A 115,343-nucleotide genomic window follows, 5' to 3' on the forward strand; every position below is an offset into this window, starting at 1 on the left:
TAAACATTATAAATGTTCAATAATATTTTTCAAATTGATTAGAAAAAATGAAAAAAACTTTATTCATTCATAAATTAGAATATTTTCAAAAACAATTTTTTGAAATTTCTAAAAATATTGAGAATTACAATTTTTCTTATCAAAATCAAAAAAAATATAGATTATTTTTCAAAAAATATGTAGAACTGGATAAAATAATTCATTTATATAAAAAATATAATCAAAAAATCATGTTATTTCAAGAAGCTATTCATATTTCGGAAAATGATACAGATGAAGATATGAGACAATTAGCTATTTCAGAAATAAAGAAAATTTTACATCAAATAAATTATATAGAAACAAAATATTCCAACATTTTTTTTTCTAAAAAAGATAAAGAATACAATGAAAAACTAGAAGATCAAAGAAATGTAATTTTAGAATTGCGTTCTGGAACAGGTGGAAACGAAGCATGTTTATTTGTGGAAGATATTCTTAGAATGTATATGATGTATTTTAAAAAATTAAATTGGAAATATAACATTATACATGCTAAAAAAGGAAATGTAAAAGGATATAAAGAAATAATTTTAGAAGTAATTGGAAGTCAAAATGTTTATGGAAATTTAAAATTTGAATCTGGAGTACATAGAGTGCAAAGAATTCCAGAAACTGAATCTCAAGGAAGAATTCATACATCTGCTATTACAGTAGCCGTATTACCAAAAGTCAAAAAAATAGAGGTTAATATCAATTTTAATGATATTAAAAAAGAAACTTTTCGATCAAGTGGTGCTGGTGGACAACATGTTAATAAAACAGAATCAGCAGTAAGACTTACTCATATACCAAGCAAAACCAGTGTAGAATGTCAAGAAGGTCGTTCTCAACATAAAAATTTTGAAAAAGCTATGGATATTTTAAGATCTCGTATTTATCACTATAAAATGAAAAAAGTTTTAAAAAAAAGATCAATAAAAAGAAAATCATTAGTTTCTACAGGAGATCGATCTGTTAAAATACGTACTTATAATTATCCAAAAAATAGAGTGACAGATCATCGAATACAAAAATCTATTTTTGATTTAATAGGATTTATGAATGGAAATATTCAAAAAATGATAAATTTCATAAAAAAAATTGAAAGTGAAAACTAAATTTCAATCATAATCAATTTAAATCTTGATTATCTAAAAAACTTACGTTATAATCTCCTTTTATAAAATCATTATTATTCATAAGTTTTTTATAAAATGGGATAGTAGTTTGAATTCCTTCAATTACAAATTCATCTAACGAACGTTTCATTTTTTGAATCGATTCTATTCTACTTTGTGAACTTGTAATAAGTTTTGCTATCATAGAATCATAATAATGTGGGACATAGTATCCAGAATAAATATGTGTATCTACACGTACGCCTTGCCCTCCTGGTAAATGAATATGAGTAATTTTACCAGAAACAGGTCGAAAATTATGATATGGATCTTCTGCATTAATTCTACATTCTATAGCGTAACGATTATGACTAGTTTTTTTTATTTTAGAAAGTTTGTTTCCATATGCTATAGATATTTGTTCTTTTATTAAATCTAATCCAGTGATTTCTTCGGTTATAGTATGTTCTACTTGTATTCTTGGATTAATTTCCATAAAATAAAAATTTTTATTTATATCTACTAAAAATTCTATTGTTCCTAATCCTTCATAATGAAAAATTTTTGCTGTTTTTATTGCTTGTTTCTCCATTTTTTTTCTAAGAGTGAGATCTAAAAACGGAGAAGGAGTTTCTTCTACCAATTTTTGATTTCTTCTTTGAATAGAACAGTCTCTTTCATATAAATTCCATACTTTTCCATATTGATCTCCTATTATTTGAATTTCAATATGTCTTGGATTTAAAATTAATTTTTCAAGATATAATTCCTCTTTACCAAAACAAGATAAAGATTCTTTTTTTGCTTCTTCCCAAGAATTTTGCAAAAGATTTTTATTGAAAACGGGTCGAATTCCTTTTCCACCACCTCCAAAAATAGATTTTATAATAATCGGATATCCAATTTTATCTGCTTCTTTTTCTATTTCATTATAAGAATAATTGATCAAAGAATTAGTACCTGGAATACAAGGAATGCCAATTTTGGTTAATATATTTTTTGCAGTAATTTTATTTTCTATTCTAATTAAATTATTAAAATTTGATCCTATAAATTTTATTCCATGTTTATTGCAAACAGAAGAAAAATATGCATTCTCAGATAAAAATCCATATCCAGGATGAATAGCATCAACATTTGTAATTTCCGCTGCAGAAATAATATTTGGAATATTTAAATAAGATTGATATGGATTGGGTGGACCGATACAAACTGCTTCATCTGAAAAATATACATGAAGACTATATTTATCTGCTGTAGAATAGACAGATACTGTTTTTATCCCCATTTCTTTTGCTGTTCTTATTATTCGTAAGGCAATTTCTCCTCGATTTGCTATCAATATTTTGTTGAACATCCTTTTTATCCATTAGGTTCCAAAAAAAATAAGGGTTGATCATAATCAACGGGGGTCTCATTTTCTACAAGAACTTGAATTAATTTTCCTTCTATATCAGATTCAATATTATTGAATAATTTCATTGATTCTATTACACAAATTTTTGTTCCAATCTTGATAAAATCTCCTATTTCTACAAATGGTTTTTTATCTGGATGTGGACTACGATAAAAAGTTCCTATCATAGGAGATTTTATCGTTAAATATTGTTTTTTATTTTTTTTATAAAATTTGTTAGAATAATTAACGTTTGAATGAATTTTTTTCGAAAAAAATGATTTTTTTACATAATGATTTTTCTTTTTAAAAAAATTTTTTATTATATGAATTATCGTGTCTCCTTTTTGAATTTTTATCTCATTTATATCCGATTTAGAAATGATATGAATGATAGATTTTATTTTTTTTATATCTATATCCATAAATATTATAATATTGCTATTTTTCTCGATTATATACTAATTTATTTCTATAGTAAAGTTTATTATCAACCCAATGTGAATGATGATATAAATGCTTTTTTTTAGTTAGAGAACATTGGATTAATAATGGTTTTTTTATTTTTATGCGACTTCTTCTTTTATTTTTTCTAGATTTAGATTGTCTTCTTTTAGGATGTGCCATAATTAATGTTTTATATATTTCATGATTATTAATATACTAATTTAGAAATAAAATTAGATGTGTAAAATATTTTTTATATTTATTTAGGAATTTTTCTTATTATATTTTTACTGTGGAAAATAAACGTAAAGAAAATTATTCAAAATGGTATAATGAAATAATTTTAAAATCTGAATTAGCAGAGTTCTCAGGAATACGAGGTTTTATGATTATAAAACCATATGGTTATTCCTTGTGGGAAATGATAAAAAAAGAGTTAGATAAAATATTTCGACAAACAGGACATAAAAATATTTATTTTCCTTTATTAATACCTAAATCTATTCTTTCAAAAGAAAAAGAACATACTGATTTATTTTCTGAAGGATGTGCAATAGTTACTCATTCTAAAATTAAAAAAGATCAAGAAAAAATCATTATAGATCCAAAATCAAAATTAAAAGAAGAGTTAATCATACGACCTACTTCAGAAAGCATAATATGGAGTATTTATAAACGTTGGATTCAATCTTATAGAGATCTTCCTGTTTTACTTAATCAATGGGGAAATGCTATTAGATGGGAAATGCGTACAAAATTATTTCTTCGAACAACAGAATTTTTATGGCAAGAAGGTCATACTGCACATTCTACTAAAAAAGAAGCAATAGAAGAAACCTTAAATATATTGAATATTTATACTGATTTTTCTCAAAATTTCATGGCTATCCCAGTTTTACAAGGAATAAAACCACACATGGATAAGTTTCATGGATCTAAAACAACCTATTGTATTGAAGCATTAATGCAAGATGGAAAATCATTACAAATGGGAACTTCACATTTTTTAGGTCAAAATTTTTCAAAAGTATTTAATGTTCAATTTACAAATATGAATGGATATAAGGAATACATATGGTCTACTTCTTGGGGAATTTCAACTCGATTAATAGGAGGATTAATTATGTCTCATTCTGATGACCGTGGTTTAATTCTACCTCCCAAAATTGCTCCAATTCAAATAGTCATTATTCCTATATATAAAAAGAAAAATTTTTCTATTATTGATGAACATGCAAATAATATTTTGAATTTTTTAGAAAAAAAAAATATTCGTACTTTTTACGATAACAGAACTCAATTTACACCAGGATGGAAATTCCATGAATATGAAATAAAAGGAATTCCAATACGAATCAATATTGGAATAAATGAAATAAAAAATGAAAAATTGGAAATTATTCGAAGAGATACACTTGAAACCATTTGTATTCCCTTTCATTTTTCAATCAATTTGATAAAAAAATTATTATGCGATATACAAAAAAACATATACCAAAAAGCTTTACATAGAACTAAAAAATATATGATTGAATTAGATAATTATCATGATTTTAAAAATCAAATAAATGATTCAGGAGGTTTTATCTTTGCTCATTGGGATGGTACTAAAAATACGGGGAAAAAAATTCAAGAAGAAACGGAAGCCACAATTCGTTTTATCCCTTTTCCTTCTAAAGAAAAAGAAGGAAAATGTATTTTTTCAGGAAAAAAATCAAAACAAAAAGTAGTTTTTTCCAAATCCTATTAAAAAAATTATAAAATATTTTGTAATTTTCCTTTAAAATCATCTATAGATGAATATTTTTTTTTTCTTAAAAGAGAAGAAAATTCTTGATTTAATCGATCAAAAACTGAAATTCCTTCTTTGATAAGTTGTGTTCCAATTTGCACGGCTGAAGCACCACATAATATATATTCAAACATATCTTTTCCAGACTGAATACCACCACATCCTATTATTGATATTTCTTTACGAAGAAAAGAATAAAATTTAAAAACATTAGCTAATGCAAATGGTTTAATAATTGAACCACCAATTCCTCCAAATCCTTTATTTGGACGTATTACTGTAGATTCTTTATTTACATCAATAAAAATTCCATTAGGGATACTATTAATGCAAGTAATAAAAGAAATTGGAAATTTATTTAGTATTAAAGACATATTTTCTATATGGATATCTCTAAAATAGGGAGGAAGCTTCAATCCTATAGGTTTTTCATGAAATCTAAATATTTTTTCCAAAAAATGTGACACAACACAAAAATCATATCCAACGATACCTTGATTTTTATTTTCAATAAGATTTGGACAAGACAAATTTATTTCTAAGGCAGATATTTTAGAACAAAAATTAGATTTTTGAATAATAAAACTAATTTCATCAATGGATCTCCCCGCTATAGAAATAAGTACAGGTTTTGTAATTTTTTTTCTTTCTAAAAAATCTAAATAAAAATCAATTCCATAATTTGGTAATCCCATAGAATTTATACTGCCTATATTCCATTCAAAATATCTTGGATATGAATTCCCCTTCCTTGGATGTTTAGTACAACTTTTTGTTACTATTGCTCCAGAAGAACTATTTAATAAATTTGATAATTCAATGTCTGTTCTACAAATAGCTCCAGAAGCATTCATAATACATGATGAAAGTTGAATTCCATTAATATTCGTTGTAATATCTATATTTTCCATAATGAAAACAATTATAATAATAATTATTTAAAAATTTTAACTTTACTGAAATAGTTTTTTTTGATGAAAAAAAAAGAAAAATTTTTTTTAAAAATTTACAATTTAGGAATTATAAAATTTGGAAATTTTACATTAAAAAGTGGAATAAATTCTCCTTTATATATAGATTTTAGACCTATTGCTTCTAAACCCGATTTATTAATAAAACTTTCGGACTTACTTTTGTGTGAAATTTTACCATATAAATTTGATTTAATTTGTGGAGTTCCTTATGCAGCTTTACCTATCGCTACTACTCTTTCTATAAGGCATAATATTCCACTAATTATTAAAAGAAAAGAAAATAAAGGTTATGGAACTAGACGTATGATTGAAGGAGTATATAAAAAAGGCCAATATTGTCTTCTTGTTGAAGATGTCATTACAAGCGGAGATAGTTTATTAAACACAATACTAGATCTTGAAAAAGAAGGGTTAATTGTTGAGAATATTATCTCTATTTTTGATAGAGAACAAGGAGGAGTAGATCATATCAAAAAAAAGGGATATAAAATACAAACATTATTTCGAATAGGTGATATATTAAAAATACTAGAAAATCAACATTTTATAAAAAAAAGTGATCAAAAAATGATCCATTTTTTTTTAAAAAAAGAAAATAGAAAAAACATCAACAAAAGAATTTCTTATGAAGAAAAAAAAAAAATCATATCTCATCCTACAGGAAAGAAATTAATCGATATTGCATTAAAAAAAAAAACAAATCTCATAGTATCTGCAGATTTAATCTATTCTAAAAAAATATTAGATCTATCTAATTTGATTGGTGATTTGATTTGTGGATTAAAAATTCATGTAGATATTATTAATGATTTCTCGCATTCATTTATTACATGTCTCAAAAAAATATCTAGAGAGAAAAATTTTCTAATATTTGAAGATAAAAAATTTTGTGATATAGGACATACAAATTATCTTCAATTTCATTATGGAATATACAAAATTTCATCTTGGGCTGATATTATTACTGTACACACAATTTCAGGATGTTCTAGCTTAGAACAATTAAAAATACCAGATAACATAGGACTCATAACTATATCAGAAATGTCTACGAAAGGAAGAATATCTGATGATAATTACATTAGAAACGTAATCAATATTTCATTAAAAAATACAAAAGTAATAGGTACTGTAGCTCAAAGAAAAGTCGATCATCGTCTATTATTATTTACACCTGGTATTCATTTTTCTCAAAAAAAAAGTCATGATTCAGATAATCTATACATAACACCTCATCAAGCATTTGAAAAAAATAAAAGTGATTTTATTATTGTTGGAAAAGCTATATACCAAAATAACAATCCAAGAAAAATAGCAAAAAAATATAGAATTTCTGGATGGAAATCTTATCAAGATGGACTTTAGATCCATTTTATTTTTGAAAATGACGTCCATTTTTATAAAAAGTAATGACACTCATTATAATTTTATTTAATTTGTATTTATGTAAATATTTTTTGTATTCAAAAAATATTTATTTAAAAATTGAATTACTTTGTTATTTCGAAAATAAAAAGAATATAGTATGAAATGGATACATTCATTAATTAGCTGTTTTATGATCCTTTTTAGCATTATAGATATATTAGGAAATGCTCCTATTATTATGGGTTTTAAATCTAAAGGAAATATCATAGATACGAAAAAAGTTATCATAACTTCTCTGATCATTTTTTTATTTTTTTTATTTTTAGGCCAACCTATGTTAAAAATTATAGGAATCGATGTTCATTCTTTTTCCGTAGCTGGATCATTTGTTTTATTTATTATCGGGTTGGAGATGATATTAGGAATCGATATTCATAAATCCACAGAAAACACACAGACATCTATTGTTCCAATAGCATTTCCACTTATAGCAGGACCTGGATCTTTAACTACATTAATTTCATTAAGAACTACTTATGATGTCAATACTATATTAATATCTCTTTTACTCAATATGATTGTTGTTTACTTTGTCATAGATAAATGTGATGTAATTGGAAATAAAATAGGAAATAATGGGTTGGACATTTTGAAAAAAATATTTGGAATTGTATTACTTGCTTTTTCTGTTAAAATTTTTGGAGCAAATGTTATACAATTATTCCATAATTAATTGTTGAATTTTATGCAAAATTTTTTGCATCGATTGATTTATCTTACAATAATTATACAACTTATTTGTTTGATATAGAAAAATAAAAAAACAAATGATTCCTTTTCTTTTTATTATAGATCTATTGGAAAAGAAAGCAAATTTTATTCTACGTTTGATTTTATTTCTTTGGAAAGATTTTTTGATAAATTTTTTTTTTTACTAAAGATCCAATTAAAAATAATTTTGTATTGTTCTCAATATTAACATAATTTATTTTGATTATACAAAGAATCGGATATATCAAAATATATTTTCCATTTTTAATAATAATTTGAAATAACTTTTTTTTATTAAATATTTTATTCATAATTCACAATAAATTCTTCTAATTTCGATACTATTTCCGTAGGTCCACAAATAAAAGGCGTTCGTTGATGTAATTCTTTTGGTTGTATATCTAAAATTCTATTTTTTCCATCAATAGCTCTTCCACCAGCTTGTTCTGTTAAAAAGGCTATTGGATTACATTCATACAACAAACGTAATTTTCCTTTTGGAGAAAATGCCGTTTTTGGATAAATATAAATACCTCCTTGAATCATATTTCGATGAAAATCTCCAACTAATGAACCAATATATCTTGCCGTATAAGGCTGAATTTTTTTTTTATCTATATTCTGACAAAATCTTAAAAACTTTTTAATTCCTTTAGAAAATTTAGCATAATTTCCTTCATTAATGGAATACATTTTTCCGTTTTTAGGAAAACGAAGATTAGGATGAGATAAATAAAAAGTTCCAAATGAAGGATCTAATGTAAATCCATGTACACCTGATCCTGTACTATATACCAATATTGTTGAAGATCCATATATAATATATCCTGCTAGAATTTGTTCACTTCCTTTTCGTAAAAAATCATTAATAGTAATACTTTCTTGAATAGAAGATTTACGTATATATACAGAAAATATGGTTCCAATAGATACGTTTACATCTATATTAGACGATCCATCTAATGGATCTATTAAAACAATATACTGATTTTTTACAATGTTTTCTTGTTTATTTTCTATGACTATGAAATTTTTACTTTCTTCAGAAGCTATTCCACATACTACGTTTCTACTTTTAAATGATTGTATAAAAACGTTATGGGCAAAACAATCCAATTTTTGTTGGGTTTCTCCTTGAATATTAATTATTCCAGAACTTCCTATAAGTTCTTCTGTTAATCCAGCTTTATTTACTTCTTTGTGTATTGCTTTAGAAGCTAGTTTAATACAGCTAAACAATCGTAATAAAGATTCAACGGAATAAGAAAAATGATGTCTATTTTTTATAATAAATTCACCTAATGTATACATTGATATCAAAAACTAGAATAAATCGTTTTTGTAAAGATCATATTTTTTTTTTAAAATTTTGTAATAAAGTCTATAGTAATAGGATAAAATTGATCATATTTTATCTAAACAATACATTTATATTAAGAATCATTATTAATTTTTAATAAAATGTATACAAAATATTACTGATATGATAATACCGGATGTATTGTTTGTTCATTAATATTTTTTTGTTTTTTTTTGATAAAAATCTATTACTATTTTTTATGGAAAAAAAAATATTATTTCATTGTATATTGGTTTTACAAAATATAAAACAAAATTGATGTATTGCTCATGGAATGTTGATATGTTTTTAAAAAACATGATGAAAAACGATACACAAATGAACAGTATTTAATTGTGAATTATCACAATTTTATTATGGATATCATATGAATTTTGTATATAATAAGGAAATATATATTATGTTTTATAAGAAAATCGGAACTATCTAAATTTCCTTTGTGTAAATTTTTTGATCAAGAAAATACTATGATAATAAATAAAAAATATTTATATAATTTTATCAAATTTTTCAAAAAAATATAAACAAAAGTTGATTATGGGAATAAGTACTTGTCTCTTTCTATATAAAGGAAGAATAAATCCATTTATTTTTTGATATGAATTTCCAAGGACATTTTTCTGCATTTTTATTAAAAAAAAATTCTAAATTATTCTATGATAATAAGATATATATAAAAAATAAAAATGAAACAATATCATTCTAATGTAAAGAAAAACTAATCTGTCAAATATCAAAATGTATTGAAACAAAATATTTTAATATTATTAAATATCAGTTAAAAAAAATTAACTATGAACAAGTTTTTCGTGAATAAAAGGATTCATATTTATACAGATGGATCGTCAAGAGGAAATCCTGGACCAGGAGGATATGGTGTTTTCATTGAAATCTTTTCATATATTTCTAATTTTTATAAACAAATTATTATATCTGAAGGGTTTCGTTATACAACCAATAACAGAATGGAATTATTAGCTACAATAGTTGGACTAAAAAACATCAAAAAAAAAAAACAAGATATTACTATATTTACTGATTCTAAATATATAATCAATGCAGTCCAAAATAGTTGGATTTATAAATGGGAAAAAAATAATTTTTTGAAAAAAAAAAATGTAGATTTATGGAAAAAGTTTATTCAAATATTCCATCAGCATTTTGTATCTTTCCATTGGATCAAATCTCATAATTATCATTATATTAATGATTATTGCGATAGATTATCTGTAGAAGTAACTAAAAAAAAATTTCTGAAAACTGATATCATATATGAAAAACAATCTTCTTTATAAAAGAAGAAATTTTTTTTGTCGAATTATTTCATATACTATGATAGACATGGCATTACTTACATTTAATGAATCTATATTTCCAAACATAGGTATTTTTATAATTTTATCCGCTATTTTATACCAAATTTTGGATAAACCTTGGTGTTCTGATCCAAAAACGATTGCAATACTAAATAAATTTCGAAAATTATTTTCATATAAATTAATCGATTTTTTGTGAAATCCTGTAGCTACAATCTCTACTCGATTCTTTCGAATCCAAGATAATATTTTTTTTATATTATTTTCAATAATGAAACGATTGTTAAAAACAGTTCCTATACTACATCTAATAACATTAGGATTGAATATATAAGTTTTCATATTATGTAAAATAATCATGCAAAATCCAGCAGCAGTAGCAGTTCTTAACATAGATCCTAAATTACCCGGTTTTTCTATTCCATCCAATATAAGAATTAAAGAATTTCTAACTAATTTCATATTAATCAAATTATCATGAATCTTTTTTTCTCTAAATAAAGCGATAATTCCCCCTGAATTCTTTCTATAAACTAATTTATTAAATATTTTTATACTTATAAAATAAATAATGGATTGATAATTTTGAACTATATCATCTTGATAAAAAATATCTTTACAGATAAATATTTTGGTTGGAATAAACTGATTTTTTATAGCAATCTGAAATTCATGTAATCCTTCTACAATAAAAAAACCTAATTTTTTTTTTCCATATACTTTTTTTAAGTATTTAATTTTTGTATTTTGTATACTGTTTATTTTTTTCATATTACGTTAACAATGAATAAAAAAAATTGTATAAAAAGAAATGATCAATTCTATATGAAAATAGCTTTTGAAAATTCAAAATTGTCTATTTGTAAAAAAAAAAAGTAGGAGCAGTCATCGTTAAAAATAATAAAATTATTTCTTTCGGTTTTAATAAAACTCCAAATGGATTTCCTCATTCTTGTGAAGATAAAAATGGAAATACAAATTGGTATGTCATTCATGCAGAAGCTAATGCAATATTAAAAATTGCTTCAAATTTTTTATCTTGTGAAAAATCTACTATATATATCACACATTTTCCATGTAAAGAATGTTGTAAACTAATATATCTTTCTAAGATTAAAAAAGTGATTTATTTATATTATAAAAATAATCATGATGAAAATGATTTTTTAAACAAATTAGGAATAATTGCACAACAATTGATATGGTGAAAATTTAATCATACCCAAGTGGCGAAATTGGTATACGCGTTGGACTCAAAATCCAATGATTATTTTCAATCATGCGGGTTCGAATCCCGCCTTGGGTATTTCAAAATAAAAAATATCTCTGTGATAATGGAAGTACTCGAGATGGAACAGAAGTTATTTTTTTTCCATCTATATAAACATGATAATTTTTAGGATCCACTTCTACATTTGGAGTTTCTCCATTTAATATCATATTATTTTTAGATAAAGAACGACATTTTTTTATTATTTTTACTTGTTTTTTAATTTCATTTTTTTCAAAAAAACCATGATTAACAGAAATTTCTGAAATAAAAATACTACTTAATTTAGGTTCGAAAAATCCGAACATTTTCCGATACATAAATGGTTGAGGAGTAGGTATTGTAGCGTTAGGATCTCCTACACTAGCACATACGATCATTCCACTTTTTATCACTAATTCTGGTTTCACTCCAAAAAATGAAGGCTTCCATAAAACTAAATCAGCCATTTTTCCTACCTGAATAGATCCTACATATTCTGAAATACCATGAGTAATAGAAGGATTGATAGTATATTTAGATATATATCTTTTTACTCTAAAATTATCATTATATAAGTCTTGCGGTAGATATCCTCTTTGATTTTTCATATTATCAGCAGTTTGCCATGTTCTTTTTACTACTTCACCTATTCTACCCATAGCTTGAGAGTCCGAACTCATCATACTTATCGCACCCATATCATGTAAAACGCCTTCTGCACTAATAGTTTCCGATCGTATTCGCGATTTTGCAAACGCAATATCTTCTGGTAAATCAGAATCTAAATGATGACATATCATTAACATATCTAAATGCTCATCGATGGTATTACAAGTATAAGGAAGAGTAGGACTTGTAGAAGATGGCAATATATTGGAAAAAGAAATTACTTTTAATAAATCGGGTGAATGTCCACCACCTGCTCCTTCTGTATGATAAGTATGAATAGTCCGATTTTTAAATACTTTTAAAGTATCTTCTATATATCCAGACTCATTTAAAGAATCTGTATGTATATTCACTTGTACATCTAATTTATCGGATACGTATAAACATTGATCTATTACATGTGGAGTACTTCCCCAATCTTCATGTATTTTTAATCCTCCAGCACCAGCTTTGATCTGTTCAATTAAAACTTCAGGATTAGAACTATTTCCTCCAGCAAGTAGAATTAAATTGATTGGAATATGATCTGTACTTTTTAACATTTTTTTTATATTCCAAACACCTGATGTACAATTTGTTGCTATAGTTCCGGTGGCTGGACCAGATCCGCCACCTATAATAGTAGTAGTCCCATTTTCTAATGCAATTTCAAATAATTGTGGACATATATAATGAACATGACTATCCACACTTCCAGGTGTTACGATCATGTTTTCGGAAGAAATTACTTCTGTTCCAGTTCCTATATACATATTGGGTGTCACTCCATCCATAAAATATGGATTTCCAGATTTTCCTATTCCAACAATTAATCCATCTTTTATTCCAATATCTGCCTTGATAATTCCCCAATAATCGATAATAATAGCATTAGTCAAAACTAAATCCAATACTCCTTCATTTCTTGTTGCAATGGGATGTTGTCCCATCCCATCTCTAATTACTTTTCCTCCTCCAAAAACACATTCGTCTCCATACACAGTATAATCTTTTTCTATTTCAATCCACAATGATGTATCTCCTAAACGTATTTTATCTCCTTCAGTAGGACCGTACATACTTGCATAAGATTTTCTATCTATTTTTATCATATTTTCATATTTTCTTTTCCTGAAAATCCATAAATTTTTTTGCTACCTCCTATTTCTACTAGAGTAATATCTTTTATTTCTCCAGGTTCAAAACGAACAGATCTACCAGAAGGTATATCTAATCGATATCCTTTTGTTCCTTTTCTTTCAAAAGAAAGAGCAGAATTAGTTTCATAAAAATGAAAATGAGATCCTACTTGTATAGGACGATTTCCCGTATTAGACACGATTCTCTTTATTCGAGATCTATTGGGTAAAATAGAAATATCCTTATTTAAAAGATTATATTGTCCAGGTATAATTTTAGAACTTCTTTTCGTTTTTTTTTGAATAGGATTATGTATTGTGACTAATTTTGTTCCATCAGGAAAAGTTGCTTCTATTTGAACATTATTTAATAATTCATATACTCCATCCATAATTTGATACTCACTGAGAATGTGACTTGCTTCATTGATGATTTCTTTCACTGTTTTTCCATCACGTGCTCCTTCCATTACGTAATGGGTTATTAAAGCTAAAGATTCAGGATAATTTAATTTTAATCCTCTTTTCAAACGTTTTTTTGCTAATTCTCCCGCCATATGCAAAAGAATCTTTTCTTTTTCATAAGAAGTTAAATGCATACTTTCTTAGGTTCTTAAAGTTATATTAATTCAATAATATTGATGAATAAAAATGAATTTTTTATAAAAAGAATAAAGGTATGAATAATAATTTTATTCTATTTTTTAGATAAAAACAATTAAGTAATTATAAAAAATTACAAAATTACATGAAAAAATATGGATATGACCTTTACAGATATTTTAATATGCATATATATAATAAATTAAATATAAATAATACATAAAAAAATAGAGTCTCCATAAATTATCTTTATTTTTGTTATCATCTTTATAATAATGATAGGAAAATTTTAAAAAATAGTTAAAAAATGCAAGTTTTAAAATTTGGAGGAAGTTCGGTTGCTCATTCTGATTCTATAAAACGTATTTGTTATTTACTAAAAAAAAAACCTAAAGGAAAATATGCTATTGTTGTATCAGCTTTAGGAAATATTACGGATCTCCTTATACAATGTGGGATACTTGCTGCTGAAAGAAAAAATCAATATAAACATATATTAGAAGATATCGAAATTCGACATCTTAATATTATTAGAGAATTATTTCCAATAACTTATCAAAGTCACTTAATCAGTTGGATGAAAAAAAATATCAATGATCTAGAAAACTTATGTGATGGAATTTTTCAAGTTGAAGAATTATCCAAACGTTCCCTAGATAAAATCATGAGTTTTGGAGAATTGAGTTCTTCTTTTATTATTTCCGAAAAATTCAAACAATATGGATTAGATGCTATATGTAAAGATAGTCGAGATTTAATTATTACTGATTCTCAATTTGGATGTGCACAAGTAGATTTTATTACGAGTAATCATCATATCATTCAATTTTTTCGTGAAAAAATATCGGAATATGTAGTTTTACCTGGTTTTATAGGTTCTACTGTAGATAATGAAACTACTACTTTAGGTAGAGGAGGCTCTGATTATACAGCATCCATTTTAGCTTCAGCTATATCGGCAAGTTTACTTGAAATATGGACAGATGTTAGTGGAATGATGACAGCTAATCCAAATATCGTGAATCAAGCTTTTCCTATCAAAGAAATTTCATATGAAGAAGCTATGGAATTATCTCATTTTGGAGCAAAAGTAATTTATCCTCCAACTATACAACCTGCAATGAAAAGACATATACCTATACAAATTAAAAATACTTTTTCTCCATCTGATCCAGGTACTCTTATTTACATTAGTAAAAAAACTAATATTAGTCAACCAGTTACTGGAATATCAGGAATTCAAAATATGTCATTGCTCACTTTAGAAGGAAGTGGAATGATAGGAATTCCCGGATACTCTAAACGTTTGTTCGAAGCACTATCTCGTGAAAAAATAAATGTGATATTTATTACTCAAAGTTCTTCGGAACATTCCATAACAACTGGAATTCACGAAATGGATGTAATCAAAGCAAAATCTGTAATAGATACAGAATTTTCTCAAGAAATATATCAAAGACGTATAGATCCATTAAAAATAGAAAAAGACCTCTGTATTATAGCAGTCGTCGGAGACAACATGAAAAATCTTCATGGTACTAGTGGAAAAATGTTTTCTTCTTTAGGAAGAAATAGTATTAATGTTAGAGCCATAGCTCAAGGTTCTACTGAAAAAAACATATCGGCAGTAATTAAAAAAACTGATTTAAAAAAAGCACTGAATACTTTACATGAATCATTTTTTGAAAGTCCTCCAAAACAAATTAACCTATTTATATGTGGAGTAGGAAAAGTTGGAAGAAAATTACTTGAGCAATTACATCAACAACAAAGTTATTTGTTCAAAGAATTAAAATTACAAGTTCGAGTTATTGGAATAGCAAATAGCAAAAAAATGTATTTCAATAATCATGGTATTAATTTAATACAATGGGATCAATTTTTGAATGAAAATGGAGGGGAAATGAACATCTATTCTTTTATGAAAAAAGTTTGGAAATTTAATTTAAGAAATAGTTTATTTGTTGATAATACAGCTAGTGAAGAAATGGCTATGACATATGATAAATTTTTAAAAAATGGAATAGGTGTCATTACATGTAATAAAATTGCATGTTCTTCCGATTATGATCATTATAAAAAATTAAAAATACTTTCCAGACATTTTAAAGCTCCATTCTTATTTGAAACTAATGTAGGAGCTAGTCTACCAGTGATTAGTACATTAAATGATCTTATCAATAGCGGAGACAAAATTCATAAAATAGAAGCAGTACTATCAGGTAGTTTAAATTTTATATTTAATCGTTTTACAAAAAAAACATCTTTTTTAGAAGTAGTAAAAGAAGCACAAGAAAAAGGTTATACAGAACCTGATCCTAGAATAGATTTAAGTGGATTAGATGTTATGCGAAAAATTCTTATTTTAGCAAGAGAATGTGGATCTCCATTAGAATTGAAGGATATTCAAAAAAAATATTTTTTACCTAAAAAATGTTATGACTCAAATTCTGTAGAAAACTTTTATCAAGAACTAAAAAATTATAGTAATTATTTTTTTAGTATTAGAAGTGAAGCAGAAAAAAATAAAAAGCGATTACGTTTTATTGCTCGTTATGAAAAAGGTAGAGCATTTGTTGGATTAGAATCAATTGATCAGAATCATCCATTTTTTCAACTAGAAGGAAAAGATAATATGGTTTTATATAATACATATCGCTATGCAGAACAACCTCTTATTATAAAAGGAGCCGGAGCTGGAGCTGAAGTAACAGCTTCTGGTGTTTTTTCTGATATTATTAAGGCGACTAAATAAAATCATGAAAGGAATTAAAATCTATTCACCTGCTACTGTAGCAAATTTAGCATGTGGATTTGATGTAATTGGATTAGCTTTGGATTTTCCAAGAGATGAAATTTATTTATATAAATCAAATCATCCAGGTATACGAATACATGAAATTTGTGGAGTTTCTTTACCTAAAGATCCTAATAAAAATGTAGCATTTGTAGCTTTAAATTTTTTATTAAAAAAATATCAAAAAAAACAAAAATTTGAAAACGAACAACAAATAGGATTTGAAATGAAATTAATTAAAAATATTCATCCTGGTAGCGGTATTGGATCTAGTGCAGCTAGTGCCGCAGGTGTTGTTTTTGGAGCTAATATTTTATTAGGATATCCTTTTAATACCATTCAACTCATTCGTTTTGCTATGGAAGGAGAACGAATAGCAAGTGGATCTGCTCATGCTGATAATGTCGCTCCCGCAATAATGGGAGGATTAACTTTAGTAAGAAGTTATAAACCACTTGATATAACTAAACTACATACTCCAAATGAATTATGGGTAAGTATAATTCATCCACAAATTGAAATTAAAACATCAGATGCAAGAAATATTTTAAAACATAAAATACTCATGACAGATGCTATTCGTCAATGGGGAAATATAGGGGCATTGGTCGCTGGATTATATCAAGAAGATTATTCTCTAATTAGTAGGTCATTAGAAGATGTCATTGTAGAACCGATAAGAGCTATATTAATACCGGCATTTTATGAACTAAAAATAAGATGTAAAGAGATAGGAGCTCTAGGAGGAGGAATTTCGGGATCTGGTCCTTCTGTTTTTATGCTAAGTAAAGGAGATGAAACAGCTAAAAAAGTAACAGAAGTCATGAATCGAGTTTATTCATCTCTAAGGATTAATTATAAAACATATACTTCTCCTATTAATCAAAAAGGATTAAAATGGATTACTATTCTTTAAAAAAATTATTAAAATAATTTTTATGTTATATCACAGTCTAAAAAATCATAATAATTTAGTATCCTTTGAAGATGCTCTTTTAAATGGGTTATCTCCAGATGGAAGTTTATATGTACCTCAATTTATTCCTTTATTGGATTCTCATTTTATTCAAAACATTTCAGATGATGATATAAATCATATATCGTTTTCCGTTATAAAACCATATATACAAAAATCCATACCTACAAAATTTATATATGATATCATACATAATACTTTAAATTATCCATTTCCGTTAAAAAAAATTCATGATAATATTTATGTACTGGAACTTTTTCATGGTCCTACTTTAGCATTCAAAGATGTTGGATCTCAGTTTATGTCTGAATGTTTGAGTTTTTTTCATAAAAAAATAGGAAAAATGATAACAATATTAGTAGCCACTTCTGGTGATACTGGAGGTGCAGTCGCTAGAGGTTTTTATAAAAAAGCAGGAATAGAAGTAATAATTTTATATCCATATAATGGAATTAGTTCATTACAAAAAAAACAAATTTCTTCTCTAGGAGAGAATATTTATTCTGTCGAAGTAAATGGGAGTTTTGATGACTGTCAAAAAATGGTAAAACAATCCTTTTTAGATAAAGAAATACAGAAAAAATATACATTAACTTCTGCAAATTCTATTAATATAGCAAGATTATTACCTCAAATGTTCTATTATTTTATTTCTTATAAAAAAATTTTATATGAAAAAAATTATAAAAAATTAATTTTTTCAGTTCCAAGTGGAAATTTTGGAAATGTATGCGCAGGAATAATAGCTAAAAAAATGGGGTTACCTATAAATACTTTTATTGCTTCGACTAATATTAATAATACGATACCAATATTTATGCAATCTGGAAAATATAATCCAACTTCGGTAAAAAAAACAATATCAAATGCAATGGATATTTCAGATCCCAGTAATTTTCCAAGAATATGGAATTTTTTATATCAAAAAAATATGATGAAATTGAAAAGTAATTTTTATTCTTATCAATTTACAGATAAAGAAACTTTAGATATTATTGAATCAATATGGAATAAGTACCAATATATGTTAGATCCACATGGTGCTATTGGATATCTAGGTATTCAAAAACATATGAAAAAAGAAAAAAAAATAGATTATACTTATGTTTTTTTAGAAACAGCTCATCCCATTAAATTTTATCATTGTATGCCTTCTTCTTTGAAAAATAGTATTGTTATATCCAAAAAATTAAAAAAATTCACCCTAAAAAATAGAAAACCAAAAAATATATTCTCCATTTCAAATACATTTAATTCATTGAAATATTGGTTATTAAATAGGTAAAACCAACTTATATCATATTATATCGCAACATCTCCTTTGAGATGAGGAAAAGGATTGTAATTTTTTAAATAAAAATCTTCAAAAGAAAATTTGAAAATATTTTTCACATTTGGATTAATCACCATTTCTGGAAGAGGTCTAGGTTTTCTTTTTATTTGAATTTTTACTTGTTTCATATGATTATTATAAATATGAGCATCTCCTATAGTATGAATAAATTCTTTTTCATATAAATTCAAAGTTCTAGCTATCATAAGAAGTAATAAAGAATAAGATGCTATATTAAAGGGTAATCCAAGAAATATATCTGCGCTTCTTTGATATAATAACAACGATAACTGTTTATTCCTTACATAAAATTGAAACAATAAATGACATGGAGGTAGTGCCATATTTTGAATCATACTAACATTCCAAGAAGAAACAATTAAACGTCGTGAATTTGGATTAGATTTTATTTCTTTTATAAGATTGACAATTTGATCAATAGGATTACCTCCATTATAAGTAGGCCATTTTCTCCATTGATATCCGTATATAGGACCTAGATTTCCATTTTCATCAGCCCATTCATTCCAAATAGTTACTTTATTTTTTTGTAAATATTGGATATTAGTATCTCCTTTAATAAACCATAATAATTCATATATAATCGATCGTATATTTAATTTCTTCGTAGTTAAAAGTGGAAATCCTTTTTTTAGATCAAATCTCATTTGATATCCAAATATACTAACCGTACCTATTCCAGTTCTATCTTTTTCTCTATATCCATTATTCAATACATTTTGTAATAAATCTATATATTGTTTCATAATATTTTAATATATAAAAAATTAATTTTTAATTATTTATTTTTTAATTTAAAGAGTATTTTTGCATAAAAAATATAAATTAGCTATGAATCAAAAAGTTCTCTTCTTTTCAACAAGAAGTGGATTAAAATTATCAAAAAAAATAGTTCATTATTATGGAACTTTACTAGGTAAAATTAAATTTTTAGAATTTAACGATGGCGAATATACTCCTCGATTTGAAGAATCAGTTCGAGGATGTAGAGTGTTTTTAATCGGATCAACATTTCCTCCAGTAGATAACCTAATGGAATTATTACTCATGTGTGATGCAGCTCGTCGAGCTTCTGCTTATAAAATTACTCTGGTTATTCCATATTTTGGATGGGCAAGACAAGATCACAAAGATCAACCAAGGACCCCTATAGCAGCAAAACTTATAGCAAACTTAATGGTAGCATCTGGTGCGAATAGAGTCATGACTATGGATTTGCACGCAGATCAAATACAAGGATTTTTTGATATCCCCGTAGATCATGTATATGCTTCTAGAATATTTATTCATTATATTAATAAATTGAAAATAAATCAATTAACTATAGCTTCTCCTGACATGGGTGGAGCAAAAAGAGCTAGGAGCTACGCAGGTTATCTGGGAACGGATGTAGTCATTTGTTATAAAGAAAGAAAAAAAGCAAATGAAATAGAGTTTATGAATTTAATAGGAGAAGTAAAAAACAAAAATATTATACTCATCGATGATATGGTAGATACAGCTGGAACATTAACAGAAGCAGCTAATTTAATTAAACAAGAAGGAGCTAAAAGTGTAAGAGCAATAGCTACACATCCAGTTTTATCAGGAGATGCTTATCAAAGAATAGTTAATTCATCTATAGAAGAACTAGTAGTTACGGATACGATTCCAATCAAACATCATCAATACAATATGAATAAAATAAAAGTTTTATCCTGTTCATCGCTTTTTGCAGAAGTAATGCATTCAGTACAAAAAGACGAATCAATTAGTAATAAATTCTTTATTTAATGAAATACATTAATATATATGGAAACAAAAGAAATACTGGAAAAAAAGAATTACGTATCATTCGATCTTCTGGTAGAATACCATGTATTTTATATGGAAAAAATATGAATATTCCATTTTCGATTTCTTTAGATACTTTGAAAAAAGTGATATATAGATCCGAACTATGTGGATTTATTATTCAATTAGAAAAATTCAACGAAAATATTAAAGCGATTCGTAAAGAAGTACAAATGCATCCCATTAACGATCAAATTTTGCATATAGATTTTTATAAAATTGATCCATTGAAATCAATTATCATAGAAATTCCTATTAAATTTGTTGGAAGACCTATAGGAGTTTCGAAAGGTGGCACATTCTATTCCCCTTTAAAAAAAATAAAAGTAAAAGCAAAAATACAAGATTTACCAGATGCCATTCATATAGACATTGGTAATCTAAATATCGGAGGTAAAATAACAGTAGAAAATATTCATAATAAAACATATCAAATATTATTACCTATGAAAACTTTAATTGCTAGCGTGAAAATATCTCGAACTATTATTAAAAACACAACAGAAGAACAAGATAAAGAATCAAATAAGTAATGAATCATGATATTCAATTTATGAAAGTTGCTATTAATGAAGCTATAGTAGCCTTATATAAAAATGAAGTTCCTATTGGAGCCGCTATTACTTATCAAAATGTAGTAATCGCGAAAACTCATAATTTAACTCAAACCTTCCAAAATATTACAGCACATGCTGAAATGTTAGCAATCAATTTAGCTTCTAGTCACTTAGGAGTAAAGTATATAAAAAAATGTACATTGTATGTAACAATAGTACCATGTATAATGTGTGCTGGAGCATTGTTTTGGTCCAAAATAGGAAAAGTGGTTTGTGGAGCAAATAACCATTCTAAAATCGGTTTTTTAAATTATGGTATCAAATTACATCCAAAAACAAAATTTATTTTTGGTATAATGGAAGAACAATGTCAATACTTAATACAAAAATTTTTTTTTATTCGTAGAATTCAAAAAAAAATGTTTAAATAATTATTTTTTTTTTATTCATTTTAAAAATAATAGGAAAAGATGTTATTAATACAATGGATAATATAATCCATTCAAGATGATTTTTCAACTGAGGAAAACTTTTATCTAAATAATGTCCTGATAACATGATAGAAAAAGTCCATGCTAAAGCACCAATCACATTATATATCATAAATTTTTTAAAATTGATTCGAATTGCTCCAGCTACAATAGGAGCAAAAGAACGAAATACAGGGATAAATCTACTCATAATTAATGCTGTAGTTTTATACTTATTATAAAATATTCTAGCTAAAATGAGATATTTTTTTCTAAAGAAAAAAGTATCTTTTTTTTTATACAGCAATTTTCCAGATTTATATCCTAACCAATAACCTTGTATATTTCCAAGAATAGCAACAGAAGCTACGATCAAAATAATAACAAAAAAAGGTACATTATAAAAATTTTTACATAAATCATTTCCAAAAATTCCAGCAGTAAATAATAGAGAATCACCTGGTAAAAAAAATCCTATAAAAAAACCAGTTTCTGCAAAAACAATAGCTAGTATAATAAATAAAGCTGTATTTCCAAAATACAAAAAAATCCATCTAGGATTAAATAGATGTTGAAAAAAATCCCAAACATCTAAGATAATGTAGAAAAAATTGAATGTTTCCATTTTTTTATATATTATAATATTTTTTACTATCAAAATTTTTTTTTATTAAAATATATTTTTTTTATGGAGTATATGACTAAATTGATGAATATTTTAGAATGGATTCCTAATATCCTATTTTTAATAATAGGTATTATATATATCATATATTGGTTATACCAAATATTTAATTGTATTGATTAATAAAAAATTAATAATTTGATGTATCATGCAAATGCATATAATATGCAAATGAAAAAAATTGATAATTTTGTATTTTTTTCTGATAAAGCATATGAAAAACTGAAAATATACTTACTTCATCAAGTAGAATCTGTAAAAGAAATATTTATTTTAGTAGATCATTTTACAAAAAAATATTGTCTTCCTATCCTATTTCATCATTTAAGTTTTTTAAAAAAATCGAATATTATTCAAATTAAACCAGGCGAACATGAAAAGAATATTGATACTTGTATTCAAATATGTAATTATTTAGAAAAATATAAATGTACCAGAAAAAGTTTAATTTTAAATTTGGGTGGAGGAGTTATAACGGATATCGGTGGTTTTATTGCTTCTATATTTAAAAGAGGGATCCGTTTTATCAACATACCTACAACATTATTAGGTATGGTTGATGCTTCAATAGGATATAAAACGGGAATTAATTTTAATTGTATTAAAAATGAAATAGGATCTTTTTATTCTCCGGAATTTTTAATAATTGATATCAGTTTTTTAAAAACTCTTTCTAAGAAAGAAATTATTTCTGGAATATTCGAAATGTTAAAACATGGATTAATAGCAGATAAACAATTTTGGATGGATTTAAAAGAAAATGTTATCAAAAATAAAATAGATGGAATCAATATATATCAAAATAAAACAGAATGGAATAATCTAATTTACAGATCAATTATAATCAAACAAAAAATTGTATATAATGATCCTAAAGAAAAAGGTTTAAGAAAAATTCTTAATTTTGGGCATACTATTGGGCATGCCATAGAAAGTTTTTTTCTTTCAAAAAAAGAATATAAAATTTTACACGGAATAGCTATCGCTATGGGAATGATATATGAATCCATCATTTCTTATAAAATTAATGGATTATCTATGGATGAATATAAAGAAATAAAATCTGTATTATCTTTTTTAAATTATGAAAAAAAAGAAATTTCTCATTCAGAAGTCGACAATTTATTTTCGATTATGAAACATGATAAAAAAAATGAAAAAAATCAAATTCAATTTTCTTTATTGAAAAAAATTGGTCAATGTTCATATAATTGTCCAGTTTCTTATCCTTTAATTAAGGAAATTTTTGGATTTTAAATGGATTTTAAACATCTATTATTTTTCATGAATTTATATTTAGTTATTTTGAAAAAACATTTATAAAAAAAAACATGAGTGAAGGAGAAAAATTAATTCCTATTAATATTGAAGATGAAATGAAATCTTCTTATATAGATTATTCTATGTCTGTCATTATATCTAGAGCTCTTCCAGATTCTAGAGATGGATTAAAACCTGTACATAGAAGAGTTTTATATGGATTATATCAGTTAGGTATGTTTTCAAATAGTTCTTATAAAAAATCAGCTCGAATTGTAGGAGAAGTTTTAGGAAAATATCATCCTCATGGAGATATATCCGTTTATGATACAATGGTTCGTATGGCTCAACAGTGGACATTTCGTTATCCATTAATAGATGGACAAGGTAATTTTGGTTCTATAGATGCAGATCCTCCAGCAGCAATGCGTTATACAGAAGTCAGACTACAAAAAATTTCTGAAGAAATGTTATTGGATATCCATAAAAAAACGGTAGATATGCATTTAAACTTTGATGATTCTTTGGAAGAACCTGATGTATTACCAACACGTATTCCGAATCTTTTGATTAATGGATCTTCTGGAATTGCAGTTGGAATGGCAACAAATATACCTCCACATAACTTAAAAGAGACTATAAACGCTATTTGTGCTTATATAGATAATAATCATTTATCTATAGAACATATTATGAAATATATTAAAGCTCCTGATTTTCCAACAGGTGGAATCATTTATGGATATGATGGAGTGAAAAAATCATTTCACACCGGAAAAGGGCGTATTATTTTAAGGGCTAAAATTCATTTTGAAGAAATACAAGGAAGACAATGTATTATAGTAGATGAAATTCCCTATCAAGTGAATAAATCCGATATGATAGAAAAAACAATTGGATTAATGAAAGATGGAAAAATGGATGGAATTTATCAAATACGGGATGAATCAGATAGAAAAGGATTACGAATTGTCTATATTTTAAAACAAAATACGGATCCTAATATTTTACTAAATAAATTATTTCAATACACTTCTTTACAGACTTATTTTAATGTGAATACGATAGCCTTAGTTAATGGGAAACCTGTACAACTGAATATCAAAGATATTATTATAAATTTTGTCAATCACAGGCATGATGTTGTTATTCGTAGATCAAAATATGAATTAAATAAGTATAAAAGTCGTATTCATATTTTAATGGGTTTTTTAAAAATACTTAGTTATTTAGACGTAATGATTACGTTAATTAAAAATTCTAAAACTAAGAAAGAAGCTTGTAGTCAATTAATTAAAAAATTTTCAATATCTGAAGATCAATCTAAATCTATATTAAATTTACGTTTACAACATTTAACATCTTTAGAACAAAATAAAATTAAAGAAGAATATCAAGAAATAAAAGAAAAAATAAAATGTTTAAAAGATGTATTAGAAGATCATTCTATAAGAACTCATATTATAAAAAAAGAATTATTAGATATTCAAAAAAAATATCAAGATCCTCGTAGAACAAAAATAGATTATTTTGGAAAAGAAGTACATACTGAGGATCTAATTGAAAATAAACAAGTAGTATTGACTATATCTCATGCCGGTTATATTAAAAGAACATCATTATCAGAATATAAACGTCAAGGTAGGGGTGGTATAGGAAATAGAGCTGCTATGGCTAGGGAATTTGATTTTTTTAAACATTTACTTGTAGCTACTAATCATCAATACCTTCTTTTATTCACAGAAAAAGGAAAATGTTTTTGGTTAAGAGTTTACGACATTCCAGAAGGATCTAAAATATCGAAAGGAAGAGCTATTCAAAATATTATACATCTTCAAAACAATGATAAAGTAAACGCTTATATTTTAACAGGAAATATTTTGGATAAAAAATATATTAAAGACTATTATGTCATGATGGTAACTCAAAAAGGAATTGTAAAGAAAACTTCCTTATGTCATTACTCGAGACCGAGAAAATATGGTATTAATGCAATTGTAATTCGAAAGGGAGATTCTTTATTAGAAGCTATTTTAACTAGAGGAGATGGAGACGTTTTTATTGCTTTAAATAGTGGTAGAATTATTCGTTTTTCAGAAAAAAATATTAGAAAAACTGGTAGAAATTCTTCTGGAGTCATAGGAATCAATTTTTCTGGAAAAGAAAATGTAGTAGTGGGAATGATTTATGTAGGAGTAGTTAATAAAAATAAAAAAGAACAATTATTGGTAGTATCGGAAAAAGGATTTGGAAAAAGATCCAATTTAGAAAATTATCGGATAACTAATCGTGGAGGAAAAGGAGTTAAAACAATAAATGTCACTAAAAAAACTGGTGAATTAATTTCTATCAAAAATGTAACAGAACAAGATGATTTAATGATTATTAAAAAATCTGGAATCATGATCAGGATACCTGTTTCTGACATTAGAATAATGGGTAGAGCAACCCAAGGAGTGAGACTTATTAACTTAAAAAAAAAGGACTCCATAGCTGATGTTGCCGTATATAGAAAACCTATTTTAAATTAAATTCACATAATATATTATTTGTGTATTTGGAATAATACTATTATTTTTTATGATGAATTATATAGAATTTTAATCCTACTATACATATTCAATATTTTTGAAAACATTTTTAAATTTTGTTTTATCGAAAACATATCATTTTTATTCAAAAATATTATGATTTTTATGATAAAAAATAAACATAATTTATTATGTCATCCACAGATATCTATTTAAATCCGATCAATATTCAAGATTTTATTGGACAAGATGATATATTGAAAAATTTAAAAATTTTCATTCAAGCTGCTAAAAATAGAAAAGAAGCTTTGGACCATATTCTCTTTCATGGACCACCAGGATTAGGTAAGACTACTCTTTCTCATATTGTAGCCAATGAATTATGTGTAAATATCACAACTACATCTGGATCTGTTTTAGATAAACCAGTTGATTTAGCTGGTTTACTTATTCATTTAAAATTGAATGATGTTCTTTTCATAGATGAAATTCATCGATTATCTCCTATTGTTGAAGAATATTTATATTCTGCAATGGAAAATTATAAAATAGACATTATTATCGATTCTGGTTCAAAGTCTAGATCAGTAAAAATTGATTTACATCCATTTACATTAATAGGTGCAACTACTAGGTCTGGATTACTTACGGCACCTATGCGATCCAGATTTGGAATTAATTTTCGTTTGAATTATTATAATAAAAAATTATTAAAATATATTGTGTTTCGAAGTGCAAAAATATTGAATATACCAATAACAGAAGAAGCTTCATTAGAAATAGCGAATAGAAGTCGTGGGACTCCACGTATAGCAAATTTTTTTCTTCGTAGAATACGAGATTTTGCTCAAATTAAAGGAAATGGTATAATTGATATTGATATATGTAATTTAGGATTGAAATCACTTAATGTAGATCAATATGGATTAGATGAAATGGATCACAAAATACTCATATCCATCATGGAGTATTTTAAAGGAGGTCCAGTAGGAATTAATACCATATCAACAGTTTTAAATGAAAATTCAGAGACAATCAAAGAAGTATATGAACCATTTTTAATTCAAGAAGGATATTTAATCAGAACACCTAGAGGACGACAAATAACTGAATTAGCTTATCAACGTTTGAACCCAGATTTTTACAAAAAAAAATAAAATATTTTTATTTTCTTATTTAGAAAAACTAACTTTGTTAGTAAAGTATCAAAAAATACAAATTTCATGCCTTCAAATGTTATTGTTGGATTACAATGGGGAGATGAAGGAAAAGGAAAAATAACGGATTTATTATCAAAAAATTCGGATTATGTAATCCGTTATCAAGGGGGGAATAATTCAGGACATTCTATTCATATTAAAAATTGCTCTTTTATTCTTCACTTAGTTCCTTCTGGAATCATTTATCCTCATGTTCAATGCATCATTGGTCCCGGAGTTGTTATAGATCCTAAATCTTTAATGATAGAATTCAAAAAATTGGAATCAATAGGAATTGATATATCTCAAATATTTATTTCCAAAAGAGCGCACATTACCATGCCATATCATGGTGTTTTAGATCAATACAAAGAATGGTCCTTAGGAAAACAGTCTATTGGAACTACACATTGTGGTGTAGGACCTACTTATGAAGATAAAGTTTCACGTACTGGTATACGAATGTTAGATCTTTTAGACAAAAACAAATTTTATAATAAATTGAAGTATAATGTTGAATTCAAAAATTTGATTATTACCAAGATTTACAAACAATCACCAGTATCTTTCAAATCTATTTATGATGAATATATAGAATACGCAAAATATTTTGAAAATAGAGTTATTGATTCTGTTTCCACTATTCATCAAGCGTTTCAAAAAAAGAAAAAAATATTATTTGAAGGAGCTCAAGCATTACTTTTAGATATTGACTACGGAACATATCCTTATGTAACTACTTCTTCTACTACCACTGGAGGTGCTTGTGTCGGATCAGGAGTTCCACCAAGTTTTTTAGAAAATTTTATAGGAATATCAAAAGCTTATTGTACACGTGTAGGAAATGGTCCATTTCCTACAGAAATTTTAGATTCTCATGTATTAGAAATGATTCGAAAAAAAGGAAATGAATATGGATCTACTACTAATCGTCCTAGACGATGTGGATGGTTAGATTTAATTGCTCTGAAGTACTCTTGTATGATTAACGGAATTACCCATCTAATTATTACAAAACTTGATGTATTAAGTGGGTTAGACTTCATTCAAATTTGTATTCATTATAAGATGAATGAAAAATTCATTTATTATTTTCCGGCAAATATTGATTTGGAAAAAAATAAATTGAAATGTATTTTTATCAAACTACCAGGTTGGAAACAAAATATATCTCATATAAATGATTACGATCAATTACCTAAAAATTGTAAAAATTATATAAAATTTATTGAAAGTTATCTAAATTTAAAATGTTTTTTAATTTCAGTAGGATCAGAAAGGGACCAAAATATTATTAAAGACCAATCTTCTTTTATTAAAATTTTTTCTTAAAAAAATATTTTTGTGGAAAAGTATCAAAATCCTTTAATCGAACGTTATAGCAGTAAAGAAATGATTTATAATTTTTCTCCAAAAAAAAAATTCATTATTTGGAGAAAATTATGGCTTTATTTAGCAGAAATCCAAAGAGAATTAGGATTGAATATCAATCAACATCAAATAAATGATTTAAAACATCATTTATTTGATATTGATTGGAAAAGGGTTTCTTTTTTTGAAAAAAAATTTTGCCATGATGTCATGGCTCATTTATATGCATTAGGAGAAAAAGCAAAAATAGCAAAACCAATTATTCATTTAGGAGTGACTAGTGCATATTTAGGAGACAACACCGATCTCATTCTTATTCGAGATGGACTAGAATTATTGTTAAAAAAAATGATTAATGTTCTTTTTCATCTAAGAAATTTTTCACTAGAATATAAAAATCTTCCTACTTTATCATTTACTCATTATCAACCTGCACAATTAACTACTGTAGGAAAACGTTCATCTTTATGGATGTATAGTCTGCTAATGGATATAGAAGAATTGGAATTTCGATTAAAAAATATTCATTTTAGAGGTGTAAAAGGAACTGTAGGTTCATGCGATAGTTTTAAAGAATTATTCAATGGCAATTTACAAAAAGTCAAAATATTAAATCAAAGATTGTCCAATAAATTTGGATTCAAAAAAGATTGTTCTATAACTGGACAAACTTATGATAGAAAAATAGATTCCCAAGTATTAAATTTATTATCCAATATATCTCAATCTTCTCATAAATTTAGTAATGACATCCGTTTATTACAGAATTTAAAAGAAATAGAAGAACCTTTTGAAAAAGAACAAATTGGATCTAGTGCTATGGCTTATAAAAGGAATCCCATATATAGCGAACGAATAGCTTCTTTAGCTAAATACGTTATTTCTTTATCAAATAGTTCTGCAATAGTATCTGCAACACAATGGTTAGAACGGACTTTAGATGATTCTGCAAATCGAAGAATAGTGCTACCTCAATCGTTTCTATCCGTAGATGCTATATTAATTATTTGGAAAAATATATCGAAAAATATAGTCGTATATCCTAAAATTATTCAAAAAAATATAAAGAGAGAACTTCCATTTTTAATTACTGAACGTATTATTATCGAATCTGTAAAAAAAGGATTGGATAGACAAGAAATCCATGAAAAAATACGAAAACATTCAATGTTAACAAATTTTAAAGTAAAAGCGGAAGGTAAAGAAAATGATTTTATAGATCGAATTTTATCCGATAAAGATATTCCAATTTCTCATGAAATAATGAATCGAATTGTTAACCCTCAAAATCTTATAGGATTTTCACCAGAACAAACTTTAGAATTTATTAATTTACAAGTAAATCCAGTATTAAATAAATATCAACATCTTATTCAGACCTATGAATAGGTTACAAAATTTCAATATCTATTTTTAAATAAATATATTTGAAAAATATGAATTTCAAAATTTTTGTACGAAAAAAAGATAATTTTGATATCAAATCAAAAAAATTACATTATGAATTATGTAAAAATAATGATTTTTTCTCCATAAAAAAAGTAATCATTTATTATGTTTATCACATTTTTAATATAAAAAAAGATCTTTTTTTGAATAGCCTATGGAAGTTATTTGCAGATCCTGTTACAGATATTTTATATCAAAAAAAAATTTTTACAAATCCTCATTTTGAATTACTATCATATAAAGATGAAATTCGAGAAAAAGCTTCTGAAAAATGCATAAAAACATTATATCCTCAATCTAATGTTTCTATCACAACGAATTCATTAATAGAATTGATTGGTCTACGTAAAAAAATAGATCTTGATAAGATCAAAAATTTTTTTCATCAACATAACAATTATGGTTCGATTATTTCTTATCAAAATAAAAATATTAAAATTGATCATGATTATAGTAAGGACAAAAATATATTAAATAATTTTTTTCAATTGACTCATGAAAATTTGATAAAATTTCATAAAAACCATCAATTATCCATGGATTTTATGGATTTATTATTTGTTCAAAAATATTTTATTAAAGAAAAAAGAAATCCAACCAATGTGGAATTACATGTTATAGATACTTATTGGTCTGATCATTGTAGACATACCACTTTTTTTACAAAATTAGAAAATATATCTTTTCATGGTTCATTAAAAAATACATATCAAAATGTTTTCAATCAATATCTAAGAGATAGATATGATGTAGGTAGATCGGATTATCCCATAAATTTCATGGATATATCTACTTTACCATATAAAATGTTTTATAAAACAGGAAAATTGAAACATTATGCTTTATCATATGAAAATAATGCTTCTATGATTTCAATAGATGTGAATATTAAAAATAAAAAAAAAGAAAAATGGTATCTTCTATTTAAGAATGAAACTCATAATCATCCTACAGAAATAGATCCATTTGGAGGTGCTTATACTTGTATAGGAGGAGCGATACGCGATCCACTATCGGGAAGATCTTTTGTTTATCAATCTATTAGAATAAGTGGATCTGCAAATCCCACCATTTATGAAACATTTTATGGCAAAATACCTCAACATAAAATATGTATAGAGTCTGCTAATGGATCTAGTTCTTATGGAAATCAAATTGGACTATCTACTACTCATATCCATGAAATTTATCATGAAGGTTACAGAGCAAAAAGAATGGAAGTAGGTTTTGTTATTGGAGCTACTCCAGTTGATTGTCTAAAACAAGAAAAACCAAAAAATGGAGATATAGTATTATTAATAGGTGGTTTGACAGATAGAGAAGGAATAGGAAGTGCAGTAGATTCTTCTCAAGAAGGAAATAAAATTTTAAAAAAAAATATAAAAAAACACAATGCAAACCCTTTAGTAGAACGAAAAATTCAAAGATTTTTTCAAAAAAAAAATGTGACCATTTTGATAAAGAAATGTAATGATTTTGGAGCAGGAGGAGCAGCTATTGCAATAAGTGAATTAAATAATAGTATAGAACTTTATTTAGATAAAATACCGATAAAAAACAAAGTAGATATGAAAGCAATAGAAATAGCACTTTCTGAATCTCAAGAAAGAATGGCTGTTGTGTTAGACCCCAAAAATGTTGATAAATTCATAAAACTAGCTAAAAAAGAAAATATTATACCTATTCCTATAGCTAAAATTACAGATAATGGTCGAATTATTTTTTTTTACAAAAAAAAAAAAATTTTGGATATTTCCAGTTCTTTTTTAAATACTGGAGGTTTTAGTAAAAAAAATTCAGTTGTAGTACATTCTCCAATTTCTATTTCTCCTTTTAAAAAATCAAAAAAAATTTCTTTTAATAAGGAGATTTTTTTACATACTCTTTCTAAATTAAATATAGCTTCTCAAAAAAGTTTAGTCGAAATTTTTGACAGTACTGTAGGTGGGACGACTGTACTCATGCCTTTTGGAGGAAAGTATCAATTAACTCCTTCTGAAGGAAGTGTCCACAAAATACCTATCAAAAAAGGTGAAACGGATACAGTTAGTTTAGCATCTTGGGGTTATCATCCATATGTTTCAAGTTGGAGCCCTTTTCATGGAGGAGCTTATTCCATAGTAGAATGTGTATCCAAAATTGTAGCAATGGGAGGAAATTATAAAAATATTTATTTTAGTTTCCAAGAATACTATAAAAAATTAGGATCGGATCCAAAAAATTGGGGTATACCATTTTCTTCTTTATTAGGAGCTTATCATGCTCAAATGTCTTTAGAATTAGCATCTTTAGGAGGAAAAGACTCAATGTCAGGAACATATAAAAAATTTCATGTACCCCCAACATTTATATCTTTTGGAATATCTGTAGGTTCTTGTTTAAATATCACTTCTCCTGAATTTAAGAAAATAGGAAACAAAATATATTTATATAATCACATTCCACTACCTAATGAAATGCCAAATTTTGATTCTATTAAAAAAGCTTATCATCGAATTTATAAAGGAATATGCTCAGGAGATATTGTTTCGGTCAAAACATTGAAAGATGGAGGGATATCTATTGCTATCGCAACTATGGTTTTTGGAAATCGTTTAGGAGCATCTATAAATTGTAAAAATAATTTATTAGAAACTCATATTGGATCTTTAATTGTTGAATCTAATACTTATATATCAGAAGATAATTTTATTTTAATAGGGGAAATTATTTCATCTCAAAACATGATTTTTAATGATCTATGCATAGATATTGATGATGCTATTCAAAATTGGATGAAAACTTTTCATCCAATTTTTTCTTATGAAGAATATCACAAAATACAACATAACAACAAGAAAAAAAAAAACATATTTACAAAAAAAATGCATCATTTTCATACCAAAAAAGGATGCAAATTTCCTAAAATAGGAAAACCTCGTGTGTTTATTCCTATTTTTCCAGGTACAAATGGAGAAATGGAATCAATACGTATTTTTCAAAAAGAAGGAGCCTTGATAAAAACTTTTGTTTTTCAAGATTTTAGTGATCAAAAAATTTATCATTCTATATTAAACATTAAAAAATGTATAGAATCTGTGCAGATTCTAATGTTTTGTGGGGGTTTTACTTTAAGAGATGAACCAGATGGTGCTGGAAAATTTATTGTTTCTATATTACAGAATCCGCATATTAAAGAATCTATTCAAAAATTTCTTAATAAAAATGGATTAATATTAGGTATTTGTAATGGATTTCAAGGATTAATAAAAACAGGATTATTACCTTATGGAACAATTTGTTTAAGAAACAAATTTTCTCCTACATTAATCAGAAATAAAATAAACAAACATATATCACAATGTGTCCATATAAAAATAATTTCGGATCATTCTCCATGGTTGAACGGAATGAAAAATAAAATATATACATTACCAATTTCTCACGGAGAAGGTCGTTTTTATGCTAAAAATAATGTAATTAATATTCTTTTTAATAAAAATCAAATTGCTTCTCAATATGTAAATTTAAAGGGAAATCCTTCTTTAGATAGAATGTATAATCCTAATGGATCAATCCATTCTATAGAAGGATTATTAAGCGAAAATGGACATATTTATGGAACTATGACTCATCCAGAACGTTATGATAATGGACTATTGAAAAATATACCTAATATTCATAAATATTCCATTTTTAAAAATGCTGTACAATATTTTTTATAAAAAAAATCATTAAAATAAAACATGAAAGTAGCCATTTTTTTGGGAAGTGATTCTGATAAAACAAACATGGAAAAAGCAGAAAAACTATTAGAAAAATTTAATGTAGATTATATATCTTATATCATTTCTGCTCATCGATTACCAGATCAATTAATAAATACGATAAAAAAAGTAGAAAACAAAAAAACAGATGTGATTATTGCTGGAGCAGGTTTATCTGCACATTTACCTGGAATAATATCTTCAAGAACTATCATACCCGTTATAGGAGTTCCTCTATATTGTAAAAATAATTATGGTTCATTAGGAGGTCTTGATTCTTTATTTTCTATAGTTCAAATGCCTCAAGGAGTTCCAGTAGCCACTGTAGGAATCAATAACTCTTATAACGCTGCTTTATTATCCATTCATATTTTATCAATTAAGTATCCCCACATAAAAAAATTATTGGTAAAGTTTAGGACAGATTTACAATATCAGTTAACTACCAAAATCAAAAATCAATATTGAATCATGAATAATCTCAATCAAAGAAAACTATTATCAGAAGGAAAAACAAAAAAAATATATGAAATGAAAAATTCATATAAAGTTATCCTTCATTATAAAGATAATATTACAGCATTAAATGGAATGATAAACGAATCTTTCCAAGATAAAGGAATTCTAAACAATGAGATTAATACGTTCATATTTGATTTCCTTAATAAATCTGGTATAAAAACTCATTTTATACGAAAAATCAATAATAGAGAACAATTATGTCATAGAATGAATATGATTCCTTTAGAATTTGTGATAAGAAATTTTGTATCAGGAAGTCTTTCCAAACGTTTGAAAATCAAAGAAGGGGAAAAAATACCTAATAGTATTTATGAAATATTTTATAAAAATGATGAATTAAATGATCCATTGATTAATGATCATCATGCAATTTTTCTAAAGATCATTTCTTACGAAGAATTAAATTTCGTTTATGATATGATGAAAAAAATTAATAAAATTCTGAAAAAATTTTTTAATTCAAAAAATATTATATTAATAGATTTTAAAATAGAATTTGGAAAAAATTATAAAAATGAAATTGTATTATCTGACGAAATAAGTCCAGATACTTGTAGATTATGGGATAAACAAACTATGAAAAAATTAGATAAAGATGTTTTTAGAAAAGGAATCCAAAAAAGTAAGGATATGTTCGATATATATATGGAAATTTTAAGAAGATTACATACAATTTAATAGAACAAAATAATGGAACCATATTTTCTTTTTTCAAAGAAAAAAAAAGATGATATATAAAATACCTCCTTATATTTTAGATAAAAACAATATAGACGATGATGCGGATAAATTTCGTGATGAATGTGGAATTTTTGGAGTCTATTCTCCAGACAAAATAGATACTTTATCCTTAATACAGTTTGGTTTATTTGCTTTACAACACAGAGGTCAAGAAGCTTGTGGTTTTTCTGTTTTGCGAGATGGATTTATTATATCTCATAAAAATGATGGACTAGTTTTAGATTTTTTTCGTAATATTTCTACTAAATCCGAATGTTATTATGGAAATGCTGCTATTGGACATACGCGTTATTCGACAGAAGGTGGACAAAGTAAAAAAAACATTCAACCATTTTTTGGAGAAAATAATTTTGGAAAAAGTACGATATCTATCGTACATAATGGAAATTTGATCAATGCTAAAGATATTCGAAATCAATTAGAATGTGAAGGTATTAACTTTATATCGGAATATTCCGATTCAGAAGTGATATTACGTTTAATCCAAAAATATTTATCGATCTATAACAATAATCTTGAACAAGCTATTCGAAAAACAACTTTGGATATAAAAGGAGCTTATTCCGTTATAGTACTGATGGATAATAAAATAGCTGCATTTCGAGATCCTAATGGAATCCGACCTTTATGTTATGGAATGTTAGATGAAAAAACTTATATATTTAGTTCCGAAACTTGTGGAATAGATTCTGTAAGTGGTTTCTATATTAGAGATATTTTTCCAGGAGAAATAATTATTACAAAAAAAAAATCTACTCATTTTTCATTTTTTTCGAAAAAAAAATATAGAAAAAAAAGAATATGTTCTTTTGAATATATTTATTTTTCCCGTCCTGATTCTTTAATTGAAAATTTGAGTATTTATAAAATTCGTGAAAAAAGTGGAGAAAAACTTTATGAACAATATCCTGTAGAAGCAGATGTTGTCATCGGCGTACCAGATTCTGGCGTTCCAGCTTCTATAGGATATTCTAAAGCCTCAGGAATTCCATTTAAACCTATTTTAGTAAAAAACAAATATATCGGTCGATCTTTTATTTTACCAAAACAAGAAATTCGTGAAAAAATGGTGAATTTAAAATTAAACCCTATTCTATATGAAATAAAAGGAAAAAAAATTATCATTATTGATGATTCTATCGTTCGAGGAACTACTAGTCGTATATTAGTAGACATATTGAGAAAAGCAGGAGCTAAAGAAATTCATTTTAGAAGTGCTTCCCCACCGATAATAGCTCCATGTCATTTAGGAGTTGATACTCCAAGAAAAAAAGATCTGATTTCATATCAAAATATGGACAAAAAAAAAATAGCAAAAATATTAAATGTAGATAGCTTAGAATTTCTTAGTATGGAAAATTTAATAGATATTTTAGGTGGAAATCATTATTGTTTCGGATGTTTTACAGGAACTTATCCAGTTTCTAAAACTGACATTTTTTAATCAAAACTTCATTCATGAAAAAAAATAAAATAATGGGAAAAATGGCCCATATTTTAAAAAAAACTTACAATGATCAAGTTTTAGGTACACTAGAAAATTTTTCCGGATTCTATAAACTGGATCAGGGTAAATATAAACATCCCATTTTAGTTTCTGGAGTAGATGGAGTAGGAACCAAACTTCATTTAGCTACAATTTTTAAAAAATATGATGTAATTGGAAAAGATTGTTTTGCTATGTGTATTAATGATATTTTATGTCATGGAGCATCTCCTTTATTTTTCTTAGACTATTTATCTTGTGGAAAATTAGATATTTCTGTTATCGAAGAAATAATAAAAGGAATAGCTATTTCTTGTAAAAACAATAATACATGTTTTATTGGAGGTGAAACTGCAGAAATGTCCGGAATTTATTTAAAATATGATTATGATGTTGCTGGATTTTGTGTAGGGATAGTAGAAAAAGATCATATTATAGATGGTCACAAATTAATTCAAGAAAATGATATATTAATTGGAATTCCTTCTTCAGGAATTCATAGTAATGGTTTTACCTTAATTCGAAAAATATTTTCTTTTAAAGATTTCATGAAAATTGTTAATAAAAAACCTTTTTATGAAACACTTTTAATTCCAACTCGTGTTTATTATCATTCGATTTCTCACATTTTACATAAAAAAATTATTATACATGGAATATCTCATATTACTGGAGGTGGAATTTCAGATAATTTAACTCGAATTTTACCAGAAAAATTATCAGCGTTAGTAGAAACTAAAGAAATTCCAATTCCTTATATTTTCCATGTCATTCAAAATAAAGGAAAGATTTCTGATAAAACAATGTGGAATACTTTTAATATGGGAGTTGGAATGATTGTTACTGTTCCTATAAATAATGTAGATGTTTTATTAAAAGAATTACGGATAATAGGAGAAAAACCATTCGTTCTTGGAAAAATTGTCAAAGGAGATAAAAAAGTATTTTTAAAATGAAAAAAATATCTATTTTAGTTTCTGGAAATGGAACTAATATGATGCATATTTTAAAATCCATAAATCATGGTTTCTTATCAGATTTTATAGTGAATACCGTAATTTCTGATAGATGGTGTAAAGCCATAAAATATGCCTCTAATAAAAAAATAAAAACTTTTTCTATAAAAAGAAATAAATTTTTATCGGAAAGAATACATGATATCCTAAAGCAGGATATTCCATATGTTATAGTTCTTTCCGGTTTCTTATCTATATTAGATCCTAATTTTTGTAAAAAATGGAAAGGAAAAATTATTAATATTCATCCATCTCTTTTACCAAAATATGGAGGAATTGGAATGTATGGAATAAAAATTCATGAATTAGTACTGAAAAATAAAGAAAAAACATCAGGAGCAACAGTTCACTATGTAACAAAAAACGTAGATTCAGGAACAATCATTATGAAGAAATCATGTCATATTGAACCTAAAGAAACATGTCATTCCTTATCAAAAAAAATATCTATTATCGAAAAAGAAATATTAATTCAATCGATTAAAAATTTTTAATTTTCTAAAAAACAATGACATTTGAAAATAATGAAAATTTTTAATCATTTATCATATGATTTTTTATTATGAAAAATGCCTTAGTTAGTGTTTATAACAAAAATGAAAAATTACTGAAATTTGTTCATTTTTTAATGGATAAAAAATATCAAATAATTTCTTCTGATGGTACATTCCAATATCTAAAAAAAAACGGATTTAAAAAAGTCTTAAAAATATCAGATGTGACATCTTTTCCCGAAATTTTGAACGGAAGAGTAAAAAGCCTTCATCCTAATATTTATGCAGGAATTTTATCCGATCGAACTATTCAACATCATATTAAATATATTCGAAAACATAATATTCCATTTATTGATATTGTATTAATTAATTGTTATCCATTTTGCGAATATCAAAAAAAAAATATGGACATTGATTCTATAATAGATTTTATAGATATAGGAGGACCTGCTATGATTCGTTCTGCTGCTAAAAATTTTTTTTATGTTACCCCTATCATAGACTTTAATGATTTGAAATACGTTCAATATGAAATCGAAACAATGGGAAACACCTCATTAAAATTAAGAAAAAAATTAGCAGGAAAGGCTTTTGATTTTACTTCAACCTATGATTGGAATATTTCCAATTTTTTATATGAAAAAGAAAAATTTCCTAATCATATGCATTTTTCTTATAAAAAAAAAATGAATCTCCGGTACGGAGAAAATCCACATCAAAAATCTGCTTATTATATTAACCAAACAAGTCAAGGATCCATGAAAAATTTTGAACAATTAAATGGAAAAAAACTTTCCTTTAATAATTTAAGAGATATAGATTTAGCTTGGAAAGTCGTATCTCAATTTTCAGATCCAGCTTGTTGTACAGTAAAACATAGTACTCCTTGTGGTGTTGCTTTAGGAAAAAATATTTTTGAAGCTTTTCAAAAAACTTATGACGCTGATTTTATTTCTTTTTTTGGTGGAATATTGGCCGTTAATAAACCTATTTCAAAGAAATTAGCAGAAAAAATAACAAATATTTTTTTAGAAGTCATTATATCTCCAAGTTATGACTTAGAAATCGTAAAAATACTTAAAAAGAAAAAAAAATTAATCATTATTCAAATGAATTCCTCTACGATTTCTGAATTATTAGAATTTGTTCAAATAGATGGAGGTTTATTAATACAAGAGTCAGATTACTTTGTACCTGATGTAAAACATTATAATTTAGTAACAAGACGATCTTTTTCTGAAGAGGAAAAAAAATCTTTATTTTTTGCACAAAAAGTAGTAAAATATGTAAAATCTAACGCAATTGTTATAACTAAAGGAACACAAACTTTAGGAATATCTGGAGGTCAGACTAATAGAATATGGGCAGCTCGTCAAGCTATCAATAGATCTCTAGAAAAAAATGAATATGGGTTGGTTTTAGCTTCTGATGCTTTTTTTCCTTTTCGTGATGTTGTAGACGAAGTAGCACGATCTGGCCGTATTCAAGCAATCATTCAACCAGGAGGATCAATACGTGATAAGGAATCAATCCAAGCTTGCGACGATCATGGAATAGCAATGGCTTTTACTGGAAGAAGATCTTTTAAACATTAGTGATATGAAATTTTTAATTATTGGCAATGGTGGACGTGAACACGCTATTGGAAAAAAATTATTAGAAGATGATCCATTTGTAAAAATTTATTTTTATCCTGGAAATGGCGGAACAGATTTAATAGGAAATAATGTCAAAAAATATTCTTCTATTTTAGAATTAGTTGTTTTTGTAAAAAAAAATAAAATAGATATCACGATTGTAGGATCGGAAATTTTTCTTATGCAGAAAATAGTAGATATATTTCATCATTATAAATTAAAAATAATTGGACCACATTATTTAGCAGCTAAACTAGAAGGAGATCGAATTTTTTCAAAATCTTTTATGAATAAATATGGAATACGAACGCCAAAACATCAAATATTCCATAATTATCATGAAGCGGTAAAATTCTTAGAAGATAATAATGATTCATTCGCCATCAAAACAAATGGAATTGCTTATGGAAAAGGAGTTATATTAACTCATAATAAAAAGGAAACCAAAGAAGCATTAAAAATGATTATGGTAAAGAAAAAATTTGGAAAATCAGGTGATAAAGTTATTATAGAAGAATTTTTAAATGGAAAAGAAGTATCTATTATATCATTTTTTGATGGAAAAAATATTATTCCGTTTCTATCTTCAAAAGATTATAAAAAAATAGGGGATAATGATATTGGATTGAATACAGGAGGAATGGGTTGTATAGCACCTAATCCACATATGAATCATTCTATATGGATGGATTTTAAAAAAAATATATTAATCCCTACTTTAGAAGGATTAATCTTAGAAAAATTAAATTTTTTTGGTTTTTTATACTTTGGATTAATGATCACTTCTAATAAAATTTACTTGTTAGAATATAACACTCGTTTTGGAGATCCTGAAGCACAAACTCTATTACCATTATTAATGAAAAATAATTTTTTACATATGATTAAATCTCCTTTTCAAGGAAAAACAGTCCATCTTCATTGGAAAAATTATTGTTCATGTTGTATAGTTATATCTTCCAAAGGATATCCGGAAAAATATGATATTGGAAAAAAAATTATGGGAATAGAAAAATTAAAAGAACCATTTTTTATTTCTGGTGCTAGAAGAGAAAAAAATACATGGTATACGACAAGTGGACGAGTATTAAATATTCTAGGAATAGGAAATTCTATACAGGAAGCTAGATATCTAGCTTATCAAAAAATAAAACAAATTCAATTTGAAAATTATTACTTTAGAAAAGATATTGGTTTATAGTAAGTATAAAAAATGAAAAAAGATATAATTATTATATTAGATTTTGGTTCTCAATATAGTCATATGATAGCAAGAAGAATTCGAGATATAGGAATCTATTCTTTATTATATCCTTATCATATTTCTATAAATAGAATATTATATAATAAACCTAAAGGAATTATTTTATCAGGTGGTCCATCTTCAGTTTATAGAAACGATTCACTATTAATATCTGATAATATTTTTCAATTAGATATTCCAATTCTTGGAATTTGTTATGGAATGCAAGTGATTTCTTTTATTTTTGGAGGTCAAATTAACAAATCGAAGAATAAAGAATATGGAAAATCTGATTTTATTATAGATAAAGAAAATTCGTTGTTTTATCAAATACCTAAAAAGTCTGTTGTTTGGATGAGTCATTTTGATGAAGTAACCCATTTACCGAAACAATTTCAAATTATGGGACATACTTCTTCTTGTTCTATAGCCGCATTTAAACATGTAAACAAAAATATTTACGCAGTCCAATTTCACCCAGAAGTCAAAAATACAGAATTTGGAATACATATGTTGAAAAATTTTTCTATGAATATTTGTAAATGCCATGCTAATTGGAGATTAAATAATTTTATTAAAAAATCTATATATGATATAAAAAAATATGTTTCTAATAAAAAAGTAATATTAGGTATATCTGGTGGATTGGATTCTTTTGTTACAGCTTATATAATTTACAAAGCAATTGGAAATTCTCTAAAATGTATTTTTGTCGATACCGGATTATTATTAAATGGAGAGAAAAAAATCATATATAATTTATGTAAAAAAATGAATTTTTCTATTAAAATCATTAATGCACAACATCATTTTTTATCTAAATTATCTGGAATTTCAAATCCTGAAATGAAAAGAAAAATTGTAGGGAGAGAGTTTGTTTATTTATTTCAAAAAGAATCTGAAAAAATTAAAAATGCTAAATTTTTAGCACAGGGAACCATTTATTCAGATGTCATAGAATCTTCTATTTCTGATAATCATCAAAATATTTTCAGTCATTCTATCAAATCTCATCATAACGTAGGTGGGTTACCAACTTCGATGAAGTTAAAACTCATGGAGCCACTAAAAAAATTGTTTAAAGATGAAGTTCGATCTATAGGACAAGAGTTAGGAATTCCTAAAAAAATTTTATATCGTTATCCTTTTCCTGGACCTGGATTAAGTATTCGTATTATTGGAAAAATAAATAAAAAAAAAATAGCAATTTTAAAAAAATCGGAACATATCTTGGATCAAGAATTAACAAATTTTGGTTTTAAAGAAAATGTAAGTCAGGCTTTTATTATCCTATTACCCATTAAATCTGTAGGAGTAATGGGAGATAAAAGGACGTATGAATATACAGCTGTACTTCGTGCTGTTAATACAGAGGATTTTATGACGGCTACTTTTTCTAAATTATCTTATGAATTTTTAGAAACTATTTCGAATAGAATTGTTAATGAAGTTTCAGGAATTAATAGAGTATTATTTGACATTACCTCTAAGCCTCCATCAACTATTGAATGGGAATAACATGATTTACATCATCATAGAAATTAATTGACATATATTTTCTTTTAATTCAGTTCTTGGAGATATTAAATCTATAAATCCATGTTCCATAAGAAATTCAGAAGTTTGAAATTCTTTTGGTAAATCTTTTCCTATAGTTTCTCGAATAACCCTAGGTCCAGCAAAACCAATAAGAGCTCCTGGTTCTGCAATATTTACATCGCCAAGCAAAGCATAAGAAGCTGTAACTCCTCCCATTGTTGGATCAGTAATGACAGAAATATAAGGTATTTTTGTTTCTCTCAATTGAGTTAATCTTGCTACTGTTTTAGCCATTTGCATTAAAGAAAATGTAGACTCCATTATTCTTGCTCCTCCAGATTTTGATATAAGGATATATGGATTTTTTTTCTCAATGCAATATTTGATAGATCTAGAAATTTTTTCTCCTACTACAGACCCCATGGATCCTCCTATGAAAGAAAAATCCATGCATGATATCACCACATCTATTCCATTTATTTGTCCGATACCTGTTCGAATTGCATCATATAAATGAGTTTTTTTTCTGGATTCTTTAATTCGATCTGTATATTTTTTATAGTCAATCCATTTTATAGGATCTTTACTAACCATTCGAACATCTATTTCTAAAAATTTAGAATTATCGAAAAGAATTTCAAAATATTCTTGACTATGAATTCGAACGTGATATCCATCTTCTGGACTAACATATGAATTTTTTTTTAATTTATCCGTTTCAATAATGTTTCCACTAGGAGTTCGATACCATATTCCTTTTGGAAAATCTTTCCTTTCGTTTACAGATGTTGATATATTTTTTTTTTTTCTTTTTAAAAACCAAGACATGTATTTATTTTTATAAAGTATTAACGTTATTCATACATATGAAATATTTTTTTAAAAGTTTTTTAAAATATATTTCTCCTTCTCTCAGCCAAATTCTTGGATCATAATATTTTTTATTTGGTTGATATTTTCCTTTTGGATTTCCGATTTGTCGTTTAATATATTCCTTATTCTTGATCATATAATCTCGTACACCACAAGTAAAAGCATATTGTAAATCGGTATCAATGTTCATTTTCACAACTCCATAATGAATGGAATCTTGAATTTCTTGGTTAGAAGAACCTGATCCTCCATGAAAAACAAAAGATACTGGATTTTTTTTAGTACAAAATTGATTTTGTATGTATTCTTGTGATTTTTTTAGTATTTCAGGACGAAGCATGACATTTCCTGGTTTATATACTCCATGTACGTTTCCAAATGAAGCAGCTATTAAAAAATTTGGGGCAATATTTCTTAACTTTTCATAAGCATAACAAACTTCTTCAGGTTGAGTATAAAGTTTATTATTTTCTACATTTGAATGATCTATTCCATCTTCTTCTCCTCCTGTTACTCCAAGTTCTATTTCCATAGTCATTTGTATTTTTTTCATACGATCAAAATATTTTTCACATATTTTGACATTTTCCTCTAAAGGTTCTTGGGATAAATCCAGCATATGTGAACTAAATAGAGTTTTGCCAAAACGTTTATAATATATTTCATTTGCTTCCATTAATCCATCTATCCATGGTAAAAAAGATTTAGGACAATGATCTGTATGGATCAGAACCGTCGATTTATATATAGATGCTAATTCATGAATATGCATTGCACATGCTATTGATCCTTTTATTGCCGCTTTTTGATTATCATTATTTATTCCTTTTCCAGCATTAAAAATGGCACCTCCATTAGATAACTGAATAATTACAGGAGAATTAATTTCTGCAGCGGTCTCCATTACCGAATTGATTGTATTGGATCCAACAACGTTGATTGCTGGAATGGAAAAAATATTTTCTTTAGCATAATCCAATATTTCTTTTACAAGATTACCAGTAGCAACTCCAAAAGGAAATTTTCTAGACATGTGTTTATAATTTTTTAAAGAATGAACAAATGTAAAAAAATTCTTTGTGTACAAACAATATGAATGTAAATTGATGATTTTTCAATGAAAACATACTATTGCTTTTCTATTCAAATAAAACGATCAATTCTATGTTAGAATTAGGAACTTTTAACCTATATAATGCTTCAGCTGGAACTGGAAAAACATCGGTTTTAATAAGTAAATATCTTTATATTTTATTAAAAAGTAGAAATCCAGATGAATTTAAAAAAATTTTAGTTCTTACTTTTACAAAAAAATCTTCTGAAGAAATAAAAAAACGGATTCTTAAATGTATAGAAAATTTATCAAATCAAAAAAAAATTGATAAAGAATTTCATATTTTATTGGACAATCTTATCCAAGATAGTCATTTGACAAAGAAAGATTGTTACAATCGATCCAAAAATATATTATGTGCAATTTTAAATGATTTTTCTTCTTTTTCGCAAAATGTGAGTACTATTGATAAATTTACTTATCGCATTGTTCGATCTTTTCTTTATAAAAAAGAATTATCATTAGAAATGAATACCAATCAATTTGTATCAGAAGTAGTCAAAAATATCACGTATAGTTTAATGAATTCAAAAAAATGGACCAAGTTTTTAATACAGTATTCTTTAGATAGATTCCAATCTGGAAAAAGTTGGAATATAGAAAAAGAATTAGAAAAAATAGCATTTTTAATGATCAATGAAAATCATTTTTTTTCTATCAAAAAAATGGAAAACTATTCTGTTAAAAATTTTTTAAAATTAAAAAATACATTGAAAATAAGAACAACATATTTTGAAAAAATATGTAAAATGCAAGGTGAAAAATTTTTCCATTTTTTGGAAAAAAATTGCATTCAAAAAAGTTCATTTACATGTTTATATTTTTATAATTTTTTTCAAAAACTTCGAATGGGACGTATTATATTAAATCCATTTACAAAACGTTTATGTAACAATATTCAAAAAGGAAAGATTTTTTCTTTGAAAATATTGAAAAAAAATACAATAAATTCATTAGATCAAAAATGTAAAAAAATATTTTATTTGTATAATAAAACAAAAAATTTGTATAACAAAAAAATATCTTTTTATCTTTTGGATAAGATATTATTAAATAATATCAATTTTTTATTAATTTTTCATGAAATGAACCAAGAATTTTCTTCGTTGAAAGAAAAAAAAAGGATTATTCTTAATGCGGATCTAAATAAAATACTTCATGATAAATTAATAAAATCATTACCAAAAATTTATGAGACGATTGGAACAAAATATCAACACTATTTGATAGATGAATTCCAAGATATATCCTATTTACAATGGAAAAACATTAAAATTCTTGTAGAAAATGCTTTATCAGAAAACGGAACAGCTATAATAGTAGGGGACCCAAAACAATCGATATATCGATGGAGAGGAGGAGATTCTCAACAAATGATTGATATAATAAATTCCAAAAAAACTACTTATAAAAAAAAAATAAAAACGATAAATACAAATTTTAGAAGTTTTCAGGAAATTGTGAATTTTAATAATTCATTTTATACATACATATCTAAATTTTTTCGTCATACAATTTATCAAAATATATACCAAAATTCTACGCAAAAAACGTTTAAAAACAAAAAAGGATATGTTGAACTAAATTTTTATAATGATCATGTTTTATCAAATAAATATAGAAATTATAAAGAATATATTTATAATAATATTAAAAAAAAAATTAATAAATGTTTACAACAAAAATATTCACTATCAGATATTTCTATATTGGTTAGAACTAATGAAGAGTGCCATTTTTTATCGGAACATTTAATCAAAGATGGGGTTAGAGTCAATACTTATGGATCTCTTTTAATCAAAAATTATGTAGAAATAAAAATTATCACAAATGTTTTGGATATTATATCTCATCCTTTTTCTTATGATAAAAGATTTGTACTCATTTTATTATTATTAGAAAATCATTTTTTTCAAAATCAAAAAAACATACATGATTTTATTGTTAAAATTATTCATCTACCATTAGATTCGTTTTTAGAAAAAATTATATTAAAAAAATATTTAAACAAAAAAAAAATATATAATAAATCTATATATCAAATTTCGAAAATCATCATAGAATCTTTTCATTTATTAAATAAAAAAAATTATGCCATTATTTATGCTTATTTAGATTTTATATATAGAAGTACAAAAAAAACAGGAAATTCCATCCTAGATTTTTTAGAAAATTGGGAGTTAAGAAAAAATCAAGAAAGTATTTTTATTTCTGGAAATACAAATAATTTGATTCACGTCATGACCATTCATAAATCGAAAGGACTACAATATCCTATAGTCATGATTCCATTCGCAAGTTGGAAAATTATACCTTCAAGAAAAAAGGAAGGAGAGTGGATTAATATAAATCCTTTTTTTTATCATGGAATAAATTCTATATATATAGAATTAGAACCATTTTTTATGAAAATAAATAATCAAAAAATACGTAATTTATATAAAAATCACCTATCAAAAATGTTATTTGATAATATCAATTTGTTATATGTAGCAACTACTAGACCGATTGAACAACTTATTTTATTTTCAAAAATAGCAAATGAGAAATATATATCATATTATATCAAAGATTTTCTACATGAAAAAAAAATTTGGAATGATCAACAATTTTGTTACTTTTTTGGAAAAAAAACCATCAAAAATGATTAATTTACTTGACATGTTTTTCTGCATGATAAGAAGATCTAACTAATGGACCACTTTCTACGTATAAAAAACCCATTTTTATTCCAATTTTCTTCAATTCATTAAATCGTTCTGGAACAATAAAAGAATGAACTGGATAATGATTTAAAGAAGGCTGTAAATATTGCCCAATTGTTAATATATCTACTCTAGATTTTTTAATGTCTTCCATTGTTTCTATTATTTCATCATTTTTTTCTCCTAATCCTAACATGATGCCAGTTTTTGTACGAATGTGTTGATTTGTTTTTTTAATATAGTAAAGTACTTGAAGGCTTCGATCATATTTAGCTTGAACTCTAATTTTTTTTGTTAATCGAAGGACCGTTTCTATATTATGTGAAATCACTTCCGGTTTCATATTGATAATTTGATCTATTATTTTTTCTTCACCTTTAAAATCAGGAATTAAAGTTTCTATTGTTATGGACGAATTCAATTTTCGTATTTGTTGGATCGTTTCTATCCATATAGAAACTCCCATATCTTGTAAATCATCTCGATTGACAGATGTTAATACGGCGTGTTTAATGTTCAGTAATTTGATTGATTTTGCAATTTTACCAGGTTCTTTCCGATCTAGTTTTTCAGGCTTTCCTGTTTTAACACCACAAAATCTACAAGATCTTGTACAAACATCGCCTAATATCATAAATGTAGCAACACCTTTTCCCCAACATTCTCCTAAATTAGGACAACTTGCACTTTGACAAATTGTATGTATTTTGTAATCATTGACTAATTGATGTAATTCATTATATTTTTTTCCTGATGGAAATTTTACTTTGATCCATATTGGTTTTTTTTTAATGATATTCATAATGATTTTTATTAATATTTCTTATTTTTTCTTATATTTCGATGATATAATAATTAGTCTAAAAACAATTTATTCCTTAAATTAATAATAATTTTTTTACATTTTACTCTATTTTATTTTCATAAAAAATGAAAATCACAGTAAAAGACATAGTTTCTAACTTAGAAAGTTTTGCGCCCGTAGAATATGCAGAATTATACGATAATGTAGGTCTCATGACTGGTTCGTTATATCATACGGTTACAAACATATTAATTACTTTAGACCTAACAGAAGAAGTATTGATAGAATCGATAAATAAACGATGTAATCTGATTATATCTTTTCACCCTGTTATTTTTAAACCGATTAAAAACATAACAGGAAAAACTTTATACGAAAAGATTTTAATATATGCCATAAAAAATGATATATCCATTTATGTAATTCACACTAATTTAGATTCCATATGGAATGGATCGGTTTCACATATATTTCAATTATTAGGTATTAAAAAGGAAAAAGTACTGATTCCAAAAAAAGGATATATTCAAAAGTTGAATACTTATGTACCGATGAAATACGCAGAAAAAGTAAGAAAAGCTTTATTTAAAGCAGGAGCTGGAAATATATCGAATTATAGTCATTGCAGTTTTAATTTTGATGGAATTGGAAGCTACATGGGAAATGCCGTATCGAATCCTTCTTTTGGATATAAAAAAGTATTTCATATGGAAAAAGAAACTTGTATTGGGGTTATTTTTCCATCTCACAAATTAAACATGATCAAACAAGCTCTTTTTCAAAGTCATCCTTATGAAGAAATTGCTTATGAAATATACAATATAGAAAATATTCATCCTTATTTAGGATTAGGATTGATTGGAACTCTTGATAAAGAAATGAATGAAAATGATTTTCTTTTGTTTATAAAAGAAAAAATGGATTTACCTTTTATTCGACATTCTCCATTCTTAAAAAAGAAAATAAATAGAATTTCTATAATAACTGGATCCGGTCGTTTTGGTATTGATCATGCTATAAAAGAAAATACACATTCCTTTATTTCTTCTGATTTAAAATATCATGATTTTTTTCGATCTGAAAACAAAATTTTGATCCTAGATATAGGACATTACGAGTCTGAAAAATTTAACAAAAAGTTAATCAAAATGTTTTTGAAAAAACATTTTGATTCCATTCTTATTCACGAATCAAAAATTAACACAAATCCAGTTAAATATTTTTTTTAAATAAAAATTATACAAAATTTATGTTCGATAACAAAGAAAATACGGAAGAATCTATATCGGATAAATTGAGAATGTTATATCAGATTCAATTATTAGATTCTAAGATGGATGAAATCAAAGAATTTCGTATGAATATTCCTATAGAATTAGAATATTTGAAAAAAGAATTAGACAAATTAAAACATATCATCAAAAAAATATTTGGAGAAATTGATCTTATCAAGGAAGAAATCAATAAACAAAATAAAAAAATCAAAGTATCCAAAACATTGATTAAAAAATATGAAAAACAAATAAACAAAATCAAAAACAATAAAGAATTATTTTCTATCGAAAAAGAAATCGATTATCAAAAATTGGAAATTCAATTATCAAACAAAAAAATCACAATTTGTAACAAAAAAATTCAAAATAAAAAAAATATTCTAGAAAAAAAAAATAAAATATTAAAAGATCAAAAAAAATATTTTTTGCATAAAAAAAAAGAATTAGAAAAAACTTTATTAGAAAATGAAAAAGAACATAAAATTCTTTTAGATAAATATTTTTTTTCATGCAAAAAATTAGATAATAATTTGTTAAAAATATATCAAAAAATAAGAAGTAGAGTAAAAAATGGAATAGCTATTTCACCTGTACAAAGAGGAGCTCCATTAGGATCTTATTTGGCTATTACCCCTCAAAAATATTCTGAATTAATACAATGCAAAAAACTATTGATAGATGAACATAGTGGAAGAATATTAATAGATGAAAAAATAGCTGAAGAAGAAAGGAAAAAATTTGATGTATCAGGTCATAACAAAAATATCAAATAATTTTGTATATGGTAAAAATCTATTCTTCAACAAATATCATAGTCCAAATGAAAAATTTTGAATTACTAGAAGTTAATTCAGGTATGATCAAAAATTTGAATGAATTTTTTTCCAAAATAGCAAATGTCATCATGTTTATTTGTAATCATTGTCCATACGTAAAACATATTAACAAAGAATTAGTCAATTTATCCAATTTTTTTATTCCGAAAGGCATTTCTTTTATAGCAATTAATTCTAATGACATAAAACAATATCCAGAAGACTCACCTGAAAATATGAAAAAAACATCTATAAAATTAGAATATCCTTTTCCATATTTTTTTGATGAAAAACAAGAAGCAGCAAAATATTTTGGAGCAAAATGTACTCCTGAATTTTTTGTTTTTTTAGGAAATGGAAAACTATGTTATCATGGACAATTAGATAATTCTAGACCAGGAAATCAAATTCCAACTACAGGACATGATGTAAAACATATCTTAAATAAGATTTTAACAAGAGAAAATATAAATGAAATCATAATCAAACCAAGTAGTGGATGTAATATTAAATGGAAACAATAATATCCTTATGATGTTTCCTAATGATATTTACAAAATATTGAATGGATTCACTCATATTTTTTTTTAATAAACCTCCTGCTGCATTTTTGTGCCCACCTCCATTAAAATATTTTCTAGAAAATAAATTGACATCAAAATCACCTTTTGAACGTAAAGATATTCTAATTGGATATTGTCTTTTTTCTTCGAAAAAGAAAACGGATAAAACCATATTTTCAATTCCTAATCCATAGTTCACTATATTTTCAACATATCCTTTTTTATAAGAACATAATCGAATATCTGACTCCTCTATATTTGTATAAACAGTTCGATATTTTTTCATGATTTTTAATTTTTCTAAAGCGATAGATAACAATTTTAATCGATTCTCATGATATTTTTCTTGTAAATGTTCATGAATAAAACCGATATCAATTCCTTTTTCCATTAATTTTCCTGCAATAAAATGTGCTTCTGCATTTACAGAAGGGTATCGAAAGTAACCAGTATCCGTTATTAATCCAACGTATAAACATGTTGCAATTTTTGCATCTATTTTATCTAAATTATTCATATTTGATATCAATCGAAATACAAGTATGCTTGTAGACGAAGCATTGGAGTCATTCAACATAAAATCAAAAGACAATGGAAGAGGATGATGATCTATCAATATTTTTTTTGCCTTTGAAGATAAACAGATTTTTTCTAAGTGTTTTATTCTCGATAAATTGTTAAAATCTACAAAAAAAATATAATCAGAATTCATTATTTTTTTTTCTATAAGATATTTTTTTGTATCAGAAAAAACAATAATTTCTGTAATCTCAGGTAACCAATCAAAATCATGAGAAAATTCTGTAGGGGATATCAAATCAACATCATGATTTAATGTTTTTAAATATAGGAACAAAGCCAAAGAAGATCCTAAGGCATCTCCATCTGGATTATTATGTGTTAGTAATACTATTTTTTTTTTTTTTATCCCACTAATATGAAAATATATCATATCAAAATTTTTTGTTTCTAGTTAATCCTAATTCTTTTCCTTTTTTTAACATGAGTAAATAAGCAGAATGATATTCATTAGGAATTTTTCCTTCTAATATAGAATCTTTAATATAATCTTTGATTATTCCTATTATTTGACTCGGATTAACATCGAAAACTTTCATAATATCATTCCCTGTTATAGGTGATTTCCAATTTATCATTCGATCTTTTTTCTCTATTTTTTTAATTTTTTTCATAAGAAATAAAAAATTTTTTTTATATTTTATTTTTTTTTCCAAATTATGAGTAGTAATATCTGCTATACATAATTTGATTAAATCATCTATATCATCTCCCACATCAAATAATAATCTACGTATAGCTGAATCACTAATATTTTCTTGTACTAATGTCATTGGCCTGAAACTATTTTTTACTATTTTTATGACATAATTCATAGAACGTCCTTTTGGTAATTTTAAACGTTCGAATATATTCGAAATCATTTGACTACCTACAAGCTCGTGAGAATGAAATGACCATCCTATTTTAGATGAAAATTTTTTAGTATAAGTTTTTCCTATGTCATGAAGTAAAGCAGACCATCTCAACCACAAAGAATTATTTTTATCCATACTAATATTATCCACTACTTGTAGTGTGTGATCAAAGTTGTCTTTATGTATAAATCCGTTTCTTTCTTCTACTCCTTTTAATGAAATTAATTCTGGCAATATCAATGATAATAATCCGGTTTGATATAGAAGATATAATCCAATAGAAGGCTGATTAGTTAATAAAATCTTATTGATCTCTTCTGTTATTCTTTCTTGAGAAAGGATATGTATTCTATGTCTATTCTTTCGAATAGACTTAAAAGAATTTTTTTCAATACTAAATCGAAGTTGAGTGGAAAATCGAATAGCACGAATCATTCGTAATGGATCATCTGAAAATGTAATATCTGAATTTAGAGGAGTTTTTAATATTTTTTTTTTTATATCTAATAATCCATTAAATGGATCTATAAGATCACCATAATTTTTATAATTGAGACTAATTGCTAAAGCATTAATTGTGAAATCTCTTCTATTTTGATCATCTTGTAATGATCCTGAATGGATCATTGGATTTCTACTTGAATAATGATAAGATTCTTTTCGAGAATTCACAATTTCTATCCTTTTATTATGATATTCTATCATAGCTGTTCCATATCGTTTAAATATTTTGACTTTCGGATAACATTTTCTGAAATGGAATATTTCCTCAGATATTGTTTCTACTAAACGAATAGATTCTCCTATGGTTAAAATATCAAAATCTTCCGATTTAATTTTTCCTAATAACAAATCTCGAACATAGCCTCCTACTATATAACTATCTTGTTTGATTTGTTTGGAACAATCTCTTATAATTCGAAAAATTTCTTCTTGATGAAGATAATAAGCTAAATTCATGCAATTATTTACATAAATTATGTACGAAATATTTTAATTCTATTTGATAGAATCTGTATAATTTGAGAATTTTTATGATGCGCTTTTTCTTTTCTTTTTAATTTTACAGCATAATCTATGTTAGATAAAATATAAGGTGCAATTTCGGAAAAAGATTTAGGAGTATTAAATCCTGATATATTAGCAGAAGTCGAAATAATTGGTCTATTTAATTTTTGTATTAAACATTTACAAAATGGATCGTGTGTTAATCGAATAGCTAACGTATTTCCTTTATAAAAAAATTTGTCGAATATTCTTTTTTTTACTTGATATATTATCGTAATAGGTTTTTGATTTATTTGATCATTATATAAAATTAATTGTTGAGTAAATATGGATATTTTTTTTCCCAATAATTCATACAAACGATCTATTTTATCCACTAAAATAATCATAGGTTTTGAAAAACTTCTATTTTTGATTCTATATATTTTTTTTACCGCATTTATATCAAATGCGTCACATCCTATACCCCAAACTGTATCCGTAGGATATAATATATTTTTTCCATTTTTTAAGAATTTCACACTTTGATCTACTTCATCTTGAAAACACATAAAAAAACTATTCAATTTAAATCACAATATTATGAGTTCTTAAAGCATCATTTAAAGACGTTTTTTTATTTGTACTTTCTTTTCTTTTTCCTATGATCATAGCGCATGGAGCATAATAAGTTCCTGCAGGAAATTTTTTTGGATAAGAACCGGGAATGACTACAGAATGTTCTGGTATAAATCCTTTTATTTCAATTGGATGATCATCTTGAGTCACATCAAAAATCTTTGTAGAAGATGTTAATACGACATTTGCTCCTAATACGGAACCTTTTTTGATAATCACACCTTCAACTAAAATGCATCTAGATCCAATAAAAACATCGTCCTCAATAATAACGGGATAAGATTGTAATGGTTCCAATACACCTCCAATTCCAACTCCACCACTTATATGAACTCTTTCTCCAATTTGTGCACAACTTCCTACAGTAGCCCACGTGTCTACCATCGATTCTTTTCCTATATAAGCACCTATATTTACATAAGAAGGCATGAGTATAACTCCGGGTGATATGTATGATCCATAACGAGCAACTGCATGAGGTACTACACGTATTCCTTTTTCTTCGAATTTATTTTTTACGGGAATTTTATCGTAAAATTCTAATGGTCCTATTTCCATTTTATTCATTTTTTGAACAGAAAAAAACATGATAATCGCTTGCTTTACCCATTCATTAATTATCCACCTGTTTTTCAAAAAACTACATACTCTAATTTTACCGGATTCTATCATATTAATAACATTAGTTATTAAATGTTTGATGTTTTTATCCGTTGACCATGTATTTTTTCTTTTCCAAGAATTTTCTACTTCTAATTGTAATTGTTTAATATTGTTATGATTCACTTTCAAAAAATTTATCAATAACAAAAATAAAAAAAAATGAGATAAAAAAATAAAGAAATGAAATATATTTTATATTTGTTACAAATATGGCAAAAATATTGGGTATAGACTACGGAAAAGTAATTACTGGATTATCTATTTCGGACGAAAAAAAAATATTTGCATTTGGATTAGAAGCTATTCCTACTAAAAATTTAATGAAATTTTTTAGTTTGTTTTTTTCTTCTGAAACAATAGAAAAAGTAATTATTGGATTACCAAAAAAATGGAATAACCAACCAGAAATTTTAATAGAAAAATATATTCAGAAATTTATCTATAAATTTCGTATACAATATCCTAAAGTTCTTATAGAAAGATTAGATGAACGTTATACATCGAAAATAGCTTTTCATTCCATGATAGAATTAGGATTAAAGAAAAAAGTAAGAAGAAAAAAAACCATATTAAATCAAATTAGCGCGATTCTTATCCTACAATCTTATCTTTCTCAACAAGAAAAATGTAAAAAAAATTAATTTATATCATCATTATATTTTATGATCTTACCAATTATACTTTATGGAAATCCTATTTTAAGGAAAAAATGTTTGGATATTAATTTGAATGATTTTGAAAAAATAAAAATAAATCAATTGATAACAAACATGTTTGAAACTATGCATAAAGTAAAAGGTATAGGATTAGCGGCTCCACAAATTGGAAAAAGCATTCGACTTTTTATTGTTGAAACTCCATTCTTTACCGGTACAAAATTACTGTATTATAAAGAAGTTTTTTTAAACGCAAAAGTATTAAAAATTTATGGAAAAACATATCCATTTCACGAAGGATGTCTCAGTTTACCAGGAATTATCGAATATGTAACAAGAAAATCATATGTTTTAATCGAGTATTATGACAAAAATTGGAAAAAACAAAGAAAAAAATTTATGGGAATATGTGCTAGAGTTATATTACATGAATACGATCATATAGAAGGAAAACTATTTATCGATTATTTTTCTGATTCAAAAAAAAAACGAATAAGAAATAAATTTTTTTCTTTGAAAAAAAAGATTGTTAAAAATATATAATATCAATAATCTGTTTTAATATATCGGTATTATTCATAGAAATATCGGATAAAAACTTTCTATTAATATTTATTTTCGATTCAGCCAATTTTTTCATGAATTCCGAATATGATTTTCCATATTTACGAACACCAGAATTAATACGTGTAATCCAAAGAGATCGAAATTTCCTTTTTTTATTTTTTCTTCCTGAAAAAGAATATAACAAAGATTTTTCAACAGCATTCTTTGCTACTGTATATACTTTACTTCTTGATCCAAAGTAGCCTTTAGCCGATTTTAATATTTTTTTTCTTCTTCTTTTAGAAGAGACTGCATTCGTAGATCTTGGCATGAATTTATATTTGTTTTTTTATATTATTTATATCTGACTTTTTCAAAATAGAATATTTAGAAAGATGGCGTTTTCTCCTTTTTGATTTTTTAGTCAGTAGATGATTTTTAAAAGCTTGCTTTCTTTTTATATATCCATTCGATGTGATTCGAAACCTTTTTTTTGATCCTGATTTTGTCTTTAATTTAGGCATAAAATTATCGATTATTTTTTAGGTGTCAATATCATATACATTCTTTTTCCTTCCATGATAGGCATTTGCTCTACTTTTCCATATTCTTCAATTTCTTCTGCAAATTTTAATAATTTCATTTTTCCCTGTTCTTTATATACAATGGAACGTCCTTTAAAGAAAACAAATACTTTAACTTTGTCTCCTCGCATTAAAAATTTTTCAGCACTTTTTATTTTAACTTTTCCATCGTGATCTCCGATTTGAGGACCAAATCGGATTTCTTTCGTATTGACTTTAACTTGTTTTGCTTTAAATTGTTTTTTTCTTTTTTTTTGTTCGTATAAAAATTTCTTATAATCTAGTATTTTACAAACTGGAGGATTCAGCTTAGGATTAATCTCTACTAAATCTAAATTTCTCTCTTTTGCAATGGGTATAATTTCTTGGGTAGGATATATTCCATTTTTTATGGATAAATCTCCAACTAAACGAATGGTATGAGATCCAATTTTTTTATTGATACGATATTCTTCTTTTTTTCTTGGAATTGGTCTACGGATTCGTTTTCTTCTATTTCCTTTTGAAAACTTCTTTTTGATAATATACAGTTTTAAAGTTTACTTTATCCAAAATTATTTGTATTCCATCATGAATAGGGTAATATCCTATATGACCTAAGCCATGACCTCGTAATGAAATCATTTCATTCTCTTTTTCTTTGTATCCTAAAATAATCATGTAAGGAATTTTATCATTTTCAGAATCACGAATTTTTTTATTAATTTTTTCATTTCTTTCGTCAATAAAAGAACGTATATCATGATTTGATATCAAATTTAAAATTTTTTTTGCATACATGATATATTTATCACTAATAGGAAGTATGACTACTTGATATGGAACGATCCATGAAGGGAGTTTTCCTTTTGTATGCTCTATCATTATAGCTATAATCCGTTCTAAAGATCCAAAAGGAGCTCTATGTATCATAACTGGTCTACATTTATCATTATATTTTCCTCTATAGTACAAATTAAATATTTCAGGTAAATTATAATCAATTTGAATTGTTCCAAGTTGCCAGCTCCTATCTAAGGAATCTTTGATCAAAAAATCTAATTTTGGGCCATAAAATGCTGCTTCTCCATAATTAATAGATGCATTGATTTTTTCATTTTTTACTAATTGTAGTATGATTTTCTCAGCTTTATCCCAATTTTCTTTTGATCCTATATAATAATCATGTTTTTTTGGATCTCTAAGAGAAATTCGAATTTTATATTTGGAGAAACCCAAACATTGGAATACATAAAATACCAAATTGATTACTTTTTTAAATTCTTCTAAGAGTTGATCATATGTGCAAAAAATATGTGCATCATCTTGCGTAAAAGATCGAACACGCGTTAATCCATGAATTTCTCCACTTTGTTCATACCGATACACAGTTCCAAATTCCGAGAATCGTTTAGGAAGATCTCGGTAAGACCATTCTTGAGATTTATATATTTCACAATGATGAGGACAATTCATTGGTTTTAAAAGAAACTCTTCTCCTTTATGAGGAGTTTGGATAGGTTGAAAACTGTCTTTTCCATATTTATTCCAATGACCACTTTTTATATATAATTTTTTGTGTCCAATATGTGGAGTAATAACCATTTCATATCCTGATTTTTTTTGAATTTCGTTTAAAAATTTTTCTAGATTATTTCTAATTGTAGCTCCTTTCGGCAACCACAATGGTAATCCAGCACCTACTCTATCAGAAAACATGAATAATTTTAATTTTTTTCCTATTTTTCTATGATCTCTATCATCAATATTTTCTTTCGATAATACAGTAGATTTATCCATGATAAATAGATTGTTATTTTAATAAAAATAAGTATAACATTGAAGCTAAAATACATCCTAAAATAGGACCTATTATGGGTATAATAGAATATTTCCAGTATATATTTCCTTTGTTAGGTATTGGTATAATAGAATAAATGATTCTAGGACCTAAATCCCTCACAGGATTAATAGCAGGACCAGTAGAACCACCTAAAGATAAAACAATACCCAAAATAACCAAAGCAGGAGGTAAGGCTCCTAAAGAACCTAAACCAATTGGATATTTTTTTTCAAGAAAAAAAAAGGAACCTTCCGTTGTTAAAAAAAGGGAAATAAAAATAAACATAAAAGTAGCTAAAACTTCACTAATTAGATTCGAATATAAATTATTAATGGATGGAATCGTTACAAAAACAGATAACTTATCTTGTTCATTTTTTGTTTCATAAAAAAAATCCTTATATAGAAGCCATACAAGTAAAGAACCCAACATAGAACCAATTAATTGAGACATAATATACAATGGAACTAAATTCCAATTAAATTTTCCAATTATAGCTAAACTTATTGTTACACATGGATTCAAATGAGCGCCGCTATAAGGAGCAGCAACTAATACACTCATAAAAACGGCTAAAGCCCATCCTAATGTAATTGTCAACCATGATCTATGATTACTCGATCCTTTTGTTTTTGATAAAATAACATTTGCAACTACACCATTTCCCAATAATATTAAAATTGTAGTACCAATGATTTCTGCATATACTTTTGTCATTATTTTATTTTTATGATGCAATAAATAAACAATAAATATATATAATAAATATGATCTATTCTTGAATGGACCATGAACGAGTAGTTTTGATTGCTTTTTTCCACCCTTGAATTCGTTCTATACGACTATTCATTTTTTTAGGTTCAAAAACTTTTTCCAATTGCCATTTATTTTGAATATCTTCTAAACTACTCCAATAGTTTACAGCTAGTCCAGATAAATATGCAGCTCCTGCGGCAGTTAATTCCGATATCTTTGATTTTACTACTCTCACGTTTAAAATATCAGATTGAAATTGCATTAATAATTGATTAACAGTTGCTCCTCCATCTACACGAATTTCTTTTATAGAAATACCCGAATCGGCTTCCATTGCTTTCAATACATCCATATTCTGAAATGCAATACTTTCTAATGCAGCACGAACAATATGAGCAGAAGAAGTACCTCTCGTTATTCCAACAATAGTACCTCTTGCTTTCTGATCCCAATATGGAGCACCTAATCCAGAAAAAGCAGGAACAATGTATAATCCTTCTGTATTTTCTACTGAATTTGCTAATTTTTCCGCATCATGTGATGATATCAGTATCCCTAATCCATCTCTAAGCCACTGTATAACGGCTCCTGCAATAAAAACACTTCCTTCTAAAGCATATTGAACTTCATTTTTAATTTTCCAAGCTATAGTCGTTATCAGATTATTTTGAGAAAAAACAGGATTATTTCCAACGTTCATAAGCATAAAACATCCTGTTCCATAAGTATTTTTTACCATTCCAACTTTAGTGCACATTTGACCAAATAATGAAGCTTGCTGATCTCCTGCAATTCCTGATATGGGAATTTTATGTGAAAGGATGTGTCCGGTTGTATAACCGAATATTTCACTGGAAGATTTCACTTCTGGTAACATAGTTATTGGAATATCAAATAAATTAATTAACTCATTATCCCAATGAAGAGTATGAATATTAAATAACATAGTACGAGAAGCGTTTGTTACGTCCGTAACATGAATTTTTTTTCCCGTTAAATTCCATATTAACCATGAATCAATAGTTCCAAACGCCAATGTTCCAGAAATTGATTTTTTTCTAGCTCCAGATACATTATCTAATATCCATTTAATTTTTGTAGCAGAAAAATAAGGGTCAATAACAAGTCCAGTTTTTTTTCTAATCATATCTGTCAATCCTTCTTTTTTCAGAAAATCGCAGTATGTCGAAGTTCTTCTATCTTGCCATACTATAGCATTGAAAATAGGGATTCCCGTTGTCTTATCCCATACAACAGTTGTTTCTCTTTGATTTGTAATTCCTATAGATATAATATTTTTTCCTTCTAAATTTGCTTTTAGAATGGCTTCTAGAGCAACAGAAGCTTGTGTTGTCCATATTTCTTCTGCATTATGTTCTACCCATCCTGGATAAGGATATATTTGTGTAAATTCTCTTTGAGCTATGGAAATAATATTTCCTACTTTATCAAATACAATTGCTCTAGAACTAGTAGTTCCTTGATCTAAGGATAATACATATTTTTTCATAAAAAAAGAAGGATTATTATAACTTGTTTCAAACATTGGGATAATAATAATGCATAGCTAATTTTTTGAAAGAATCTATCTGTGATTCTTCCCATTTTTTATCACGAGAAAGTTCCTTTGCCATTAATGATGCTATTTTTGGAGCTATATCAATCGCATATTTTGCATTTAAAAATAATAAACGAAATCTTCTCGCCAGTACATCCTCAATAGTTCTAGCCATTTCATATCGAACCATCCATACAACTTCTGCTTCAGTAAAATAAGGATAAAAAGAATAGTGATGATGTCGAAATAGGGATTTTCCCAAAAAAGGATTTTCTTTAATAAATTTTTTTATATGATGTATATCTTTTCCATATTTATTCCAATAAACATGACTTTCATTCGTTTCTTTAACATCATATCCATATATTTTAAGATTTTTTGTAATAGAAGGTTTTTTTTTAAAATTTCCTATTTCAATAGCTTTATCTACTGTATCTTCAGCCATTTTTCTATATGTAGTCCATTTTCCTCCTATAATACTTATTAATCCAGAAGAACTAACTATCAGTTTGTGATTTCTGGAAAGATCTTTTGTTTTTCCTTCAATAGAATCATTATGTGAAACAAAAAGAGGACGTAACCCAGAAAAAACACTTAATATATCATGTTTTTTAGGAATTAATAGAAAATACTTTTGAAATGTATGTAATATAAAATTTATTTCTTTTTCTAAAGGAATGGGTTCTAAAAGACATTTTTCTAAAAATGTATCCGTAGTTCCAACTAATACATGATCATACCATGGAACACAAAATAAAATTCTACCGTCTGATGTTTTTGGAATAACAAGAGCTTTTTTACTGATAAAAAAAGACTTATTTAATACAATATGAGTACCTTGGCTAGGTTTTATCAAAAAAGGTGGTTGTGTTGAAACATTATCCATTTTCAATATAGAATCGGAGAATACTCCCGTAGCATTTATCACTACTTTTGAATAGATCAAATATTCTTTTTTTGTTTCCATATCACATGCTACAACTCCATGTATTTTATTTTTTTCTTTTTTTAAAAGATTAATTACTCGAAAATAATTAAGTAAAACTCCTCCTTTTTGTACACAAGTTTGTGCTAAATTAATAGCTAAACGAGAATCATCAAATTGACCATCGTAATATAAAATACCTCCTTTTAATTTTTCAATTTTAATTTCAGGTATATTTTGAATAACTTCTCTTTTAGATAAAAAAATGGATTTTCCAAAACTTAAAGCCCCAGACATCCATTCATATATTTTCAACCCAGTCCAATATAATAAACCCATTTTCCAATTAAAAATTGGAATAATAAATTGTTGTTTTTTTACTAAATGTGGAGCGTTTTTTAAAAGAAAACCTCTCTCTCGTAAAGCTTCATAAACTAATTTTATATTTCCTTGGGCAAGATATCGAATTCCACCATGAACTAATTTTGTACTACGACTAGAAGTTGCTTTAGAAAAATCAGACTGTTCTAAAAGAAGAGTTTTATATCCTCTAGAAGAAGAATCTAAAGCAATACCCAATCCTGTAGCCCCGCCTCCAATAATAATAATATCCCAAACATTGACATCTTCTAAAATGTTTAAAAAATGATCTCTATTTAGAAAACCTTTCATCATGATCATAAAAAATAATTTGAAAAAAAATGTAAATATTGATATTTTGACAATTCTTGACGAACAAAATTAATTAAATTTATTTGATTGATTCATCATTTCTGAAATAAAATTTTTCATCATTTTCTTACTATCCGAATTAGAATTTATTTTTTTCATCATTTTACTAATGTCATTAAATTGTTTCAAAAAAAAATTAACATCATTTAAGGATGTTCCAGAACCTTTGCTTATCCTTTTTTTTCTTTGAATATCACAAACTATTTTCGGATTATTTCTTTCATAAGGAGTCATAGAATAAATAATAGATTCTATCTTTTTAAAAGAATGAGTATTCCCAATACCAATATTGGAAGAAACATATTGACTCAATCCTGGAATCATAGATATCAAGTTTTTAATATTTCCTATTTTTTTGATTTGTTTTATCTGTTCCAATAAATCATTAAAATCAAAACAGTTTTTTGAAATTTTTTGATATAATTTTTTTGTTTTCTTTTCATCAAACTTTTCTTGAACTTTTTCTACTAAAGAGACAATATCTCCCATACCCAATATCCGATTAGCTATCCTATCCGGATGAAAAACTTCCAAATCATCGATTTTTTCTCCATTACTGATAAATTTAATAGGTTTACCAATTATACTAGAAATAGTTAAAGCAGAACCACCTTTACTATCTCCATCTAATTTTGTCATTACAATTCCATCAAAATGTAATATTTTTGAAAATGAATCTGCGGTATGAATAGCGTCTTGCCCTGTCATAGAATCAACAACAAATAAAATTTCATTTGGATTAGAACATTTTTTGATAATTTGTATTTCTTTCATCATGATTTGATCAATAGCAAGTCGACCAGCTGTATCAATAATAATCACATTTTTTTTCAATTTTGCAGCGTATAAAATAGATTCATTTATTATACTCGTAATGTTCCCTGTTTTCATCGAAAATACAGAAATATCTTTTTTTTTGGCAAGGAAATGTAATTGTGCAATGGCAGCTGGCCTATGTATATCTGCAGCAACTAATAAAGGATTATGATTTTTTTTTTTTAAAAAAAAAGCAAGTTTAGAAGAAAAAGATGTTTTTCCACTTCCTTGCAATCCACATATTAAAATGATAGTAGGATTTTTGGAAAGATCTATTTTTACATTTTTACCCCCCATAAGAGATACTAATTCATCATATACTATTTTGACAATTAACTGTTTTGGATTTAAAGAATTTAAAACCTTTGTTCCAATAGATTTTTCTCGAATTTTTCGAATAAACTCTTTTACAACGTGATAATTAACATCTGCATCTATAAGGGATTTACCTATTTCTTTAATAGAAGATGCTATATTAGTATCTGTAATATGACCTTTTCCTTTTAGGATATGAAAAGCTTGATTTATTTTATTTTGTAAATTTTCAAACATAATTAAATATTTTTTTACATTCTTTCAATCATATCGATTCCTAATAAATTCATGCCTAATTTTATGGTATTTCCTGTAATATGAACGAGGTTCATGCGAAAATTACTTCGAATGACATTTTTCGGATTGATTAATTTTTTATTTTGATAAAAATGATTGAATAACTTAGAAACTTCGTATATATAATTAGCTAATAAAGATGGATTAAAATTTAAATATGATTTGTTTAATACGAAAGGATATTTTTGAAGAATTTTTATCATACATTTCTCATATGTATTTAATGTAATAGTAAACCAATCATAATGAGTAATAGAACATACATCAAAAAATTTTTTTTCGATAGAACGAATTCTAGAATAAGTATATTGAATATATGTACCTGTATTTCCTTTCATATCGATTGATTTATTGGTATCGAAAATAATTTCTTTTTTGGGGTCTATCTTAAGAAAATAAAATTTTAAAGCTCCTAAACCTAGTATTTTATAACTTTCTTTTTTTTTATCTATTAAAGATTTTTTTAGAAATTTTTTTTCTGCAATTTTGATCATATTTACAATAATATTATCTGCATTTACAACATTCCCTTTTCTAGATTTCATTTTACCACTTGGTAAAGAAACCATTTCATATGATAAATGATGTAATTTATCAACCCATAAATATCCTAAACGTTTTAATATTTTGAAAAGAACTTGAAAATGATAATCTTGTTCTTTCCCTACGATATAAATTAATCGATCAATTTTATGTTTTCTAAAACGTTCTACTGCATTTCCTATATCTTGCGTAATATATAAAGAAGTTTGGTCTGATCTTAACAAAAGTTTTTCATCGAATCCATCCTTTGTTAAGTCAATACAAATAGATCCATCTTGTTTTTGATAAAAAATTTTCTTATAAAGACCTTCTTGTACTATATCTCTTCCAATTTGAAAAATATCGCTTTCATACTCTGTCCAATCAAAACATATACCAAGATCTTTATAAGTTTTTTCAAACCCACTATAGACCCATTCATTCATCTTTTTCCATAAATGCATTGTTTGATGATCCCTATTTTCCCACTTTTTCAATAAACTTCTAGCTTCCTTTAATATCGGTACATCCACTTTTTGTTCTGGATCTTTTTTAGAAATATGTTTTATTTCATTTTGATAAAGATTCTCAAATAAATGATAATATTTTCCAACGAAATGATCTCCTTTCATTTGAACATCATTAGGTGTTTGATCTGATCCAAATTTTTTCCAACAGAGCATCGACTTACAAATATGAATTCCTCTATCATTAATAATTTGAATTTTGGTAACTTTATGTCCAACAGCCTCTAATATGTTTGATAATGATGATCCTAGCAATGCATTCCTTAAATGACCTAAATGTAAGGGCTTATTTGCATTAGGTGAAGAATATTCGATCATAATTTTTTTAGAAGAAATTTTGAACTTATAAAAATCTGGATTTAACATATTCATCAGAATATGAATATAGTAATCATTTGTAAAAATGAAATTTAAAAATCCTCCTACAATAGAAAATTGAATGGATTGATCGAATCGATTTTTTACATAATTACCTATTTCATATCCTATTTTTTCTACATGTTTATTGATTATTTTTGATAAAGGAAATAAAATTAAAGTCAGATCTCCTAAACAATTTTTTTTAGTATATTGAAACTTTAGTTTCGGAGAAGGATTTATTTTATATAGACATGAAATAGATTCTTTTGTTATTTCCTCTATAGATTGAAAAAAATGATCATTCATAATGATAAACAAATCTTTTAAAAATATTTTTTTAATCGGAACCTCCATCCAAAATCATCTTTTGATAAATTATGTTGTATATCTAATAATTTTTTTTTCAATTTTATAGACAATCTTTGATGAATAGGTAATTTAGGTAAAAAAAAATTTTTATTTCGATAACTTATAATTTCAAAAAAATTGATAACAACAGCAGTTCCACATCCAAAAGCTTCTTTTAATTCTCCTTCTCTTATTCCTTCTATAATCTCCGATACATTCAATTCTCTTTCTTCGACAACAATTCCTTCCTTTTTAGCTATAGATATGATACTTTTACAGGTAATTCCATTTAATATATTATCGTTTGCTTTTGGAGTGATTAACTTATTTTTAATCCAAAAAAACACATTCATAGTCCCAGATTCTTCTATTTTTGTATGTGTAGAAGAATCCGTCCATAATATTTGGTCATATCCTTTTTCATGTGCAAGTCTAGTTGGATAAAAAGAAGAAGCATAATTTCCAGCAGCCTTAGTAAAACCCACTCCTCCTGGAGCAGAACGACTGTATATTTCTTCAATTTTTACTTTTAAAGGATTTTTATAATAAGAACCTGCAGGAGTAGATACAATCATAAACATATAATCTTTAGCCGGTTTTGCTGATAAAATTCCATTTTTTGCTATTAAAAAAGGACGAATATATAATGATTCTCCATATTTTTTAGGAATCCAATTTCTATCTATATCTATCAATCTTTGCAATCCTTCCATGAATATATATTCTGGAATTTTTGGCATTTCTAAACGAATAGCAGATTGATTGATTCTATTAAAATTTTCTTTTGGACGAAACAAAAAAACGTGATTTTTTTTGTCTTTATATGCTTTCATTCCTTCAAATACAGCTTGACCATAATGAAAAACAGGAGATATAGGAGAAAGCATGATATCTCCAAAAGGCTTGATCATCGAATTTTTCCATTTTCCATTTTTAAATTCAGAGCAAAACATATGATCCGAATAATGATTTCCAAAAGAAATATTATTAAAATTCATATTTTTTATTCTTGAACATAATGTTTTTTTTATTTTCATAAAATTAAAAATATTAATACAAATGAATTAAAATACTTTTTTTTCCAAAAAAAAATCAAATGTTTAATTTGTATGTATGATTTTTAATACTTTTTCTATAATATCTTCAACAGAAGGTTTTGAAAAATAATCTCCATCTGAACCATAAGGAGGTCTATGTTCTTTAGCAGTTATCGTGGAAGGAGGACTATCTAAATAGTAATAACCATTTTGTTCTTCTAATATTTTTTGTAAAATATAAGCGGAAGCTCCACCTGGTACATCTTCATCTATGATTAATAATCTATTTGTTTTTTTTAAGCTTTTTACAATATCTTTTTGTAAGTCAAAAGGTAATAAAGATTGAATATCTATGATTTCAGAATCGATATTCATCTTATATAATTCTTCTGCTGCTTCATTAACTATTCTCCATGTAGAACCATAAGTAACAATAGTAATATCATTTCCCTTTCTAGTTATTTCTACTATTCCTATAGGATTTTTAAATATACCTAAATTAGTTGGAAGTTTTTCTTTAATTCTATATCCATTTAAACATTCAATTACTAAAGCTGGATCATCCGATGAAAGTAATGCATTATAAAATCCAGCTGCTTTTACCATATTCCTTGGAACAAGAATCACAATTCCTCTTAAATAATGAATAAGTCCTCCCATAGGAGATCCAGAATGCCATATACCTTCTAAACGATGTCCTCTAGTTCGAACAATAAGAGGTGCTTTTTGTCCACCTTTTGTTCTATATTGTAGACACGCCAAATCATCACTCATAATTTGTAAAGCATATAAAATATAATCTATATATTGAATTTCTACTATAGGACGCAGCCCTCGCATAGCAAGACCAATTCCTTGTCCAATAATAGTAGACTCTCTAATTCCAGTATCAAAGACTCGATTTTTTCCATATTTTTTTTGCAATCCTTCTAATCCTTTATTTACATCACCCATTTTTCCTACATCTTCTCCAAAAATGATCAGATCAGGATACATTTTCAATAATTTATCAAAATTTTCTTTTAAAACAATTCTTCCATCTACTTCCATATTTTTTTTATCGTTATATATAGGATATATTTCTGATACATTTTTTGCAGAATTTTTCGATATACTATATAAATGGGAAGAATAATTGTCTTGTTCACATTGATACTTTTTTTGAATCCATTCTATTAGAATTTTTTTGGAATTATAATTCACATCGGATAATAAATATGAAATTTTTCGTGCAATACGAAATACAGTTTTTTTTGTCATCAAATATTTTAAATCATGTAATTCTTGTATGTATTTGATAACATATTTTCTAATCCATTTTTTTTCTGGATATTCAATATGTATATTTTGAAAAATATCCAAGACTTCATTCCTTATTTTAAATATTGGTTTTTGAAAAGAATTCCATGCTTTTTTTTGCTCATTTTTTACATATTCTTTAGCTTCTAAATCTATTTTATCTAAAAAACAAACATTTGTTATTTTTTGACATATTTTTTTATTTTTATGATAGTTTATAATCCATTTTCTGAATTGATTGATTCCATCATTATGAAATTCCCATTCTAAACGTTCTTTTGTTTTGTATCTTTCATGTGAAGAAGAAGAAGAATGTCCTTGAGGTTGTGTTAATTTTTTCACATGAATAATAACTGGAACATGTTCATTCCGTGCTATTTGATTTGCATGTGAATATGCATTTATAAGATCTATGTAATGAGATCCATTTACTTGTATGATTTCAATTCCTTTTTCTTTTTTATTTCTAATAAATCCATATAATAAATCACTAATATTTTTTTTTGAAAACTGATATTTATTATGGACAGAAATTCCATATTCGTCATCCCATATGGAAAGTATCATAGGTATTTGCAATACTGCAGATGCATTTAAAGTTTCCCAGAATACACCTTCAGATATACTAGCATTACCAATTGTTCCAAAAGCAACTTCATTTCCATTTTTCGAAAATTTTTTATGTGTCTTTTTCAAGTTTTTCAATTCTTTGTACATTTTAGAAGCGTGAGCCAAACCTAATAAACGAGGCATTTGAGATGCTGTGGATGAAATATCAGCACTAGAATTTTTTTTCAAAATCATATTTTTCCAACTACCATCTTTATTTAAAAACCGCGTACCGAAATGTGATGTCATCATTCTGCCAGACGAAATAGGTTCGAATTCTATATCAGAATGAGCATATAATTGTGCAAAAAAATTTTTTACGGTTAAAACTCCTATAGCCATCATAAAAGTTTGATCTCTATAATATCCAGATCGAATATCCCCATTTTTAAAAACTTTGGCCATAGCTAATTGAGGTAGTTCTTTTCCATCTCCAAATATTCCAAATTTAGCTTTTCCACTTAAAACTTCTTTTCTACCTAAAATGCTAGTTTCCCTACTTATTCTTGCTAATCTGTAATCATTTAAAACCATTTTTTTAAATAAATCAAAATTTTTTTTTTCATTAAAAAGAATATTTTCATATATTTTTTTTTTCATAAATCCTACTTTTTAATAGATATAAATGAAAGAATTTCTATTTATCAAATTCTTTATTTAATTTTAGTTAACTCCTTTTGAAAACAAATATTATCAATGGTATATGATTTTTTTTATGATAATAAAACTACTTTTTCTATTATCAAACCAGATTCCGTAAAAAAAGGATATATTATCCCAATATTTTCTATAATATATAGAAAAGGATTTCATATAAAAGCATTAAAAATGATAAAAATAACAAAAGAATCAGCTAAAAAATTTTATGAAGAACATAAAAATAAATACTTTTTTGAATCTTTAGTAGAATTTATGTCTTCAGGCCCTATTATTCCAATGATATTAGGAAAAAAAAATGCAGTAAAAGATTTTAGAATATTAATAGGAGATACCAATCCACTAATAGCTAAAAAAGGTACTATCAGAAATTTATATGCTTCTTCTATAGAAAGAAATGCTATTCATGGATCAGATAACATAAAAAAAGCATTAATAGAAGGAAAATTTTTTTTTTCTAATGAAGAAATTTTTTTCAAGAAAAAAAATTTTTAATAAAAAATGAAAAAAAGTTTTTTAATCATCATTTCTTTTCTTTTCATGTCTATATTCATTATGGGGATGTGGAGTATTCACATATATAATAATTTAGTCAAATTAAATGAAAATGTAAAAACTCAATGGAGCCAAGTAGAAAATGTTTGTCAGAGAAGATATGATTTAATTCCAAATTTAGTAAATACAGTGAAAGGATCTGCAGATTTTGAAAAAGATACTTTAAATCAAATAGTAAGAGAAAGGTCAAAAGCTTATTCTTTTCAAGTCGATCCAAATAATCTGAATCAAAACCAAATAAATAAATTTCAAAATTTACAAGAAAATTTAAATCGATACATGGGAAAGTTATTACTAATAGTAGAAAAATATCCTAATTTAAAATCAACAGAAAATTTTCATGATCTTCAAAATCAAATAGAAGGAACTGAAAATAGAATAAACATAGAAAGAAATCGATTCAATCAACAAGTTAATAATTTTAATATATATAGAAATCAGTTTCCTATAAATATGATTGGACACTTTTTTCTAGAATTTAAAAATAAAGGATATTTTACATCAAAAATTGAATCAAAAGAACCATATTCCGTATATTTTTATCATTAATACAAAAACATAAAATCAAAATTTTGTATGTTATGAAAACAATTATAAAAATTGTATTATTCCTATTTATTATTTCAAATTTTACGATACAAGCACAAAATCAGATTCCTAATCCTCCGTATAAAATATATCCTATTCAAGATTATGCAAAAATATTATCTGAAAAAGAAAGATTATTACTGAATAATAAACTAATTTCTTATTATAAAAAGACATCTACAGAAATAATAGTTATTATTATTCATAATCTTCATGGAGAAGATCCAAATATCATAGCAAATGAATGGGGACAAAAATGGAAAATTGGAAAATTATATAAAAACAATGGTATTGTTATTTTAATATCTATAGATGATAAAAAAATATCTATTCAGAATGGATATGGAATAGAACCTTATATTACAGATATTATAACTGGAAACATTATCAAAAAAGTTAATCCATATTTAAAAAATCGAATGTACTATCAAACTATCAATTCCATTGTCAATGAATTATCCAAATTTTTAAAACATCATTTTAAAAAAAAAATCATGTTCCAAAAAATTCATGGATTTTTAGTTTATTTATCGTAATCCTCTTTTTTTTCTTTTTATTATATAGTGGAATATTCAATGTCAGTTTATTCCAAACTTTATTTATCACAAATTTTTTCTTCAAAAATGATATGTTGCAATATCATGAGTATGATGAGGATGATAATTTTGATGGATTAGGTGGAGGTGGAGAATTTGGAGGAGGAGGTGGCGATGGAGATTGGATTTAATCAAAATTTTGTTTTATGTTTTTTAAATATTTTGTTAGTTGATTTATTTTGATCAATGTATCCTGTTCTTTTTGCTTTTCCTTTAATAAAATCCGTTTCGGAACTGATTTGACATATTGATCATTTGATAAATTTTTCCGAATAATGGATAATAATCCATATAAATATTTTATTTTTTTTTCTAGATTAGAAACATATTTTGTTGCAAAAAAACTGATGGGCCCTTCTTGACTAAAGGATAAAAAAAATTTTTTTAAACCTAAAAAAAAAGGAAAACAAAAACTATTTTTTGGCTTTTTGGATATTGGGATGATTTTCGATACATTAGCTAATTTTAGTAAAATAAAATGATATTTTTTCTCCTTGATATCGCAAAATAGAATGCAACTTTTATTATTAGGAATGTTATTCTTCATTCGTATATTGCGTATTTTAGTTATCATATTGATTATATTTTCAAAAGAATATAATATGTTGATATCATAAGATTGTTTTTCAGGCCAAAAAGATGTAATCAATAAACTTTTTGATTTATTTTGATCAATGAAACTCCATATTTCTTCCGAAATAAAAGGAACATATGGATGTAATAATTTCATAATATTTTTATAGTTATCCATAATTTTTAAATAGACTATATGAGATATTTTTTGATGATCATGATATATAGATTTTATTATTTCAAGAAACCAGGAACAAAAATCAATCCAAAAAAATTTATATATTATCATCAATAATTCATCTAATTTATATTCTAGAAATTTTTTTTCAATCATTTCCAGTATAAAATAAAAACGATTTTGAATCCATTCAATAATAGGTAAGTAAAATTTATCATCATTTTGAAAATGTGAATCCACCTTCCAACTTTTGATCAAACGAAAAGAATTCCATATTTTATTCAAAAAATTTCTTCCTTGAATACACATTTCTTCTTTAAAATGAAAATCTTTTCCAAAATGAGATTTCAACATAAGACTGAACCGTACTGCATCTGCTCCATATTTATCTATTAATTTTGTAGGATTTTCAAAATTATTCAAAGATTTAGATATTTTGTTATTATCAGAATCTCTCACAATTCCAGTAAATAAAACTTTTTTAAACGGTTTTTTTTTTTTGAAAAAAAAACTAGACATAATCATACGAGCAACCCAAAAAAATAAAATATCAGATCCTGTTACTAAATTTTCTGTAGGATAATAATAACATATATCTTTATTATCAGGATTTTGAATTCCATCAAATACAGTAATTGGTAATAACCAAGAAGAGAACCAAGTGTCTAAAACATCTGAATCTTGCCATATATTTTCACGATTTAACCTTCGATTATTTCCTTTTTTTCTAGCTTTTACTAAAGCTATATCCAAATTTTCTGCAACAACAAAATCATTTATTTCTTTTCCATAATAAAAAACTGGAATTCTATGCCCCCACCATAATTGTCTCGATATATTCCAATCATGAATATTATTCATCCATTGTAAGTATATTTTTTTCATTTTACTAGGATAAAATGTAATATCTCCATTTTTTACAGCCTCTATTGCGGGTATAGATAAATCTTTCATTTTGACAAACCACTGCATTGATAATCGATATTCAACTATTGATGATGTACGCTCCGAAATTCCTATTTTATGCTTTAATTTTTCTACTTTGATTAAATGACCTAAATCCATTAACTCTTGTACTAATTTAGTTCTTGCATTAAGCGGTTTCATTCCTTTATAATGGAATCCATGATGGTTTATAGTTCCATCTTCATTAAAAATATTAATAATATTCAAATTATGTTTATCCCCTATTTTTTTATCATGTAAATCATGAGCAGGAGTTACTTTGAAACATCCACTCCCAAAATTTTTATCTACATATGTATCTTGAATAATAGGAATACACATATTAGTTATTGGAACTTCTACATATTTATTTTTCAAATTAAAATAACGTGGATCATCCGGATGGACACATATAGCCGTATCTCCAAATATTGTTTCAGGACGTGTTGTCGCTATAGTTACATAATTTGTTTCATTTCTTATTTTATACTTAATAAAATATAATTTACCCAAACGTTCTTCATAAATAACTTCTTCATCAGAAATAGTAGTTCGAGCTTTTGGATCCCAATTTACTAAATGATAGTCTCGATATATATAACCTTTTTCATAAAGATTTATAAAAGCCATTTTTACAGAATGATATAGTTGATCATTCATAGTAAATTGAAAACGATTCCAATCACAAGAACATCCTATTTTTTGTAATTGATCAATAATAATATTTTTATGTTGTTTAGACCACTTTAATACAGAAAATAAAAATTTTTTTCTTCCTAAACGAATTTTAGATAATCCTTTTTTTTTTAAAAAATCTACAACTTTTGCTTCTGTAGCTATAGATGCATGATCTATTCCTGGAATCCAACAAGCATTATTTCCTTTCATTCTAGCTATTCTAATTAAAACATCTTGTATCGTATTATTTAATATATGTCCTATATGAAGGATACCAGTTATATTTGGAGGAGGCATAATAATTGTGTACGGATTTTTTTTATTTGGATAAGATGCAAAGCAATCTTGTTCTATCCATTTTCTATATATTTTATATTCGATTAATTTCGGATTATATTTCTTAGGAATTTCCATATATATAAAAATAGAAAAAAAAATTAAAAATAATAAAAAATGAAAATAATATTAATCGCTTCTGTTTCCAAAAATGGATATATAGGTAAAAATAATAAACTAATGTGGAATATACCTAATGATTTAAAACGTTTTAAAAATCTCACTATAGGAGAAACAATACTTATGGGTAGAAAAACATTTGATTCCATCGGAAAAATCCTTCCTGGAAGAAAAAATGTAATATTAACAAGAAAAATACATAAAAATAATATCAAACATCATGTTCAATTTATTTCTTCTATAAAATGTGTAAAAAATATTCCTTGTAAAAAATTATTTGTGATAGGAGGAGGGGAGATATATACTTCTCTTTTGAAAGAAGCAAATATTATCGAACTGACAAAAATACATAAAAATTTTTTTGGCGATACAAAATTTCCCAAAATTAATATGAAAAAATGGAAAAAAATACACGAACTTTTTTATGAAGAAAATCACACGTATAATTATAGTTTGATTAGGTTCGAAAGAATTAAAAAATAAAATGGATTATCTCCTATCTAATTCTTTTTTTACTCGTTCCGCAAGTTCATAATATTCATTAAATACAGCATGATTCAATAAATCATGTAGATTTTCTTTGGTCATGTTTTCTAAATCTTTTTTACTTTTTTCTTTACAAAAAATCAAACCACCATTATTGAGTTTCATACTATAATTTTTTTCCTTATCAATAGATCATCTATTTTCAAAATACATTCCTGCTTTGTCAAATATATATGTTGTTGTATATATATAAGCTTGGATCTCACTGATAACGCAATAGCATCAGATGTTTTTGAATTTAATTTATGTTCTTTTATTTTTGTTTCAAATCCATTATTCTCAAAAAAAAGAGAATAATAATAAATTCCATTAACAATTTTACAAATTACTACATATTTTAAAAATATATGAAAATTTTTTGCAAAGGATAAAAATAAATCGTGAGTAAAAGTTTTGGATAAATATTTTTGTTTCTCAAACGGAAGCAATGGATTTAGCTTGAGAACTTTCTATAACAATAGGAAGTTTACCTTTTTCATCGTTTTCTTTTTCAAGTAATAGAACATACATACCATATTGAAGTTCATTGAAGGATCTTCCTCGTATAATTAACCTAATCAATTTATCCATAACATAAAAAAAATCAATGATAAATATTTCTAATGCAATCAAATATACTAATTTTATAAGCATGTTCTTTTTGAAGAAAAAAATATATTTTATATGATAATTTTTTTCATATATTCATACATAGTATTTATAATATATTTCATGATCAATACTTTTATAAGTAGTTCCATTTTATCGGTTGTTTCGATTCTGATTTGTGATATGTTAATATCCTATTATCATCATATTTCTATTCCAACAAATAAAAATCATCATCAAAAGTTTTGAGAAAAAACATAGAGTATACATAAAAATATTCATTATAAAAAAGAAATATTTGATATTCCTTACAAAAAATATTGTATTTTGTATGAAAAAATGTAGAAAAAGAAAAAATGGAAACAATACAAATTATCAAAAAATAAATTTTGACAATAAAAAAATTATTTCTAATTTTTTATTAATAAAAATTGATCCTTTTTGTTTATATAAAAAAATTTCAAAGTAATAATATTCAAGAATTCAATCAAAAAAAGAATCAATTGAAAAAAAATAAAAAAAAACGATTGATTCATTACAATGAATATACTGAACTTGTTTATCATCACAAGATAATTTACAAAAAATGGAAAAGAAAAAAATTGTGAATCATAGACTAAATGGTTCTATGGAGCAATTTATATCTGAAAAAAAACTAGAGGAACAAGAAGAATGGATAGAATATAGTATCAAAACATTAAAAAAAATATATCATATTATTAAAATTGAAAAAAAATTATTCTTGATTCATAAAGAAAAAAGTTCTAAAAATGAGAAAACGACAATTGATCATGTTTGAAAAACAAATGAAAAAAAATGAAATAAAAAATTATTAACAGGTTTATATATCGATATTATGACAACGGAAAAACAATGATATCATTGTTTTTCCGTTGTCATTTTAATGCTATTTTTGATATACAATATAAATCATAATTCTAATATTTATGAAAAAAAAAACTTTTCGTGAAGTAATAGCAGAAGCTATGAGCGAAGAAATGAGAAGAGATAAAACGGTCTATCTTATGGGAGAAGAAGTAGCTCAATATAATGGAGCATATAAGGCCTCCAAAGGTATGCTAGATGAATTCGGTCCTATGAGAGTAATAGACACTCCTATTTCGGAATTAGGATTTTCTGGAATAGGAATCGGATCAGCTATGAATGGATGTAGACCAATTATCGAATTTATGACTTTTAATTTTTCATTGGTAGCTATGGATCAAATAATTAATAATGCGGCTAAAATACGGTATATGAGTGGAGGTCAATGGAGTATTCCTATTGTATTTAGAGGTCCAACAGGTTTTGCTGGTCAATTAGGAGCTACTCATTCTCAATCTTTTGAAAATTGGTATTCTAATTGTCCTGGATTAAAAGTTGTTATTCCTTGTAATCCTTATGATGCAAAAGGTTTATTAAAATCTGCAATAAGAGATAATAATCCTGTTATTTTTATGGAATCTGAACAGATGTATGGAGATCAAATGATGATTCCAGAACAAGAATATATTGTACCTATTGGAAAAGCTGATATTAAAAAAAAAGGAAAAGATGTTAGTTTAGTTTCTTTTGGAAAAATAATGAAAATAGCTTTAAAAATTGCCGATAAATTAGATAAAGAAAATATCAGTGTAGAAGTTATCGATATTCGAACTATACGTCCAATAGATTATAAATCCATATTAATTTCCGTAAAAAAAACAAATCGATTAGTAATATTAGAAGAATCATGGCCTTTTTCTTCTATTTCATCTGAAATTTCATACTTTATACAAAAAAAAGCATTCGATTATCTTGATGCACCAATAAATAGAATTACATTGCTAGATACTCCTGCTCCTTATGCTACTAATCTCATCCAAAATTGGTATCCCAATGAGAATAAAATAATAAATTCTATTAAAGAAACTCTATATATGAATTAATTGATACTTAGTAAACAGACTGAACTACTTGATAAATAATTTCAGGTTTATCCATTGTATAATAATGTATAATTTCTGATCCAAAATTTTTTAATTCTTGAGATTGATGAATAGCCCATTCTATTCCAACGTGGGATACACTATCTTTATTTTTTGCTTTTTCAATTTCTATCACTAATTCATTTGGTATACTCAAATAAAAATTAGAAGGAAGACTATTTAATTGCTCTTTTGAAGAAATCGGTTTAATTCCAGGAATGATAGGTACAGAAATACCTTTTGATCTACATCTTTCTACAAAAGAAAAATATTTTTTATTATCAAAAAACATTTGAGTTACAATATAATCAGCACCAGCCTCTATTTTTTTTTTTAAAAAAAATAAATCACTTTCGATATTCGGTGCTTCAAAATGTTTTTCAGGATATCCAGCTACTCCAATACAAAAATCAAATAATGTAGAATTATGATTAATTTTTTCAATTAACGTTTTATCAAGGTATTGTCCCGTATTTAAATTTTTAACTTGTTTTACAAGTTCTACTGCATATTTATGACCATCTTCTTGGGCATTAAAATTTTTTTCATAATGTAAGGAATCTCCTCGAATAAGTAAAACGTTATTAATTCCTAAAAAATTAAAATCAATTAAAGTATTTTCTGTCATTTGTTTACTCAATCCACCACAAATAAGATGTGGGACAGCATCCACTCCATATTTATTCATAATAGCTGCGCATATTCCTACAGTACCTGGCCTTTTTGATAATTTTTTTTTTTGTATAAATCCATCTTGTCTTTCTATATAAAGCAATTCTTCTCTATGATAAGTAACATCGATAAAAGGTGGATTAAATTCCATGAGGGGATCTAATGTTGAAAAAATTTTTTGAAGATCATGGCCCCTTAAAGGAGGAAGAATTTCAAAAGAAAATAAACTTTTTTTTGCTTGAGATATATGTTCTGTAACTTTCATAAAACATTTTTATTTGATATAATCAAACCCTGTATAAGGAATTAAAACTTTAGGAATCAATATTTTGTTATTAGATTGATTATTTTCTAACAAAGTGGATAAAATTCTTGGTACCGCTAAAGCACTTCCATTAAGAGTATGACAATATTTTATTTTTCCTTTATAATTCTTATACTTGAGTTTTAACCTATTTGACTGAAAATCCGTGCAATTTGAAACAGAACTGACTTCCATCCATTTTTTTTGTGCTATCGAGTAAACTTCAAAATCATAAGTTATAGAAGAAGTTGGACTAAGATCAGTAGCATTTAAACGTAAAATACGAAAAGGTAATTCTAAAGAATGCAACATTTTTTTTACATGAAAAACCATTTCTTCTAATGAAAATGAAGATAATTCAGATGTAGTAATTTGAATTATTTCAACTTTGTCAAATTGATGTAATCTATTTAATCCTCTTACTTTAGAACCATAAGAACCTGCTTCTCTTCTAAAACAAGAAGTGTAAGTAGTAGCTTTAATAGGTAAATGGGATTCCAACAATGTTTTATTTCTGTAACAATTCATAAGGGGTATTTCACCAGTAGGAATAAGATAAAAATTATCTTTTTCTATCAAATACATTTGATTTTCCTTATCCGGAATTTGACCAGTACAAAATCCAGATTGTTCGTTGATTACATAAGGAAGGTTATATTCCTGATATGACGCTTGTATATTTTGATCTAAAAAATATTGAATTAAACTTCTTTGTAATTTAGCGCATTGATTTATATATACGGGAAATCCAGCACCACATATTTCGGATCCTAACTTCAAATCAAACAAACAAAATTTTTTTGATAGTTCCCAATGAGTAAGTATATTTTCATTTTTTTTAACATAAGAATAAATATTTTTTTCATGAAAAATAATATCATTTTCTACAGAAAACTTGTTCACTTTTTCATCAGGTATGTTAGGTACTTGATTTAATTTTTCTTGTAACTGAAGAAAAATTTTTTTCAGTTGAATACTTATTTTTTTTTTTTCATTTTTTAATTTGTAACACTGTTGCTTAAAATTATCAACATTATCATTGTATCCGTTTTGTTCCGAGAAATATTTTCCTATTTTTTTGGTTATACAATTTTCTTGTTCTAATATTTTATTTAAAAAACTTTGAATTTTCTTTTTTTCCTGATCTAAAATTAATATTTCATCTATTAAATATAACCTTTGAAAATTCCGTTTTTTTAATCCTAATAAAATTTTTTTTTTATTTTTACGTATAAAGGAAATTTGAAGCATATAAAAAGATCAAATCGTTTATCATTATCAAAAACTGATAAATCCATTCCACAGTATAAAGATAAAAAATTTTATATTTTTAATTTACTTTTTTATGTATAACTCATTTTTTATAAGAAAATCGGACCAATTCTTTCTAAAAGATAATGATATAGCAAAAAAAATTGTAAATTCTCTTTCATTTCAAAATTATAATTCAGTTGTTGAAGTAGGACCCGGTTTAGGAATTTTGACTCAAAATTTATTAAAATGCGTTGCTTCAAATCATTTATTTTTAATAGAGTCGGATAAGGATTTAATTCATTTCTTAATGAAATTTTTTCCAATATCTAAAAATCGAATTATACATAATACTTTTTTAAAATGGAATCCTGATCAAATATTTCTAAAAAATTTTGCAATCATAGGAAATTTTCCTTATAGTATTTCATCTCCAATACTATTTCATATATTAAAATATTCCAGATATATTCCAGAATGCATTGGAATGTTTCAAAAAGAATTTGCAGAAAAAATTACTTCTCATAAAGGAGGAAATAGATATGGTAGGTTATCTGTATTAATTCAAATTTTCTATGAAGTAAAATATTTATTTAATGTAGAAAGTTCTTTTTTTTATCCTAAACCAAATGTCTGTTCTGCAGTCATATCCTTAAAAAGAAAAAAAAAAGTATTTACTCCTGTATATCAACAATTATTATTCAAATGTGTTCAAATGGCTTTTCATCAAAGAAGAAAAAAATTAAAAAATTCTTTAAAATTATGGAATCATCTTTCAAAATTTCATGAAATATCATTCCTAGATAAGAGAGCAGAAGAATTATCTGCAAAAGATTTTTTGAAGTTAACAAAAGAAATAGAAATTAGGAAATGACAAAATTATTAGATGGAAATAAAATAGCAGAAGAAATAAAAAAAGAAATTACTTCAGAAATTCAAAATAAATTTTTATCCAAAAAAATACGAGTACCTCATCTTGGAATTATTTTAACAGGAAATAACTATTCTAGTTTAACATATGTAAATAATAAAATTAAAGATTGCAATAAAGTAGGTATTAAATCAACTTTAGTTCATTTACCAAAAAATGTAATTGAAAGAATTCTATTCAAAGAAATTGATAAAATGAATAAAAATCCTTTTATAGATGGATTTATTATTCAATTTCCTATTGAAAAACATATTAATCAGGAAAATATAATACTATCTATTGATCCAAAAAAAGATGTAGATGGATTTCATCCCGAAAATTTTGGAAAAATGATTTGTAATATGAAAAGTTTTTGTCCTGCTACAGCATTAGGAATAATGGAAATATTATTCAAAAACAAAATTCAAATACAAGGAAAACATACAGTAGTAATTGGAAGAAGCAAAATAGTAGGATTGCCTATTAGCATTTTAATGAGTAGGAAAAAATATTTAGGAAATAGTACCGTGACTATTGTTCATAGTTACACTAAAAATATAGAATATTATACCAAAATAGCAGATATCATTATAGTAGCAATAGGTATTCCAAAATTTTTAAAAGGAAAAATGATTAAAAAAGGTTCAATCATTATCGATGTAGGAATTAATAGAATTAAAAATTCACACAAATTAGTAGGAGACGTAGATATTGAGAGTATCAATGGAATAGCCTCTTATGTAACACCAGTTCCAGGAGGAATAGGTCCTATGACACGAATCATGTTATTAAAAAATGTGGTAACATCCGCTATCAATAATAAAAAAAATATAAATGAATAAAACAAATCCTTTCCTATAAAAAATACATGGTATTCTATACAATGGAAAAAAATTTTATTTTTATTCATATTTGATTCGATTGGAAAGATGCCCAATAAAATGTGATTGGTATTATAAAAAAAACAATAATTTTCCATTTATTTTCGAAATAGTATCTAATACAGGTAAAAATATAATTATTATTGTAGGAGATCCTTCTATATAGAATATCGTTTTTTAAAATAAAATTTTGGATAAAGAATATTTCGATGTACACATCAAAACATATGGATATTATCCGATCAAAAAAAATATATATATTGAAAAATCATTACTTACAAGAAACAATACCCCTATAAAAAAATGAATGAATGAAAAGTTATTATTTCAAACGAAAATAATTTTATATTTTTGGAAAGTCAAGCTATTTTTAGTCGAAATAACAATTTGATTTTATTTTTTCAATATAAATGGAGTAATAAAGGATTTATCACACAAAAATTATTTTTTTGTATTCAAAAAAACCGAAAATGAAAAATATCGATATATATTCTTAAATGAAAATAGCCCCTTAACTCACATCGTCTTTTTTCATATGTCTTTTTTCTAGGACATTAATTACTTCTTGTATTGAAGTTTTTTTATAATATAAAATAATCAAGTAATGAAATAATAAATCCGCAGATTCATTTAAAAATAAATTTTTATCATGATCTTTAGATTCAATAATCATTTCTATAGATTCTTCTCCTAATTTTTGAATTATTCGATTGATTCCTTTTTTTAATAATTGATATATATAAGAATTTTTATTTTTTTCGTGATACTTTTTCGAAATTAAAGATTCTAAATAGAAAAGAAAATTACATTTATTTCTTTCTTTCCAACACGTATCTAGTCCTTTATGACAAGTCGGCCCATTAGGTTTGACTTTAATTAACAATGTATCTTGATCACAATCAATCAATATTTCTTGAATAAAAAGAAAATTTTTGCTTGTTTCTCCTTTAGTCCATAATCTGTTTTTCGATCTACTGTAAAAAGTCACTATTTTTTCATGAATACTTTTTTTATATGCATTTTCATTCATATATCCTAGCATTAACACTTTATTTGTATTTATATCTTGAATAATGACTGGAATTAATTGATTCTTGAAATCAATTTTTTCTTTTATTAGAAAATGTTTTCCATTTTGATTCATATTATTATAAATGTTATTATATTCTCATAGGAATATGAAGATTTTTCAAATACAATTTAAGATCAGGTATTTTTATTTCTCTATAATGAAAAATACTAGCGGCCAATGCAGCATCTGCTTTTCCATTACTGAAAATTTGATAAAAATCTTCCATTTTTCCTGCTCCTCCAGAAGCAATAATTGGAATAGGTATTTTTTCAGAAATTTTTCTAGTAATATTTACAGCAAATCCATTCTTAGTTCCATCATGATTCATTGAAGTTAATAATATCTCTCCAGCTCCTCTATTAAATCCTTCTTTTGCCCAATCTAAAGATCTTTTTCCAGTAGGCATTCTTCCTCCATTTAAATAAACTAACCACTCATTATTTTCATATTTTGTATCAATAGCTAAAACTATACATTGGCTACCGAATCTTTTAGAGGATTGTTCTAAAAGATTGGGATTATTAAAAGCTTCTGTATTAATAGATATTTTATCTGCTCCAGCATGTAATAATGATTCTATATCTTCTTCTTTTCGTATTCCTCCTCCAACTGTGAAAGGAATATTAATATGAATCGATATTTCTCTAACTAAACTAATTAATGTTTTACGTTTTTCATTTGTAGCTGATATATCTAAAAATACTAATTCATCTGCTCCTTGAGAAGTATACCAACGAACTAATTCTATTGGATCACCTGCATCTCTTAAATCTTGAAATTTTATCCCTTTTACAGTTCTTCCATTTTGGATATCTAAACAAGGTATAATACGTTTAGTTAACATTTCATGAATATTTATATATTTATTTTATAATAACTTCTTGAAGTTCATCAAAAGATATATGATTTTCATATATAGCTTTTCCAATAATTACTCCAAAACAACCCATTTGTATCAATTTTTTAATATCTTGTATATTTCTAATTCCTCCACTTGCTATTAGATCAATAGCAGAATATTTTTGTATAATTTTTTTATATAGATCAAAGGATGGACCATTTAACGATCCATCTTGATAAATATCTGTACAAAAAATTTGTCTGATTCCATGATCTATTTGTTCTTTGATAAAGTCTATATAGGATACATTGGTAATAGTTCTCCATCCATTTATTGCTATTTTTTCATTTTTAATATCTACACCTAGCAATATTTTTTCATTTCCATAAATATTGATCCATTCATTGAACAAAATAGGATTTTGTAATGCAATACTACCTATAGAGACCATATTTGCTCCACAATCCAATATAAATTGAAAATCATTTGTAGAATGAATGCCACCACCAAAATCAATGACAAGACTAGTATTTTTTGCAATTTTTTCTAATATTTTCCAATGGATAACTTGTCCCATTCTTGCTCCATCTAAATCTACTAAATGAATTCTATTTATTCCATGATCTTCCATTAAAAAAGCTATTTCTAATGGATTTTGATTATAAATTTTTTTTTTTCCAAAATCACCCTGAGTTAAACGTACACATTTTCCATCTATAAGATCTATTGCTACTATTATATTATGGTTTTTTATCATTATAATTGAATAAAATTTTCTAAAATTTTATGTCCTATAAAAGACGATTTTTCTGGATGAAATTGAACAGCATAAAAATTATCTTTTTGTAATGCAGAACTATAAGAAGTAATATATTCAGTTTTTGCTATGGTACATTTTACTAGTGGAACATAATAACCATGTACAAAATATTGATAACTACCATTTGGTATTTGTTGAAATAAAGGACCTCTTAAATTATGAATAGTATTCCATCCTATTTGAGGAATTTTATGTTCTTTATACTCTGATTTGAATTTCCGCACTTTTATATTAAAAACTCCTATACATGTGGTATGGCTTTCTTCAGAATATTGGCAAAGTAAATGCATTCCTAGACATATCCCTAATACAGGTTTTTTTAATTCAGATAACAGAACGTCTAATTTTTTTTTTTTTAAATATTTCATAGCAAAACTAGCTTCACCTACTCCAGGTAAAATCACTTTTTCGGCATTTTGAATAGATTCTTTTGAATTTGTAACAATAGCTTGAATTCCAATTCGTTCTAAAGAAAAAAGAACGGATTGGATATTTCCTGTAGGATATTTAATAATGACTATTTTCATAAAACTTTTTTCATAAATTTTTTATAACAAACCTTTAGAACTAGGTATACGATGAATATTTGCGATAGAAGAGTCCTTTGTTATCGCCATTCTAATAGCCCTAGCAAAACATTTAAAGATAGACTCTATTTTATGATGTTCATTGATACCATTCGAATTTATATGGACATTGCATTTTGCAGACATTGAAAATGATTTAAAAAAATGATAAAACATTTCCGTAGAAATTTTTCCTATATTTTCTCGATAAAATTGAACATTCCACAAAAGTTCACTTCTACCACTAATATCTATTGCTACTGTAGACAAACATTCATCCATAGGTAAAATATAAAAACCATATCGTTCGATTCCTTTTTTTTCACCCAAAAATTTATCAAAAATTTCTCCTAATGAAATTCCAATGTCTTCTACAATATGATGATCGTCTATATGATGATCCCCTTTTGATTGAATATTAATATCCATAAGACTATGAAACGATAATTGTTGAAGAAGATGATCAAAAAAACCAATTCCTGTTTTTATATGATTTTTTCCTGTTCCATATACAGAAAGAGAAATTCTAATTTGTGTTTCTAATGTATTACGTTCATGGGTTATCATCTTATTATTATTTAACGTCGATAAATATTCATATATATTTTTCCAATTATCAGTTTTTAAAGATATTGTTTTATGAAATTTGTTTTCATGAATCATAGAATAATAATATTGATCCTCTTTTGTCAATACATTATCAGAATGATTTGTTTTTATCCATATGGATTTACACCCTAATTTACAAGCTAATAGTACATCCGTTATTCGATCTCCAATCACAAAAGATTCCGAAATGCTATAATTCTCTAGTTTATTTAAATATGGACTTAACATTCCTATGTTAGGCTTTCTTGTATTACTGTTTTCTTCTTGAAAAGTTCTATCGATATGAATCGAAAAAAAATGAATTCCTTCTGATTTTAATATTCTAATGATAAGATTATGTATAGGCCAAAATGTTTTTTCAGGAAATGAATTAGTTCCTAATCCGTCTTGATTAGTTACCATAATTAATATATATTTGAACTCCTTTACTATTTTGGATAAAAAATATATAGATTTTGGAAGAAAGTTAATTTTTTCAATTGAATCAATTTGATTAGTATTCGGACATTCATCTATAATAGTTCCATCTCTATCAATAAATAATATTTTTTTTTTCATTATAATTTATTTTTAATAAGTAAAGAATATTGTATCATTTTTTTTACTAATAATTGATTTTCATAACGGGTTCCTACTGTAATTCTTAAACAATCATTACATAAAATAATTTTTGACCTATCCCTAACAAAAATTTGATTTTTGATTAAATATTGATAAACTTTTTTGGATAAAAAATGGATTTTTACTAATAAAAAATTAGTTGAACTGGGATAGACTTTTGTTATAAAAGAAATTTTTTTAAAATTTTCTTCTAAATATTTTCTTTCTTTAAGAATACTTTTGAGGTGATAAAAATATAAATCTTTATTTTCAAGAGCTTGAATTGCTACTTCTTGAGAAAGAATATTAATATTGTAAGGAAATTTTATTTTATTCATCCATTCTATAATTTCTTTAGAAGCAAATCCAATTCCTATTCTTATTCCTGCTAATCCCCATGATTTAGATAATGTTTGTAATACTATCAGATTAGGATATTGATCTATTTTATTGGAAAAAGATTTTTTTTTTGAAAAATCAATATAAGCTTCATCTAAAACAACAATTCCTGAAAAATTGTTTAAAATGTTTTCAATATCTTGTTCTAGTATATCATTTCCCGTTGGATTATTTGGAGAACAAATAAAAATAATTTTACTATACTGATTGATAGAATTTTCAATCTTTTCAATATTGAGTTGATATCGATCCATTGTTAATGGAATTTTAATGACATTTATTCCGTGAATTCGACCACTTACTTCATACATACCATAAGTAGGTGGAAATATAATAGAATGATCCACTCCAGGACGAGAAAAAATTCGATAAATTATATCAATAATTTCATCACTACCATTTCCTATAAAAATATTAGAAATAGAAATATTTTTTAATTCTGATATTTTGTTTTTCAATTGTATTTGTAAAGGATCTGGATATCTATTATAGAAATTATAAAAAGACAATGGAGATCCAAATGAATTTTCATTTGCATCTAAAAAAATAGATTCTTGTTTTTTTTTATGCTCTATCCTAGCTGATGTATATGGATAAATATTTAGTATGTTTTCTCTTATTAAAGAATTCAAATTAAATTTAGAACAATCATTTCTACTATTCATTAGTAATAATTATTTATGATGAATCGTTTTGTAAACGAATATTAATTGATTTTTTATGAGCTAATAATCCTTCTTCAGAAGATAAATCTTCAATGCATTCCGATAAATTGATTAGTCCTTCTTTAGATATCATTTGAAATGAAATTCTTTTCAAAAAACTACTGACAGATATTCCACTATAAGATTTAGCATAACCGTATGTAGGAAGAACATGATTGGTTCCAGTAGCATAATCTCCAGCACTTACTGGTGAATAATTACCTAGAAAAACAGATCCTGCATTAATGACCTTATTAGCCCAATAATATGAATCTTTACAATTAATAATCAAATGCTCTGGAGCAATGTCATTTACTAATTTAATACAATCTTTTAAGGAGGATAAAATGATTATTTTACTATTTTTTAATGATTTTTGAACAATATTTTTTCTTTCAACAATCTGACTATACTGTTTTTTCAATTCTTTGTCTAATTGATTCAACCATAATTTATTATTAATAGTTAAAAGAATAATATAACTTTCTGGATCATGTTCCGATTGCGATAATAAATCAGAAGCGACAAATTTTGGATTTGCATTATTATCAGCTATTATTGCAATTTCTGTAGGACCCGAAGGCATATCTATAGATACAATACTTTTTTGAGATATTATTTTTTTAGCCATTGTAACATAAGTATTACCTGGACCAAATATTTTATAAACTGATGGAATACTTTCTGTTCCATATGCCATCGCCGCAATAGCTTGTGCTCCACCTACTTTATATACGTGATCGATACCAATATATTTAGAAATATATAATAAATCATGATGAATGGATCCATCTTGATTTGGAGGAGTGCATAAAATAATATTTTTACATTTTGCTAGTAATGCTGGTATTCCTAACATTAATATAGTAGATAATAGAGGAGCATTTCCACCAGGAATATATAATCCAACTTTTTCTATTGGAATATATTTAATCCAACATACAACACCTTTAGATACTTTTATTTTTATATCTTTTTCCAAGATATTTTTTTTATGAAAATATTTGATATTGCTATATGCTTTTTCTACAGATTTTTTAAATCGATTAGATACTTTCCTCATAGCTTGATTAAAATATTTTTCCGTTACTCGAAATTCGGTTATATCCGCATGATCATATTTTTTACTATATTTTTTAATTGCCTCATCACCATATTTTTCAACATTTTGGATAATAGAATTAACTACATGTGTTACTTGATAAGGGTCATTTAATGATTCTCTTTTTATTATGGAATTCCATTCTGTTATCGAAGGATAAGAATATATTTGAACCATATTTCCATCTTTCATATTCGTTTTGATTATTTATAATATAATTTTTTCTATGGGTAATACTAATATATCTTGAGCTCCAAGTGATTTTAAATTTTCCACAATCCCCCAAAAGTCATTTTCATTTACAACGGAATGAACGGAACTACATTCTGAATTTGCTAAAGGAAGAATGACAGGACTTTTAATTCCTGGTAAATAAGATATGATTTTTTCTAATCGATCATTAGGAACATTTAACAATATATATTTGTTATTCTTAGCTTTTTTTACGGCTCTAATTCTAAATAATAACTTATCCATTATTAAATTTTTTGGATAATTTAAATGAATATGTGATGCTAAAACAGCTTCAGATTGAAGGATTGTTTCTACTTCTTTTAATCCATTCATAAATAATGTAGAACCACTACTTACTAAATCACATATACAATCTGCTAATCCGATACCTGGAGCAATTTCCACTGCTCCAGATATTTCATGTATTTCAGCTGAAATACATCTTTCTCTAAAAAATCTTTGAACTAAAAATGGATAACTAGTCGCAATTTTTTTTCCATTTAAATTATTGATATTGATATAATCTAATGATTTAGGTACAGCTATAGAAAGTCTACACTTTCCAAATCCTAGAGTTTCCTTAATTTTTATTTTTTTTCTCTTTTCTAAAAGTATATTTTTTCCTACAATACCTATATCGGCTACTCCATCTTCTAAATATTGAGGAATATCATCGTCTCTTAAAAATAGGATTTCTAACGGAAAATTTAAAGCGGTGGTTTTTAATTTGTCTATTCCAATATTTATTTCAATACTACAATCTTTCAGTAACTTAATGGAATCTTCATAGAGGCGACCAGATTTTTGAATAGCTATTTTAAGTTTATCCATATATTAGGAAAAAAAAAGAACAATAAACTTACAATAGTAACTTTATTGTTTTAAAAAGATCAAATTTAATTAACGTATTTAAGCAAATATAAAACAATTTTAAATATTTTTTCATTAATCCAACAATAGGAAAAATAATGCGTAAATATAAAATGAAAATCATTAGTTATAATATAAATGGAATTAGATCCGTAATCAAAAAAGGTTTTTCACATTGGATAAAAATGATAGACCCAGATGTATTATGTTTACAAGAGATCAAAGCACATACTCATCAAATCAGAAATGATATATTTAATCGTTTAGGTTATCATTATTATTGGTTTCCTTCAAAAAAAAAAGGATATAGTGGAGTAGGATTATTGTCTAAAAAAAAACCATTTCATGTGGAATATGGTATAGGAGTTCAATCTATAGATGAAGAAGGGCGAATTTTAAGAATAGATCTAAAAGAAGAAAATTTATCAATAATGAGTGTGTACATTCCTTCAGGAAATAATATGAAAAAAAGATTAGATTTTAAGTTATTTTTTATGGAAAAGTTTTTCCTTCATATCAAAAAAATCAAAAATGAAATTCAAAATTTAATTATTTGTGGTGATTATAATATCTGTCATTATGAGAAAGATATTCACGATCCTATCAAAAATTTAAATATATCTGGATTTCTTCCAATAGAAAGAAAATGGATGACAAATTTGATAAAATTAGGTTTTATAGATAGTTTTAGAAATTATATAAAAACAGGAGGACATTACAGTTGGTGGAATTATCGTTTTAATTCTAGAAAAAATAATAAAGGATGGAGAATTGATTATATATTGATAAATAACTCTTTGAGAAAAAATATGATAAATGCATATTTATTACCAAGTATACAATATTCTGATCATTGTCCTATGATATTGGAAATAAGTATAATATAATACAAAAAACATGACCTGACTGGGATTCGAACCCAGGACCCTTACATTAAAAGTGTAATGCTCTACCATCTGAGCTATCAGGTCTCATATTTTGTATTTTATGAGCAAATATACTATAAATTTTGTGTTTTTTTTATGAAAATTACTTTAATAGGATATATGGGAAGTGGAAAAACTACTATAGGTAAAATGTTATCAAAGAAATTGAATATTAATTTTTTTGATTTAGATTCACTGATTATGAAAAAACATAAAGATTCAATTTTAAATATTTTTAATAAAAAAGGAGAATATTTTTTTCGAAAAGAAGAAAATTTAACACTTAGAAAATTTATCAAAAAAACAAAACAATATATATTGTCTGTTGGAGGAGGGACACCTTGCTATTTTAACAATATATATTTGTTAAATAAATATTCAATTACTTTTTATTTAAAATCGGATTGTTATACTTTATTTAAAAGATTATTTTCAGAGAACCAAACGCGACCCTTAATTTATCATTTAAACAAAAATGAATTATTTCAGTTTATCATGAAAAATTTATATAAAAGAATTGATTTTTATGAAAAATCACATGAAACAATTAACATTGTAAAAAAATCAAAAAAAGAAATCATTTATAATATTTTTAATATTATACAAAATAATTATTCGTCCTGATGAACAAACGTTTTGTGCTAGAAATAGAAAAATTTTTTTTTAACAAGAAACCAGAAAGCATAGGTGTATCCGTAAGTAGTGGAATGGATAGTATGGTATTAATCCATTTACTTATGGAATGTTTAGACATAGATCATTTAGAAGTCATTCATTGTAATTTTCAATTAAGAGGAATAGAATCCGATCAAGACGAATTTTTTATTCGAAATTTTTGTATTAAAAAAAATATTATATGTCATGTAAAAAAGTTTCATCCTTTAGATTTTTCTAAGAAAAAAAAAATTTCATTACAAATGGCTGCTAGAAAATTAAGATATGATTGGTTTCATCAATTATTTAGACAACAATTGTATGATTATATAGCATTGGGACATCATTTAGATGATTCTATAGAAACTTTTTTTATTAATATAATGAGAGGAACAGGTTTGAAAGGTTTAAGAGGTATTTCAAAAATACAAGGAAAATTTATCCGACCTTTGTTAAATTTTACAAAAAAAGACATTTTTAATTATGCAAAAAACAACAATGTTCAATGGAGATTAGACCATAGTAATCTATATTTTAAATATTTAAGAAATAAAATTCGATTACATTTAAAAATAATGCGTTTCTTTTCCTATTTTTCTTATAAAGGAATAAAAAAAACCATAAAAAATATTTATGAAGAAAATTGTTTACTAGAAATAGGAATCAAAAAAATTGAAAAATCTATTACAATAGAAAAAAAAAATCATCCATTTATTTGGAAAATAAAATGTCAAGAAATCAAAAAATTACATCCTTTATCTTTATACCTATTTAAATTATTTTCTCCTTATGGATTTCATGATATGAATAGTATTAAAAATTTGATTGAATCCTCTTCGGGAAAACAAATTATATCAAAAAAATATCGAATTATCAAAAATAGAGAATATTGGATTTTGGTATCGAATCAATTTTTTTTAGAAAAAAAAGATAGAGTATTTATTGTTACAAATGAGGAAAAAATGAATCAAAAAATAGATACACCTATGAAAATTCGATTTTTCATTCATTCTAAAAAAATTAGGAATAATAATAAACATAAAATTATTGTAGATTTTGATAAAATTAAATACCCATTATTATTGAGAACATGGAGAATAGGAGATTTTTTTATACCTTATAATATGATAGGGAGAAAAAAAATCAGTAAGTACTATAAGGATAGTAAATTTTCTCTTTTAGAAAAAGAACAAACATGGTTGTTAATTAATGGAAATGGAAATATTATTTGGATTATAAACAATCGATTAGATGATCGGTTTAAAATAACAAAGAATACCAAAAATTTTTTAGAAATCAGTGTAGATGATTGATTTATTTTGATATTATTATATTCAAAAAAAATAGTGATTTATTTTACTTCTTTTTATGAAAAAGATAGGGAATCTCAATAAATGCATTTTCACTCTATCAAAATCAGTGATGAAACAATCATCTCACTTTATCATTGAACTTGATACTAGTGTATTTTCAATATTCTATATTGATCATATAAATATTATTTTCCCTATAAAATAGAAATAAAAAATCATTTAGTATATATTGTAATACATACAACGTTCCCAATTTTGGATATTATGTTCATTTTATATAATACTATGGTTGAATGACAAATCAAAACATTTCCTAAAACATAACTTACAATTGTTTTCGATATGTATTCGGATGTTTTTATAAAAAAATTAAAATTACGGAATTTTAATTTAACTTATGTATCGTGTCAAAAAAATGGGAACACATATAAGATAAATATTGTAATTATTGACAATAATTTTTTACAAAAAAAGGAACTATATGTTAGGATTATAAAATATATATAAAAAATTAAAGGATTTAACATAATCCAAATTTTTATTCTATGTATATTTCAAAGTTTACTATGAAATGAATTCTTTATAAAGGAGTATTCCATAGATATCAATTTGAATGGATGTAGATCAATCATGTACAATACTTTACCAATAAAACGTATTCTATTTTTAGTAGAAACAATGAAAGAATTTGAAAAATATTTTTCATGAATCATTTTATAGAAAACAATTTTTCATATATTAAAAAATCGATACCTAAATGGGTCAAAATTTTAGTTGTATCTAAAAATCAAGATATTTTTTCTATAAAAAAATTATATCAAATAGGACATAGGGATTTTGGAGAAAATTACGTTCAAGAAATGTTGAAAAAATATAAAAAATTACCTAAAGATATTCGATGGCATATGATTGGTAGAATTCAAAGTAATAAGTTAAAACATATCATTCCTTTTATTCATCTTATTCATAGTGTACAAAAATTTGAACATATTGAAATCATAAATAAAATTGGATTAAAATACAATAGAGTCATTCATTGTCTTTTACAAATAAAGATAGGTGAAGAACCGAGTAAATCTGGTATTACCAATCATGAAGCTATCTATATTCTAGAAAAAATAATGAATATGAAAAATATAAAAATAAAAGGTTTAATGGGTATGTCATCCTTTCATGAAAATATGGAAAAGATATATGAAGAATTTGTATTTTTACAAAAACTGTATAATTTTTACAAAAAACGATTCCAATTCAATATTCTTTCTATGGGTATGAGTCGCGATTATAATATAGCTATAAAATGCGGAAGTACAATGATTCGATTAGGTACTTCAATTTTTCGAAAAAATTAATTTATGAATTGGATAGAATGAATATATTTTTTGATACTTTTTTCTAAGTTTTTTTTATCTAATGATTTTATAAAATCACTTCCTATAATACCTCCATTTGCGTATTTACATGATAATTCAAAAGTGTATTTATTTTTTATTCCAAATCCAATTAATTTTGGTTTTTTAATTGAAAGTTTTTTGATACGTTGAAAAAAGGATAATTGTTGTTCTCCAAAAAAATCGATTTCTCCTGTTATGGAACTAGAAGATACTAAATATAAAAATCCATTCGTTATATGATCTAAAAAAAGGATTCTTGTATTATTTGTTTGGGGTGTAATTAAAAAAATTATAGATAACGAATATTTTTGAAATAATTGTTGATACTTATCTAAATAAATTTCATATGGAAGATCCGGTATTATTAATCCAGAAATTGCTAATTCATTACATTTCTTCAAAAAAATTTCCACTCCAAATTGGTAAATTTGATTGAAACATCCCATAAGAATAATAGGTAATTTGATTTCTTGTTTTACACTTGTTAGCTGTTCGAATAATAAAGAAACATTCATTCCATTTTTCAACGAAATTTGATTACTTTTTTGTATAATCTTTCCATCTACTAAAGAATCGGAATAAGGAATTCCTATTTCGATTAAATCAACATTAAGATTTTGCAATATGTTCAAAATTTTGTCAGTGCTATTTATATCAGGGTATCCGGCTGTATAATAAATACATAATATTTGTTTTTTTTTTGTTTGAAATAATTCATGTAATCGGTTCATGATTCAAAAAATTTTTATTCATAAATTGATTATATACATTAATATCTTTGTCACCTCTTCCAGATAAAGTAATAATAACTATCTCATTTTTTTTAAAAAATATTTTTTTTAATGCGGATAATGCATGTGCACTTTCTAATGCAGGAATTATTCCTTCTAATTTCATTAATTCAAATCCAGCTTGTAAAGCTTCATTATCTGTAGAATGCAAGAATTTTACTCTTTTTTTCATAAAAAGATCAGCATGCATAGGTCCAATTCCTGGGTAATCTAGTCCTGGTGATATAGAATAAGTAGGGAGTACTTGACCGTCTTGATTTTGTAACACAAAAGTCATACTTCCATGTAAAATTCCTTTAGACCCACAAAAAATAGTCGCTGCTGTTTTTTTTGTATGTATTCCTAAACCTGCAGCTTCTACTGCTAATAATTTTACTTTTTTATTATCTAAATAATGATAAAAAGATCCAGCTGCATTACTTCCACCTCCTATACAACTAATAATATAATTTGGATATATAATTCCTTTTTTTTTCAATTGTATTTTTATTTCTTCACTTATAATGGATTGTAAATCAGAAACAATCATAGGATAAGGATGAGGTCCAACTGTCGATCCAATTAAATAATAACTTTCCGGATTGTTGATCCAATAACGGATAGATTCATTTACCGCATCTTTTAAAGTTTTACTGCCACTATAAACTGGAATAACTTTTGCACCTAAAGACTTCATTATAAGGACATTAGAGTATTGTCTATGCATATCAATCTCTCCCATGAATATCATACATTCCAAATTCATTAAAGAACATGTAGTGGCAACTGCTATTCCATGCTGTCCAGCTCCTGTTTCAGCTATAATTTTTTTTTTCCCTAATTTCTTAGCTAATAAACTTTGTCCTATTGCATTATTAATCTTATGAGACCCTGTATGATTTAAATCTTCTCTTTTAAGATATATTTTGGCATTATATCTTTTAGAATATGTCTTACAAAAAAAAAGTGGAGTTGGTCTTCCCACATAATTTTTTAATATTTTTCTGTATATTTTTTGAAATTCAATATCTTTTTGATAAATATTATATTTTTCTTCTAGTTCATTAATATTATCTCGAAGCATCTCTGGAATAAAAGAGCCTCCAAATTCTCCATAAAATCCATTTTTATTTCTTTTCGAAAACATACTTTATCAATTTTTTATATTGTTTATAAAAATTTTTAAAATTTTTTCATTTTTATTACCTGGAAATATTTCAAATCGACTATTAACATCAATTCCAAATATTTTTGGATGGGAAATGCTTCTTATCTTTTCACAATCTTCTAATCCAATTCCTCCACTCAAAAAAAATGGAATTTCAAAATTATATTCCTCCAATTTTCTCCATTGAAATTGATGCCCACTTCCACCATTATTATCAAATAAAAAGTACGAACAGAAAGGAATATAATTTGAAATATTTTTAAAAGAAAAAGAATTATGAATTTTGAAACTTTTAATGATTTTTATGTTTTTTTGAAAAAATTTTTCACAAAAAGAATAGCTTACATTTCCATGTAATTGAATAAAATTTAGTTTCTGTTCGTTGTATATTTTCAATATATATTGTTCATTTTCATGAATAAAAACTCCTACTTTTGATATTTTATCCGATAATTTGGGAATATTAAAATTTTTTCCTACAAATCTAGGAGATTTAGGAGAGAACAAAAAACCCATAAAATCAGGAAATAAATTCGAAATTTTTTCTATGTTATATTTTACTCCGCAAACTTTTATTTTTAGTATTTTTGATTTCATTTTTTTTTTGCATTAAAAAAGTAATAAAATTTTGACAAAATACTCCTGGATCTTTTTTTTTCATAAAAAATTCTCCAATAAGAAATCCCTGAAATCCATTTTTTTCTAATGTGATAATGTCATATATACTATCAATACCACTTTCTGCTATTTTTATATAATGTTTAGGAATTTTTGAGCATAGTTTGAAACTACCATTTTTATCCACTTCAAAATTATTTAAATTCCTATTGTTTATACCTATCATATCTATATGATTCGTTATTTTTTCTATTTCATGTTCTTCATGAATCTCAAGAATTACTTCTAATCCGATTCTTTTTGCAAAATATGATAAATGTTCTATTTTTTTTTTTTCTAAAATTTTTGCAATTAGTAAAATAACATCAGATCCTATAGATTTTGATTCTAATATTTGATATTCATCAATAATAAAATCTTTTCTTAACAAAGGTATAGAAACTAATGAACGAGATCTTTTCATGTTTTCATCTTTTCCTAAAAAAAAATAGTAATCAGTCAGTACTGATATTCCACTTACACCTGCTTTCTCATAATTTTTAATAATATCATTTAAAGAAGCCTTATGATTAATTATTCCTCTAGAAGGTGATTTTAATTTAAATTCAGCAATCACTCCGTTTTCACTATTTTTTAAATTTTCTTTTAAAGAAAAAATTTTTCTTTCAAAAAAAGAAGATTTTTCTAATGTTTTGATAGGAAAAAGAATTTTTTTATTTTGAACTTCTTTCTTTTTGAAAGATATAATTCGATCTAGCAAATTCATTTATCTAATAATTTTTTCAAAACATTTTTAGCATTTCCACTTTTTAAAGAATATTTCGCTTTTTCATAATTAATTTCAAATGTTTTTTTATTAATTAAACTCAATGCAAATGTTGCATTGATTAATGCAACTTCATTTTGTGTGAAAGTCCCATTACCAGATAATATACTCATGAACATTCGTTTATTTTCTTCTATATTGTTTCCACATTTTAATTCATAAGGATTGATTCTTATTTTACTTTTGCTTATGGATAATAAGTTATTTAAAGAAATAAAACTTTCTCCGAATGAAGAATAATACTTGATTGCGCTTGTTAATGTTATTTCATCATAACCATCTAAACTATGAACAATAGCATAATTATTATTCATATTTTGATATATATAATAATATATTCTTGCTAATTCTAAATTATTTACTCCTAATAATTGATTTTTGGGAAAACCAGGATTTAATAAAGGACCAAGTGAATTAAAAATAGTTTTTATTCCTAATTTTTTTCTAATATTGGTTATCCTATCTAAAATAGGATGAAATAAAGGAGCATGTAAGTAACAAAAACCAAACTGATTTAATTGTCTTTTCAAAGTATCTTCTTTATTAGTAAATACATATCCTAATTCTTTCATAAGATCTGATGAACCCATTATAGATGAAGATCCATAATTTCCATGTTTGATTACTTTTACTCCTGTTCCAGCTACAATAAAACATGCTAAAGTGGAAATATTGAATGTATTTTTTCCATCTCCTCCTGTTCCTACAATGTCAACAGCATTAAATTCTTTTAAATCTATTTTAATAGATAATTGCATTATTGATTTTTTAAATCCTAATATTTCTTCTACAGTAGGATTTCTCATATTATATATAGAAATAATCGATGAAATTTGATATTCATTGATTTTTCCTTTGGATAATTCTGTAATTAATTTCTCAGATTCATATTTTGTTAAAGTTTTTCCCAAAAAAAGATATTCTAATATTTTATTCATAATTTTTTGATATTCAACCAATTTTCTATTATTTTTTCTCCATATGGAGTTAAAATAGATTCTGGATGAAATTGGACTCCACATACATCATATATTTTATGACGTAACGCCATAATTTCTCCTTTACTTCCAATAGCAGTAATTTGTAATTCTTTTGGAAAGTTCTTTTGAGATATCATCCAAGAATGATAACGACCGACCTTAATTTTTTTTGGTAATTTTCTAAATAAAATTTCCTTTGAATCAATAATTTTTATAAAACTAGTTATTCCATGATATACTTTTGTTGTATTCACCAATGTAGCTCCAAAAACTTCTCCTATAGCTTGTTGTCCCAAACAAACTCCAAATATACTTTTAGTATTAGCGAATGTTTGTATTAATGGTTTTAAAATATTTGCATCATTAGGAATTCCTGGTCCTGGTGATAATATGATTTTATCGTATTGATTCACTTCTGATAGTTCTATTTCATTATTTCTATAAACTTTTATACAATCTTGACTCATTTTTTTTACAACATGTACAAGATTATAAGTGAAAGAATCATAATTATCCAAAATTAAAATTTTGTTCATGATACCTTATATTTTTTGAGCTAAATCAATGGCTTGAAATAACGCCATTAGTTTATTATTTACTTCTTCTAATTCTTTTTTTTCCTTTGAGCTTGAAACGATTCCTGCTCCAGCTTGAAAAAAAAGCGTATTATTTTTACTAATAAAAGAACGTATTATAATAGCTGTATCAATAAAAGAATTATTTAGTCCAAAAAAACCAATTGCTCCACCATAAGCTCCTCTTTGTTGATTCTCTATTTTATCTATTAATTCCATTGCTTTATATTTTGGTGCTCCAGAAAGTGTTCCAGCTGGAAAAGTATCTCCAAATACTTTGACAATGGATTTATTATTTTCTAATTTTCCAGATACTTTAGAAACCATATGTAAGACATGAGAAAAAAACTGAATTTTTTTAAATTCTTCAATTTTTACATCAAAAGAATTTTTACTTAAATCATTTCTTGCTAAATCGACTAACATAACATGTTCTGCATTCTCTTTGGGATCTTTAATAAGATCATAATATAATTTGATGTTTTTTTTATGGTTATCACCTTTTTTTATAGTACCTGCAATTGGATTAATATAAGCAACTTGATCATGAATAATCAATTGTGATTCTGGAGAGGAACCAAATAACTTATATTCTCCATAATCAAAATAAAAAAGATATGGAGAAGGATTAATACATCTTAATGCTCTATATACATTAAACTCATCTCCTTTAAACTTTTGTTGAAATTGTCTAGATAACACAATTTGAAATACATCTCCCCGAAAACAAGCTTTGATACCTTGAGATACCATTTTTTTGTATTCTTCATCGGTCACATTAGATCGTTTTTCTTCAGTAGATTGAAAAGGAAAAACAAAAAATTTTTTTCTTTTAATTAAATCAATTAATTCATAAATGGAAGTTTTTTTTTCAATGTTATAAAATTGGTGTTCGACTAAATTCAGTTCATTATGAAGGTGATGAAAAATAATTAAATTTTTATAAAATCCAAATCGAATTTTCGGTATATTATGAATTTTTTGAATTGGAGCATCAAATCTAATATTCTCGAAATATGGAATACTATCATAAGATAAATACCCATATAATCCAGAAAAAGGAAAAGAAAAATCTTTATTTTTAAATTTTTTTAAAAAATTATCAATTATCTCTTGTATGTTTGATTTATTTTTTATGGAAATATGTTCTTGTACATTATTAGGATATGATATATTTAATACATTTTCATATAAAATAAATTCCGAAATGGGATTAATACATAAAATAGATAGATGATTTTTATCAATTTTACATTCATAAAATTCCATTAATAATGTATTCGGAAAAATGTCTCTTAACTTTAAATACAATTCTATTGGTGTTATGCTATCATTTAATATTTTTTTTTGAATAGTTTTAAAATGAAATTTCAACATGACTTATAGTATTTATTGCATAATAAAAAAAGGCTGTCTTAATGACAAGCCTTAGCAATATATTTTTTGTTCAAAAATTTTTATTCCTCAATTACTTTGAAACTAAATGAAAATATAACATCTATTCCATATCAAGTAATGACATTCATCCATTGCAAATATATCATTTTTTTTACATCTATATTTTATTTTTATGAAAAATAATATCACTATATAATAGGAACATATTTATTTTTTTATTTCCTACTTTTAAATTTTACAAAAAAAAATATCTATTAAATTGGTTCAATTTATCAAAAAATGATTCAATCCATATAAAGAAAAATTTAAATATTATCAAAAAATTTTGCAAAAAAAATAGAATATTTATATAAAACATGTTATAGAAAAAAATGTAATTTAATAAAAAATGAAATGATTCAATATATTAAATAATATGCATTATTTTTATAATCAAAATGAAAAAAATTCATTGGAAAAATAAATAACAAACTATTCTGGAATTAAACGTGTAATAAATTGAATAAGGGATATGACTATAAATAGGATCGATATCAGGAATGTTTTAGACATATAACATTTTATAAAAAATTTGTCTAATGATCATTCTAATGGATTTCAATATATAAAAAAAAATGAACTTTCATTTGAACTTTATCATGTAAAAAAATCATATTCAAAAAAATAGTTATGATTATTGAAAATATCACGGAATTTTTTTGTAGGATTTCATTATATTATTTCATATATACCAAATAAATTTATATAATAATTTTTTCACATTTATAACATAAAAAATACATAGCAAATGAAACCTAATGATTTGAAATTTAGTAAAAATCACGAATGGGTCGGATTAGAAAAACAAAAAACTTCAACAAATAATGAAATATTTGCTTATGTGGGAATTACTTTTTTTGCTCAAAAAGAATTAGGAGACATTATATATTTCGATATAGATTCTTCTATATTAAAACAGGAAAAAAAAAAAGGATATTCTTTTGGAACAGTAGAAGCGGTGAAAACAGTTTCGGATTTATTCATGCCAGTTACAGGTTTTGTGATTGAAATTAATCAATCATTGATATCTAAACCTGAATTGATTAATCAAAATCCATACAATTCTTGGATGATCAAAATAAAAATATCCAAAATATCAGAATACGATAATTTATTATCTTTCGATGAATATAAAAAATATATCAATTATTAATTAAACAAAACAATAACAAATCGAAATATAATGTGCAATAATAAAAATGAAATTTACAATATTTTTGATAGGAAAGATATTTTGGATAAAATTATTGATTTTCATCAGAAAAATATTACTAAAATTCATTTTTTCATTCCTTCTATCCATTGTATTTCTTGTGTGTTTATTTTAGAAAATTTACATCAAAAAAATAAACATATTTTCGAATCTATAGTAGATTTTTCGAGAAAAAAAATTTGGATCACATTCAATAATGATCATTTAAAATCAAGTGATTTAGCTAATATTCTAGATGAAATGGGTTTTAAACCTTCTATTAATTTTGGATTAATAGATAATAAAAAAGAAATCAAAGATGTCTTTTTTAAGAAAGAATTAGTTACCAAATTAGCTATATCTTTTTTTTGTTTCGGAAACATTATGCTGTTATCTATACCGGAATATGTTGGATCATTGAAAGATCCTTGGTATTTTCACCATCGTTATTTTTTCCGTTATTTAATGTTAATTCTAACCATTCCAATTATTTTATTTTCTTTATGGGATCACATCCGATATGCAATTATAGGGATCAAAAAATATATCATTAACATAGATATTCCTATTATTTTAGGATTATCTGTTTTATTCTCATGGAGTTGCTACGAAATATTTTTTGATTTAGGACCAGGTTATTTTGATAGTCTTTCTAGTTTTTCTTTATTCTTAATAATAAGTAAATTATTACAAATACATACAAATAATAATATTATTCAATTCGATAAAGATTACAAATCCTTTTATCCTATTTTAATTACAAAGATAGATGAAAAAAATGGGAAAGAAAAAAAAGTCATTCTTTCTTCTTTAAAAACGAATGATATTATTTTAATTAAAAATGAAGAAATTATTCCTACCGATTCTATATTAATGAAAGGGAAAGCGATAATGGACAATAGTTTCATTACAGGAGAATCTTATTTAGTTAGTAAAAAAATAGGAGATAGAATTTATGCTGGATCAAAGCAAAAAGGAGAAGCTATTTACTTACAAGTTATTAAAAATGTAGATCATAGTTATTTAAGTATTTTATGGAATAAAAATAAATGTCATAATAAAAAATATTTTTTTCAATCTTTATCTAATAGATTTAGCAAGTATTTTACTACCGTAGTATTATTGATTTCTACAATAACTGGATTATATTGGTATATCATGAACGATATACAAAAAATATTTCAAACTACATTTTCTGTTTTAATCATTACATGTCCATGTGCATTAGTACTTTCTACTCCAATGATATTTGGTAGTATAATACATATTTTTTCAACAAAAGGTTTTTATATTAAAGATATTTCAACAATGGAAAAAATTACCAAATTAAAAACATTAATTTTCGATAAAACAGGAACTTTAACGGATCCTCAAAAAGAAAAAATTTATTTTATAGGACGTTTAAATAAATATGAAAAAAAGATGATAGCGTCTTTGTTAAGAAATTCTATTCATCCATTAAGTAAAAAAATTTTATCTGAATTATCAATTCATCAATTCTATCCTATCAAAAACTTCAAAGAAGTAGAAGGAAAAGGATTAGAATGTATGATTAATAATATGTTAATCAAAATTGGTTCTCCAAAATATTTAAATTTAAAAAATAGAGAATTTAGTAATAATCAAACTACAGTTTCTATTTCTATAAATAAAAAATTTCTAGGTTATTTTCTCTTTCGAAATTATTATCGCAAAGGAATTACAAAAATATTTCAAAAATTAATAGGATATAAAATAATTATTTTATCTGGAGATAATAATGAATTAGAAAAAAAATATTTAAAATCTATTTTACCTCAATCAAGTGAAATATTATTTAATCAAAGTCCGGAAAAGAAAATGAAATATGTACAAACAATGCAGAAAAAAGGAAAAAATATCATAATGTTTGGAGATGGAATTAACGATTGTGCTGCATTAAATATAAGTGAAGTAGGTGTAGGTGTATCTGACAATACTTCGAATTTTTATCCTAACTGTGATGCTTTTATTAAGTCTAGTTGTTTAAATAAAATACACTTATTTTTGAAAGTATCAAGGATATCTTCAAAATTAGTCATCGCTAATTTTTTGATTAGTATATTTTATAATTTATTTGGAATTTCATTTGCTGTCACAGGAAATTTAAAACCTATTATTGCATCTATTTTAATGCCTTTAAGTTCTATTTCTGTTATATGTTTTTCTATTATATCTACTCGAATAATTTCAAGAATATTAACATTTTAATTTTGAACATAATGGATATAATAATAATTATGATCATATCAAGCATTTCTTTAGGCTCTATTTTTTTAGTATTATTTATAATAGGCATATATAATGGACAGTTTAATGATTATGAATCGCCGAAAATAAGAATTTTAATAGATGATGATATAGAATAAAATATAGAAAATGAATTATTCATCATGATGAAATTAAAAAAATATTATTACAATAATAAAATTGTTAAAGCATTTTTATATGCTACAATGTTTTGGGCTTTTATTAGTTTTTTAGCTGGATTAATTATAGCTATTCTTCTGTTTTCTCCTAAACTTCCTGAAATGATTTTTGGAAATAGATTAAAAGAAACTCAAGGTATGTTTGGATTTGGTCGTTGGAGAATGTTACATACAAATACGGCTATTTTTGCATTTGTAGGAAATATAATTTTTACAGGATATTATTATTCTTTACAACGTTTATTAAAAACTAGAATATTTAGCGACATTTTGAGTTGGATTCATTTTTGGGGATGGCAATTATTTATTGTATCCACTTGGATCACTTTTTTATTAGGAATCAATACAAGCAAAGAATATGCAGAACATGAATGGCCTATAGATATTGGCTTATTATTTATATGGATTATTTATGGAATCAATATGATAGGAAGTATTTTAAATAGAAAAATTAAACACTTATATGTCAGTATATGGTTTTTGTTAGGTACATGGGTTGCAGTAGCTATGTTACATATATTCAATAACCTTGAATTGCCTATATCTCTTTTTTCTTTTAAAAGTTACTCTATATATGCAGGTGTACAAGATGCTTTAATGCAATGGTGGTATGGACATAATGCTGTTGCTTTTATTCTAACTACTCCTATTCTTGGATTAATGTATTATTTTGTGCCAAAGGCATCAAATCAACCTATTTTTTCCTATAAACTATCTATTATTCATTTTTGGTCTTTAATTTTTATATATATTTGGGCTGGACCTCATCACTTAATGTATACATCGCTTCCTAATTGGGCTCAAATGTTAGGAACTATTTTTTCTATAATGTTAATAGCTCCTTCTTGGGGAGGTATGTTAAATGGATTATTAACGTTAAGAGGAGCTTGGAATCAAATGAAAAAGAATCCTACTTTAAAATTTTTTACAGTGGGAATTACTTGTTATGGAATGGCTACTTTTGAAGGTCCAATGTTAGCTACTAAAACTTTAAATTCTATTGCTCATTTTACTGATTGGGTCATAGCTCACGTTCATTTAGGAACTTTAGGTTGGAATGGTTTCATGGCTTTTGGTATCATTTATTGGATGACACAAAAAATATGGAATACCAAATTATATTCAAATTCATTGGCTAATACGCACTTTTGGTTAGGTGTAATCGGAATCATTTTATATATTTTTCCTATGTATTTTGGATCTGTAGTTCAATCAATCATGTGGAAAAAATTTAACCCAGATGGAACTTTGTCTTATAAAAATTTTTTAGATTCTGTTTTATCCATAATTATTTTTTACAAAATACGATTTGTAGGAGGGTTAATATATTTTACAGGATTCATTTTAATGATTTATAATATTTTAAAAACTATAAAAAATGGAAAATCAGTTGACAATGAAAAATTTAAATATGATATTTCATATAATTATACTGATAACGTTCATAAAAATTTTCATGATTGGCTAGAAAAAAAACCAATACAACTCACTATTTTAGCTTTTTTAGCTGTAGCAGTTGGAGGTTTTATAGAAATTATACCTACCATAGTTATCAAATCAAACGTCCCTACTATTCATAATATCAAACCTTATAAGGCACTTGAATTAGAAGGACGAGATTTATTTGTTAGAGAAGGATGTAATGGATGTCATAGTGCACAAGTTCGTCCATTTCGAGATGAAGTCGTTCGTTATGGAGAATATTCTAAAGCCGGAGAATTTGTATATGATCATCCTTTTCTTTGGGGTTCAAAAAGAACTGGTCCGGATTTAGCAAGAGAAGGTGGAAAAAATCCTAGTTCTTGGCATTATAATCATATGTTGAATCCTAGAAAAACATCTCCTGGATCAATTATGCCTAGATATCCTTGGTTAATTTATAACAAATTAGATAGATCGAATACAGAAAAAAAAATAAAGGCAATGATAAAATTAGGTGTTCCATATACTATGTCATATGTAAAAAATATTTATAAGGATATGGATCAACAAGCAAATAAAATAGTACATGAAATTTATAATGAATATCCTAAATTAAAAAAAGAAATAAATAAACAAAAAAAAGTAGAAAAAGAAAAATTTATTCCTTTAGAAAAAAGGGAAATTATAGCTTTGATATCTTATTTGCAACGTATAGGAACAGATATTAAATCTTAATTTAAACTAATATTTTGAAATAAAATGATAAGTTTTTTAAAAAATTATTTTAGAGAAGAAAAAAATATTGGAATATTTCAATCTATTATGCTAGTATCTTTTTTCTTATTTTTTATTATTATAATATGTTTTATACTTACAAAGAATAAAACATATTATAGAAAATTAAGCTCTATTCCTTTGGAAAAAGACAAACATAATCATGAGGTCTAAAATATCTTCTACTATTGTAATTTTTTCTTTTTTATCTGTTATAATATTTATGTTTTATGTATTCTTAAAAAGTTATAATCATGAATCTTATATCATTCATCCTATCACTATATTATTCTTCGTTATAGTAACAATATTATTATTCATATTAGAATCTATTAACAATTTAATTTTTAGAATTAAATTAAAATTTCTTTCTCAAGAAGAAAAAAAGAAAATTTTAGAAAAAAATGAAGGGAATTATTTATACAGTTTGTACAAATTTATATTTCATGATCCAAAAGAAATAAATAAGGGTGTTCAGAAAATCGATCATGGATTTGATGGTATATTAGAAATGGATAATGAATTACCACTTTGGTGGATCCATCTTTTTTATATAACTATTGTTTTTTCTGCTATTTATTTTTTTTCCTATTTACTCATAGATTTTTCTAATCCATATAAGGAATATGATAGATCCTATAAAAAACAATTAAGAGAAATAGAAATTTTTGAAAAAAATACTCCTCAAGCCTCTTTAGATAAAACTTTCTTTAAAAAAACATTAATTAATGATGGAAGGGTCCTTTTTAATGAAAATTGTGCTACCTGTCATCAATCAGATGGTAGTGGAAATATTGGTCCAAATCTAACAGATATTTATTGGATAAATCGAGTAGAAAAAGATTTATACAAAAATATATTTTCTATAATATGGAATGGAAGTGAAAAAAATCCATCTATGCGTCCTTTTGGAAAATCTGGAGAAATAAAAGGAAATGATATAGAAAAAATATCTAGTTATGTTTATTCTATAAATAGAAATAACAAAAAACCATTAAAACATAAAGAACCTCAGGGCAAAAAAATACTAGATTGGAATAATGTATAGAAGAAAATAGTTTGATTTTTTCATGAAAATTATTTATTAAATTATTTTAATTATGAAAATTAAATTTAATTGGGATATTGGAATTTTATTATCTTTATTCATATTTATAATATTCATTGTTTATATTGCTTTTTTTTTTCCAAATGTAGAAAGCCAATTAGTTTCTGATCAATATTATGAAGATGAAATTAAATATCAAGATATCATTAATGAAAAGAAAAATACATTAGAGCTTTCTCATCCAATCAAAATATTGATGAATTCTGATGGAATTCAAATATATTTTCCTCATTATAAAGGAAAAAAAATTGAGGGATTTGTTACCTTGTTTAGATATTCTTCTAAAAATCTAGACGTGAAAAAATATTTTGAAATATTCGATGATTCTGAAAAAAAATTATTTATACCAAAAAAATTATTAAAAATAGGATATTATAAGCTTATAATTAGATGGATTTCTGATAAAAACAAAAAATATTTTTTTGAAAAAGAATTATTCTGGAAATCATAATTCATCATGAAAAAAATTTTTTATCAGAATTCAAAATTACTAATATTATGAGAAAAAAAACAAATACTTTTCGTAAAGAATCTTTAAATTATCATAGTAAATTTCCTTCTGGAAAAATACAAGTAACGCCAACAAAAAAATATGAAAGTCAAAGAGATCTATCTCTTGCTTACTCTCCAGGAGTTGCCGAACCTTGTAAAGAAATAGCTCGTTCTTCTAAAGAAGTTTACAAATATACATCTAAGGGAAATCTTGTAGCAGTGATTACAAATGGATCAGCAGTATTAGGTCTAGGAAAAATAGGTGCATTAGCTTCTAAACCAGTAATGGAAGGAAAATCTTTACTATTTAAGATTTTTTCTGGAATTGATGTATTTGATATAGAAATCAATGAATCCGACCCAAACAAATTTATAGAAATAGTAAAATCAATATCTCCGACTTTTGGTGGGATAAATTTAGAAGATATCAAAGCTCCAGAAGCTTTTCAAATAGAAAAAACTCTTGAGAAAGAATTAGATATTCCTGTTATGCATGATGATCAACATGGAACAGCTATTATTTCAGGAGCTGCATTAATTAATGCAATATCTTTCGTTGGAAAAAAAATTCATAAGATCAAAATGGTAGTCAATGGAGCAGGTGCTGCTGCTATATCTTGTGCAAGAATATATAAAAAACTTGGAGTTGATTCAAATAATATTTTGATGTTTGATAGTAAAGGATTATTACATGATTCAAGAAATGATTTAAATAAAGAAAAAAAAGAATTTCGTGTCAATAGTTATCCTATTCAAAAATTAGAACATGCTATTCAAAATGCAGATGTATTTATTGGATTATCTGTAGGAGGTGTATTAACTTCCAATATGTTGAAAAGCATGAATAAAAATCCTATTGTATTTGCAATGGCCAATCCCGATCCAGAAATAGATTATAATCTTGCGGTAAGAATTCGTCCAGATATTATTATGGCGACAGGGAGAAGTGATTTTCCAAATCAAGTAAATAATGTTTTAGGTTTTCCTTATATTTTCAGAGGAGCATTGGATGTTCAGGCTTGTATTATTAATGATGAAATGAAACTAGCAGCAGTTCATGCTATTGCTTCATTAGCGAAGGAAACAGTTCCAGAACAAATCAATATCGTGTATAATAAAAAAAATATTACTTTTGGTAAAGAATACATTATTCCCAAACCATTTGATAACCGTTTAATTACACGAGTTTCTCCTGCAGTAGCTAAAGCTGCAATGGAAACTGGAGTAGCAAGAAATCCTATATTAGATTGGAAGCTTTATGAAGAAACATTACTTGATCGAATGGGATATGAAAACAAAATGCTTCGAATGATTCAAAACAGAGCACGAACTCATCCTAAAAAAATCATTTTTTGTGATGGGGAAGAATATGATGTTCTTAAATCCGTTCAAATTCTTCATGAAAAAGGAATGATATACGACCCGATTGTTTTAGGAAATGAAAACAAAATTAAACGTTTAATAAACCATAATAAATTAAATATTGAAGTAACAATCATAGATCCAGAAAAAGAAAAAAATATAAAAAAAGTGGAATATTATGCCAATCTTCTTTGGAAGAGAAGAAATAGAAAAGGATTGACATTGTATGATGCTAAAATTCGTATGCGTAATAATGATTATTTTGGAGCGATGATGTTAGATCAAAATGAAATAGACGCTGTAATTACGGGTTATTCTAGAAGTTTTTCATTAAGTTTACGTCCTATGTTAGAAATTATAGGAAAAGCTCCTACGGTTCATAAAATTGCAGGAATGATTATTTTATTAACAAAAAAAGGACCATTATTTTTAGCCGATACTGCGGTAATTCCAGATCCTACAAGTGAAGAACTTGCTCAGATTGCTTTGATGACAGCAAATGTAGTAAAAGGATTAGATATCGAACCACATATTGCTCTTTTATCTTTTCAAAACTTTTCATCAGAATCAAAAACATCAAATAAAGTATCTAATACCGTATCTTTTCTACATAAACAATATCCAAATTTAATTGTAGATGGAGAAATACAACCTGATTTTGCTTTAAATGAATTGTTGCTATCCAATAAATTTCCTTTTTCTAAACTTGTAAAAAAACGAGCAAACATTTTTATTTTCCCAAATCTTGAATCAGGAAATTTAACTTATAAATTCATTAGAGGATTAGGAAGTGTTCAAACGATAGGACCGTTAATGCTAGGTATGAGAAAACCAGCGCATGTCATGCAAATGCAATCAAGTATAGAAGAAATTATAAATTTAGCAACTATAGCAGTTATAGATTCACAAATGAGGAAATATTAAAAAACGTGTTTTTTAATAAATACATTTTTTCCAAAAATAGAATGTACTTTCTTTTCAAAAGAAGAAAAATTGGTACTAGATGTATAAAAAATAATGTATCCATTCCAATGTGAATGAAAATCCAGCATTTTTTTTTCATTCAATTTTTTTTTAATTTCTTGTACTACTATTTTTTGCACATTAATTAAATGAATTTTATAATGGTAATATTTTTCAAATTCTTCCTTGATAAATAGATAATGAGTACAAGCCAAAAGCAAAACATCTATTGATTGAAATTGATATAAATAATTCTTTAACATTATACCAATAAATTTTTTATTTATTTCTTTTTCAATAAAGTATGATAAAAAAGGGATCGATATTTGAGTGATATCTAAATGTTGATGATATTTTTTGATATTTCTAATATAGAAATTTGACCGTATAGTTGCAGGAGTAGCAATTATTCCTAATTTTTTGAAAGAAAGTAAAACCTTATTTTTTATAATAGGATCTATCACATTATATATTAACATTTTTTCATTAAATCTATGACAAATTACATCTAATGCATTGGATGTTATAGAATTACATGCTATTACCAATATTTTACATTTTTTTTTATAAAGAAAAGAAACAATTTTGATAGAATTTTTTATGATAAATTCTGTAGATTTTTCTCCATAAGGCATATTTTCAGTATCTCCTACATAAATAAAATTTTCATTCGGCATTTGTTTTTTCATTTCTTCAGCTATCAGAAGGCCTCCTATTCCAGAATCAAATATTCCTATTGGATGCTTTTCTTTGATCATGAAACAAAATGTTATGTGACATTAATGGCTTGAATTGAAATTGTAAAAAAAATGGACATCATGTTCGTCAATATCATGAAAAAAATCAATAATGAATAGGTAATTTTTTTTTCAATTTTTTTTTAATTCTAGAAGCTTTATTAATATGAATGATATTTTTTTTAGATAATTTATCTATCATAGATATAACTTTATAATAATCTGTTTTATTAGTATTTTTGATCAATTTTTTGATAGCGGTTTTTGTACTTTTATACGCATATTTATTCCGTATACGTTTATTCTGATTTTGTTTTATTCTTTTAAAAGAAGATAAATGTTTTGTCATAAAAAAAAATAAAATAATATATTAGTTCATTACGATAATAGCTCATAGGGGAATCGAACCCCTCTTTCCAGGATGAAAACCTGACGTCCTAACCAATAGACGAATGAGCCTTATAATACAAATTAAATTTTTTTTTATTTTTAGAAAAATAATTATCATATTCCCTATTATAATCATGAAATGAATTCTTCATTATCTCTTTTACAAATTTCCATTGAAAAACCCATACTTTTTAAGTCTTTCCAAAAAAATGGATAAGATTTATATACAACATTTGGATTTTCTATTCTTATCGAATGATAGCACAATGTAAAAATTGAAAATGCCATAGCCATTCTATGATCTTGATATGTTTTTATTTTCACAAGTGAAATATTTTTTGGTTGAAAGAAATGATATATTTCTAAAATAGAATTTGTAATTTTGGTTTTAACTCCAAACTTCCACAGTTCTTCTTTTAATGCTTGTAATCTATCTGTTTCTTTAATTTTTAAAGTTTCTAATCCTTTCAATTTGCATTTTATTCCAATAGCTGCACAAGTAACAGATATAGTTTGTGCTATATCAGGTGTTTTATTCAAGTCTAATTCAATAAAGTTTCGATAAATAAAATTTGAATTTTTCTTTAATGTAATTCCTTTTTTTTCAAAAATAGTAGATATTCCAAAATATTTTTCATATATGGAGATCACTTCATTATCACCTTGTAAACTTTTTTTATTGTATGAATATAAAGTTATTTTGCTCTTATTTGAAATTGTTGCCATGGCATAATAATAAGAGGCAGAACTCCAATCTGATTCTACATGAAAATATTTTTTCACTTTTTCCTTCCCTGGATAAATATGTATTATTTTTTCATTCCAATCAACTTTAATTCCTGATGATATTAATAAATGGAAAGTCATTTTTATATAAGGAATAGAAGTAATATTTCCTTTCAAAATCAGTTGTAATCCCATTTGAAATTTACTAGCTATCAGCATTAAAGAACTAATATATTGACTGCTAATTTTTGCATTTATATCTAACTTTCCTCCTAAAATTTTTTTTCCGTATATTTTTATTGGGGGATATCCATATTTTTCTAAATAGGTAATATTAGATCCTAACTTTTTTAAAGTTTCTACAAGCACCAATATGGGTCTTTCTTTCATTCTATTTGATCCAGTTAATATCGTCTCTCTTCCTTCTTGTATCGATAAATAAGAAGTTAAAAATCGCATAGCTGTACCTGCATGATGAATATCTATTATAGAAGAAGTACTATTTAAACTTTCTTGTAAAACTTTCGTATCATCACAATTCGAAATGTTTTCAATGTATATATCATGATTATAAAGTGCTTTTAAAATTAAAAGACGGTTAGATATACTTTTAGATCCCGTTATATATATAGATCCATATAAAGGATCCGTTTTTTGACGTATATGAATGTAATGAGACATAAACTATAATAATTTTTTATTCCTATGATATCTTATATGATCTATTGTTTTTTCTAATTTTTTATTGAAAAATTTTTATAAATTCACTCCAGTTTGATTAGCTAAACAAACTATGAAAAATAAAACATTCGATAATTCTTCTCCAAGATGATCAATTTCATTTTTTTTTAATGGTTCTCCATAATGTCTATCAATGATTCTATAAATTGTTATTAATTATTCATATACAAGTAAAAAATTTGTCATTATATTGAAATAACGGATACCATAATTCAATATTCATTCATGTACCAGATTTTGTGTTTTTTTCATGATTTTTTTCTTTTTAACACAGCTTGTACTTGATTAATAATGGCTTTACAATCAATTTTATATTTATTTAATAATTCTATTGGTTTTCCACTTTCTCCAAAAGAATCACAAACTGATACCAAATTTTGAGGAATAAAAGATTGATTTTTAGTGGTAATTACTCTCGAAATACTTTCACCTAATCCTCCAAAATAATTATGTTCTTCTGCTGTGACTATACATTTTGTTTTATTAATAGAATTTAAAATTGTATTATCATCTAATGGCTTGATCGTATGTATATTAATCACTTCACATTCAATTCTCTTTTCTTCATATAAATATTTAGAAGCTTCTAAAGCCTCCCAGACTAAATGCCCTGTACATGCAATCGTAACGTCTTTTCCTTTTGTTAAAACAATAGCTTTTCCTATTTCAAATATTTGATTTTCATCTGTAAAATTAGCAACGGAAGGACGTCCAAAACGTAAATATACTGCTCCAAAATGTTTATAAATAGCAATGGTAGCTGCATATGTTTGATTGTAATCACAAGTATTAATAACAGTCATACCTGGAAGCATTTTCATCATCCCTATGTCTTCTAAACTTTGATGTGTTGCTCCATCTTCCCCTAATGTAAGTCCAGAATGTGACGCACATATTTTCACATTTTTACGTGAATAAGAAATTGATTGACGAATTTGATCATATACACGAGATGTTGCAAAATTAGCAAATGTTCCAACAAATGGAATATATCCTCCTATAGTCATACCAGAAGCTATTCCTAACATATTTGCTTCTGCTATTCCAATTTGAAAAAATCGTTCAGGAAATTCTTGAGAAAATTCTTTCATAGATAAAGAACTTGTAAGATCTGCACATAATGCAACTACTTTTTTATCTTGTTTTCCTAAAGAAGTTAATGCTTTACCAAATCCTGATCTCGTATCTTTTGATCCTTGATTTTTATATATTTTCATGAAATAATGATTTATTATGATAATGGATAATCTTCCAATAAACTTTTAGGAAGTTGGTTCAATGCTTCTTTTAATTCTTGATCATTTGGATATTTTCCATGCCATATATGATTATCTATCATAAAATCAACTCCATATCCCATTTTTGTATGTAATATGATGACAACTGGATATCCTTGTCTTGTTTCTTTTTTTGCTTCTTTTAGAATTTCAATAACCTTTGTCAGATTATTTCCATTTGATTCTTCTAAAACTTTCCATTCAAAAGATTGAAATTTTTTTTTCAAATTTCCTAAAGGTAAAACTTCATCTGTCGTACCATCTATTTGTTGTCCATTATAATCGATGGTTGCTATATAATTATCTATTTTTTTAGATCCAGCGTATAAAACTGCTTCCCAAATTTGGCCTTCATTTAATTCTCCATCACCATGCAAACTATAAATAATTGTATCAATTTCTTTGTTTAATTTTTTTGATAATGCAGCACCAATAGAAACGGACATTCCTTGCCCTAAGGAACCAGAAGATATTCGTATTCCAGGTAAATTATTATATACAGAAGGATGGCCTTGTAAACGGGAATTTATTTTTCTGAAAGAAGAAAGTTCTTTTATTGGAAAAAATCCAAATCGAGCTAAAGTACTATAATAAACAGGAGAGATATGTCCATTAGAAAGAAAAAATAAATCTTCTTCACTTCCTTTTAAAGTAAATTTTTTTGCATTATATTTCATAAGCTGATATAAAGCTACAAAATATTCCGTACATCCTAAAGACCCTCCAGGATGACCAGATTTAGCATTATTGACCATACGTAAAATATCTCTTCTTATTTGAGTACATAAATTCCTTAAATAAGGTATGTTCATCTTATTATAATTTTTTAAATTTAATATCAATTAACCTATTTTATATGTTTCTTTATAGCAAAATTAATCATTAATTATGAGTATTTTAAATAGAAAAGCAAAGTTTCAATATCATTTTTTAGAACATTATACAGCTGGAATACAACTGTATGGAACAGAAGTGAAATCAATAAGACAAAATAAAGTCGATCTAAATAATAGTTTTTGTCAAATGAAAAATGGAGAACTTTACTCAATGAACATGTACATAGCTGAATATACATTTGGAACTCATGACAATCATTTAATTAAAAGAGAAAGAAAATTATTGTTAAACAAAAGAGAATTATTAAAAATTCATAAAAAGTTAATGAATCCTGGTCTATCTATTGTTCCTATAGAATTATTTTTTAATAATCAAGGATGGATTAAATTGAACATAGTTTTAGCAAAAGGGAAAAAAATATACGATAAACGTGAAATATTAAAAAAAAAAGATTCTATACGAGAAATGAAACGATTTTTCAAAAATTAAAAATTTTGTTTAATTTATTATTGATTAAATATTTATGATATCTTTGTCCAGATTAAAAATTCAAAAAAATTATAGTTTTATGAAAAACATAAATTTTTTTTTCATTTCCTTATTTACCTTTTTTTCATTTGCGTTTGCTGATAATCCAAACTTGGATGAAAAATGGTCGATACGAATGGGTATGCATGATGTAAATTTTTTTCCTACAAAATCTATTTTTAAAGAATTTTTTGATAAAAAAAACAATAGTTTTCATCCTGTTATTTCTGATGTTGGAATTGGATATGATGTCAATAAACATGTTAATCTATCACTAGATGCATCATTAGGTTTGGTAGATAATCCTAGATGGAATAAACAAAATGCATTTTTGATGCAATGTCGTCCCAGTTTAAATTTTTATACATTTCCTCAACATAAATATAAAATAGATCCTTATTTAACAATAGGAAGTAGTTATGTCAGATCCAATACATATCTTGATCAAGACTTAATTTTGTCTGAAACAAAATTATTTTGTACTAATAGAAAAAATTTTGGATCTGTAGATGGTGGAATTGGAGTTAATGTTTGGATAACGCCTAATATAGGAATCAATGCTCAAAGTACATATAATCACTTAATAGCAAGACAATCCAATCATTATTTAGATTTTTGGAAACATAATATAGGATTCATTTTTCGTTTTAACAAATTTATTGAATTTTTAAAAAACCATAAGATCAAAATATTACAAAAAAATCAAAAGGAACAAGATATGAAAAAAATAGTTCCATTTGATAAAGATGTATCTTATTATCCATCAATAGTAGAAAATAAAAAACAAGGAGAGCCAGTACAACAAGGAGAGCCAGTACAACAAGGAA

General features: G+C 25.4%; 110 protein-coding genes and 3 tRNA genes (2 of these 113 running past the window's edge). 56 read left to right on the plus strand and 57 right to left on the minus strand.

Annotation, left to right across the window (positions count from 1 at the left end; all coding sequences use genetic code 11):
- Positions 1-3 carry the 3' end of a DUF4293 family protein gene (locus tag H0H35_RS00540; protein ID WP_185883023.1) on the plus strand. It extends 414 nt beyond the left edge of the window, so the window shows 3 of its 417 coding nt (coding positions 415-417); the start codon falls outside the window, past its left edge; the stop codon is at positions 1-3.
- A gap of 44 nt (positions 4-47) precedes the next feature.
- A complete protein-coding gene (prfA, locus tag H0H35_RS00545; RefSeq protein ID WP_185883024.1) occupies positions 48-1,139 on the plus strand; it encodes a peptide chain release factor 1 in 1,092 nt (363 codons plus the stop codon).
- A 13-nt stretch (positions 1,140-1,152) separates the two neighbouring features.
- Here the strand turns inward: prfA and H0H35_RS00550 are convergent, their stop codons facing one another.
- From H0H35_RS00550 to rpmF, 3 genes are read right to left on the minus strand one after another with little or no spacing between them, the layout of a single operon-like run.
- Entirely contained in the window at positions 1,153-2,496 is a 1,344-nt protein-coding gene (locus H0H35_RS00550; RefSeq protein ID WP_185883025.1) for an acetyl-CoA carboxylase biotin carboxylase subunit, read from the minus strand.
- A 5-nt stretch (positions 2,497-2,501) separates the two neighbouring features.
- Positions 2,502-2,960, minus strand: a complete 459-nt coding sequence (accB, locus tag H0H35_RS00555) for an acetyl-CoA carboxylase biotin carboxyl carrier protein (protein ID WP_317167198.1) — start codon at positions 2,958-2,960, stop codon at positions 2,502-2,504.
- Between the two features lie 16 nt (positions 2,961-2,976).
- Complete coding sequence (rpmF, locus tag H0H35_RS00560; RefSeq protein WP_185883026.1) at positions 2,977-3,162, minus strand: 50S ribosomal protein L32; 186 nt, start codon at positions 3,160-3,162, stop codon at positions 2,977-2,979.
- A gap of 112 nt (positions 3,163-3,274) precedes the next feature.
- On the opposite strand from rpmF, the gene proS reads away from it, so the two are divergent.
- Positions 3,275-4,732, plus strand: a complete 1,458-nt coding sequence (gene proS, locus H0H35_RS00565; RefSeq protein ID WP_238892345.1) for a proline--tRNA ligase — start codon at positions 3,275-3,277, stop codon at positions 4,730-4,732.
- A gap of 5 nt (positions 4,733-4,737) precedes the next feature.
- Here the strand turns inward: proS and H0H35_RS00570 are convergent, their stop codons facing one another.
- Complete coding sequence (locus H0H35_RS00570; RefSeq protein ID WP_185883027.1) at positions 4,738-5,685, minus strand: dihydroorotate oxidase; 948 nt, start codon at positions 5,683-5,685, stop codon at positions 4,738-4,740.
- Positions 5,686-5,748: 63 nt separating this feature from the next.
- On the opposite strand from H0H35_RS00570, the gene pyrF reads away from it, so the two are divergent.
- Positions 5,749-7,113 carry an orotidine-5'-phosphate decarboxylase gene (gene pyrF, locus H0H35_RS00575; RefSeq protein ID WP_185883028.1) on the plus strand — a complete coding sequence of 455 codons (1,365 nt, stop codon included), beginning with the start codon at positions 5,749-5,751 and terminating at the stop codon, positions 7,111-7,113.
- 160 nt (positions 7,114-7,273) lie between these two features.
- Positions 7,274-7,849, plus strand: coding sequence for a MarC family protein (locus tag H0H35_RS00580; RefSeq protein WP_185883029.1), 576 nt, complete (start codon positions 7,274-7,276; stop codon positions 7,847-7,849).
- Here H0H35_RS00580 and H0H35_RS02915 read toward each other — a convergent pair.
- Positions 7,835-8,035, minus strand: coding sequence for a ribonuclease P protein component (locus H0H35_RS02915; RefSeq protein WP_185883169.1), 201 nt, complete (start codon positions 8,033-8,035; stop codon positions 7,835-7,837). The genes H0H35_RS00580 and H0H35_RS02915 overlap by 15 nt on opposite strands.
- 155 nt (positions 8,036-8,190) lie before the next feature.
- Positions 8,191-9,198 carry a class 1 fructose-bisphosphatase gene (gene fbp, locus H0H35_RS00590; protein ID WP_185883030.1) on the minus strand — a complete coding sequence of 336 codons (1,008 nt, stop codon included), beginning with the start codon at positions 9,196-9,198 and terminating at the stop codon, positions 8,191-8,193.
- Positions 9,199-10,041: 843 nt separating this feature from the next.
- Here fbp and H0H35_RS00595 point away from each other — a divergent pair.
- Complete coding sequence (locus H0H35_RS00595) at positions 10,042-10,542, plus strand: ribonuclease HI (RefSeq protein WP_238892347.1); 501 nt, start codon at positions 10,042-10,044, stop codon at positions 10,540-10,542.
- Here H0H35_RS00595 and H0H35_RS00600 read toward each other — a convergent pair.
- A complete protein-coding gene (locus H0H35_RS00600) occupies positions 10,537-11,334 on the minus strand; it encodes a TrmH family RNA methyltransferase (RefSeq protein WP_185883031.1) in 798 nt (265 codons plus the stop codon). The two genes, H0H35_RS00595 and H0H35_RS00600, sit on opposite strands and share 6 nt — an antisense overlap.
- A 137-nt stretch (positions 11,335-11,471) precedes the next feature.
- On the opposite strand from H0H35_RS00600, the gene H0H35_RS00605 reads away from it, so the two are divergent.
- Together H0H35_RS00605 and H0H35_RS00610 are read left to right on the plus strand one after the other, a co-directional pair.
- The gene (locus tag H0H35_RS00605; protein WP_317167202.1) at positions 11,472-11,771 is read left to right on the plus strand and encodes a deaminase; all 300 of its coding nucleotides are present in this window, start codon (positions 11,472-11,474) and stop codon (positions 11,769-11,771) included.
- Positions 11,772-11,783: 12 nt separating this feature from the next.
- Positions 11,784-11,869 (plus strand) — tRNA-Leu (locus tag H0H35_RS00610).
- A 2-nt stretch (positions 11,870-11,871) separates the two neighbouring features.
- On the opposite strand, the gene ureC is transcribed toward H0H35_RS00610, so the two are convergent.
- Positions 11,872-13,575 (minus strand): urease subunit alpha, encoded by a 1,704-nt coding sequence (gene ureC, locus H0H35_RS00615; protein WP_185883032.1) that lies wholly within the window; start codon positions 13,573-13,575, stop codon positions 11,872-11,874.
- Positions 13,572-14,201 carry an urease subunit gamma gene (locus H0H35_RS00620; protein ID WP_185883033.1) on the minus strand — a complete coding sequence of 210 codons (630 nt, stop codon included), beginning with the start codon at positions 14,199-14,201 and terminating at the stop codon, positions 13,572-13,574. Before H0H35_RS00620 ends, ureC begins: the two co-directional genes overlap by 4 nt.
- A 311-nt stretch (positions 14,202-14,512) precedes the next feature.
- Here H0H35_RS00620 and thrA point away from each other — a divergent pair, with 311 nt between their 5' ends.
- Genes thrA through thrC form a run of 3 tightly spaced genes read left to right on the plus strand, consistent with a single transcriptional unit; the run spans position 14,513 to position 19,263 of the window.
- Entirely contained in the window at positions 14,513-16,960 is a 2,448-nt protein-coding gene (thrA, locus tag H0H35_RS00625) for a bifunctional aspartate kinase/homoserine dehydrogenase I (RefSeq protein ID WP_185883034.1), read from the plus strand.
- Between the two features lie 4 nt (positions 16,961-16,964).
- Positions 16,965-17,918, plus strand: a complete 954-nt coding sequence (locus tag H0H35_RS00630) for a homoserine kinase (RefSeq protein WP_185883035.1) — start codon at positions 16,965-16,967, stop codon at positions 17,916-17,918.
- A gap of 22 nt (positions 17,919-17,940) precedes the next feature.
- Entirely contained in the window at positions 17,941-19,263 is a 1,323-nt protein-coding gene (gene thrC / locus H0H35_RS00635) for a threonine synthase (RefSeq protein WP_185883036.1), read from the plus strand.
- A 17-nt stretch (positions 19,264-19,280) separates the two neighbouring features.
- Here the strand turns inward: thrC and H0H35_RS00640 are convergent, their stop codons facing one another.
- Entirely contained in the window at positions 19,281-20,078 is a 798-nt protein-coding gene (locus H0H35_RS00640; protein WP_185883037.1) for a thymidylate synthase, read from the minus strand.
- Between the two features lie 85 nt (positions 20,079-20,163).
- Between H0H35_RS00640 and H0H35_RS00645 the strand changes: the two genes are divergently transcribed.
- From H0H35_RS00645 to H0H35_RS00655, 3 genes are read left to right on the plus strand one after another with little or no spacing between them, the layout of a single operon-like run.
- On the plus strand, positions 20,164-21,105 hold the full coding sequence (locus tag H0H35_RS00645; protein ID WP_185883038.1) for a ribose-phosphate pyrophosphokinase: 942 nt from the start codon (positions 20,164-20,166) through the stop codon (positions 21,103-21,105).
- The gene (locus tag H0H35_RS00650; RefSeq protein ID WP_185883039.1) at positions 21,105-21,698 is read left to right on the plus strand and encodes a 50S ribosomal protein L25; all 594 of its coding nucleotides are present in this window, start codon (positions 21,105-21,107) and stop codon (positions 21,696-21,698) included. The genes H0H35_RS00645 and H0H35_RS00650 overlap by 1 nt, the downstream gene beginning before the upstream one ends.
- Positions 21,698-22,153, plus strand: coding sequence for a nucleoside deaminase (locus H0H35_RS00655; RefSeq protein WP_185883040.1), 456 nt, complete (start codon positions 21,698-21,700; stop codon positions 22,151-22,153). The genes H0H35_RS00650 and H0H35_RS00655 overlap by 1 nt, the downstream gene beginning before the upstream one ends.
- Here the strand turns inward: H0H35_RS00655 and H0H35_RS00660 are convergent.
- A complete protein-coding gene (locus H0H35_RS00660; RefSeq protein ID WP_185883171.1) occupies positions 22,146-22,790 on the minus strand; it encodes a DedA family protein in 645 nt (214 codons plus the stop codon). The two genes, H0H35_RS00655 and H0H35_RS00660, sit on opposite strands and share 8 nt — an antisense overlap.
- Before the next feature lie 228 nt (positions 22,791-23,018).
- On the opposite strand from H0H35_RS00660, the gene aroB reads away from it, so the two are divergent.
- The 14 genes from aroB to guaA all read left to right on the plus strand — a co-directional run bounded on the left by aroB (position 23,019) and on the right by guaA (position 43,093).
- Positions 23,019-24,134, plus strand: a complete 1,116-nt coding sequence (gene aroB, locus H0H35_RS00665; protein WP_238892351.1) for a 3-dehydroquinate synthase — start codon at positions 23,019-23,021, stop codon at positions 24,132-24,134.
- A gap of 74 nt (positions 24,135-24,208) precedes the next feature.
- Positions 24,209-26,668 carry a DNA gyrase subunit A gene (gene gyrA, locus H0H35_RS00670; protein ID WP_185883041.1) on the plus strand — a complete coding sequence of 820 codons (2,460 nt, stop codon included), beginning with the start codon at positions 24,209-24,211 and terminating at the stop codon, positions 26,666-26,668.
- Between the two features lie 191 nt (positions 26,669-26,859).
- The gene (gene ruvB, locus H0H35_RS00675) at positions 26,860-27,825 is read left to right on the plus strand and encodes a Holliday junction branch migration DNA helicase RuvB (protein ID WP_185883042.1); all 966 of its coding nucleotides are present in this window, start codon (positions 26,860-26,862) and stop codon (positions 27,823-27,825) included.
- 66 nt (positions 27,826-27,891) lie between these two features.
- Positions 27,892-29,199 (plus strand): adenylosuccinate synthase, encoded by a 1,308-nt coding sequence (locus H0H35_RS00680; RefSeq protein WP_185883043.1) that lies wholly within the window; start codon positions 27,892-27,894, stop codon positions 29,197-29,199.
- A gap of 12 nt (positions 29,200-29,211) precedes the next feature.
- A complete protein-coding gene (gene purB, locus H0H35_RS00685) occupies positions 29,212-30,627 on the plus strand; it encodes an adenylosuccinate lyase (RefSeq protein ID WP_202985179.1) in 1,416 nt (471 codons plus the stop codon).
- A 47-nt stretch (positions 30,628-30,674) separates the two neighbouring features.
- Positions 30,675-34,391: a phosphoribosylformylglycinamidine synthase gene (locus H0H35_RS00690; protein ID WP_185883044.1), complete on the plus strand. Its 3,717-nt coding sequence runs from the start codon at positions 30,675-30,677 to the stop codon at positions 34,389-34,391.
- A gap of 21 nt (positions 34,392-34,412) precedes the next feature.
- Positions 34,413-34,901, plus strand: a complete 489-nt coding sequence (purE, locus tag H0H35_RS00695) for a 5-(carboxyamino)imidazole ribonucleotide mutase (RefSeq protein WP_185883045.1) — start codon at positions 34,413-34,415, stop codon at positions 34,899-34,901.
- Positions 34,902-34,904: 3 nt separating this feature from the next.
- Positions 34,905-35,633 carry a phosphoribosylaminoimidazolesuccinocarboxamide synthase gene (gene purC, locus H0H35_RS00700; protein ID WP_185883046.1) on the plus strand — a complete coding sequence of 243 codons (729 nt, stop codon included), beginning with the start codon at positions 34,905-34,907 and terminating at the stop codon, positions 35,631-35,633.
- Between the two features lie 49 nt (positions 35,634-35,682).
- On the plus strand, positions 35,683-37,140 hold the full coding sequence (gene purF / locus H0H35_RS00705) for an amidophosphoribosyltransferase (protein WP_185883047.1): 1,458 nt from the start codon (positions 35,683-35,685) through the stop codon (positions 37,138-37,140).
- A 14-nt stretch (positions 37,141-37,154) separates the two neighbouring features.
- Entirely contained in the window at positions 37,155-38,138 is a 984-nt protein-coding gene (gene purM / locus H0H35_RS00710; protein WP_185883048.1) for a phosphoribosylformylglycinamidine cyclo-ligase, read from the plus strand.
- A complete protein-coding gene (locus H0H35_RS00715; protein WP_185883049.1) occupies positions 38,135-38,692 on the plus strand; it encodes a formyltransferase family protein in 558 nt (185 codons plus the stop codon). The genes purM and H0H35_RS00715 overlap by 4 nt, the downstream gene beginning before the upstream one ends.
- A gap of 68 nt (positions 38,693-38,760) precedes the next feature.
- A complete protein-coding gene (gene purH / locus H0H35_RS00720) occupies positions 38,761-40,290 on the plus strand; it encodes a bifunctional phosphoribosylaminoimidazolecarboxamide formyltransferase/IMP cyclohydrolase (protein WP_185883050.1) in 1,530 nt (509 codons plus the stop codon).
- A 4-nt stretch (positions 40,291-40,294) separates the two neighbouring features.
- The gene (gene purD, locus H0H35_RS00725) at positions 40,295-41,533 is read left to right on the plus strand and encodes a phosphoribosylamine--glycine ligase (RefSeq protein ID WP_185883051.1); all 1,239 of its coding nucleotides are present in this window, start codon (positions 40,295-40,297) and stop codon (positions 41,531-41,533) included.
- Positions 41,534-41,545: 12 nt separating this feature from the next.
- Positions 41,546-43,093 (plus strand): glutamine-hydrolyzing GMP synthase, encoded by a 1,548-nt coding sequence (guaA, locus tag H0H35_RS00730; RefSeq protein ID WP_185883052.1) that lies wholly within the window; start codon positions 41,546-41,548, stop codon positions 43,091-43,093.
- Between the two features lie 6 nt (positions 43,094-43,099).
- Here guaA and accD read toward each other — a convergent pair whose 3' ends face one another.
- On the minus strand, positions 43,100-43,942 hold the full coding sequence (gene accD, locus H0H35_RS00735) for an acetyl-CoA carboxylase, carboxyltransferase subunit beta (RefSeq protein ID WP_185883053.1): 843 nt from the start codon (positions 43,940-43,942) through the stop codon (positions 43,100-43,102).
- A 10-nt stretch (positions 43,943-43,952) separates the two neighbouring features.
- Positions 43,953-45,020, minus strand: coding sequence for a class II fructose-bisphosphate aldolase (gene fbaA, locus H0H35_RS00740; protein WP_185883054.1), 1,068 nt, complete (start codon positions 45,018-45,020; stop codon positions 43,953-43,955).
- Between the two features lie 131 nt (positions 45,021-45,151).
- On the opposite strand from fbaA, the gene H0H35_RS00745 reads away from it, so the two are divergent.
- Entirely contained in the window at positions 45,152-47,752 is a 2,601-nt protein-coding gene (locus H0H35_RS00745; RefSeq protein ID WP_185883055.1) for a UvrD-helicase domain-containing protein, read from the plus strand.
- Position 47,753: 1 nt separating this feature from the next.
- Here the strand turns inward: H0H35_RS00745 and lipA are convergent, their stop codons facing one another.
- The gene (gene lipA, locus H0H35_RS00750) at positions 47,754-48,608 is read right to left on the minus strand and encodes a lipoyl synthase (protein ID WP_185883056.1); all 855 of its coding nucleotides are present in this window, start codon (positions 48,606-48,608) and stop codon (positions 47,754-47,756) included.
- A gap of 128 nt (positions 48,609-48,736) precedes the next feature.
- Here lipA and H0H35_RS00755 point away from each other — a divergent pair, with 128 nt between their 5' ends.
- From H0H35_RS00755 to H0H35_RS00765, 3 genes are read left to right on the plus strand one after another with little or no spacing between them, the layout of a single operon-like run.
- Positions 48,737-49,840, plus strand: coding sequence for a Nif3-like dinuclear metal center hexameric protein (locus tag H0H35_RS00755; RefSeq protein WP_185883057.1), 1,104 nt, complete (start codon positions 48,737-48,739; stop codon positions 49,838-49,840).
- A gap of 20 nt (positions 49,841-49,860) precedes the next feature.
- The gene (locus H0H35_RS00760; RefSeq protein WP_185883058.1) at positions 49,861-50,658 is read left to right on the plus strand and encodes a zinc ribbon domain-containing protein; all 798 of its coding nucleotides are present in this window, start codon (positions 49,861-49,863) and stop codon (positions 50,656-50,658) included.
- Positions 50,659-50,666: 8 nt separating this feature from the next.
- Positions 50,667-51,224 (plus strand): thioredoxin family protein, encoded by a 558-nt coding sequence (locus H0H35_RS00765; protein WP_185883059.1) that lies wholly within the window; start codon positions 50,667-50,669, stop codon positions 51,222-51,224.
- On the opposite strand, the gene H0H35_RS00770 is transcribed toward H0H35_RS00765, so the two are convergent.
- From H0H35_RS00770 to H0H35_RS00785, 4 genes are read right to left on the minus strand one after another with little or no spacing between them, the layout of a single operon-like run.
- Positions 51,208-52,215, minus strand: coding sequence for a DHH family phosphoesterase (locus H0H35_RS00770; RefSeq protein WP_185883060.1), 1,008 nt, complete (start codon positions 52,213-52,215; stop codon positions 51,208-51,210). The two genes, H0H35_RS00765 and H0H35_RS00770, sit on opposite strands and share 17 nt — an antisense overlap.
- A gap of 1 nt (position 52,216) precedes the next feature.
- Positions 52,217-53,659: a CCA tRNA nucleotidyltransferase gene (locus tag H0H35_RS00775; protein ID WP_185883061.1), complete on the minus strand. Its 1,443-nt coding sequence runs from the start codon at positions 53,657-53,659 to the stop codon at positions 52,217-52,219.
- A gap of 17 nt (positions 53,660-53,676) precedes the next feature.
- The gene (locus H0H35_RS00780; protein WP_185883062.1) at positions 53,677-54,258 is read right to left on the minus strand and encodes an L-threonylcarbamoyladenylate synthase; all 582 of its coding nucleotides are present in this window, start codon (positions 54,256-54,258) and stop codon (positions 53,677-53,679) included.
- Positions 54,259-54,274: 16 nt separating this feature from the next.
- The gene (locus H0H35_RS00785) at positions 54,275-55,096 is read right to left on the minus strand and encodes a 2,3,4,5-tetrahydropyridine-2,6-dicarboxylate N-succinyltransferase (RefSeq protein WP_185883174.1); all 822 of its coding nucleotides are present in this window, start codon (positions 55,094-55,096) and stop codon (positions 54,275-54,277) included.
- Between the two features lie 101 nt (positions 55,097-55,197).
- Here H0H35_RS00785 and H0H35_RS00790 point away from each other — a divergent pair, with 101 nt between their 5' ends.
- Together H0H35_RS00790 and def are read left to right on the plus strand one after the other, a co-directional pair.
- On the plus strand, positions 55,198-55,629 hold the full coding sequence (locus tag H0H35_RS00790) for a RuvX/YqgF family protein (protein ID WP_185883063.1): 432 nt from the start codon (positions 55,198-55,200) through the stop codon (positions 55,627-55,629).
- A 21-nt stretch (positions 55,630-55,650) separates the two neighbouring features.
- Positions 55,651-56,187 carry a peptide deformylase gene (gene def / locus H0H35_RS00795; protein WP_185883064.1) on the plus strand — a complete coding sequence of 179 codons (537 nt, stop codon included), beginning with the start codon at positions 55,651-55,653 and terminating at the stop codon, positions 56,185-56,187.
- Here def and rplT read toward each other — a convergent pair.
- From rplT to H0H35_RS00850, 11 genes are all read right to left on the minus strand, one after another.
- Complete coding sequence (gene rplT / locus H0H35_RS00800) at positions 56,174-56,521, minus strand: 50S ribosomal protein L20 (protein WP_185883065.1); 348 nt, start codon at positions 56,519-56,521, stop codon at positions 56,174-56,176. The two genes, def and rplT, sit on opposite strands and share 14 nt — an antisense overlap.
- Before the next feature lie 4 nt (positions 56,522-56,525).
- Positions 56,526-56,714, minus strand: a complete 189-nt coding sequence (gene rpmI / locus H0H35_RS00805) for a 50S ribosomal protein L35 (protein ID WP_185883066.1) — start codon at positions 56,712-56,714, stop codon at positions 56,526-56,528.
- A gap of 11 nt (positions 56,715-56,725) precedes the next feature.
- Complete coding sequence (gene infC, locus H0H35_RS00810) at positions 56,726-57,244, minus strand: translation initiation factor IF-3 (RefSeq protein ID WP_185883175.1); 519 nt, start codon at positions 57,242-57,244, stop codon at positions 56,726-56,728.
- A 22-nt stretch (positions 57,245-57,266) separates the two neighbouring features.
- Positions 57,267-58,553, minus strand: a complete 1,287-nt coding sequence (gene thrS / locus H0H35_RS00815; RefSeq protein ID WP_185883067.1) for a threonine--tRNA ligase — start codon at positions 58,551-58,553, stop codon at positions 57,267-57,269.
- Positions 58,554-58,566: 13 nt separating this feature from the next.
- Positions 58,567-59,313, minus strand: coding sequence for an MIP/aquaporin family protein (locus tag H0H35_RS00820; RefSeq protein WP_185883068.1), 747 nt, complete (start codon positions 59,311-59,313; stop codon positions 58,567-58,569).
- 55 nt (positions 59,314-59,368) lie between these two features.
- Positions 59,369-60,862, minus strand: coding sequence for a glycerol kinase GlpK (glpK, locus tag H0H35_RS00825; RefSeq protein ID WP_185883176.1), 1,494 nt, complete (start codon positions 60,860-60,862; stop codon positions 59,369-59,371).
- A gap of 28 nt (positions 60,863-60,890) precedes the next feature.
- Positions 60,891-62,510 (minus strand): glycerol-3-phosphate dehydrogenase/oxidase, encoded by a 1,620-nt coding sequence (locus tag H0H35_RS00830; RefSeq protein WP_202985180.1) that lies wholly within the window; start codon positions 62,508-62,510, stop codon positions 60,891-60,893.
- Positions 62,511-62,576: 66 nt separating this feature from the next.
- Positions 62,577-63,935: a signal recognition particle protein gene (gene ffh / locus H0H35_RS00835; protein ID WP_185883069.1), complete on the minus strand. Its 1,359-nt coding sequence runs from the start codon at positions 63,933-63,935 to the stop codon at positions 62,577-62,579.
- Positions 63,936-63,949: 14 nt separating this feature from the next.
- Entirely contained in the window at positions 63,950-65,758 is a 1,809-nt protein-coding gene (gene argS / locus H0H35_RS00840; protein ID WP_317167201.1) for an arginine--tRNA ligase, read from the minus strand.
- Positions 65,728-66,789, minus strand: a complete 1,062-nt coding sequence (locus H0H35_RS00845) for a branched-chain amino acid aminotransferase (protein WP_185883070.1) — start codon at positions 66,787-66,789, stop codon at positions 65,728-65,730. The genes argS and H0H35_RS00845 overlap by 31 nt, the downstream gene beginning before the upstream one ends.
- Positions 66,790-66,852: 63 nt before the next feature.
- Positions 66,853-69,297, minus strand: a complete 2,445-nt coding sequence (locus H0H35_RS00850; protein ID WP_185883071.1) for an alpha-ketoacid dehydrogenase subunit alpha/beta — start codon at positions 69,295-69,297, stop codon at positions 66,853-66,855.
- 96 nt (positions 69,298-69,393) lie between these two features.
- Between H0H35_RS00850 and ndk the strand changes: the two genes are divergently transcribed.
- The 3 genes from ndk to H0H35_RS00865 are packed head-to-tail and all read left to right on the plus strand — an operon-like array spanning position 69,394 to position 71,033.
- Positions 69,394-69,849: a nucleoside-diphosphate kinase gene (ndk, locus tag H0H35_RS00855; RefSeq protein WP_185883072.1), complete on the plus strand. Its 456-nt coding sequence runs from the start codon at positions 69,394-69,396 to the stop codon at positions 69,847-69,849.
- Between the two features lie 6 nt (positions 69,850-69,855).
- On the plus strand, positions 69,856-70,458 hold the full coding sequence (locus H0H35_RS00860) for a LemA family protein (protein ID WP_185883073.1): 603 nt from the start codon (positions 69,856-69,858) through the stop codon (positions 70,456-70,458).
- A gap of 32 nt (positions 70,459-70,490) precedes the next feature.
- On the plus strand, positions 70,491-71,033 hold the full coding sequence (locus tag H0H35_RS00865; RefSeq protein ID WP_238892352.1) for a TPM domain-containing protein: 543 nt from the start codon (positions 70,491-70,493) through the stop codon (positions 71,031-71,033).
- A gap of 187 nt (positions 71,034-71,220) precedes the next feature.
- Here the strand turns inward: H0H35_RS00865 and H0H35_RS00870 are convergent, their stop codons facing one another.
- Positions 71,221-73,881, minus strand: coding sequence for a valine--tRNA ligase (locus H0H35_RS00870; RefSeq protein ID WP_185883074.1), 2,661 nt, complete (start codon positions 73,879-73,881; stop codon positions 71,221-71,223).
- Positions 73,882-73,920: 39 nt separating this feature from the next.
- Between H0H35_RS00870 and H0H35_RS00875 the strand changes: the two genes are divergently transcribed.
- Positions 73,921-74,406, plus strand: a complete 486-nt coding sequence (locus H0H35_RS00875; protein ID WP_185883075.1) for a dihydrofolate reductase — start codon at positions 73,921-73,923, stop codon at positions 74,404-74,406.
- A gap of 6 nt (positions 74,407-74,412) precedes the next feature.
- Here the strand turns inward: H0H35_RS00875 and H0H35_RS02840 are convergent, their stop codons facing one another.
- Genes H0H35_RS02840 through H0H35_RS02850 form a run of 3 tightly spaced genes read right to left on the minus strand, consistent with a single transcriptional unit; the run spans position 74,413 to position 75,102 of the window.
- Positions 74,413-74,574 (minus strand): hypothetical protein, encoded by a 162-nt coding sequence (locus H0H35_RS02840; protein WP_238892353.1) that lies wholly within the window; start codon positions 74,572-74,574, stop codon positions 74,413-74,415.
- Positions 74,571-74,897: a bifunctional nuclease family protein gene (locus H0H35_RS02845; RefSeq protein ID WP_238892354.1), complete on the minus strand. Its 327-nt coding sequence runs from the start codon at positions 74,895-74,897 to the stop codon at positions 74,571-74,573. Before H0H35_RS02845 ends, H0H35_RS02840 begins: the two co-directional genes overlap by 4 nt.
- Positions 74,884-75,102 carry a hypothetical protein gene (locus H0H35_RS02850; protein ID WP_238892355.1) on the minus strand — a complete coding sequence of 73 codons (219 nt, stop codon included), beginning with the start codon at positions 75,100-75,102 and terminating at the stop codon, positions 74,884-74,886. Before H0H35_RS02850 ends, H0H35_RS02845 begins: the two co-directional genes overlap by 14 nt.
- 78 nt (positions 75,103-75,180) lie before the next feature.
- Between H0H35_RS02850 and H0H35_RS02890 the strand changes: the two genes are divergently transcribed.
- The 3 genes from H0H35_RS02890 (at position 75,181) to H0H35_RS00890 (ending at position 76,985) form a co-directional block, all read left to right on the plus strand.
- Positions 75,181-75,306: a hypothetical protein gene (locus H0H35_RS02890; RefSeq protein ID WP_262889571.1), complete on the plus strand. Its 126-nt coding sequence runs from the start codon at positions 75,181-75,183 to the stop codon at positions 75,304-75,306.
- Positions 75,307-75,643: 337 nt separating this feature from the next.
- Positions 75,644-75,856: a hypothetical protein gene (locus tag H0H35_RS00885; RefSeq protein ID WP_185883076.1), complete on the plus strand. Its 213-nt coding sequence runs from the start codon at positions 75,644-75,646 to the stop codon at positions 75,854-75,856.
- A gap of 148 nt (positions 75,857-76,004) precedes the next feature.
- Positions 76,005-76,985 carry a pyruvate dehydrogenase complex E1 component subunit beta gene (locus H0H35_RS00890; protein WP_185883077.1) on the plus strand — a complete coding sequence of 327 codons (981 nt, stop codon included), beginning with the start codon at positions 76,005-76,007 and terminating at the stop codon, positions 76,983-76,985.
- A 7-nt stretch (positions 76,986-76,992) separates the two neighbouring features.
- Here H0H35_RS00890 and metF read toward each other — a convergent pair whose 3' ends face one another.
- Together metF and serS are read right to left on the minus strand one after the other, a co-directional pair.
- Entirely contained in the window at positions 76,993-77,961 is a 969-nt protein-coding gene (gene metF / locus H0H35_RS00895) for a methylenetetrahydrofolate reductase [NAD(P)H] (protein ID WP_185883078.1), read from the minus strand.
- 9 nt (positions 77,962-77,970) lie between these two features.
- Positions 77,971-79,251, minus strand: a complete 1,281-nt coding sequence (gene serS, locus H0H35_RS00900) for a serine--tRNA ligase (RefSeq protein ID WP_185883079.1) — start codon at positions 79,249-79,251, stop codon at positions 77,971-77,973.
- Between the two features lie 94 nt (positions 79,252-79,345).
- Here serS and rsmA point away from each other — a divergent pair, with 94 nt between their 5' ends.
- Positions 79,346-80,125: a 16S rRNA (adenine(1518)-N(6)/adenine(1519)-N(6))-dimethyltransferase RsmA gene (rsmA, locus tag H0H35_RS00905; protein WP_185883080.1), complete on the plus strand. Its 780-nt coding sequence runs from the start codon at positions 79,346-79,348 to the stop codon at positions 80,123-80,125.
- Complete coding sequence (locus tag H0H35_RS00910; RefSeq protein ID WP_185883081.1) at positions 80,122-81,003, plus strand: bifunctional 5,10-methylenetetrahydrofolate dehydrogenase/5,10-methenyltetrahydrofolate cyclohydrolase; 882 nt, start codon at positions 80,122-80,124, stop codon at positions 81,001-81,003. Before rsmA ends, H0H35_RS00910 begins: the two co-directional genes overlap by 4 nt.
- A gap of 550 nt (positions 81,004-81,553) precedes the next feature.
- Here H0H35_RS00910 and hisIE read toward each other — a convergent pair.
- From hisIE to hisG, 8 genes are read right to left on the minus strand one after another with little or no spacing between them, the layout of a single operon-like run.
- Positions 81,554-82,186 carry a bifunctional phosphoribosyl-AMP cyclohydrolase/phosphoribosyl-ATP diphosphatase HisIE gene (hisIE, locus tag H0H35_RS00915; RefSeq protein WP_185883082.1) on the minus strand — a complete coding sequence of 211 codons (633 nt, stop codon included), beginning with the start codon at positions 82,184-82,186 and terminating at the stop codon, positions 81,554-81,556.
- 16 nt (positions 82,187-82,202) lie between these two features.
- Entirely contained in the window at positions 82,203-82,958 is a 756-nt protein-coding gene (gene hisF, locus H0H35_RS00920; RefSeq protein ID WP_185883083.1) for an imidazole glycerol phosphate synthase subunit HisF, read from the minus strand.
- Positions 82,959-82,977: 19 nt separating this feature from the next.
- The gene (gene hisA / locus H0H35_RS00925) at positions 82,978-83,712 is read right to left on the minus strand and encodes a 1-(5-phosphoribosyl)-5-[(5-phosphoribosylamino)methylideneamino]imidazole-4-carboxamide isomerase (protein WP_185883084.1); all 735 of its coding nucleotides are present in this window, start codon (positions 83,710-83,712) and stop codon (positions 82,978-82,980) included.
- Entirely contained in the window at positions 83,712-84,302 is a 591-nt protein-coding gene (gene hisH / locus H0H35_RS00930) for an imidazole glycerol phosphate synthase subunit HisH (RefSeq protein WP_185883085.1), read from the minus strand. The genes hisA and hisH overlap by 1 nt, the downstream gene beginning before the upstream one ends.
- A 21-nt stretch (positions 84,303-84,323) precedes the next feature.
- Entirely contained in the window at positions 84,324-85,508 is a 1,185-nt protein-coding gene (hisB, locus tag H0H35_RS00935; RefSeq protein ID WP_185883086.1) for a bifunctional histidinol-phosphatase/imidazoleglycerol-phosphate dehydratase HisB, read from the minus strand.
- Positions 85,508-86,614: a histidinol-phosphate transaminase gene (gene hisC / locus H0H35_RS00940; RefSeq protein WP_185883087.1), complete on the minus strand. Its 1,107-nt coding sequence runs from the start codon at positions 86,612-86,614 to the stop codon at positions 85,508-85,510. Before hisC ends, hisB begins: the two co-directional genes overlap by 1 nt.
- A 13-nt stretch (positions 86,615-86,627) precedes the next feature.
- Positions 86,628-87,947 carry a histidinol dehydrogenase gene (gene hisD / locus H0H35_RS00945; protein ID WP_185883088.1) on the minus strand — a complete coding sequence of 440 codons (1,320 nt, stop codon included), beginning with the start codon at positions 87,945-87,947 and terminating at the stop codon, positions 86,628-86,630.
- A 15-nt stretch (positions 87,948-87,962) separates the two neighbouring features.
- The gene (gene hisG, locus H0H35_RS00950; protein WP_185883089.1) at positions 87,963-88,820 is read right to left on the minus strand and encodes an ATP phosphoribosyltransferase; all 858 of its coding nucleotides are present in this window, start codon (positions 88,818-88,820) and stop codon (positions 87,963-87,965) included.
- Positions 88,821-88,972: 152 nt separating this feature from the next.
- Here hisG and H0H35_RS00955 point away from each other — a divergent pair, with 152 nt between their 5' ends.
- Positions 88,973-89,746, plus strand: a complete 774-nt coding sequence (locus H0H35_RS00955) for an exodeoxyribonuclease III (RefSeq protein ID WP_185883179.1) — start codon at positions 88,973-88,975, stop codon at positions 89,744-89,746.
- Positions 89,747-89,757: 11 nt separating this feature from the next.
- Here the strand turns inward: H0H35_RS00955 and H0H35_RS00960 are convergent.
- A tRNA-Lys gene (locus tag H0H35_RS00960) sits at positions 89,758-89,830 on the minus strand.
- Between the two features lie 51 nt (positions 89,831-89,881).
- Here H0H35_RS00960 and H0H35_RS00965 point away from each other — a divergent pair.
- From H0H35_RS00965 to H0H35_RS00975, 3 genes are all read left to right on the plus strand, one after another.
- Positions 89,882-90,409 carry a shikimate kinase gene (locus H0H35_RS00965; RefSeq protein ID WP_185883090.1) on the plus strand — a complete coding sequence of 176 codons (528 nt, stop codon included), beginning with the start codon at positions 89,882-89,884 and terminating at the stop codon, positions 90,407-90,409.
- The gene (gene tilS, locus H0H35_RS00970) at positions 90,409-91,752 is read left to right on the plus strand and encodes a tRNA lysidine(34) synthetase TilS (RefSeq protein ID WP_185883091.1); all 1,344 of its coding nucleotides are present in this window, start codon (positions 90,409-90,411) and stop codon (positions 91,750-91,752) included. Before H0H35_RS00965 ends, tilS begins: the two co-directional genes overlap by 1 nt.
- 704 nt (positions 91,753-92,456) lie before the next feature.
- Positions 92,457-93,104 (plus strand): YggS family pyridoxal phosphate-dependent enzyme, encoded by a 648-nt coding sequence (locus H0H35_RS00975; RefSeq protein ID WP_185883092.1) that lies wholly within the window; start codon positions 92,457-92,459, stop codon positions 93,102-93,104.
- Here the strand turns inward: H0H35_RS00975 and trpA are convergent.
- The 7 genes from trpA to H0H35_RS01005 are packed head-to-tail and all read right to left on the minus strand — an operon-like array spanning position 93,101 to position 99,460.
- Entirely contained in the window at positions 93,101-93,877 is a 777-nt protein-coding gene (gene trpA / locus H0H35_RS00980) for a tryptophan synthase subunit alpha (RefSeq protein ID WP_185883093.1), read from the minus strand. The two genes, H0H35_RS00975 and trpA, sit on opposite strands and share 4 nt — an antisense overlap.
- Positions 93,861-95,063, minus strand: coding sequence for a tryptophan synthase subunit beta (gene trpB / locus H0H35_RS00985; RefSeq protein WP_238892356.1), 1,203 nt, complete (start codon positions 95,061-95,063; stop codon positions 93,861-93,863). Before trpB ends, trpA begins: the two co-directional genes overlap by 17 nt.
- A gap of 6 nt (positions 95,064-95,069) precedes the next feature.
- Positions 95,070-95,681, minus strand: a complete 612-nt coding sequence (gene trpF / locus H0H35_RS02855; RefSeq protein WP_238892358.1) for a phosphoribosylanthranilate isomerase — start codon at positions 95,679-95,681, stop codon at positions 95,070-95,072.
- Complete coding sequence (gene trpC / locus H0H35_RS00990; protein WP_185883094.1) at positions 95,635-96,468, minus strand: indole-3-glycerol phosphate synthase TrpC; 834 nt, start codon at positions 96,466-96,468, stop codon at positions 95,635-95,637. Before trpC ends, trpF begins: the two co-directional genes overlap by 47 nt.
- A complete protein-coding gene (trpD, locus tag H0H35_RS00995; RefSeq protein ID WP_185883095.1) occupies positions 96,465-97,466 on the minus strand; it encodes an anthranilate phosphoribosyltransferase in 1,002 nt (333 codons plus the stop codon). The genes trpC and trpD overlap by 4 nt, the downstream gene beginning before the upstream one ends.
- The gene (locus H0H35_RS01000; protein WP_185883096.1) at positions 97,463-98,044 is read right to left on the minus strand and encodes an anthranilate synthase component II; all 582 of its coding nucleotides are present in this window, start codon (positions 98,042-98,044) and stop codon (positions 97,463-97,465) included. The genes trpD and H0H35_RS01000 overlap by 4 nt, the downstream gene beginning before the upstream one ends.
- A gap of 6 nt (positions 98,045-98,050) precedes the next feature.
- Positions 98,051-99,460, minus strand: coding sequence for an anthranilate synthase component I family protein (locus H0H35_RS01005; RefSeq protein ID WP_185883097.1), 1,410 nt, complete (start codon positions 99,458-99,460; stop codon positions 98,051-98,053).
- An 808-nt stretch (positions 99,461-100,268) separates the two neighbouring features.
- On the opposite strand from H0H35_RS01005, the gene H0H35_RS01010 reads away from it, so the two are divergent.
- The 7 genes from H0H35_RS01010 (at position 100,269) to H0H35_RS01040 (ending at position 109,241) form a co-directional block, all read left to right on the plus strand.
- On the plus strand, positions 100,269-100,673 hold the full coding sequence (locus tag H0H35_RS01010; protein ID WP_185883098.1) for a glycine cleavage system protein H: 405 nt from the start codon (positions 100,269-100,271) through the stop codon (positions 100,671-100,673).
- A 30-nt stretch (positions 100,674-100,703) separates the two neighbouring features.
- A complete protein-coding gene (locus H0H35_RS01015) occupies positions 100,704-102,941 on the plus strand; it encodes a heavy metal translocating P-type ATPase (RefSeq protein ID WP_185883099.1) in 2,238 nt (745 codons plus the stop codon).
- 11 nt (positions 102,942-102,952) lie between these two features.
- The gene (ccoS, locus tag H0H35_RS01020; RefSeq protein WP_185883100.1) at positions 102,953-103,099 is read left to right on the plus strand and encodes a cbb3-type cytochrome oxidase assembly protein CcoS; all 147 of its coding nucleotides are present in this window, start codon (positions 102,953-102,955) and stop codon (positions 103,097-103,099) included.
- 27 nt (positions 103,100-103,126) lie between these two features.
- On the plus strand, positions 103,127-105,316 hold the full coding sequence (ccoN, locus tag H0H35_RS01025) for a cytochrome-c oxidase, cbb3-type subunit I (protein WP_185883180.1): 2,190 nt from the start codon (positions 103,127-103,129) through the stop codon (positions 105,314-105,316).
- Between the two features lie 202 nt (positions 105,317-105,518).
- Positions 105,519-106,403: a cbb3-type cytochrome c oxidase N-terminal domain-containing protein gene (locus tag H0H35_RS01030; RefSeq protein ID WP_185883101.1), complete on the plus strand. Its 885-nt coding sequence runs from the start codon at positions 105,519-105,521 to the stop codon at positions 106,401-106,403.
- A gap of 52 nt (positions 106,404-106,455) precedes the next feature.
- Positions 106,456-106,914 (plus strand): FixH family protein, encoded by a 459-nt coding sequence (locus H0H35_RS01035; RefSeq protein ID WP_185883102.1) that lies wholly within the window; start codon positions 106,456-106,458, stop codon positions 106,912-106,914.
- Between the two features lie 47 nt (positions 106,915-106,961).
- Positions 106,962-109,241 carry an NADP-dependent malic enzyme gene (locus H0H35_RS01040; RefSeq protein ID WP_185883103.1) on the plus strand — a complete coding sequence of 760 codons (2,280 nt, stop codon included), beginning with the start codon at positions 106,962-106,964 and terminating at the stop codon, positions 109,239-109,241.
- On the opposite strand, the gene murI is transcribed toward H0H35_RS01040, so the two are convergent.
- The 6 genes from murI to H0H35_RS01070 form a co-directional block, all read right to left on the minus strand.
- Positions 109,238-110,038, minus strand: coding sequence for a glutamate racemase (murI, locus tag H0H35_RS01045; RefSeq protein WP_185883104.1), 801 nt, complete (start codon positions 110,036-110,038; stop codon positions 109,238-109,240). The genes H0H35_RS01040 and murI overlap by 4 nt on opposite strands.
- Positions 110,039-110,123: 85 nt before the next feature.
- Positions 110,124-110,366: a 30S ribosomal protein S20 gene (gene rpsT, locus H0H35_RS01050; protein WP_185883105.1), complete on the minus strand. Its 243-nt coding sequence runs from the start codon at positions 110,364-110,366 to the stop codon at positions 110,124-110,126.
- A 38-nt stretch (positions 110,367-110,404) separates the two neighbouring features.
- Positions 110,405-110,476 (minus strand) — tRNA-Glu (locus H0H35_RS01055).
- 63 nt (positions 110,477-110,539) lie between these two features.
- Positions 110,540-111,814, minus strand: coding sequence for a 3-phosphoshikimate 1-carboxyvinyltransferase (locus H0H35_RS01060; protein ID WP_185883106.1), 1,275 nt, complete (start codon positions 111,812-111,814; stop codon positions 110,540-110,542).
- 308 nt (positions 111,815-112,122) lie between these two features.
- Positions 112,123-113,091 (minus strand): transketolase family protein, encoded by a 969-nt coding sequence (locus H0H35_RS01065; protein ID WP_185883107.1) that lies wholly within the window; start codon positions 113,089-113,091, stop codon positions 112,123-112,125.
- A 14-nt stretch (positions 113,092-113,105) separates the two neighbouring features.
- Positions 113,106-113,963, minus strand: coding sequence for a transketolase (locus tag H0H35_RS01070; RefSeq protein WP_185883108.1), 858 nt, complete (start codon positions 113,961-113,963; stop codon positions 113,106-113,108).
- A gap of 76 nt (positions 113,964-114,039) precedes the next feature.
- Between H0H35_RS01070 and smpB the strand changes: the two genes are divergently transcribed.
- On the plus strand, positions 114,040-114,477 hold the full coding sequence (smpB, locus tag H0H35_RS01075; protein WP_185883109.1) for an SsrA-binding protein SmpB: 438 nt from the start codon (positions 114,040-114,042) through the stop codon (positions 114,475-114,477).
- Between the two features lie 79 nt (positions 114,478-114,556).
- Positions 114,557-115,343, plus strand: partial view of an OmpA family protein gene (locus tag H0H35_RS01080; protein WP_185883110.1) — the 5' portion only. The gene runs 488 nt beyond the window's last position; only the first 787 of its 1,275 coding nucleotides appear in the window; its start codon is at positions 114,557-114,559; its stop codon lies beyond the right edge, outside the window.

It is taken from the genome of Blattabacterium cuenoti, assembly GCF_014252435.1.
Lineage (GTDB): Bacteria > Bacteroidota > Bacteroidia > Flavobacteriales > Blattabacteriaceae > Blattabacterium > Blattabacterium cuenoti_X.

What these genes read in the sequence shown, in the direction of transcription:
- prfA (WP_185883024.1), top strand. Translation starts at nt 48, where the DNA reads ATGAAAAAAACTTTATTCATTCATAAATTAGAATATTTTCAAAAACAA.
- H0H35_RS00550 (WP_185883025.1), bottom strand. Translation starts at nt 2,496, where the DNA reads ATGTTCAACAAAATATTGATAGCAAATCGAGGAGAAATTGCCTTACGA.
- accB (WP_317167198.1), bottom strand. Translation starts at nt 2,960, where the DNA reads ATGGATATAGATATAAAAAAAATAAAATCTATCATTCATATCATTTCT.
- rpmF (WP_185883026.1), bottom strand. Translation starts at nt 3,162, where the DNA reads ATGGCACATCCTAAAAGAAGACAATCTAAATCTAGAAAAAATAAAAGA.
- H0H35_RS00570 (WP_185883027.1), bottom strand. Translation starts at nt 5,685, where the DNA reads ATGGAAAATATAGATATTACAACGAATATTAATGGAATTCAACTTTCA.
- pyrF (WP_185883028.1), top strand. Translation starts at nt 5,749, where the DNA reads ATGAAAAAAAAAGAAAAATTTTTTTTAAAAATTTACAATTTAGGAATT.
- H0H35_RS00580 (WP_185883029.1), top strand. Translation starts at nt 7,274, where the DNA reads ATGAAATGGATACATTCATTAATTAGCTGTTTTATGATCCTTTTTAGC.
- fbp (WP_185883030.1), bottom strand. Translation starts at nt 9,198, where the DNA reads ATGTATACATTAGGTGAATTTATTATAAAAAATAGACATCATTTTTCT.
- H0H35_RS00595 (WP_238892347.1), top strand. Translation starts at nt 10,042, where the DNA reads ATGAACAAGTTTTTCGTGAATAAAAGGATTCATATTTATACAGATGGA.
- H0H35_RS00600 (WP_185883031.1), bottom strand. Translation starts at nt 11,334, where the DNA reads ATGAAAAAAATAAACAGTATACAAAATACAAAAATTAAATACTTAAAA.
- ureC (WP_185883032.1), bottom strand. Translation starts at nt 13,575, where the DNA reads ATGATAAAAATAGATAGAAAATCTTATGCAAGTATGTACGGTCCTACT.
- H0H35_RS00620 (WP_185883033.1), bottom strand. Translation starts at nt 14,201, where the DNA reads ATGCATTTAACTTCTTATGAAAAAGAAAAGATTCTTTTGCATATGGCG.
- thrA (WP_185883034.1), top strand. Translation starts at nt 14,513, where the DNA reads ATGCAAGTTTTAAAATTTGGAGGAAGTTCGGTTGCTCATTCTGATTCT.
- H0H35_RS00630 (WP_185883035.1), top strand. Translation starts at nt 16,965, where the DNA reads ATGAAAGGAATTAAAATCTATTCACCTGCTACTGTAGCAAATTTAGCA.
- thrC (WP_185883036.1), top strand. Translation starts at nt 17,941, where the DNA reads ATGTTATATCACAGTCTAAAAAATCATAATAATTTAGTATCCTTTGAA.
- H0H35_RS00640 (WP_185883037.1), bottom strand. Translation starts at nt 20,078, where the DNA reads ATGAAACAATATATAGATTTATTACAAAATGTATTGAATAATGGATAT.
- H0H35_RS00645 (WP_185883038.1), top strand. Translation starts at nt 20,164, where the DNA reads ATGAATCAAAAAGTTCTCTTCTTTTCAACAAGAAGTGGATTAAAATTA.
- H0H35_RS00650 (WP_185883039.1), top strand. Translation starts at nt 21,105, where the DNA reads ATGAAATACATTAATATATATGGAAACAAAAGAAATACTGGAAAAAAA.
- H0H35_RS00655 (WP_185883040.1), top strand. Translation starts at nt 21,698, where the DNA reads ATGAATCATGATATTCAATTTATGAAAGTTGCTATTAATGAAGCTATA.
- aroB (WP_238892351.1), top strand. Translation starts at nt 23,019, where the DNA reads ATGTATCATGCAAATGCATATAATATGCAAATGAAAAAAATTGATAAT.
- gyrA (WP_185883041.1), top strand. Translation starts at nt 24,209, where the DNA reads ATGAGTGAAGGAGAAAAATTAATTCCTATTAATATTGAAGATGAAATG.
- ruvB (WP_185883042.1), top strand. Translation starts at nt 26,860, where the DNA reads ATGTCATCCACAGATATCTATTTAAATCCGATCAATATTCAAGATTTT.
- H0H35_RS00680 (WP_185883043.1), top strand. Translation starts at nt 27,892, where the DNA reads ATGCCTTCAAATGTTATTGTTGGATTACAATGGGGAGATGAAGGAAAA.
- H0H35_RS00690 (WP_185883044.1), top strand. Translation starts at nt 30,675, where the DNA reads ATGAATTTCAAAATTTTTGTACGAAAAAAAGATAATTTTGATATCAAA.
- purE (WP_185883045.1), top strand. Translation starts at nt 34,413, where the DNA reads ATGAAAGTAGCCATTTTTTTGGGAAGTGATTCTGATAAAACAAACATG.
- purC (WP_185883046.1), top strand. Translation starts at nt 34,905, where the DNA reads ATGAATAATCTCAATCAAAGAAAACTATTATCAGAAGGAAAAACAAAA.
- purF (WP_185883047.1), top strand. Translation starts at nt 35,683, where the DNA reads ATGATATATAAAATACCTCCTTATATTTTAGATAAAAACAATATAGAC.
- purM (WP_185883048.1), top strand. Translation starts at nt 37,155, where the DNA reads ATGAAAAAAAATAAAATAATGGGAAAAATGGCCCATATTTTAAAAAAA.
- H0H35_RS00715 (WP_185883049.1), top strand. Translation starts at nt 38,135, where the DNA reads ATGAAAAAAATATCTATTTTAGTTTCTGGAAATGGAACTAATATGATG.
- purH (WP_185883050.1), top strand. Translation starts at nt 38,761, where the DNA reads ATGAAAAATGCCTTAGTTAGTGTTTATAACAAAAATGAAAAATTACTG.
- purD (WP_185883051.1), top strand. Translation starts at nt 40,295, where the DNA reads ATGAAATTTTTAATTATTGGCAATGGTGGACGTGAACACGCTATTGGA.
- guaA (WP_185883052.1), top strand. Translation starts at nt 41,546, where the DNA reads ATGAAAAAAGATATAATTATTATATTAGATTTTGGTTCTCAATATAGT.
- accD (WP_185883053.1), bottom strand. Translation starts at nt 43,942, where the DNA reads ATGTCTTGGTTTTTAAAAAGAAAAAAAAAAAATATATCAACATCTGTA.
- fbaA (WP_185883054.1), bottom strand. Translation starts at nt 45,020, where the DNA reads ATGTCTAGAAAATTTCCTTTTGGAGTTGCTACTGGTAATCTTGTAAAA.
- H0H35_RS00745 (WP_185883055.1), top strand. Translation starts at nt 45,152, where the DNA reads ATGTTAGAATTAGGAACTTTTAACCTATATAATGCTTCAGCTGGAACT.
- lipA (WP_185883056.1), bottom strand. Translation starts at nt 48,608, where the DNA reads ATGAATATCATTAAAAAAAAACCAATATGGATCAAAGTAAAATTTCCA.
- H0H35_RS00755 (WP_185883057.1), top strand. Translation starts at nt 48,737, where the DNA reads ATGAAAATCACAGTAAAAGACATAGTTTCTAACTTAGAAAGTTTTGCG.
- H0H35_RS00760 (WP_185883058.1), top strand. Translation starts at nt 49,861, where the DNA reads ATGTTCGATAACAAAGAAAATACGGAAGAATCTATATCGGATAAATTG.
- H0H35_RS00765 (WP_185883059.1), top strand. Translation starts at nt 50,667, where the DNA reads ATGGTAAAAATCTATTCTTCAACAAATATCATAGTCCAAATGAAAAAT.
- H0H35_RS00770 (WP_185883060.1), bottom strand. Translation starts at nt 52,215, where the DNA reads ATGATATATTTTCATATTAGTGGGATAAAAAAAAAAAAAATAGTATTA.
- H0H35_RS00775 (WP_185883061.1), bottom strand. Translation starts at nt 53,659, where the DNA reads ATGAATTTAGCTTATTATCTTCATCAAGAAGAAATTTTTCGAATTATA.
- H0H35_RS00780 (WP_185883062.1), bottom strand. Translation starts at nt 54,258, where the DNA reads ATGTGTTTTCAAGATGAAGTAGATCAAAGTGTGAAATTCTTAAAAAAT.
- H0H35_RS00790 (WP_185883063.1), top strand. Translation starts at nt 55,198, where the DNA reads ATGGCAAAAATATTGGGTATAGACTACGGAAAAGTAATTACTGGATTA.
- def (WP_185883064.1), top strand. Translation starts at nt 55,651, where the DNA reads ATGATCTTACCAATTATACTTTATGGAAATCCTATTTTAAGGAAAAAA.
- rplT (WP_185883065.1), bottom strand. Translation starts at nt 56,521, where the DNA reads ATGCCAAGATCTACGAATGCAGTCTCTTCTAAAAGAAGAAGAAAAAAA.
- rpmI (WP_185883066.1), bottom strand. Translation starts at nt 56,714, where the DNA reads ATGCCTAAATTAAAGACAAAATCAGGATCAAAAAAAAGGTTTCGAATC.
- thrS (WP_185883067.1), bottom strand. Translation starts at nt 58,553, where the DNA reads ATGGATAAATCTACTGTATTATCGAAAGAAAATATTGATGATAGAGAT.
- H0H35_RS00820 (WP_185883068.1), bottom strand. Translation starts at nt 59,313, where the DNA reads ATGACAAAAGTATATGCAGAAATCATTGGTACTACAATTTTAATATTA.
- glpK (WP_185883176.1), bottom strand. Translation starts at nt 60,862, where the DNA reads ATGAAAAAATATGTATTATCCTTAGATCAAGGAACTACTAGTTCTAGA.
- H0H35_RS00830 (WP_202985180.1), bottom strand. Translation starts at nt 62,510, where the DNA reads ATGATGAAAGGTTTTCTAAATAGAGATCATTTTTTAAACATTTTAGAA.
- ffh (WP_185883069.1), bottom strand. Translation starts at nt 63,935, where the DNA reads ATGTTTGAAAATTTACAAAATAAAATAAATCAAGCTTTTCATATCCTA.
- argS (WP_317167201.1), bottom strand. Translation starts at nt 65,758, where the DNA reads ATGGAGGTTCCGATTAAAAAAATATTTTTAAAAGATTTGTTTATCATT.
- H0H35_RS00845 (WP_185883070.1), bottom strand. Translation starts at nt 66,789, where the DNA reads ATGAAAATAAAAAAAACATTATGTTCAAGAATAAAAAATATGAATTTT.
- H0H35_RS00850 (WP_185883071.1), bottom strand. Translation starts at nt 69,297, where the DNA reads ATGAAAAAAAAAATATATGAAAATATTCTTTTTAATGAAAAAAAAAAT.
- ndk (WP_185883072.1), top strand. Translation starts at nt 69,394, where the DNA reads ATGGTATATGATTTTTTTTATGATAATAAAACTACTTTTTCTATTATC.
- H0H35_RS00860 (WP_185883073.1), top strand. Translation starts at nt 69,856, where the DNA reads ATGAAAAAAAGTTTTTTAATCATCATTTCTTTTCTTTTCATGTCTATA.
- H0H35_RS00865 (WP_238892352.1), top strand. Translation starts at nt 70,491, where the DNA reads ATGAAAACAATTATAAAAATTGTATTATTCCTATTTATTATTTCAAAT.
- H0H35_RS00870 (WP_185883074.1), bottom strand. Translation starts at nt 73,881, where the DNA reads ATGGAAATTCCTAAGAAATATAATCCGAAATTAATCGAATATAAAATA.
- H0H35_RS00875 (WP_185883075.1), top strand. Translation starts at nt 73,921, where the DNA reads ATGAAAATAATATTAATCGCTTCTGTTTCCAAAAATGGATATATAGGT.
- H0H35_RS02840 (WP_238892353.1), bottom strand. Translation starts at nt 74,574, where the DNA reads ATGAAACTCAATAATGGTGGTTTGATTTTTTGTAAAGAAAAAAGTAAA.
- H0H35_RS02850 (WP_238892355.1), bottom strand. Translation starts at nt 75,102, where the DNA reads ATGCTTATAAAATTAGTATATTTGATTGCATTAGAAATATTTATCATT.
- H0H35_RS02890 (WP_262889571.1), top strand. Translation starts at nt 75,181, where the DNA reads ATGATCAATACTTTTATAAGTAGTTCCATTTTATCGGTTGTTTCGATT.
- H0H35_RS00885 (WP_185883076.1), top strand. Translation starts at nt 75,644, where the DNA reads ATGGAAAAGAAAAAAATTGTGAATCATAGACTAAATGGTTCTATGGAG.
- H0H35_RS00890 (WP_185883077.1), top strand. Translation starts at nt 76,005, where the DNA reads ATGAAAAAAAAAACTTTTCGTGAAGTAATAGCAGAAGCTATGAGCGAA.
- metF (WP_185883078.1), bottom strand. Translation starts at nt 77,961, where the DNA reads ATGAAAGTTACAGAACATATATCTCAAGCAAAAAAAAGTTTATTTTCT.
- serS (WP_185883079.1), bottom strand. Translation starts at nt 79,251, where the DNA reads ATGCTTCAAATTTCCTTTATACGTAAAAATAAAAAAAAAATTTTATTA.
- rsmA (WP_185883080.1), top strand. Translation starts at nt 79,346, where the DNA reads ATGTATAACTCATTTTTTATAAGAAAATCGGACCAATTCTTTCTAAAA.
- H0H35_RS00910 (WP_185883081.1), top strand. Translation starts at nt 80,122, where the DNA reads ATGACAAAATTATTAGATGGAAATAAAATAGCAGAAGAAATAAAAAAA.
- hisIE (WP_185883082.1), bottom strand. Translation starts at nt 82,186, where the DNA reads ATGAATCAAAATGGAAAACATTTTCTAATAAAAGAAAAAATTGATTTC.
- hisF (WP_185883083.1), bottom strand. Translation starts at nt 82,958, where the DNA reads ATGTTAACTAAACGTATTATACCTTGTTTAGATATCCAAAATGGAAGA.
- hisA (WP_185883084.1), bottom strand. Translation starts at nt 83,712, where the DNA reads ATGATAAAAAACCATAATATAATAGTAGCAATAGATCTTATAGATGGA.
- hisH (WP_185883085.1), bottom strand. Translation starts at nt 84,302, where the DNA reads ATGAAAATAGTCATTATTAAATATCCTACAGGAAATATCCAATCCGTT.
- hisB (WP_185883086.1), bottom strand. Translation starts at nt 85,508, where the DNA reads ATGAAAAAAAAAATATTATTTATTGATAGAGATGGAACTATTATAGAT.
- hisC (WP_185883087.1), bottom strand. Translation starts at nt 86,614, where the DNA reads ATGAATAGTAGAAATGATTGTTCTAAATTTAATTTGAATTCTTTAATA.
- hisD (WP_185883088.1), bottom strand. Translation starts at nt 87,947, where the DNA reads ATGAAAGATGGAAATATGGTTCAAATATATTCTTATCCTTCGATAACA.
- hisG (WP_185883089.1), bottom strand. Translation starts at nt 88,820, where the DNA reads ATGGATAAACTTAAAATAGCTATTCAAAAATCTGGTCGCCTCTATGAA.
- H0H35_RS00955 (WP_185883179.1), top strand. Translation starts at nt 88,973, where the DNA reads ATGAAAATCATTAGTTATAATATAAATGGAATTAGATCCGTAATCAAA.
- H0H35_RS00965 (WP_185883090.1), top strand. Translation starts at nt 89,882, where the DNA reads ATGAAAATTACTTTAATAGGATATATGGGAAGTGGAAAAACTACTATA.
- tilS (WP_185883091.1), top strand. Translation starts at nt 90,409, where the DNA reads ATGAACAAACGTTTTGTGCTAGAAATAGAAAAATTTTTTTTTAACAAG.
- H0H35_RS00975 (WP_185883092.1), top strand. Translation starts at nt 92,457, where the DNA reads ATGAATCATTTTATAGAAAACAATTTTTCATATATTAAAAAATCGATA.
- trpA (WP_185883093.1), bottom strand. Translation starts at nt 93,877, where the DNA reads ATGAACCGATTACATGAATTATTTCAAACAAAAAAAAAACAAATATTA.
- trpB (WP_238892356.1), bottom strand. Translation starts at nt 95,063, where the DNA reads ATGTTTTCGAAAAGAAATAAAAATGGATTTTATGGAGAATTTGGAGGC.
- trpF (WP_238892358.1), bottom strand. Translation starts at nt 95,681, where the DNA reads ATGAAATCAAAAATACTAAAAATAAAAGTTTGCGGAGTAAAATATAAC.
- trpC (WP_185883094.1), bottom strand. Translation starts at nt 96,468, where the DNA reads ATGAATTTGCTAGATCGAATTATATCTTTCAAAAAGAAAGAAGTTCAA.
- trpD (WP_185883095.1), bottom strand. Translation starts at nt 97,466, where the DNA reads ATGAATAAAATATTAGAATATCTTTTTTTGGGAAAAACTTTAACAAAA.
- H0H35_RS01000 (WP_185883096.1), bottom strand. Translation starts at nt 98,044, where the DNA reads ATGAACAAAATTTTAATTTTGGATAATTATGATTCTTTCACTTATAAT.
- H0H35_RS01005 (WP_185883097.1), bottom strand. Translation starts at nt 99,460, where the DNA reads ATGTTGAAATTTCATTTTAAAACTATTCAAAAAAAAATATTAAATGAT.
- H0H35_RS01010 (WP_185883098.1), top strand. Translation starts at nt 100,269, where the DNA reads ATGAAACCTAATGATTTGAAATTTAGTAAAAATCACGAATGGGTCGGA.
- H0H35_RS01015 (WP_185883099.1), top strand. Translation starts at nt 100,704, where the DNA reads ATGTGCAATAATAAAAATGAAATTTACAATATTTTTGATAGGAAAGAT.
- ccoS (WP_185883100.1), top strand. Translation starts at nt 102,953, where the DNA reads ATGGATATAATAATAATTATGATCATATCAAGCATTTCTTTAGGCTCT.
- ccoN (WP_185883180.1), top strand. Translation starts at nt 103,127, where the DNA reads ATGAAATTAAAAAAATATTATTACAATAATAAAATTGTTAAAGCATTT.
- H0H35_RS01030 (WP_185883101.1), top strand. Translation starts at nt 105,519, where the DNA reads ATGAGGTCTAAAATATCTTCTACTATTGTAATTTTTTCTTTTTTATCT.
- H0H35_RS01035 (WP_185883102.1), top strand. Translation starts at nt 106,456, where the DNA reads ATGAAAATTAAATTTAATTGGGATATTGGAATTTTATTATCTTTATTC.
- H0H35_RS01040 (WP_185883103.1), top strand. Translation starts at nt 106,962, where the DNA reads ATGAGAAAAAAAACAAATACTTTTCGTAAAGAATCTTTAAATTATCAT.
- murI (WP_185883104.1), bottom strand. Translation starts at nt 110,038, where the DNA reads ATGATCAAAGAAAAGCATCCAATAGGAATATTTGATTCTGGAATAGGA.
- rpsT (WP_185883105.1), bottom strand. Translation starts at nt 110,366, where the DNA reads ATGACAAAACATTTATCTTCTTTTAAAAGAATAAAACAAAATCAGAAT.
- H0H35_RS01060 (WP_185883106.1), bottom strand. Translation starts at nt 111,814, where the DNA reads ATGTCTCATTACATTCATATACGTCAAAAAACGGATCCTTTATATGGA.
- H0H35_RS01065 (WP_185883107.1), bottom strand. Translation starts at nt 113,091, where the DNA reads ATGAAAATATATAAAAATCAAGGATCAAAAGATACGAGATCAGGATTT.
- H0H35_RS01070 (WP_185883108.1), bottom strand. Translation starts at nt 113,963, where the DNA reads ATGAACATACCTTATTTAAGGAATTTATGTACTCAAATAAGAAGAGAT.
- smpB (WP_185883109.1), top strand. Translation starts at nt 114,040, where the DNA reads ATGAGTATTTTAAATAGAAAAGCAAAGTTTCAATATCATTTTTTAGAA.